General features: G+C 61.5%; 106 protein-coding genes and 2 pseudogenes (1 of these 108 running past the window's edge). 73 read left to right on the forward strand and 35 right to left on the reverse strand.

Going from position 1 to position 114,056, the window contains the following annotated elements; translation table 11 throughout:
* Window positions 1-254 precede the first annotated feature (254 nt).
* From NLI84_RS11475 to NLI84_RS11485, 3 genes and pseudogenes are all read left to right on the forward strand, one after another.
* Window positions 255-5,135 (forward strand): RHS repeat domain-containing protein, encoded by a 4,881-nt coding sequence (locus NLI84_RS11475; RefSeq protein ID WP_255990277.1) that lies wholly within the window; start codon window positions 255-257, stop codon window positions 5,133-5,135.
* Window positions 5,136-5,697: 562 nt separating this feature from the next.
* The gene (locus NLI84_RS11480) at window positions 5,698-5,949 is read left to right on the forward strand and encodes a hypothetical protein (RefSeq protein WP_255990279.1); all 252 of its coding nucleotides are present in this window, start codon (window positions 5,698-5,700) and stop codon (window positions 5,947-5,949) included.
* A 307-nt stretch (window positions 5,950-6,256) separates the two neighbouring features.
* A pseudogene (locus NLI84_RS11485) lies at window positions 6,257-6,768 on the forward strand (REP-associated tyrosine transposase).
* A gap of 215 nt (window positions 6,769-6,983) precedes the next feature.
* On the opposite strand, the gene NLI84_RS11490 reads toward NLI84_RS11485, so the two are convergent.
* From NLI84_RS11490 to metG, 10 genes are all read right to left on the reverse strand, one after another.
* Window positions 6,984-8,024, reverse strand: coding sequence for a GGDEF domain-containing protein (locus NLI84_RS11490; RefSeq protein WP_255990281.1), 1,041 nt, complete (start codon window positions 8,022-8,024; stop codon window positions 6,984-6,986).
* Window positions 8,025-8,167: 143 nt separating this feature from the next.
* Window positions 8,168-9,418 (reverse strand): DUF1615 domain-containing protein, encoded by a 1,251-nt coding sequence (locus tag NLI84_RS11495; RefSeq protein ID WP_255990282.1) that lies wholly within the window; start codon window positions 9,416-9,418, stop codon window positions 8,168-8,170.
* Between the two features lie 68 nt (window positions 9,419-9,486).
* Window positions 9,487-10,980: a sensor histidine kinase gene (locus NLI84_RS11500; protein WP_255990283.1), complete on the reverse strand. Its 1,494-nt coding sequence runs from the start codon at window positions 10,978-10,980 to the stop codon at window positions 9,487-9,489.
* A 114-nt stretch (window positions 10,981-11,094) separates the two neighbouring features.
* Complete coding sequence (locus tag NLI84_RS11505; RefSeq protein WP_255990285.1) at window positions 11,095-11,757, reverse strand: energy-coupling factor ABC transporter permease; 663 nt, start codon at window positions 11,755-11,757, stop codon at window positions 11,095-11,097.
* Window position 11,758: 1 nt separating this feature from the next.
* Window positions 11,759-12,406: an alpha/beta hydrolase gene (locus tag NLI84_RS11510; RefSeq protein ID WP_255990286.1), complete on the reverse strand. Its 648-nt coding sequence runs from the start codon at window positions 12,404-12,406 to the stop codon at window positions 11,759-11,761.
* Between the two features lie 4 nt (window positions 12,407-12,410).
* Window positions 12,411-12,722 (reverse strand): (2Fe-2S) ferredoxin domain-containing protein, encoded by a 312-nt coding sequence (locus NLI84_RS11515; protein ID WP_255990288.1) that lies wholly within the window; start codon window positions 12,720-12,722, stop codon window positions 12,411-12,413.
* Window positions 12,723-12,729: 7 nt separating this feature from the next.
* Complete coding sequence (locus tag NLI84_RS11520; RefSeq protein WP_255990289.1) at window positions 12,730-13,809, reverse strand: DUF2863 family protein; 1,080 nt, start codon at window positions 13,807-13,809, stop codon at window positions 12,730-12,732.
* 297 nt (window positions 13,810-14,106) lie between these two features.
* Window positions 14,107-14,382 (reverse strand): acylphosphatase, encoded by a 276-nt coding sequence (locus NLI84_RS11525; RefSeq protein WP_255990290.1) that lies wholly within the window; start codon window positions 14,380-14,382, stop codon window positions 14,107-14,109.
* Between the two features lie 100 nt (window positions 14,383-14,482).
* Window positions 14,483-14,617, reverse strand: coding sequence for a DUF3096 domain-containing protein (locus tag NLI84_RS11530; RefSeq protein ID WP_255990291.1), 135 nt, complete (start codon window positions 14,615-14,617; stop codon window positions 14,483-14,485).
* A 149-nt stretch (window positions 14,618-14,766) separates the two neighbouring features.
* A complete protein-coding gene (gene metG / locus NLI84_RS11535; RefSeq protein ID WP_255990292.1) occupies window positions 14,767-16,818 on the reverse strand; it encodes a methionine--tRNA ligase in 2,052 nt (683 codons plus the stop codon).
* A 150-nt stretch (window positions 16,819-16,968) separates the two neighbouring features.
* Between metG and NLI84_RS11540 the strand changes: the two genes are divergently transcribed.
* The 3 genes from NLI84_RS11540 to NLI84_RS11550 all read left to right on the forward strand — a co-directional run bounded on the left by NLI84_RS11540 (window position 16,969) and on the right by NLI84_RS11550 (window position 18,658).
* Window positions 16,969-17,319, forward strand: a complete 351-nt coding sequence (locus NLI84_RS11540) for an Hpt domain-containing protein (protein WP_255990294.1) — start codon at window positions 16,969-16,971, stop codon at window positions 17,317-17,319.
* 92 nt (window positions 17,320-17,411) lie between these two features.
* Window positions 17,412-18,038, forward strand: a complete 627-nt coding sequence (locus NLI84_RS11545; RefSeq protein WP_255990299.1) for a trimeric intracellular cation channel family protein — start codon at window positions 17,412-17,414, stop codon at window positions 18,036-18,038.
* Complete coding sequence (locus tag NLI84_RS11550) at window positions 18,038-18,658, forward strand: CoA pyrophosphatase (protein WP_255990300.1); 621 nt, start codon at window positions 18,038-18,040, stop codon at window positions 18,656-18,658. Before NLI84_RS11545 ends, NLI84_RS11550 begins: the two co-directional genes overlap by 1 nt.
* A gap of 77 nt (window positions 18,659-18,735) precedes the next feature.
* Here the strand turns inward: NLI84_RS11550 and NLI84_RS11555 are convergent, their stop codons facing one another.
* The 4 genes from NLI84_RS11555 to radC all read right to left on the reverse strand — a co-directional run bounded on the left by NLI84_RS11555 (window position 18,736) and on the right by radC (window position 23,283).
* The gene (locus NLI84_RS11555; protein WP_255990301.1) at window positions 18,736-19,947 is read right to left on the reverse strand and encodes a branched-chain amino acid ABC transporter substrate-binding protein; all 1,212 of its coding nucleotides are present in this window, start codon (window positions 19,945-19,947) and stop codon (window positions 18,736-18,738) included.
* 332 nt (window positions 19,948-20,279) lie between these two features.
* Window positions 20,280-21,350: a carbohydrate-binding protein gene (locus tag NLI84_RS11560; protein WP_255990304.1), complete on the reverse strand. Its 1,071-nt coding sequence runs from the start codon at window positions 21,348-21,350 to the stop codon at window positions 20,280-20,282.
* Between the two features lie 209 nt (window positions 21,351-21,559).
* Window positions 21,560-22,582, reverse strand: a complete 1,023-nt coding sequence (locus tag NLI84_RS11565) for an SPM autocatalytic domain-containing protein (RefSeq protein WP_255990308.1) — start codon at window positions 22,580-22,582, stop codon at window positions 21,560-21,562.
* Window positions 22,583-22,608: 26 nt separating this feature from the next.
* Window positions 22,609-23,283, reverse strand: coding sequence for a RadC family protein (gene radC / locus NLI84_RS11570; RefSeq protein ID WP_255990309.1), 675 nt, complete (start codon window positions 23,281-23,283; stop codon window positions 22,609-22,611).
* A gap of 49 nt (window positions 23,284-23,332) precedes the next feature.
* On the opposite strand from radC, the gene coaBC reads away from it, so the two are divergent.
* The 4 genes and pseudogenes from coaBC to NLI84_RS11590 all read left to right on the forward strand — a co-directional run bounded on the left by coaBC (window position 23,333) and on the right by NLI84_RS11590 (window position 26,645).
* A complete protein-coding gene (coaBC, locus tag NLI84_RS11575) occupies window positions 23,333-24,526 on the forward strand; it encodes a bifunctional phosphopantothenoylcysteine decarboxylase/phosphopantothenate--cysteine ligase CoaBC (RefSeq protein ID WP_255990310.1) in 1,194 nt (397 codons plus the stop codon).
* Window positions 24,523-24,978, forward strand: a complete 456-nt coding sequence (gene dut / locus NLI84_RS11580) for a dUTP diphosphatase (protein WP_255990311.1) — start codon at window positions 24,523-24,525, stop codon at window positions 24,976-24,978. The genes coaBC and dut overlap by 4 nt, the downstream gene beginning before the upstream one ends.
* A 27-nt stretch (window positions 24,979-25,005) precedes the next feature.
* A pseudogene (locus NLI84_RS11585) lies at window positions 25,006-25,551 on the forward strand (nucleotidyltransferase family protein).
* A gap of 176 nt (window positions 25,552-25,727) precedes the next feature.
* Window positions 25,728-26,645, forward strand: coding sequence for a DUF4349 domain-containing protein (locus NLI84_RS11590; protein ID WP_255990312.1), 918 nt, complete (start codon window positions 25,728-25,730; stop codon window positions 26,643-26,645).
* Here NLI84_RS11590 and NLI84_RS11595 read toward each other — a convergent pair.
* Complete coding sequence (locus NLI84_RS11595; RefSeq protein ID WP_255990313.1) at window positions 26,642-27,388, reverse strand: CHAD domain-containing protein; 747 nt, start codon at window positions 27,386-27,388, stop codon at window positions 26,642-26,644. The genes NLI84_RS11590 and NLI84_RS11595 overlap by 4 nt on opposite strands.
* 2 nt (window positions 27,389-27,390) lie before the next feature.
* A complete protein-coding gene (locus NLI84_RS11600; RefSeq protein WP_255990315.1) occupies window positions 27,391-28,074 on the reverse strand; it encodes an HAD family hydrolase in 684 nt (227 codons plus the stop codon).
* A gap of 57 nt (window positions 28,075-28,131) precedes the next feature.
* Between NLI84_RS11600 and NLI84_RS11605 the strand changes: the two genes are divergently transcribed.
* The 7 genes from NLI84_RS11605 (at window position 28,132) to NLI84_RS11635 (ending at window position 37,889) form a co-directional block, all read left to right on the forward strand.
* Window positions 28,132-28,524 (forward strand): YchJ family protein, encoded by a 393-nt coding sequence (locus tag NLI84_RS11605; protein ID WP_255990316.1) that lies wholly within the window; start codon window positions 28,132-28,134, stop codon window positions 28,522-28,524.
* Between the two features lie 212 nt (window positions 28,525-28,736).
* Window positions 28,737-29,384: a TetR/AcrR family transcriptional regulator gene (locus tag NLI84_RS11610; protein ID WP_255990317.1), complete on the forward strand. Its 648-nt coding sequence runs from the start codon at window positions 28,737-28,739 to the stop codon at window positions 29,382-29,384.
* Between the two features lie 18 nt (window positions 29,385-29,402).
* The gene (locus tag NLI84_RS11615; RefSeq protein WP_255990318.1) at window positions 29,403-31,859 is read left to right on the forward strand and encodes an acyl-CoA dehydrogenase; all 2,457 of its coding nucleotides are present in this window, start codon (window positions 29,403-29,405) and stop codon (window positions 31,857-31,859) included.
* Window positions 31,860-31,961: 102 nt separating this feature from the next.
* On the forward strand, window positions 31,962-33,323 hold the full coding sequence (locus NLI84_RS11620) for an OmpP1/FadL family transporter (RefSeq protein ID WP_255990319.1): 1,362 nt from the start codon (window positions 31,962-31,964) through the stop codon (window positions 33,321-33,323).
* Between the two features lie 59 nt (window positions 33,324-33,382).
* The gene (locus NLI84_RS11625; protein ID WP_255990322.1) at window positions 33,383-35,755 is read left to right on the forward strand and encodes a 3-hydroxyacyl-CoA dehydrogenase/enoyl-CoA hydratase family protein; all 2,373 of its coding nucleotides are present in this window, start codon (window positions 33,383-33,385) and stop codon (window positions 35,753-35,755) included.
* A gap of 183 nt (window positions 35,756-35,938) precedes the next feature.
* Window positions 35,939-37,144 carry an acetyl-CoA C-acyltransferase gene (locus NLI84_RS11630; RefSeq protein WP_255990324.1) on the forward strand — a complete coding sequence of 402 codons (1,206 nt, stop codon included), beginning with the start codon at window positions 35,939-35,941 and terminating at the stop codon, window positions 37,142-37,144.
* Window positions 37,145-37,316: 172 nt separating this feature from the next.
* Window positions 37,317-37,889 (forward strand): chalcone isomerase family protein, encoded by a 573-nt coding sequence (locus NLI84_RS11635; RefSeq protein ID WP_255990325.1) that lies wholly within the window; start codon window positions 37,317-37,319, stop codon window positions 37,887-37,889.
* Window positions 37,890-38,446: 557 nt separating this feature from the next.
* Here the strand turns inward: NLI84_RS11635 and NLI84_RS11640 are convergent.
* Entirely contained in the window at window positions 38,447-39,340 is an 894-nt protein-coding gene (locus NLI84_RS11640) for a histone deacetylase family protein (protein WP_255990326.1), read from the reverse strand.
* Complete coding sequence (locus NLI84_RS11645; protein WP_255990328.1) at window positions 39,337-40,194, reverse strand: mechanosensitive ion channel family protein; 858 nt, start codon at window positions 40,192-40,194, stop codon at window positions 39,337-39,339. The genes NLI84_RS11640 and NLI84_RS11645 overlap by 4 nt, the downstream gene beginning before the upstream one ends.
* Window positions 40,195-40,323: 129 nt before the next feature.
* On the opposite strand from NLI84_RS11645, the gene NLI84_RS11650 reads away from it, so the two are divergent.
* Window positions 40,324-40,920 carry an arylesterase gene (locus NLI84_RS11650; RefSeq protein ID WP_255990329.1) on the forward strand — a complete coding sequence of 199 codons (597 nt, stop codon included), beginning with the start codon at window positions 40,324-40,326 and terminating at the stop codon, window positions 40,918-40,920.
* Between the two features lie 29 nt (window positions 40,921-40,949).
* Here the strand turns inward: NLI84_RS11650 and NLI84_RS11655 are convergent, their stop codons facing one another.
* From NLI84_RS11655 to NLI84_RS11670, 4 genes are all read right to left on the reverse strand, one after another.
* The gene (locus NLI84_RS11655) at window positions 40,950-41,234 is read right to left on the reverse strand and encodes a GIY-YIG nuclease family protein (protein WP_255990330.1); all 285 of its coding nucleotides are present in this window, start codon (window positions 41,232-41,234) and stop codon (window positions 40,950-40,952) included.
* Window positions 41,235-41,301: 67 nt separating this feature from the next.
* Complete coding sequence (lysS, locus tag NLI84_RS11660; protein WP_255990333.1) at window positions 41,302-42,804, reverse strand: lysine--tRNA ligase; 1,503 nt, start codon at window positions 42,802-42,804, stop codon at window positions 41,302-41,304.
* Between the two features lie 38 nt (window positions 42,805-42,842).
* Window positions 42,843-43,946, reverse strand: a complete 1,104-nt coding sequence (prfB, locus tag NLI84_RS11665; protein WP_255990334.1) for a peptide chain release factor 2 — start codon at window positions 43,944-43,946, stop codon at window positions 42,843-42,845.
* Window positions 43,947-44,081: 135 nt separating this feature from the next.
* Entirely contained in the window at window positions 44,082-48,836 is a 4,755-nt protein-coding gene (locus NLI84_RS11670; RefSeq protein WP_255990335.1) for an NAD-glutamate dehydrogenase, read from the reverse strand.
* Between the two features lie 205 nt (window positions 48,837-49,041).
* Between NLI84_RS11670 and NLI84_RS11675 the strand changes: the two genes are divergently transcribed.
* Entirely contained in the window at window positions 49,042-51,294 is a 2,253-nt protein-coding gene (locus NLI84_RS11675) for a DUF1631 family protein (protein WP_255990337.1), read from the forward strand.
* 87 nt (window positions 51,295-51,381) lie between these two features.
* Here NLI84_RS11675 and dapD read toward each other — a convergent pair whose 3' ends face one another.
* The 3 genes from dapD to msrA form a co-directional block, all read right to left on the reverse strand.
* Window positions 51,382-52,200, reverse strand: coding sequence for a 2,3,4,5-tetrahydropyridine-2,6-dicarboxylate N-succinyltransferase (dapD, locus tag NLI84_RS11680; protein WP_255990340.1), 819 nt, complete (start codon window positions 52,198-52,200; stop codon window positions 51,382-51,384).
* A gap of 24 nt (window positions 52,201-52,224) precedes the next feature.
* Window positions 52,225-53,421, reverse strand: coding sequence for a succinyldiaminopimelate transaminase (gene dapC, locus NLI84_RS11685; RefSeq protein WP_255990342.1), 1,197 nt, complete (start codon window positions 53,419-53,421; stop codon window positions 52,225-52,227).
* 88 nt (window positions 53,422-53,509) lie between these two features.
* Window positions 53,510-54,037 (reverse strand): peptide-methionine (S)-S-oxide reductase MsrA, encoded by a 528-nt coding sequence (gene msrA / locus NLI84_RS11690; RefSeq protein WP_255990343.1) that lies wholly within the window; start codon window positions 54,035-54,037, stop codon window positions 53,510-53,512.
* A 149-nt stretch (window positions 54,038-54,186) separates the two neighbouring features.
* Here msrA and NLI84_RS11695 point away from each other — a divergent pair, with 149 nt between their 5' ends.
* Genes NLI84_RS11695 through NLI84_RS11705 form a run of 3 tightly spaced genes read left to right on the forward strand, consistent with a single transcriptional unit; the run spans window position 54,187 to window position 56,965 of the window.
* On the forward strand, window positions 54,187-55,521 hold the full coding sequence (locus tag NLI84_RS11695; RefSeq protein ID WP_255990345.1) for a tyrosine-type recombinase/integrase: 1,335 nt from the start codon (window positions 54,187-54,189) through the stop codon (window positions 55,519-55,521).
* 1 nt (window position 55,522) lies between these two features.
* A complete protein-coding gene (locus NLI84_RS11700; RefSeq protein ID WP_255990347.1) occupies window positions 55,523-56,095 on the forward strand; it encodes a hypothetical protein in 573 nt (190 codons plus the stop codon).
* Between the two features lie 12 nt (window positions 56,096-56,107).
* Complete coding sequence (locus tag NLI84_RS11705) at window positions 56,108-56,965, forward strand: hypothetical protein (protein ID WP_255990348.1); 858 nt, start codon at window positions 56,108-56,110, stop codon at window positions 56,963-56,965.
* 98 nt (window positions 56,966-57,063) lie between these two features.
* Here NLI84_RS11705 and NLI84_RS11710 read toward each other — a convergent pair whose 3' ends face one another.
* Both NLI84_RS11710 and NLI84_RS11715 read right to left on the reverse strand, forming a co-directional pair.
* Window positions 57,064-58,617 (reverse strand): replication endonuclease, encoded by a 1,554-nt coding sequence (locus NLI84_RS11710; protein WP_255990350.1) that lies wholly within the window; start codon window positions 58,615-58,617, stop codon window positions 57,064-57,066.
* Between the two features lie 221 nt (window positions 58,618-58,838).
* Window positions 58,839-59,546 carry a site-specific integrase gene (locus NLI84_RS11715; RefSeq protein WP_255990351.1) on the reverse strand — a complete coding sequence of 236 codons (708 nt, stop codon included), beginning with the start codon at window positions 59,544-59,546 and terminating at the stop codon, window positions 58,839-58,841.
* 759 nt (window positions 59,547-60,305) lie between these two features.
* On the opposite strand from NLI84_RS11715, the gene NLI84_RS11720 reads away from it, so the two are divergent.
* Window positions 60,306-61,337 (forward strand): hypothetical protein, encoded by a 1,032-nt coding sequence (locus NLI84_RS11720; protein ID WP_255990360.1) that lies wholly within the window; start codon window positions 60,306-60,308, stop codon window positions 61,335-61,337.
* Between the two features lie 482 nt (window positions 61,338-61,819).
* On the opposite strand, the gene NLI84_RS11725 is transcribed toward NLI84_RS11720, so the two are convergent.
* From NLI84_RS11725 to NLI84_RS11735, 3 genes are read right to left on the reverse strand one after another with little or no spacing between them, the layout of a single operon-like run.
* Entirely contained in the window at window positions 61,820-62,440 is a 621-nt protein-coding gene (locus NLI84_RS11725; protein WP_255990361.1) for a Smr/MutS family protein, read from the reverse strand.
* 26 nt (window positions 62,441-62,466) lie between these two features.
* Complete coding sequence (locus NLI84_RS11730) at window positions 62,467-63,870, reverse strand: sensor histidine kinase (protein ID WP_255990362.1); 1,404 nt, start codon at window positions 63,868-63,870, stop codon at window positions 62,467-62,469.
* Entirely contained in the window at window positions 63,867-64,538 is a 672-nt protein-coding gene (locus NLI84_RS11735) for a response regulator (RefSeq protein ID WP_255990366.1), read from the reverse strand. The genes NLI84_RS11730 and NLI84_RS11735 overlap by 4 nt, the downstream gene beginning before the upstream one ends.
* 170 nt (window positions 64,539-64,708) lie before the next feature.
* Here NLI84_RS11735 and NLI84_RS11740 point away from each other — a divergent pair, with 170 nt between their 5' ends.
* The 3 genes from NLI84_RS11740 to NLI84_RS11750 all read left to right on the forward strand — a co-directional run bounded on the left by NLI84_RS11740 (window position 64,709) and on the right by NLI84_RS11750 (window position 68,295).
* A complete protein-coding gene (locus NLI84_RS11740) occupies window positions 64,709-65,803 on the forward strand; it encodes an ABC transporter substrate-binding protein (RefSeq protein ID WP_255990367.1) in 1,095 nt (364 codons plus the stop codon).
* A gap of 132 nt (window positions 65,804-65,935) precedes the next feature.
* A complete protein-coding gene (locus tag NLI84_RS11745; protein WP_255990371.1) occupies window positions 65,936-66,571 on the forward strand; it encodes a carbonic anhydrase in 636 nt (211 codons plus the stop codon).
* 11 nt (window positions 66,572-66,582) lie between these two features.
* Window positions 66,583-68,295: a SulP family inorganic anion transporter gene (locus tag NLI84_RS11750; protein WP_255990373.1), complete on the forward strand. Its 1,713-nt coding sequence runs from the start codon at window positions 66,583-66,585 to the stop codon at window positions 68,293-68,295.
* 97 nt (window positions 68,296-68,392) lie between these two features.
* Here the strand turns inward: NLI84_RS11750 and NLI84_RS11755 are convergent, their stop codons facing one another.
* The 4 genes from NLI84_RS11755 to crcB form a co-directional block, all read right to left on the reverse strand.
* Complete coding sequence (locus NLI84_RS11755) at window positions 68,393-68,731, reverse strand: VanZ family protein (protein WP_255990375.1); 339 nt, start codon at window positions 68,729-68,731, stop codon at window positions 68,393-68,395.
* Window positions 68,732-68,832: 101 nt separating this feature from the next.
* On the reverse strand, window positions 68,833-69,789 hold the full coding sequence (gene trxB, locus NLI84_RS11760; RefSeq protein ID WP_255990376.1) for a thioredoxin-disulfide reductase: 957 nt from the start codon (window positions 69,787-69,789) through the stop codon (window positions 68,833-68,835).
* A 79-nt stretch (window positions 69,790-69,868) separates the two neighbouring features.
* Window positions 69,869-70,198 (reverse strand): DUF190 domain-containing protein, encoded by a 330-nt coding sequence (locus tag NLI84_RS11765; RefSeq protein WP_255990377.1) that lies wholly within the window; start codon window positions 70,196-70,198, stop codon window positions 69,869-69,871.
* Between the two features lie 4 nt (window positions 70,199-70,202).
* Entirely contained in the window at window positions 70,203-70,586 is a 384-nt protein-coding gene (crcB, locus tag NLI84_RS11770) for a fluoride efflux transporter CrcB (protein WP_255990378.1), read from the reverse strand.
* An 81-nt stretch (window positions 70,587-70,667) separates the two neighbouring features.
* Between crcB and NLI84_RS11775 the strand changes: the two genes are divergently transcribed.
* The 45 genes from NLI84_RS11775 to NLI84_RS11995 all read left to right on the forward strand — a co-directional run bounded on the left by NLI84_RS11775 (window position 70,668) and on the right by NLI84_RS11995 (window position 111,290).
* Window positions 70,668-71,357 carry an MlaE family ABC transporter permease gene (locus tag NLI84_RS11775; RefSeq protein ID WP_255990380.1) on the forward strand — a complete coding sequence of 230 codons (690 nt, stop codon included), beginning with the start codon at window positions 70,668-70,670 and terminating at the stop codon, window positions 71,355-71,357.
* Window positions 71,357-71,953: a hypothetical protein gene (locus NLI84_RS11780; RefSeq protein ID WP_255990381.1), complete on the forward strand. Its 597-nt coding sequence runs from the start codon at window positions 71,357-71,359 to the stop codon at window positions 71,951-71,953. Before NLI84_RS11775 ends, NLI84_RS11780 begins: the two co-directional genes overlap by 1 nt.
* A complete protein-coding gene (locus NLI84_RS11785) occupies window positions 71,940-72,908 on the forward strand; it encodes an MlaD family protein (protein ID WP_255990382.1) in 969 nt (322 codons plus the stop codon). The genes NLI84_RS11780 and NLI84_RS11785 overlap by 14 nt, the downstream gene beginning before the upstream one ends.
* Window positions 72,909-72,912: 4 nt before the next feature.
* Window positions 72,913-73,707 (forward strand): tetratricopeptide repeat protein, encoded by a 795-nt coding sequence (locus tag NLI84_RS11790; RefSeq protein ID WP_255990383.1) that lies wholly within the window; start codon window positions 72,913-72,915, stop codon window positions 73,705-73,707.
* A gap of 149 nt (window positions 73,708-73,856) precedes the next feature.
* On the forward strand, window positions 73,857-74,576 hold the full coding sequence (rpsB, locus tag NLI84_RS11795) for a 30S ribosomal protein S2 (protein WP_255990385.1): 720 nt from the start codon (window positions 73,857-73,859) through the stop codon (window positions 74,574-74,576).
* Between the two features lie 83 nt (window positions 74,577-74,659).
* The gene (tsf, locus tag NLI84_RS11800) at window positions 74,660-75,544 is read left to right on the forward strand and encodes a translation elongation factor Ts (protein ID WP_255990386.1); all 885 of its coding nucleotides are present in this window, start codon (window positions 74,660-74,662) and stop codon (window positions 75,542-75,544) included.
* A gap of 99 nt (window positions 75,545-75,643) precedes the next feature.
* Complete coding sequence (gene pyrH, locus NLI84_RS11805) at window positions 75,644-76,363, forward strand: UMP kinase (protein WP_255990388.1); 720 nt, start codon at window positions 75,644-75,646, stop codon at window positions 76,361-76,363.
* Between the two features lie 93 nt (window positions 76,364-76,456).
* Window positions 76,457-77,014 (forward strand): ribosome recycling factor, encoded by a 558-nt coding sequence (frr, locus tag NLI84_RS11810; protein ID WP_255990390.1) that lies wholly within the window; start codon window positions 76,457-76,459, stop codon window positions 77,012-77,014.
* Window positions 77,015-77,023: 9 nt separating this feature from the next.
* On the forward strand, window positions 77,024-77,788 hold the full coding sequence (uppS, locus tag NLI84_RS11815; RefSeq protein WP_255990392.1) for a polyprenyl diphosphate synthase: 765 nt from the start codon (window positions 77,024-77,026) through the stop codon (window positions 77,786-77,788).
* Entirely contained in the window at window positions 77,782-78,582 is an 801-nt protein-coding gene (locus tag NLI84_RS11820; RefSeq protein ID WP_255990393.1) for a phosphatidate cytidylyltransferase, read from the forward strand. Before uppS ends, NLI84_RS11820 begins: the two co-directional genes overlap by 7 nt.
* 17 nt (window positions 78,583-78,599) lie before the next feature.
* Window positions 78,600-79,811, forward strand: coding sequence for a 1-deoxy-D-xylulose-5-phosphate reductoisomerase (ispC, locus tag NLI84_RS11825; protein ID WP_255990394.1), 1,212 nt, complete (start codon window positions 78,600-78,602; stop codon window positions 79,809-79,811).
* On the forward strand, window positions 79,805-81,142 hold the full coding sequence (gene rseP / locus NLI84_RS11830) for an RIP metalloprotease RseP (RefSeq protein WP_255990397.1): 1,338 nt from the start codon (window positions 79,805-79,807) through the stop codon (window positions 81,140-81,142). Before ispC ends, rseP begins: the two co-directional genes overlap by 7 nt.
* A gap of 23 nt (window positions 81,143-81,165) precedes the next feature.
* Window positions 81,166-83,451 carry an outer membrane protein assembly factor BamA gene (gene bamA, locus NLI84_RS11835; protein ID WP_255990398.1) on the forward strand — a complete coding sequence of 762 codons (2,286 nt, stop codon included), beginning with the start codon at window positions 81,166-81,168 and terminating at the stop codon, window positions 83,449-83,451.
* 29 nt (window positions 83,452-83,480) lie between these two features.
* The gene (locus NLI84_RS11840; RefSeq protein WP_255990399.1) at window positions 83,481-83,972 is read left to right on the forward strand and encodes an OmpH/Skp family outer membrane protein; all 492 of its coding nucleotides are present in this window, start codon (window positions 83,481-83,483) and stop codon (window positions 83,970-83,972) included.
* A gap of 8 nt (window positions 83,973-83,980) precedes the next feature.
* Window positions 83,981-85,015 (forward strand): UDP-3-O-(3-hydroxymyristoyl)glucosamine N-acyltransferase, encoded by a 1,035-nt coding sequence (lpxD, locus tag NLI84_RS11845; protein WP_308445823.1) that lies wholly within the window; start codon window positions 83,981-83,983, stop codon window positions 85,013-85,015.
* On the forward strand, window positions 85,012-85,464 hold the full coding sequence (fabZ, locus tag NLI84_RS11850; protein ID WP_255990403.1) for a 3-hydroxyacyl-ACP dehydratase FabZ: 453 nt from the start codon (window positions 85,012-85,014) through the stop codon (window positions 85,462-85,464). The genes lpxD and fabZ overlap by 4 nt, the downstream gene beginning before the upstream one ends.
* 19 nt (window positions 85,465-85,483) lie before the next feature.
* Complete coding sequence (gene lpxA, locus NLI84_RS11855; RefSeq protein WP_255990405.1) at window positions 85,484-86,260, forward strand: acyl-ACP--UDP-N-acetylglucosamine O-acyltransferase; 777 nt, start codon at window positions 85,484-85,486, stop codon at window positions 86,258-86,260.
* 15 nt (window positions 86,261-86,275) lie between these two features.
* Entirely contained in the window at window positions 86,276-87,457 is a 1,182-nt protein-coding gene (gene lpxB, locus NLI84_RS11860; RefSeq protein WP_255990407.1) for a lipid-A-disaccharide synthase, read from the forward strand.
* A complete protein-coding gene (gene rnhB / locus NLI84_RS11865; RefSeq protein WP_255990413.1) occupies window positions 87,454-88,029 on the forward strand; it encodes a ribonuclease HII in 576 nt (191 codons plus the stop codon). The genes lpxB and rnhB overlap by 4 nt, the downstream gene beginning before the upstream one ends.
* Window positions 88,030-88,125: 96 nt before the next feature.
* Window positions 88,126-88,986, forward strand: a complete 861-nt coding sequence (gene motA / locus NLI84_RS11870) for a flagellar motor stator protein MotA (RefSeq protein ID WP_255990414.1) — start codon at window positions 88,126-88,128, stop codon at window positions 88,984-88,986.
* 18 nt (window positions 88,987-89,004) lie between these two features.
* The gene (motB, locus tag NLI84_RS11875) at window positions 89,005-89,904 is read left to right on the forward strand and encodes a flagellar motor protein MotB (RefSeq protein WP_255990415.1); all 900 of its coding nucleotides are present in this window, start codon (window positions 89,005-89,007) and stop codon (window positions 89,902-89,904) included.
* A 3-nt stretch (window positions 89,905-89,907) separates the two neighbouring features.
* Window positions 89,908-90,630 carry a class I SAM-dependent methyltransferase gene (locus tag NLI84_RS11880; protein WP_255990416.1) on the forward strand — a complete coding sequence of 241 codons (723 nt, stop codon included), beginning with the start codon at window positions 89,908-89,910 and terminating at the stop codon, window positions 90,628-90,630.
* Entirely contained in the window at window positions 90,627-92,051 is a 1,425-nt protein-coding gene (locus NLI84_RS11885; protein WP_255990417.1) for an HDOD domain-containing protein, read from the forward strand. Before NLI84_RS11880 ends, NLI84_RS11885 begins: the two co-directional genes overlap by 4 nt.
* A gap of 60 nt (window positions 92,052-92,111) precedes the next feature.
* Window positions 92,112-92,897 carry a TrmH family RNA methyltransferase gene (locus NLI84_RS11890; RefSeq protein WP_255990418.1) on the forward strand — a complete coding sequence of 262 codons (786 nt, stop codon included), beginning with the start codon at window positions 92,112-92,114 and terminating at the stop codon, window positions 92,895-92,897.
* A gap of 30 nt (window positions 92,898-92,927) precedes the next feature.
* Complete coding sequence (locus NLI84_RS11895; protein ID WP_255990419.1) at window positions 92,928-93,413, forward strand: PilZ domain-containing protein; 486 nt, start codon at window positions 92,928-92,930, stop codon at window positions 93,411-93,413.
* Entirely contained in the window at window positions 93,410-94,087 is a 678-nt protein-coding gene (ung, locus tag NLI84_RS11900) for a uracil-DNA glycosylase (protein WP_255990420.1), read from the forward strand. Before NLI84_RS11895 ends, ung begins: the two co-directional genes overlap by 4 nt.
* Complete coding sequence (locus NLI84_RS11905; protein WP_255990421.1) at window positions 94,087-94,965, forward strand: ROK family protein; 879 nt, start codon at window positions 94,087-94,089, stop codon at window positions 94,963-94,965. Before ung ends, NLI84_RS11905 begins: the two co-directional genes overlap by 1 nt.
* A 144-nt stretch (window positions 94,966-95,109) precedes the next feature.
* Complete coding sequence (locus NLI84_RS11910) at window positions 95,110-96,879, forward strand: glycoside hydrolase family 9 protein (RefSeq protein ID WP_255990422.1); 1,770 nt, start codon at window positions 95,110-95,112, stop codon at window positions 96,877-96,879.
* Entirely contained in the window at window positions 96,869-97,240 is a 372-nt protein-coding gene (locus NLI84_RS11915) for a DMP19 family protein (RefSeq protein WP_255990424.1), read from the forward strand. Before NLI84_RS11910 ends, NLI84_RS11915 begins: the two co-directional genes overlap by 11 nt.
* Before the next feature lie 9 nt (window positions 97,241-97,249).
* The gene (gene rfaD, locus NLI84_RS11920; protein WP_255990425.1) at window positions 97,250-98,251 is read left to right on the forward strand and encodes an ADP-glyceromanno-heptose 6-epimerase; all 1,002 of its coding nucleotides are present in this window, start codon (window positions 97,250-97,252) and stop codon (window positions 98,249-98,251) included.
* 192 nt (window positions 98,252-98,443) lie between these two features.
* A complete protein-coding gene (locus NLI84_RS11925) occupies window positions 98,444-99,004 on the forward strand; it encodes a hypothetical protein (RefSeq protein ID WP_255990426.1) in 561 nt (186 codons plus the stop codon).
* A gap of 583 nt (window positions 99,005-99,587) precedes the next feature.
* Window positions 99,588-100,466: a cysteine synthase CysM gene (cysM, locus tag NLI84_RS11930; protein WP_255990427.1), complete on the forward strand. Its 879-nt coding sequence runs from the start codon at window positions 99,588-99,590 to the stop codon at window positions 100,464-100,466.
* The gene (locus NLI84_RS11935; RefSeq protein ID WP_255990429.1) at window positions 100,463-100,732 is read left to right on the forward strand and encodes a SemiSWEET transporter; all 270 of its coding nucleotides are present in this window, start codon (window positions 100,463-100,465) and stop codon (window positions 100,730-100,732) included. The genes cysM and NLI84_RS11935 overlap by 4 nt, the downstream gene beginning before the upstream one ends.
* A complete protein-coding gene (locus NLI84_RS11940; protein ID WP_255990430.1) occupies window positions 100,729-101,565 on the forward strand; it encodes a 3',5'-nucleoside bisphosphate phosphatase in 837 nt (278 codons plus the stop codon). The genes NLI84_RS11935 and NLI84_RS11940 overlap by 4 nt, the downstream gene beginning before the upstream one ends.
* A gap of 261 nt (window positions 101,566-101,826) precedes the next feature.
* On the forward strand, window positions 101,827-102,450 hold the full coding sequence (locus NLI84_RS11945; RefSeq protein WP_255990432.1) for an L-threonylcarbamoyladenylate synthase: 624 nt from the start codon (window positions 101,827-101,829) through the stop codon (window positions 102,448-102,450).
* Window positions 102,451-102,620: 170 nt separating this feature from the next.
* Complete coding sequence (locus tag NLI84_RS11950; protein WP_255990434.1) at window positions 102,621-103,124, forward strand: GNAT family N-acetyltransferase; 504 nt, start codon at window positions 102,621-102,623, stop codon at window positions 103,122-103,124.
* Window positions 103,125-103,136: 12 nt separating this feature from the next.
* A complete protein-coding gene (locus tag NLI84_RS11955) occupies window positions 103,137-103,496 on the forward strand; it encodes a hypothetical protein (RefSeq protein WP_255990435.1) in 360 nt (119 codons plus the stop codon).
* Window positions 103,493-104,338 carry a segregation and condensation protein A gene (locus NLI84_RS11960; protein WP_255990437.1) on the forward strand — a complete coding sequence of 282 codons (846 nt, stop codon included), beginning with the start codon at window positions 103,493-103,495 and terminating at the stop codon, window positions 104,336-104,338. The genes NLI84_RS11955 and NLI84_RS11960 overlap by 4 nt, the downstream gene beginning before the upstream one ends.
* Window positions 104,335-104,910 carry an SMC-Scp complex subunit ScpB gene (gene scpB, locus NLI84_RS11965; protein WP_255990439.1) on the forward strand — a complete coding sequence of 192 codons (576 nt, stop codon included), beginning with the start codon at window positions 104,335-104,337 and terminating at the stop codon, window positions 104,908-104,910. Before NLI84_RS11960 ends, scpB begins: the two co-directional genes overlap by 4 nt.
* A 163-nt stretch (window positions 104,911-105,073) precedes the next feature.
* Window positions 105,074-105,796, forward strand: a complete 723-nt coding sequence (locus NLI84_RS11970; RefSeq protein WP_255990441.1) for a PEP-CTERM sorting domain-containing protein — start codon at window positions 105,074-105,076, stop codon at window positions 105,794-105,796.
* 36 nt (window positions 105,797-105,832) lie between these two features.
* Window positions 105,833-106,831 (forward strand): hypothetical protein, encoded by a 999-nt coding sequence (locus NLI84_RS11975; RefSeq protein ID WP_255990444.1) that lies wholly within the window; start codon window positions 105,833-105,835, stop codon window positions 106,829-106,831.
* 2 nt (window positions 106,832-106,833) lie between these two features.
* Window positions 106,834-108,519 (forward strand): single-stranded-DNA-specific exonuclease RecJ, encoded by a 1,686-nt coding sequence (gene recJ / locus NLI84_RS11980; protein ID WP_255990572.1) that lies wholly within the window; start codon window positions 106,834-106,836, stop codon window positions 108,517-108,519.
* Window positions 108,520-108,576: 57 nt separating this feature from the next.
* Complete coding sequence (locus tag NLI84_RS11985; RefSeq protein WP_255990445.1) at window positions 108,577-109,992, forward strand: chitinase N-terminal domain-containing protein; 1,416 nt, start codon at window positions 108,577-108,579, stop codon at window positions 109,990-109,992.
* Window positions 109,993-109,994: 2 nt separating this feature from the next.
* Window positions 109,995-110,348, forward strand: a complete 354-nt coding sequence (locus tag NLI84_RS11990; RefSeq protein WP_255990447.1) for a gamma-glutamylcyclotransferase family protein — start codon at window positions 109,995-109,997, stop codon at window positions 110,346-110,348.
* A gap of 165 nt (window positions 110,349-110,513) precedes the next feature.
* A complete protein-coding gene (locus NLI84_RS11995; RefSeq protein ID WP_255990449.1) occupies window positions 110,514-111,290 on the forward strand; it encodes a substrate-binding periplasmic protein in 777 nt (258 codons plus the stop codon).
* Between the two features lie 3 nt (window positions 111,291-111,293).
* Here the strand turns inward: NLI84_RS11995 and lysA are convergent, their stop codons facing one another.
* Window positions 111,294-112,529 (reverse strand): diaminopimelate decarboxylase, encoded by a 1,236-nt coding sequence (gene lysA, locus NLI84_RS12000; protein ID WP_255990453.1) that lies wholly within the window; start codon window positions 112,527-112,529, stop codon window positions 111,294-111,296.
* Between the two features lie 105 nt (window positions 112,530-112,634).
* Here lysA and NLI84_RS12005 point away from each other — a divergent pair, with 105 nt between their 5' ends.
* Window positions 112,635-113,516 (forward strand): ArgP/LysG family DNA-binding transcriptional regulator, encoded by an 882-nt coding sequence (locus NLI84_RS12005; protein WP_255990455.1) that lies wholly within the window; start codon window positions 112,635-112,637, stop codon window positions 113,514-113,516.
* 53 nt (window positions 113,517-113,569) lie between these two features.
* Window positions 113,570-114,056: the 5' portion of a D-2-hydroxyacid dehydrogenase gene (locus tag NLI84_RS12010; protein WP_255990456.1), read on the forward strand. It continues 464 nt past the right edge of the window; only the first 487 of its 951 coding nucleotides appear in the window; its start codon is at window positions 113,570-113,572; its stop codon lies off the right edge, out of view.

Below are 114,056 nucleotides of genomic sequence, written 5' to 3' on the forward strand. Positions count from 1 at the left end.
GGGTTTATTTGTTAAGCGCGTAGTTAATCGTCCGGGACTGGACACCTATTGGTCGTGGAACTCTGACGCTGCTGCAGTCGTTGCAAGGGAACTTTGTCAAAACGGAAAACCGGTTGCCTGATTGACGATCAGCTAGAACTGCCCCGACTTCTAGCGTAGTCCGCGGATATAACGGCAAAGATTGTTCGGGTTGGTGTCGTGTGCGCAAAATTCCAAGCGCATAGTCTAATCAAAATAATATTCCTAATTTAAAAATGAAGCCATTCCATTCCTGTATTTTCTCGATAGCGATTTTTTATTCCTCGCTTGTCCCCGCTGCACCGATTCAAGCCGGGGGAGGCTGGGCTGCAGTTACTGCAGAAGACTATTACAGCGAAGATAGCACTCATCAACGTAGAGGCAGCCATGGCAGCGGCCCGGATCAAATTGATCCTTTGACCGGTGGGTTGTCACTTAACATTCCTCTGCTCAGCATTCCAGGCGCAGGAGGGCCATTGTCGGTGCAATGGTCTTATAACAGCATTGAGCCTTTTACTGAGGCCATTAAGCCGCCACGAGTTCGGACGGGCCAAGGGGAAACGAGCTCCTTGATTGCACCAGTGCTTGAGTTGCCTGATGGCACGACTCATCGTTTTCATCGCTTGAGCACCACTCCTCCGCTCAGCATGCTCGGCGAGTATCGTACATCCAATAATTGGTGGTTGAGTAAAGGTGAACGTGATCAACCATGGGTGTTAAAAGGGCCTGGCGGGACCGTATATAGTCTCAGTGTCAAAGCGCTTGATCAGCGTAGGGTGATCAGTTCTGCCGCATCTGCAGACGTGTTTGGGCATAGTGAACATCCATTGGATGCGAGCCATTTTGTCACCCTCGGTGGTACTTTCGACTATTACATGCCGAGCACTGCGGTCGACACCAATGGTAATCGCGTTGAGTATCGGTACTCCGGCGTGTTATTGACACAAATGATTGCGAGCGATGGTCGGACTATAAATATAACCTGGTCAGATGAAGGTGGTAACGGCAAACGTTGGCCGAAACTGGACAGGGTCTACGCGGCGGGCCAAGAGTGGCGGTTTCTCGATAGCGCCGGTCAGGTAGTTATTACGCGCCCCGATGGCCTGCGCTGGGTATTGACCTACTCGGATTGGTCCGATTACATGAAAGGCAAAAAGGAAGGTGCGAGTGCTTTTCCTTTGATAAATTCCGTTGCCCAGCCACAGGGCGGGAAGACCTATTTCGATTTTGTCCGATATGTCACCCCTTTGAGCCCGTTCCCTGATTGCGGCTACACTAACTGCGCTGACGAGATGTGGAACGCCATCCGGGATCAACCGCGACCTGCCATTGCACGGAAGCGAACGAGCGACGGCGGCACGTGGACTTACCACCACTATGCTCAGCAAGGAATCGATGGCGTGTTCGCAGCGGTGAAACATCCGCAAGGCCAAACGTCGATCAATCTAGGTGTTCGTAATCCGGAGCGGAAGGTCACAACACCGGCTGCGATTATAAGCTATCAGTATATTACGCCCCATGCGGTTGAAGATTGCAAGAATGATATTTGGAAATCAGGGCTGCTGCTTTCTAAAAAAACAGCAGATTTGAACGGCAAAGCACTTGAGACGATTAGCTACAACTGGGGTTATCAGACCTTTGGACAATCACCGTCTAAATTGAATGCACGGTGCACTAGCGGGATTAGTCGTATTCCGTTGATGACCGGGCAGACGGTGGAACGCAACGGCAAGCTGTTTAACACTGCGTACGCAGGCTACGACAGCTATGGTCGGGCAGGGGTCATTACTGAAACCGGCGATACTGGCAATACCCGCGTCACCAAACGTACGTATTTGACCGATGCTACTCGCTGGATCTTGGATAAGGTGCAAACCGAAACCATCCACGCCAGCGAAGCGGGGCCTGCACTCTCCACGCTGAGCCGTGGTTACGATGCGCTCGGTAACCTGCTGAGCGAAACCCGGGATGGGGTCACCCGCAGCTACACCTACCACGCCGATGGTCAGGTCGCGACCGTCAAAGACCCTCGCCTGTTCGTCACGCAGTTCAGTAGCTACTACCGCGGTATTCCCCAAACGGAAATCCGCCCGGTCGCTGCGGGCCTGAATACCGCTTCCTGCCCGACCAGCAGCGATATCACCATCAGCCGCGTTGTCGATGCCTTTGGCAATGTCACCAGCTATACCAATGGCCGGCGCTTTGCAACGGGTTTGCAATACGACGCTATGAACCGGTTGACGACCATTACACCGCCGGCAGGGGCAAGCACGACTATCGTCTGGTCGACCAATGGCCGAACGCTGACGCGAGGCACCTACAGCGACAGCACTACCTGGGATGGTTTTGGCCGAACGATATCTAGCACGATCAATGGGGTGACGATCACTCGTCGTTTCGATGCATTGGGTCGACAAACCTTTGAGAGCTACCCGCAACTCTCGGTCGGCGATACCACTTATTACGATGCACTGAACCGTCCAACCCAGGTCACCCATTCGGATGGGACTTACCGCACCTACGGTTACAGCGGCAGTGCCGTTGCCGAAGTCAATGAGCGCGGCTACCAGACTTCGTCGTTCTACCAAGCCTTCGGCAGCCCGGACGATAAGGCGCTGATCAAGGTGGTGCCGCCGATTGCCGAGGCCATCACCGAAATCGATCGCGATATCCTGGGCAAGGTGAACTGGGTGAAGCAGAACGGCGTCACCCGCAGCTGGGGCTACGACAGCCGACAATACCTGGTGAGCCGCACCGACCCGGAAACGGGTACCACCATCCTCGGTCGTGACAATGCCGGCAACCAGATCAGCAGCAAAACCGGCAGCCAGGGCCAGATCAACTATGGCTACGACGCACAGAACCGGCTGACCACGGTGGAGTACGCAGACGGCAGCGCGGAGAGTGCATGCCGGACCTACGACGGGGACGGCAACCTGACGGTACTGAACACGCCATCCGTGCAGCGCAGCATGTGGTTCGATAACAACGACAATATGGTGGCTGAGTCGTTGGTCGCCGCCGGCCGTACGCTCACTCTCAAGCACGAGTACAACGCTAACGATGCACGCAGCGCAATGGTCTACCCTGGCGACCGTCGGGTGGATTTGGCACCTGATGCATTCGGCCGCCCAACGAGGCTGGGCAATGCGGTGGCGACGATTCAATACACCGCACGGGGCCAGCTAGCCAACTGGTTGGGGGCCAACGGACGCTGGGACAAGACCAATTTCAACGAACGCGGCTGGCCTGCTACGCACCAGGTGTTGATGAGCGATGGCGGCCAGGGCCCCGTCAAACCGGTACCGCCTGCTGCGGTTGCTGCGCCGGGAAATGCGCCGATTGCGCCGACGCAGCCGACTGCGCCGGGTTTTGCAGAACCTAAGGGTGTTAGTGCGGGAGTGTTCTGTTCAGAAAAGTACCGAAAGCCTGAATTGTATGATTTTGGTTCGGACTGCAACGTGGCTGAGTGCGCGCAAAGCAAGTATGCAGCTGCCCTGAAGGTTTGGCGGGCCAACTATGATGCGTGCGTGGCCGATTGGAACACTCGCAAGAACGCCTGGAACAACTACCGCGCAGCCTCTGCGGCTTGGCCAGGACAGTTGGCCACTTACCAGCAACAGCTGGCCGACTACAACGCGCGCAAGCAGGCTTACGACCGCTATCTGGCCGATGTGGCCACCTACAACCAGGCACTGGCTGCCTACAACCAGGCCGTAGCCAACGCACAGCCGGTGTTGGATAGCGTGTGGTCGTACGACGGCAATGGCAATGTCGTGACGATCACCGATACGGTCAGCAATAGCCACAACCGCAGCTTCGACTACGACGGCCTGGATCGCTTGACTGTTGCCAACGCGCCGACGGTGTGGGGCAACGGCGGCATCAGCTACGACGGCAATGGCAACATCAAGCGTCAGGCCTTCGGCAGCTGGAGCATCGATTACGGTTACGACGCGACGCAAAACCTCAGCACCGTCACTGGTGGCAAGAACTACACCCTCGCCCACGATGGCTGGGGCAATGTCACCACCCGCGGCGATGGCCTGAGCTTCAACTACGACGCCGCTGGCAACCTGCGCTGGGTGAACAAGGGTGCAGCCAGCCAGATCGGCTACAGCTACGACGGTGGCGGCACTCGCGTGCTCTCAAGCGGCAATGGTCTGAACCGCCTGGAATTCACCGGCGCAGATGGCCTGCTGTACCAGGAAATCAACCTCGCCACCGGCGCGGTCAAGGATTTCCTCTATCACGGCCGTACCAAGCTGGCCGATATCCAGGGCACTACCACCACCTGGTACCACAGCGATCCAGCCGGCAGCCCGATGGCCGCCACTGGCGCCAACGGTGCGCTGCTGTGGCGAACCAACTACCGCCCGTATGGCGAAAAGCTGGTCGGCGCCACCACTGAGAACACCCAGTGGTTTACCGGCAAGCCGTTCGAGGACAAGATAGGCCTGAGTTACTACGGTGCACGCTGGTATGACCCGACGTTGGGTCGGTTCATGGCGACTGATCCGGTGGATTGGGTGGAACTGAATGCTATTCATGCTTTTAATAGATATGGATATGCCAACTCAAATCCAATTCGATTTGTAGATCCTGATGGTCGTGCGCCGCAACAATGGCAAACCAATCGTATTGCTGGACTTGTCCAGTCGGCTACTGGGTTGCCAGCTGGGGATGTTCAACACGCCGTTAACTCTTTGGGCCAGAAAAGCGGCTTGAATGATATGTTTGCTAGCATAAATTCAGCATGGAAGGGAAGTCGAACTGAGTTTGGAGCGAAGATAGAGATTGGAGCCATTGTCACAGTCTGGGCGGCAGCACACCCAGGATATGCGAGCGCTTCCAAAGCATTGGCTAGTATTCCTGCAGATGTTAAGTCACTTGAAGGGCTTACCGCCACACAGTTGACATCATTGCAGGCTGTGCTTGCTGTCGCTTCCGTTGATTTGAAAAGCGACCCTAAGACCCAGCAAGTGCTTCAGGCAGCCCTGAATGCTATTCAAAATGAAGTCAAGTCTAGAGAGGGCAAGAAGTCTGACGGTAAGGGGGAGGAAAAAAAAGCGGGAGGAGAGAGTAAGGGAGGTGGAAATGAAAATCAGTCTAAATAGTTCTAGATCGATTTTTCTCTTTTTTGTGCTGTTGTTTGTTAATTGGCTGGCAATATATGCTTTCTCGCACCTGCAAAGTGTTGAGGGCGGGGTGTGGGTTTGTTTTTTGTCTGGCGCCGGCTGGGTTTTTCCTGCGTTTTTTTTGAATGGAATTTCCCTGGGTGTGCTGACTAAGTATTTTTTAAGTTTTCTTGTAGTTGTGTTGATGTTTTTAATTCTTCTCAAGGTAAGTCGTAATCTTTTCTTTGCTTTTGTTTTGTATTTTTTTGTTTCGGGTTTTATGTTTTTGGCGTATTATTTTTTTTCTCCATGGTATTAATTACTAATTAAATTACATTTCCGGTGCGCCACCGCGTACAGCGCATCTGTAGGGCGCAATCGCCGAAGGCATTGCGCCGCATGCGGTGGCCGGCTGACGCGCCACATAATAAACATACACGAGGCCTGAACATGGGTTTGGCGTATTGCCGCTTCGCGGCGAATACGCCCTACGCACTGGTTGTCGAGCTTTGTTGAGGCTGCGAGTATTTCAAACCAGATGTGCCAACTTGGGTGCAATTGAATGAGTGAAGAACTGGATCCACGAAAAGCAACGGTATTTCGCTGGTTTTACTACTCAATTGGAATGGTGATTGCCTTGATCTGTTTGGGGTTCGGTCGAGAACTTGCCCAGAAAAGTTGCGGTGACTCAAATAATCTTTGGCTATCTGGGCTGGCAGGGTACGGGATGCTTAAAATTGCCATGCCCATCTTGGAATTCGTCTTGCTATTGTTCTTTAGATTGTTGCGAGAGCCTGATGAAGGGGAGGCTTGATGGGCGGGGGATGACGGGCTCAGATACTGTCGTGAACGTCAAGCTTGGGCATGGCCATTTGTGCATTGAACACCACGTACGGCGCACCCGTAGGGCGCAATCGCCGAAGGCATTGCGCCGCATGTGGTGGTCGGCCGACCGGTAACATATCAAACGCCCGCGATGCTTGAACATGGGTTTGGCGTATTGCCGCCTTGCGGCGAATACGCCCTACGGCATGGCATGAATGTGCCGCGTCGGGATGTGTGGCCACTGACCGATGAAACGATACGGTGCGTTTTGCGTCGCCATCGTTTATGTTTTTTACATGGACTATCGCAGTGCCTGGTGCCCTGGGGGGGGCACCTATTTTTTTACCGTGAATCTGCTGCAACGGCGCAATAGCACGTTGTTGGTCGATCATATCGATCTACTGCGCAATGCCGTGCGGGTCGTTCGGCGACAAGCCCCATTCACCATACACGGCTGGGTGGTGTTGCCCGAGCATTTGCATTGCGTATTGGAATTGCCGCCGGGCGATGCCGACTTTGCACTGCGTTGGCGCTTGATCAAACTGCTGTTCTCGCGTGCCTTGCCGCGCAGCGAATATCGTTCGGCGGTACGCCAGCGGCGTGGTGAGCGTGGCATCTGGCAACGCCGATATTGGGACACCTGATCCGGGATGAAGCGGACTTTGCGGCGCATATGGATTACCTGCATTTCAACCCGGTCAAGCATGGCTTGGTGCCCCGCGTGGCCGATTGGCCCTATTCGACTTTTCACAAGCTGGTGGCTGACGGTGTTTACCCAGAGGATGGGCTGGGGGGGCATCCCGCGTGATGCAATCCGTTTGAAGAAGGCGTTTCCGGGGGTAGGGCGCAATCGCCAAAGGCATTGCGCCGTATGCGGTGGTCGGCGGGTGGGTGACAGATCAAATGTTCACGAGGCTTGAACATGGGTTCGGCGTATTGCCGCTACGCGGCGAATACGCCCTACGGCGCGGCTTCGAGCAAGCTTGGACGCTGGACATCGTGGTCTGAAACCGCTGGCGGGCTTTACCCGTCAGCCAGCTGGAATGGCGCCAAACCACCTTGCTTGCGGGTTTTCTTTTCCAGATACATGGCCGCATCGGCCAGGCGCAGCGCTTCCTCCGGCGTGATCATCTCGGGGTCGACCGCAATGGCGCCGAAGCTGGCGCCCAGGTACTCGATGGCTTGGGTGCCCAAGTCGAAACGACCGTGCAGTAACGGCGCCAGGCGCTCTCGCAAGGCCACCGTGGCCACTGCCGCATTTTCATCGGGAGCGGGGCCGAGGCCGGCAATGACGAATTCGTCGCCACCCAGGCGCCCCAACACATCGCCAGCGCGCAATCCTTCGGTCAGCCGTCGGCCGGCCGCGATCAGGAAGGCGTCGCCGGCTTCGTGGCCGAACTGGTCGTTGATCGCCTTGAAGCCATCGAGGTCGATGAAGGCGATCAGTACTTGCTGACCAGCCCGCTGCGCCAGGGCGAACAAGCGCGGCAGCTCCTCGAACACCGCGCGCCGATTGGGCAGCCCCGTCAGTACATCGGTATAGGAGTGGGTGCGCAGTGCCTCATTGGCTTCTTGCAGCTGTTGCAGCAACAGCTCCTTCTGCACCTGCTGGCCGATCAGCTCGGCAAACAGCTGCAGCACCTGCGCGCCCTTGTCGGTAAAGGGTTTGCGTTCCGAGCTTGCCGCGCACAGCGTGCCATAGAGGCTGCCGTCTTCCAGCCGGATCGGCGTGCTGGCATAGGTGGCAATACCCAGTTCCCGGGCTGCCTCCGAGTCGCCCCAGTGCGCTGCCACGTCATCGGTATACGGCTGCTGATCGTCCAGCGCGCGCTTGCATAGCGTGTCGCCCCAGGGAACGGCAAGCCCCTCGGGGATGGTCAATGTCCGGGTATTGCGTGAATAAAGGATGCTTTGCAGGCTGGCGCCCAGGTCGATCCGGGTCAGATAGGTCGACTCCAGATCGGTGACGAGCTCCAGCATCACCAGGAGTTGCCGCACTAGGCCTTCGAAGGTTTTTTCCGTCGCCAGTGTGCTCGAGAGTTGGGAGATCAGCGGATCCGACATGGGCATACTCTCGTGCGGTTCGTATCAGAGGATTCTGGCAAGCCGGGGTGATTTTGTCAGTATCTACGCTGCCCGCCTCGGGCAAGCGGCACCGGCAGGCGCGCCGCACCGTCGCAACTAAGCTTGAAGGCGAGCAGGCATGGCTATGGTTTGCGCGACAAGCAGGTCTGGTAACGCCAGTCCACGCGCTTGGCGAACCATTCGGTGGTGAGCTTGCGCGTGATCTTGGGGCTGACGAGGCGGATCTGCGGCAGCGCGGCGCGTGGCAGTGGCTTGCCGGCAGTGGCGTCGGCCGCAGCGAACACGCGCTTGTAGGTTTCGCTGCTACCGAACGCGTTCATCTTCTCTTGCTCCAGGTCATTGCGGATCTGGGCCTTGCTCAGCTTGAGCCGGCCGGCCACCGTATACAGCGCGGATTCGACGCTGCTGGTGCCCACCGGGCGGCCAGCCTGGTAGCGCAGCAGGTCGCCATCCTCAGTCAGCTCACGCCCGGTCAGGCGCGACACGGCGCGCTGGAACGCCACGTTGCGGCTGGCGTAGCGGCCGGCGTTGTAGTCGGCGAAGCGATAGATCATCGCGTCATACGGCGCAGGGTAGTGCAGCAGGTTGGCAATGCCGAAGTAGGCGCCGCCGCGGCGGGTGAACACTTCCTGGCGGATGCTGCCGCGTCGCGGATAGGGGTAGGGCCAGACCCGGACATGGTTCTGTGCGAACTCGACGCTCACCTGCATCGGGCCGCCGGTACGGATGGGATTGGCCATGTTGAGCGGCAGGCTCAGGTTGCGCGCCTCGCGCGCCATATCCTCGAACAGATCGTTCATCTCGCGTTCGGTGCGCAGATTGTCGATGCGCGTCTTGTAGCTCTGGCCGGTGGGCGAGGGCTTGAGCAGCGCCGTCTTCACCACCGACAGCGGCACATGATAGCGGCCGGCCTTGGCGTCGATGGCTTTCCACACGATGGCGGGCAGGCCCGGCACCACGGGGTCACCCTGCCAGGTCGACTCCTGTTCGATGGTGGCTGCGGCCGCGCAGAACAGCTCGGCGGTGTAGGGCAGTTTGAGCGCGGTAAAGGCGTCGATGATGTCCTCACTCCAGCCGGCGCGATCGGGCATCTTGGCCGGCAGCAGCTGGTTCAACAGCACGCGGCCCTGCGCTTCGGTCAGGCGCGGTTTGGCTGGGGTGGCTGGCGGCGGTGTCGGCACGGCCGCTTCGACGGGTACACTGGCCGTCACGGCGCTGGCGTCGCTGGTGATGTCGTCGACGCTGGCCGGCATCGAGGCCGCTGCTTCCGAAGCGACGCTTGCGGTGGGCGGCTGGGGGGCCGGCGGCGGACTGGAGGTGGCGCAGGCAGTGGCAAGCAGCAAGGTGGTGAGGGCAAGGCAGGCGCGCGGCATGGGATATCGACGATCGGGAGGAGGGGGCAAGCTTACAATGTCCGGTGCGTGCCGTGGCAACGTTTTGTTCAATGCTGCGGGGCCTGGCGCGGCAGGCTGATGAAGAATGTGGTGCCGGCACCTGGCTCGCTGCGCACCACGATATTGCCACCCAGCGTCTGCGTGACGAGGTTGTACACCAGATGCAGGCCCAGCCCGCTACCGCCCTGGCCACGCCGGGTGGTGAAGAAGGGATCGAACACCTTGGGCAGATGCTCGGGAGCGATGCCGCGGCCATTGTCGCTCAGGGTCAGCGTCACGACGTCGCCGTCGCACTGGGCAACGATCAGCACGTCGCCCTCTTCGTCACCGTGAAAGGCATGCGCCAGCACATTGGTCAGCAGGTTGGTCAGCACCTGCGAGAGCGCACCAGGGTAGCCATCCATGACCACGGCGGCTTGGCAATCCACGGTGATATGGATGGGGCGCCGTTTCAACGACGGGGTGAGGCTGGTGACAATTTCATGCAGATACTGCCGCAGTTCGTAGTCGCGGCGTGCTTCCGAGGTCTGATCGACCGCTACCCGCTTGAAGCTCTGGATCAGCTCGGCAGCGCGTTCGGCGTTGCCCAGGATCAGCCTGGCACTGTCCCTGGCGTGCTCGCAGTAGGCCAACAGAACGGATTTCTTCACCGCGCCGGCATCGAGTTGCGCTTGCAAGTGCTGCGTTTCCTCGTTCAATACCGAGGCACTGGTGACGATTACGCCGACCGGCGTGTTGATCTCGTGGGCGACGCCGGCGACGAGGCCACCGAGCGAAGCCATTTTCTCGGCCTGGACCAGGCTCGTCTGCGTCGCCTGCAGCTGCGTGTACGCTTCATCCACATTCTGCTTGGCGCGGCGTATCGCTTCTTCGGCCAGCTTGCGTTCCTCCAGCTCGCTGGTCAGCCGTTGCGTGATGCGCGCGACGCTCTGGCTCAGCTCGGCGAATTCGTCCTGCTGGCGCAGCATGGGCTCGAGCTCCTCCAGCGAGAAGCTGCGCTGGTTGGCCGAGCGATCGAGTGCGGCGCGCAGCGCGGCCAATGGCTTGAGCACGATGCTGTTGAAGGTGCGGATCAGTACGGCCACGAGTATGCCGGCGAGCAGGGCGATTTCGATGGCCTTGCGCTGCACCAGCTTGCTCAGGCGGGCGTCTATCCGTTCGGTGGAGAGCTGGTAGCGCACCTCGCCGACGGTGCGCCCTTCGAACTGCAGCGGCAGGGTCTGCAGGGGCCCCGCGCCGGCTATCTTACCTTGGCCACGGCGCGATGCCAGCAGGTCTTCGCCGGCATAGACGGCGATCTGGACGAGATCCGGCCACTGTAGCTCGGCATCCAGTACATACCCCAGCTGGCGATCGTCGAAGTTCCAGACAATGGCGGGCAACACGGTGGCTAAGCGCGTGCGCATGGCGGCATCCTGGGCCGCCGTCTCGCTATAGAGCGTGTCGTGTCCTTGCCAATAGCTGTAAGCACCGGAAACGCTCAGCACAATGACGACGATGGCGATCAGCAGCAGATTGAGGCGGGTACGTATGCTGTGCATGGGCAGGATGGCGTGGCAGACCGTAAGTCAGCGCAATGACTTCAATCTAGTCGTCGCACCGGTGCCTGTCGTCACGAGTTTCGCGACCGCGTTCAGCCTGGTTCGGAATATTGCTTATTTGCGGGCGAGGTAGAACGCGTCGTCGAAGGTGGCGACCCATTCCGGGCGGTAGACGACGAGCAGCGTCAGGTGTATGCCCGTGATGAACGCTTCGGGCCAGCCCATCAGGAAGTAGTAGGGCAGATTCTCGCCGAACAGGAACTCGGCCGGGTAGGCGCCAGCCAAGGCGAGCAGCGCGCAGCTTGCCAGCCCGACCAGCCACATGGAAAGTGCCGCAGCGGCGAAGGCATTGACGAAAACATAAACGAAGTAGTTGGGCGGCAAACGCCGCTGCGCCCAGGCAAGCAACGCCGCCGTCAGTGTGCTGGGCAGGCCGGCCACAAGCAACCATGACAGCCCCAACCCCGCCCAGTCGCCATGGCCTTGCAGGGCATCGGCAGCCAGGGCCACCGCCAGGCCCAGACGCGCCGGGTTGGCGCCTGCGATCAACGTCAGCGCAGTCGCACCCAGCAGGTGAAAGGCCAGGCCCGGGTGTACCTCGGCCTTGAGCTGCCACAGCAGCAGCACGATCACGGTGCCGCCGAACCAGGCGGTCAGCCGCGATTGCTTGAGTGCAAACCAAGGGATGCGCCAGGCGGCGCGCAGGATGCAGATCGTGGCTAGCAGCCAGCCCAGTACCAGCCAGGGCAGCGGGAAGTGGCTGGCAACGAGGTTCATCTCAGCCTCGGCCGGCGACCCAGTAGCGCTCGACCAGCTGGGCGAGCTGGGTGAGCCGGCCGTGGAAGAAATGGCCGACGCCGGGCACGACGATCACGGGCAGTTGCTGCGGCCGTGCCCAGTCGAGCACGGCGGCAAGCGAAATCACTTCATCCTCCTCGCCATGGATGACGAGGGTATCGGCTGGCACTTGCGGGAAGGCATAGCGGCTGACGGCGGGGCCGACCAGGATCATGCCGGCGACTTCGGCATCACTCAGCCGCTGGCGCAGCCGGCTTTGCACCAGCGTGCCGAATGAAAAGCCGGCTAGGACCACAGAGGCCACGCCGGGATGCTCGGTGCGGGCATGGGCCAGCACCGCGGCCATGTCGTCCGGCTCGTGCTCGCCGCGGCTGTGTTCGCCCTCGGAGTTGCCGACGCCGCGCAGGTTGGGGCAATAGGCGACATAACCGAGCCGCGACAGCGTCTTCGCCAGCGTATGCACGATCTTGTTGGTGAAGCTGCCGCCCTCGGTGGGATTCGGGTGCGCAACCAGGGCGATGCCACGCACCGCATCGAGTGCGCTATCGAGCCTCAGGCATTCGATCCGGCCGGCCGGGCCGGCGATGTCGAGTGGCAGGAAGCTGGGCGCCTTGCGTGCTTGCATCATGGCTTCAGATTTTCAGTCGTTCGACGATGCGACCGTGCACGATATGCTCGTTGATGATCTCGTCGATGTCTTCGCGGTCGATGTAGGTGTACCAGGTCTCGTCCGGATAGATCACCATCACCGGGCCTTCCTCGCAGCGATCGAGGCAGCCGGCCTTGTTGATCCGCACCTTGCCCGGTCCCGCGAGCTTCAGTGCCTTGATCCGGTCCTTGGCGTAGGCCTGCATCTCGCTGGCGCCACAGCGGTTGCAGCTCTGGCGCTCGCCTTCCTCGCGCTCGTTCAGACAGAAAAACACGTGGTGCTGGTAATGGCCCATGGCGACCTCAGTGTTGGGAGACAGGGTGGTAATGCGCGGTGACGAAGAAGGGCAGGCCATCCTGCTGGTCCGGCTGCACGGTTTCGATCACGCGGATATCGTCGAGCTGGCATTCACGCAGCAGGCCTTCTGCATACTGCCGCACCTGCTCGGCGGCATCGAGCGGCGCCAGCGGCCAGACGAAGCCTTCCCAGCGCTCGCCGTCCTCCTGGCTGGAGAAGCTGATGCGGATCTCGCCGCCTTCGTGCGCGGCGATGCAGCCCACCGGCGTGCGCCGCTTGCTGCGCATGCTGCGGATGGCGTTGCTCGCGGCCACCTGCAGCCGGGTTTCCAGTTGGGTGACGCGGCCGGTTTCCTGCGCGGTCAGCCAGGTTTGCGGCACGCGCGGCATCGCAAACAGGGTGACGCCATCCTGCGCCAGCGCCTTGCCGATCAGCTCAGAGAGCGGCAGTCCCCAGGCACCGACGCTGCCATTGAGGCGTATCGCGGGCTCGGCACCCTCGGCCTGCGTGGCGATGCCAACGAGATAGCGCAGGAACACGCCTTCGTCCTTGCAGGTGATCGGCGCCTCGCGCACCGCGCGCGCTATGGCTTCGGCTTGTGGCGCATCGCGCCAGTCGGCCAGTTGAGCCGGGTTGATCGCGGCCACGTCGCCCGGATGGACGAGGGCCGGCGCGAGAAAGACATCGGCCTGCTCTGCGACCACGCCATGCTGGCGCAGCAGCGCGAGCACCGCTTCGGTATCGGGTAGACGGCCGGCCAACTGCACTTGGCTGCGGGTGCCGACGACCAGGATGACCGGAATCGCGAATGGCACGCCCCAGCGGGCGCCATCGGGCGATTCGCACAGCTCGCGCACGATCTGCCACAGCACCTTGTAGGCATCCTGCGACGGTGCCTGCGTGAGCGCGCCATTGAGCGCGTAGTGATCGCGCGTTGCAATCAGTTCGGCGAGCACGCCGATCAGCTGGGTGCGCTTGGCCGCGGCGGCGACTGCATCGGTTTCGGTGAGGAAGGCCATCAGCGCGCGAATCACCGGATTCTGCGGGTTCACGCGGGGGTAAAGTCGGGGGTCGGGCAGATACATGCTGGAAGGGGTAAGGCGGGCTGCAAAACGCCGATTATACGCCGGGCGCAGCCGGCCCGGCATGGCGCTTGTCCAGGGCGCCGCGCGTCTGAAGTGGGCGCGCGTGAGCTTGCAACCTTGCTTGGATGTGCCGCAAACCGTGCTTCGCAATGCCTTGAATTGATTGACGATACCGCCTCTTATCGGCTAAATTGGAGCTTCTGTTGGGATGCAGCAAGGTGCGTCTTGATAGTTTCTCCTTTGTAGATGTTGCTTGAAACCCGGAAATCATTTTCCGGGTTTTTTTTCGGCGCTTGGCTAAATCGTCGGCAGCTCGCGAAAGCCACTCAGCTGCTCTTGCGGCGCGGTACTGCGCTCGACCTTTTCCACGAGCGCCCCAGGTGGTCCGTGCCGCGCCCAGCTCACCAGCGATTCGACCTGGTGCTCATTGCCTTCAGCGTAGAGCTCCACGCTGCCATCGCGCCGATTGCGCACCCATCCGGCCACACCCAGGTGTTCGGCCTCCAGGCAGGTGGAAAACCGGAAGCCGACGCCCTGCACCCGTCCGTATATCTGCAAGCGGATCGCGATCATGATTGCCTCTGTCGTCTCGGTGGTGTGCCGTTGTACGGCTTGCTCCGATAGATAGCCACGATGCCGGGCGAGTGCAAGGCAAGCGGCGCGGCGTGCGGGATCACTGCAAGCCGAACAGGCCGACGAGGCCGATCACGATCAGGTAGACGGCGATGATGTAGTTGAGCAGGCGCGGCATCATGAGAATGAGGATGCCGGCGATCAGCGAAACCAGCGGGCCGATGGCGACGTACATGGTGTGCTCCCGAAGCTGCACCGAATCAGGTGCCTCTCCCGAGCTTAGCGCGGCCTGCACGCGTGCCCATGTGACAAATGCCAGCCTCGGCGCCACACAAGCAAAATGCGGCACCGCAGTGCCGCATTTGCCTATCTCGCGAACCCGGTTTACTTCACCCTCATGCCGGGCTTGGCGCCGCTATCGGGATTGAGGATATAGAGCCCGCCATCGCCGCCGGCCGCCAGCACCATGCCTTCGCTCATGCCGAACTTCATCTTGCGTGGCGCGAGGTTGGCCACCATCACGGTCAGCCGGCCCTGCAGCTCCTCCGGCTTATACGCGGACTTGATGCCGGCGAACACATGGCGCGTTTCCGTGCCGATATCGAGCGTGAGCGACACCAGCTTGTCGGCACCTTCGACCGCCTTGGCCTCGACGATCTTCGCCACACGCAGGTCGATCTTCATGAAGTCGTCGATGCTGATGGTGTCGGCAATTGGCGGCACTTCGTAGTCGAGCGCCGGTGCGGCGGGTTCGGCCGCCACCGGGGCGAGGCTTTGCTTGTTTTCTTCGATCATCGCTTCAACGGCCTTGGGGTCGACCCGGGTCATCAGGTGGTTGTAGGCGTTGATGGTGTGGCCCAACAACAATGTGTCGGCATCGGCCCAGCCCAGCGGCGCGATGGCGAGGAAGGCTTCGACATCGGCAGCGAGCTTGGGCAGCACCGGTTTGAGGTAGATGGTGAGCAGGCGGAAGGCGTTGATCAGCACCGAACAGACGCGCTGCAGTTCGGCATCCTGGCCTTGTTGCTTGGCCATTTCCCACGGCTTGTGCGCGTCGACGAACTGGTTCACTTCATCGGCCAGCGCCATGATGTCGCGCAGCGCGCGACCGAACTCCCGGCCTTCATAGTGGCCGGCAAGCGCCGCACTGGCGGCTTGCAGGCGGGCAATCACCGGGGCGTCACCCAGGTTGATTGCCAACTGGCCACCAAAGCGTTTGGCAATGAAGCCCGCAGCGCGGCTGGCAATGTTGATGTACTTGCCGACGAGATCGCTGTTCACCCGCGCGGCGAAGTCTTCCAGGTTGAGGTCGATGTCCTCGATTGCCGAGTTGAGCTTGGCGGCGAAGTAGTAGCGCAGCCATTCCGGATTGAGGTGGCGCAGGTACGACTCGGCCGTGATGAAGGTGCCGCGGCTCTTGCTCATCTTGGCGCCATCGACGGTGAGGAAACCGTGGGCGTTGATGCCGGTGGGCGTGCGATAACCGCTGTACTCGAGCATGGCCGGCCAGAACAGCGCGTGGAAGTAGAGGATGTCCTTGCCGATGAAGTGATACAGCTCGGCGTCGGAATCCTTGTTCCAGTAGCTGTCGAAGTCGAGGCCAAGCCGATCGCACAGGTTGCGGTGGCTGGCCATGTAGCCGACCGGCGCGTCGAGCCACACATAGAAGTACTTGCCCGGCGCATCGGGGATCTCGAAGCCGAAGTAGGGCGCATCACGGCTGATGTCCCAGTCGGTGAGGCCGGCCTCGAACCATTCCTGCATCTTGTTGGCCGCGCCTTCCTGCAGGCGCGCGCGCTCGGCGCCGTCGACCGTGGCCGAACCGCGGGTCCAGCCGCGCAGGAAATCCTCGCAATCGCCCAGCTTGAAGAAATAGTGTTCGGAATCCTTCAGTACGGGCGTCGCGCCGGAGACGGCGGAGTAGGGGTTCTTCAGCTCGGTCGGGCTGTAGGTGGTGCCACAGACTTCGCAGTTGTCGCCGTACTGGTCCTTGGCCGCGCACTTGGGGCATTCGCCCTTCACGAAGCGGTCCGGCAGGAACATGTTCTTCACCGGGTCATACAACTGGCTGATGGTGCGGCTGACGATCTTGCCATTCGATTGCAGCGCGTTGTAGATGCGGTAGGCGTACTGCCGGTTTTCCTCGGAATTGGTGCTGTAGTAGTTGTCGAAGGCGACGTGAAAGCCGGTGAAGTCACGCAGGTGTTCGCCGTGCACGCGCTCGATCAGGGCCTCCGGGCTGATGCCTTCTTTTTCCGCGCGCAACATGATGGGCGTACCGTGGGTGTCGTCGGCGCAGACGTAGTGACAGGTGTGGCCGCGCATCTTCTGGAAGCGGACCCAGATGTCGGTCTGGATGTATTCGACGAGGTGGCCCAGGTGGATTGCACCATTTGCGTAAGGCAGGGCGGAGGTGACGAGGATCTTGCGTGGCATGCGGGTTTCCGGAGGTCCTATGTCTCAATCGGGCGATTATACCGCAGCCCGTCAGCTCCCCCATGACAGCTTCAAGCTTACGGCGTTATAGTCAAGGCACAACGATGACAAGTGGGCCAGCAGCCCTGTTGAGATCAGGATGAGAGTGTAATGAACCCGGTAGAAGTAGAGCTTGCCAGCGTCGAGGCCATGATGGTGCAGTTGCGCAGCCAGATTGGTCTGGATCTGCGTGACGAACTGATCGCGGCCTTCGTGCCGCTGCTTGAAGAAACCTTGAGCCGGCTGCCACCGGCGCTGGATGGGGGCGACGCCGACAGCGTGATCCGGCTCTCGCACAAGCTCAAGGGGGCAGCACTGCAACTGGGTGCCGAGCAGCTGGCCAGTGGCTGCCAGCAAATCGAGGTGGCCGGACGGCAGGGGCAGCTGCAACTGGCGCAAGCGACCTTCGTTGGCGTACGCGATCTGTCGCAAGGGCTGTTGCTGGGCTTTAACGCGCATTGATCCTGTGCGGTTGTTGCGGGGCAGCATGCGCTATGCGTGCCAAGCGCCCTGGTGAATCCTAGAATGGCGGATCGTTGTTCGCTGCCGTGGCCATGCCGACACTTCCCGTTCCCCAGTTCGACTGGTTCACCCACATCGGCACCGCCGCATTCGCGTTCTCCGGCTACCTGATCGGCGCGCGCAAGCGCTTCGACTTGCTGGGCGTGCTGATCCTGGCCTTGCTCACCGCCATCGGTGGCGGGGTGCTGCGCGACATGCTGGTCAATCGTATCCCGCAGATCTTCATCGATTCGGCGCCGCTCTACACCATCTTCGCTTCCCTGCTGGTGGCCTGGGTGCTCAAGCTGCATCAGCAGCACAAAGGCCTGTTGCACCGCGCGTTCATCGTGGCCGACTCCATAGGCCTTGTCGCCTTCAGCATTGCGGGCGCACAGATCGGCATGGCGCTTGAGCTCAATCTCTTCGGCGTGTGCTTCCTCGGCTTTGTCACCGCCGTGGGCGGTGGGCTGGTACGCGACATGATGGTGAATGACGTGCCCTTCATCCTGCACGAGGATTTCTACGGCACCATCGCGCTCTTGATGGCGGGGCTGGTCTACGCGCTGACCCAGTACCAGATGTTCAACCCGCTGACCATGTGGCTGCTGTTCGTCTCCGGGCTCAGCCTGCGCCTGATTGCCCACGTGAGCGACCTGAGGTTGCCGAAGTTGGAAGAATGATGCCCGAGTTCGCCTCGGTCACGGACTGGTGCGACTGGCTGAGCAACCGCCTCGCCACCGCACCGCGCGTCGATCGCGCCGACTGGCAGGGCCTGTCGGCCGCGACCCCCGCCGCCGTACTGATCGGCATCGTGCCACGCGACACGGGCGCCAAGGTGGTCTTTACCGAGCGCGCGGCGCATCTGGCGCAGCATGCCGGGCAGATCAGTTTTCCCGGTGGGCGGATGGAGGCGGACGATGCCGATGCCGCGGCCGCAGCGCTGCGCGAGGCCAACGAGGAAATCGGCCTGCCGCTGGAGGCCGCAACCGTCGTCGGCCAGTTGGGCGCCTATGTGACCATCAGCGGCTACCGGGTGACGCCGGTGGTGGCGGTGGTCAGCCCAGAGGCGCAATACACGATCGATCCGGGCGAGGTGGCGGCGGTGTTCGAGCTGCCCCTGTCCTGGCTGATGCAGCGCACGCACTACGAGCGACGTACTGTCGAGCGGGCAGGGGTGCGGGGAGCGTCGTACTTCATCGAGTGCGAGGGCCGCACTGTGTGGGGGGCGACGGCAGGCATGCTGCTGATGCTGGCGGCGGCGCTGGGCATGACGGGCGAGCCACATGACCTGACCCGCTGATCGCTTCAACCCCGGCGAGCTTTAAATGAAAAACGGCGCCCCAAGGGGCGCCGTTCTGCAATCGGCCGCTTACTGCCTTACTGGGCTGCGCCGCCCACGACTTCCAGCACTTGCCACTTGCCACCCTTGACGGTGTAGATGGTGATTGCGCCGTTCTTGACGTCACCCTTCTCGTCGAAGTTGATCTTGCCAGTGACGCCTTGATAGTCGGTCTTCGCCAGTTCCGGCAGATACTTGGCCGGATCGGTTGAGCCTGCCTTCTTCATCGCTTCGACCAGCACCTTCACCGCGTCATAGCAGTACGGGGCGTACAGTTGCACCTCGGTGCCGAACTTGGCCTTGAACTTGCTCAGGAATTCCTTGCCGCCAGGCATGTCTTCCTTGGCCTGACCCGGGCTCGACGAGATCTGGCCTTCCGAATCCGGACCTGCCAGCTTGATGAATTCCGGCGTTTGCGTGCCGTCGCCACCCATCACCTTGGCGGCAATGCCCAGCTTCTTGGCCTGCTTCTTCAGCGGCGCGGCTTGCGCGTCCATGCCGCCGTAGAAGATCAGGTCGGGCTTGGCGCCCTTGATGCTGGTCAGGATGGCGTTGAAGTCGGTTTCCTGATTGGTGGTGAACTCGCGCTTGACGATTTCGGCGCCGACAGCCTTGGCAGCCTTCTCGAACTCGTCGGCCAGGCCCTGGCCGTAGGCGGTACGGTCGTCGACGATGGCGACCTTCTTGGCGCCGAGCTTTTGCACGGCGTACTCGCCGAGCACCTTGCCCTGCTGTGCATCGTTGGCCATCACACGGAAGGCGGTCTTGAAGCCCTGCGCGGTGTAGGCGACGGCGGTGGCCGACGGCGACACTTGCGGAATGCCGGCATCCGAATACAGCTTGGAGGCGGGGATGGTGGTACCCGAGTTCAGGTGACCGACCACGCCGACCACTTTCTGGTCGACGAAGCGTTGTGCCACGGTGGTCGCAGTCTTGGGGTCAGCCTGATCGTCTTCGGAGACCAGCTCGAACTTGATCTTCTTGCCGCCGATGTCGGCGCCGCCGGCTGCGTTGATCTCGTCGATCGCCATCTGCACGCCGTACTCGTTGTCCTTGCCCAGGTGAGCGATGTTGCCGGTCAGCGGCGCGGCATGGCCGAGCTTGACGGTGTCGCCGCCGCCATTGCTGGATTCAGCCGCAGGCGTCGAGGCAGGGCTGGAGGCGGTCGACTGGTCCGCCGGCTGTTGTTTGCCGCATGCGGTCAGCGCCAGGACGGCGGCCGCGATCATGCTGTAACGCGCGATGCTCATTGTGTTCCCCTTGTTGCTGTACACAGGTGTTAGTACCCACCATCGCCGTTTTGTGTGCGGCTGGCGAATAACGGGACGATGATGAGGAGCCGCAGGAAACGCTGTCAAATACAGCCTTTCCCGCATGACACCCAAATCCAACACTTGTTTGGGCGCCGGGAAATCCACGCTTGACGCGGGCCGGCGCACGCCGGCATGTCGCTCTGACATCATCACCCCATCGTGATGCCTGGCGTAAAGCGAGTATGAGCTTGAGCGCGTCGGATTCGTTGTCGTTTCTAACCCAACAGGCACCGCCGCAGTGCGGCGATGCCTGTTGCCCGTGCGGATCCCTACTGCGCCGGGGCCTGATAGATGGGCGAGCCCCAGTACTGCGAGCGTCCCATCTGCTGGTGTTCCAGCAGTGTGCTCGGGCGGCAGAAGTTTTGCGCATTGCACGACCAGACGGCGACGAACTTGGAGCTGCCGGCCGGGATGGTGACCGATGCGCGCTGGATGCGCCCATCACTATTGGTTTGCAGCACGGCACCGGGCGACTTGCTGCAACGACCGTCGGGAAAGCGTGTCGGGGGCGGTGGAGGGGGCACGGTGCCGGAACTGATCATGTCGGTGATGACCGCGTCGTGGACCGTCACCCCGTCGAGGTTGACCTTCCAGCGATTGGCGTAGCTTTCGGCGTTGCTGGTGGTGCTGACGCCGCATTCCGCGGTGGCGGTGTGCACGTAGGTGACCCCGGCGCTGGAAAGAAAATTGAGCGTGAGGCTGCCCGAGCTCGATTTGCTCACGCTGACTGAGAACAGCCCCGGCAGCAGCGCCGGATCAATTGGGCCGGCGGGCGCGTCGCCCTTGAGTGCCCAGGCTCCCCAGTCTGCCCCCGGCTGTTCGCCCTGGCTCCACCATTTGGCCGCGTACAGCTTGCCGGCCCAGATTACCTGTTCACCGGTGTTGTAGGCGCGGCTGCCAGTCCATTGCTGCAGGCCATTGCCGGCTTCCTGCTCCCAGGCACCCCAAGCAGCGCCTGGTGCCTCGTTCTGGTTCCACCAGCGTGCCTTGTAGTTGACGCCGGCGTAGGAAACCCGGTCACCGGCCACGTAGGCCGGTGCGGCCTGCCAGGAGGGAGCGAGTTGCACCGGGGTGACAGCATTGAGCCGGGCAACAACCTCGCTGTTCGACAGCCCGGCGGCAGTGCCGGTGTAGGCATGCCGGGCCGGCGTGGGACAGGCGCCACCCGATACTGGCGGCTGGTAGGGGAAGTTGGGATCGAGGTCCGGCTGCACCACGGGCAGCTTGCCGTCCAGCCCCGGCGGCAATGCAATGTAAAACGGCGGCGGGGGCGAGCAGGCCCAGCTGGCACCGCCCACACCGAGCAGCCCGAACAGGGCTGCGATCTGTATCGCTTTCATCTCCATCTCCTTGTTATGCCGTTCCTATGAACGGGTACGCCAATGTCATGGCTGCTGCCAGCGTTGTGCACGCGGCATCGGGCGTCAAGGGCAGATGGGCGGGGGCGTGTGACAGCAATTGCTGAAATAACAGGCAGGCTGCGGTGTTGCCGAGCGCTCGCAGGCCAGGGGTTGCGTTGGTCGCCGATGAGCGGTTGGTGAGTGGGCGATCAGACCGCGAGATCGACGTGCTGGATGGTGCCGCCCCCACCGGATTCGGTGAGCCAGATGCCGGATGCGCGAATCTGGCCCAGGTTGTTGTTGTTGCTGTCCTTCAGATCGAAATCGGCACGGCCGTGGCCCAGGTAGATCGCGCCGACGTTGAGATCCGACAGCCCCAGCAACCGGTCGTTGCCTGCGTCATCCTTGAGCCACACCTTGAGCTGGCCCCAGATCGCATCGCCTTCGTCGATCCAGCCGTTGCCATCGTTGTCATAGAGCGCGAGCTCGGCAAAGCCGTTGCCGGACTGCGGGCCGAACAGCTCGCTGCCGTCATCGATGCTGCCGTTGCCATCCTTGTCCAGCGTCAGGAAGCCGCTGCCCGACTTCAGCAACGAGATGTTGTCCTGGAGGCCGTCGGCATCGAGATCGAAGGCAAAGGTCTGCTCGGCGAGCTGCGCCGCGCTGCCGTCGAAATTGATCACCAACGGGTCTTTTTGCGGGCGCGCCAGGCTGCCGCTGGCGATCGACAGCGAAGTCTCGCTGCGATAGTGGCGTTGCAGGCTGAGCTCGGCCTGGAAACTGATTTCGCGCCCATCCGCGGTCTTGACCACGCCGCCCGCGCTGAACGTGGCCGACTCGAATTCCTCCAGCACCTGGCGATAGTCGAGCGAGAAGCCGCCTTCGCTGCCTGCATCAACGGGGGCGGACGGCGCGCTGGCGCTCGTGAGTAGGCCGTCAAGATCGGCCACCTTCACCGCCTTGCCGGTCATGGCCTCGACCAACCGGCGCAAGAGTTCGATGCGCCAGTCGCGCCCGCCCAGGTGCAGGCTGCCCAGATCCTCTGCGGCGCGGGCCTGGCCGGTATCGGACAGGCTCACGTCCGAGCGCGGCGGGCGTGGCGGCTCGCTGCGGATCTGCAGGCTGGTTTCGTTGCGGCTGTGGGCGGCGCGTTCCGCACCCACGGTGACGGAGGATTCGACGATGCGCATGGCGAGGCTCGAAACGGTGTCTTGATCATCAGCGATCGGCATATTTGTATGTTTCTTGAGCTTGCGCGTCAGAGCAGGCCGCGCTCGGCGAACGACACGACTTCATGTCCTGCAACAAGAAAATGATCCAGCAACCTGATTTCCAACAGTTCGAGTGCGTGGCGCAGTTGCCGGGTGACGAGTTCGTCGGCCTGCGACGGCGTGGCGCTGCCCGATGGGTGGTTGTGGGCAATGATGACGGCGGCGGCATTGTGCACCAGCGCGCGGCGGGCCAGTTCACGCGGGTAGACACGGCTCTCGGCCAGCGTGCCGTGCGACAGCTCCTCGGCAGCCAGCACGCGATGACTATGGTCGAGAAACAGCGCTGCGAACACTTCGATGTCGCGACCGCGCAGCCACAGCCGCAAATAATCCCTCACCGCCTCGGGCGAGGTCAGCGCGTCGGTCTGGCGCAGTGTTTCGCCCAGCGCGCGCCGTGCCATTTCCTGCACCGCCTGCAGCTGCGCGTACTTGGCGTCGCCCATGCCGGGAACGGCGGCGAAGGCGTTGCGGCTGGCGCCGAACAGCGCGTTGAGTGAGCCGAAGTGGCTGAGCAACTGGCGCGCGAGATCGACCGCGCTGATGCCGGGTAGCCCCACCCGCAGGAACAGCGCGAGCAATTCCGCGTCCGATAGTGCTGCCGCGCCGTGGGCCAGCAGTTTTTCGCGCGGCCGCTCCGCGGCCGGCCAGTCGGTGATGGACATGGTTTACACTTCGCGCATTCGATGAATCCGATATAAGCAAGGGCCTGCGATGAAGCAAAGACGCATCGTGCTCGGCGTCACCGGTGGCGTGGCGGCGTACAAGGCGGCGGAACTGACGCGGCTGCTGGTGAAGGCCGGCTGGGATGTCCACGTGGTATTGTCCGAGGCGGGAGCCCGCTTCGTCAGCGCGGTCACCTTCCAGGCGCTCTCGGGTAACCCGGTCTACACCGACCAGTGGGATGCCCGCCCCGACAACAACATGGCGCATATCAACCTCACGCGCGGCGCGGCCGCGGTGCTGGTGGCGCCGGCGACGGCCGACCTGATCGCCAAGATGGTGCACGGTGTCTGCGACGACCTGCTGACCACGCTGATCGCCGCGCGTACCTGCCCGCTCTTGGTGGCACCGGCGATGAACCGGCAGATGTGGGACAACGCGCCCAACCAGCGCAATGTGGCGCAGCTCAAGGCCGATGGCGTGGCTGTGCTCGGTCCCGGATCGGGCGAGCAGGCCTGCGGCGAGGTCGGTGATGGCCGCATGCTCGAACCCGAGGACATCCTGATCCGGCTGGAGGCCAGCCTGATGGCCAAGCCCTTGCTGGGCAAGAAGGTGGTACTCACCGCAGGCCCGACCTTCGAGCGCATCGATGCGGTGCGCGGCATCACCAACTCGAGCTCGGGCAAGATGGGTTTCGCGGTGGCGCGCGCCGCATGGGAAGCGGGCGCCGAGGTGGTGTTGGTCGCCGGTGAGACGGCGCTGCCCACGCCGCCCGAATGTCGCCGCATTGACGTGCAATCGGCGCAGCAGATGCTGGCAGCGGTCGAGGTGGAAGTGCCGCAGGCCGATATCTTCATCAGCGTCGCCGCCGTGGCCGATTACTACGTGCTCAACCAGAGCGAGCACAAGATCAAGAAGGACGCGCACATCCTGACGCTGGAGCTCGCGCCCAATCCGGACATCCTCGCCAGCGTGGCGTGTTCGCCCAACCCGCCGTTCTGCGTCGGCTTTGCCGCCGAATCGGAGAACCTGCTCGAATACGCCGACGCCAAGCGCCGCCGCAAGCAGTTGCCGCTGCTTGCTGCCAACCTGGTGCAGCAGGCGATGGGTGCCGACGACAACGAAGTCATCCTGCTGGATGACGCCGGCACCCACCGCTTGCCGCGCGGCCCCAAGCTTGATGTGGCGCGCCAGCTGATCGCCCATATGGCCACCCTCTACACCCAGACCCGGAAGACTCGATGACCACGCCCACCCTCGATATCAAGATCCTCGACGCGCGCCTGCACGACAATCTGCCGGCCTACGCCACGACCGGCGCCGCCGGGCTCGACCTGCGTGCTTGCCTCGATGCGCCGGTCGAACTGGCGCCGGGTGCGACCACGCTGGTGCCGACCGGCATGGCGATCCACCTGGCCGATCCGGGCCTGGCCGCGATGATCCTGCCGCGCTCGGGTCTGGGCCACAAGCACGGCATCGTGCTGGGCAACCTGGTCGGCCTGATCGATTCGGACTACCAGGGCCAGGTGTTCGTCTCGGTCTGGAACCGGGGCCACACCAGCTTCACCATCCAGCCGCTGGAGCGCATTGCACAGCTGGTGATCGTGCCGGTGGTGCAGGTGGCGTTCAACGTGGTCGATGATTTTGACCAGAGCGAGCGCGGCGACGGTGGCTTTGGCAGTACCGGCAAGCACTGAGCTCTCGGCACGCACCGGGGCGCTGCTGTGCGCCGACGCCACGCGTTGGCGTTGCCTGGAGGTCGTGCGCGCGCAGGCCTTGCCGGACGGCTGGATCGTGGCGGGCTCCTGCGCAACTTGATCTGGGATCATTGCTTTGGTACCCGCACCGGCTTGAACGATGTGGACGTGGTTCATTTCGACGCGCTCGATCTTGGCCGGGCGCGCGAGCGGCAGATCGAAGCGCTGTTGGCCGCAACGGTGCCGCAGCTGTGTTGGCAGGTGCGCAACCAGGCGCATGCACCTGCGGCATGGCCATGCGCCTTCCTGCGACTGCCTCGACGCCGTTTCCCGTTATCCGGAATGTGAAACCCGGTTGGCGTGCGACTGGGCTTGAACGGGGCGCTCGAATGGTTGTTGCCGTTCGGTTTGGCCTGCAGTTGGGCCGGGACCATCACCGCCAAGCCGGCCGTTCCGTTGTCAGTATTCCAACAACGCCTGCGGGAGAAACAATGGCTGTCGATCTGGCCTGAACTGCGCGTTGTCGCTGATGGATTCCGTCCGCACACAAGAGGCGAGCCGACCACTGCGTAACATGGTGTGACGGCGGCGTTACATGGCGCGCCATCCTGCTTACCCCTCGAAACCGAATGCATGTTGTCGGCATGAGGAAAGCTGTTGGAAAGTACCGAGGCGAAGCAATGGTGCTTCGTGTGCTCAACGGATCGCCTCCCATGCCGCCTCGTCGCCTCCTTCCCGCTTTGCTTGCTTTGTCCATTGCCCTTGCCGCCTGCGGAAAGAGGGAGGAGGCGGGGGATTACGCCGCCGCGGAATCCGCTGCGCCGGCCGAGGCGGAGAAAACTGCGGCGCCACCGGCACCGGCCGATGCGCTGACTTCGCGCGTGCTGGGCGGCCTGCCGGCGGATCGCCGCTTTGTCGTCACCGCCCGTGTCGACGCCCGGGTGCGGGATACCTACCGCGCCAGCACTGCCATCGAGGATCTGGCAGCCGCGCACGGCGGTTTCGTGATCCGCAACGACATCAAGGCCGAAGTCAGCGACACCCGCGAGTTCGCCCAGCTCGACGGCACGCGGCTGGAGCTGATGCAATACGTGACCCGGGCCCAGCTGGTGCTACGGGTGCCGACCGCGCGCACCCAGGATTTTCTGCGCGCCTTGGCCGCGCAGATCGATTTCCTGGAGGCGCGCAGCTACGGGGCCGAGGACGTGCAGCTTGAATGGATGCGTCAGCAGCTGACGGCGCGCCGCACCCAGGAGGCGCAGCAGCAACTGGGCGAGGTGGCTTCCGCGCCGGGCAAAACCCGCCAGCGGGTCGAGGCGATCGACCAGCAACTGCAGACCAAGGCTGCGCGTGACGAGGCCGTGCTGGCGCAGGCGCTGCTCGATGACAAGGTGGCTTACAGCACGGTGGCGCTCTCGCTCTACCAGGCCCCGCAATTGCGCAAGACCGTGCTGACCGATTTCGATTCCGCGCTGGCCGATCATCGTCCGGCCTTTGGCGCGAGCCTCAAGCAATCGCTGCGGCAGGGCTGGCGTGGGCTGCTGCTGGTGGTCGTGGGGTTGGCCGTGCTGTGGCCGCTGTGGCTGATCGTGGCGGCGGTGGTGGGCCTGCTGCTGTGGCGCGCACGTCGCCGCCGCGCCACGGTGCCGGCGCAGGAACGAGGCTAGCGCGCCAATCGCGCGAACTTGATCCCGAGCGCCTTGGCGCTGGCCTCGGCCGAGGCCAGCAGCGCGGCGCGCGGTGTGGGGTCATCGCGCCAGCCTGCGGCAAGCTGGACGTCGAAATCGTGCAGCTCGCCCAGATCGGCCTGGGCGGTTTTCAGCGTGCTGTAGAGCTTGCGCTGGCGCTTGGGCAGCCACGAGCCGGCGTGCTCGATCAGGTAGCGCAGCCGTTTCACGTCGATGCGCAGCGCGTGCCAGTGCTCGGCATCACGCGGGGCCGAGAGGTCGGCGTCGAGCCGGTGCCCCAGCTTGTCGGCGCGACGCCGGATCCGGCTGCGCAATGCGCTGCGTTTGCGCTCGGCCAGGCGATTGTCGAGCCAGGCGCGGCTGGCTGCCATCAGCACCGGCCAATCCACGCTGGTCAGCGCCGTGTGCACCTCGGCATAGCCCGCGGCGCATTGTGCGGCGATGGTGGCGCGCGCCGGATGATCCGGCGGCAGTTGTTGCAGTTGCACTTCGGCATCGCGCGCCGGCCCGGTCAGGCGGGTGAGAGTACGCCAGGCGGTCAGCAGCGCAAGGTCGGTTTCCTTGCGTTTCAGGATCAGCGGCAACAGCGTTCGCCAGCCGCGTAGCGCGATGCGCAGCTGGTGCAGCGCATCCGGCTCGCCAGCGAGGACCGGATCGCGCTGCTGGGCGATGCGATCGAGCAATGCATGCAACTGGCGGGCGAGGGTGCGTTTTCTGGCCATGTTCAAGCCCCGGTCTGGACGGCGAGCCAGTCGGCGGCGACGCGTTGTGCCTCGGCCAGCGAGGCGACAACGGGCACGCCCAGCGCCAGCGTTTCGGGAGTCGGATCTTTTAGATCCGGCACCATGATGACGCGGCAGCCGGCGGCATGCGCCGCGGCGACGCCAAAGTTGGAATCCTCGAACACGATGCATTGTTCCGGTTTGACGCAAAGCAAACTTGCGGCTTTCAGGTAGATGTCTGGTGCGGGTTTGGGATGTTCGATCTCGTCGCCGCACACGGTATGGCTGAAGCGACGCAGGATATCGACGGCGGTGAGGTGATGCTCGGCGATGCTGCGCCGAGTCGATGTCGCCACCGCCTTGGGCAGCGTGGCCGCTTCCAGCCAGTCGAGCAGCGGCAACAGGCCGTGCTTGAGCGGTATCGGCGCCAGCGTCGCCTGCAGGTAGCGCTGGTGCGTGGCGGCCAGCAGCGATTCGGTGGGGAAGTCGTGGCCGAACAGGTCGGTGAGGTAGGCGGGGGCCTTGCTGATATGCATGCCCACCATGCCAAGGGCGGCGCTGTGCGGAAAAGGGATATCGAGCGAGCTCGCCGCATCCAGCCAGCAGTCGATGGCGATGCGCTCGGTATCGAGCATCAGGCCATCCATGTCGAAGATGGCGGCGCGCGGTGGGGCGAAGGTGGGCATGGCGTTGGGCGGGCGTGGGTAAAATAAGGCGATTCGCCGAGTCTAACCGAGTTCCCGATGAAACAAGCCGTCACCCCCGCCTGCCATTGCGGCCTGCCTGCAACCTACGCCGCCTGCTGCGGCCGCTACCATGACGGCGAGGCGGCGCCGACGGCCGAGGCGCTGATGCGCTCGCGTTACAGCGCCTATGTGCTGGGGCTGGAAGCGTATCTGCTGGCGACCTGGCATGCGTCGACCCGGCCAGCGACGCTGGACCTCGCGGCCGACGCGCCGGCGCGCTGGCTGGGGCTGGCAATCAAACGGCACGAAGCGAGCGGCGATACGGCGCTCGTCGAGTTCCTGGCACGCTACAAGGTGGGCGGGCGCGCCCATCGCCTGCATGAAACCAGCCGTTTCGTGCGCGAGGCTGGGTGCTGGTTCTACGTTGATGGTGATCTGCACCAGAACTGAGTGGCACAAACGCCACAGGCGCCGCCACGGTGCAGGTGCTTGATTTTTCATGCCCTCAACTGGTGAGGGAAAGTCCTAAGGGCTGATTTTCTGCACCAGGCTTGACTTCGGTCCATTCCAACGATAATTTCAAACAGACGTTTGAAACCCGGTCTGTCGGGTTACGTGAATACTACCGGTCTGATCGAGACCGGTTATCGCTGGAGACCGATATGGCTGAAACAGCCAAGGCGCAGGAAACATCGACGCGCATACTCGACGCTGCCGAAGTGCTGTTTGTCGAGCATGGCTTCGACGCGACTTCGATGCGCATGATCACCCAGACCGCCGGCGTGAACATCGCTGCGGTGAACTACTACTTCGGCTCCAAGGACGGTCTTTTCAAGGCGGTGTTCGAACGCCGTGCCGAACCCTTCGCCCGGCTCACGCTTGGGCGGCTTGACGAAATCGAAGCGGGTGGTGCCGTGCCGTCCACCCGCCAGATCACCGAGGCCTTCGTTGCCGCCTCGGCCACGATGGGCAGCGACAGCTCGCTGGGTGGGCAGTTGTTTGTCCGCTTGCTCGGTCGCACCTTCGTCGAGCCTCATCCCATCCTCAAGGAAAGCATGCCGCGCCGCTATGGCGAGGTGACCCGGCGTTACATCGCGGCTTACCAAAGGGCGCTGCCCCAGCTTTCCGATGCCGAAGTGCACTGGCGTTTCCATTTCCTCACCAGCGCCATGTTCAACGCCTTTGCCGGCAACAACGTGCTGCGCCTGTTCATGACCCAGCCTCTCGTCAACGCGCGTGATCCGCAGCTGATCGCGCGCATGTTGCTGCCCTTTATCGAAGCCGGCCTCAACGCGTCGGCTGCCGAATAACCCGGAGAATTTCCTATCATGACCGTGCTGATCTGTGTGGCCGTCATCCTTGTCGTTGTCACCCTGCTGGCCTATTGGCGAGCGCCCTTGTGGCTTAGCTCGTTGCTGGCGCTGGCTGCCGTCGGCTATGCCGTGCTGGGCTGCGGCTCGCACTGGGCCTGGCTCGTCGCCGCCGTGCTGGTGCTGGCCGTGCTCAATCTCAAGCCGCTGCGTCGCGCCGTGCTGACCGGCCCGATGTTCCAGGTGTTCAAGAAGATCACGCCGCCGATGTCGCAGACCGAGCAGGAAGCGGTCGACGCGGGCACCGTGTGGTGGGATCGCGACCTGTTCTCCGGCAAGCCCGATTTCGATCGTCTGCACAGCTTTCCCGCGCCCAAGCTCACGGCGGAAGAACAGGCCTTCATCGATGGCCCGACCGAAGAGCTGTGCGCCATGCTCGACGACTGGAAGATCACCACCGAGACCAAGGATCTGTCGGCCGAAGCCTGGCAGTTCATCAAGGACCAGGGCTTCCTGGGCATGATCATCAAGCGGGAGTATGGTGGGCTGGAGTTTTCCAACTACGCCCATGCCCGCGTGGTGACCAAGATCGCCACCCGCTCGGGCTCGGCCGCGGTCACCGTGATGGTGCCCAACTCGCTCGGACCCGGCGAGCTGTTGCAGCACTACGGCACCGAGGAGCAGAAGAACTATTTCCTGCCGCGCTTGGCCCGCGGCATCGAGATCCCGTGCTTCGCACTGACCAGCCCCGAGGCTGGGTCGGACGCCGGTGGCATTCCGGATTTTGGCGTCGTCACCCGTGGCAGCTATACCGATCCGCGTACCGGCGAGCGCCATGAGGACGTGCTCGGTATCAAACTGTCGTGGGAGAAGCGCTACATCACGCTGGGCCCGGTCGCGACCATCCTGGGCATGGCGTTCAAGCTGTACGATCCGGACCATCTGTTGGGTGACAAGGACGAGATCGGCATCACCTGCGCGCTGATCCCGACCCAGCACGAAGGCGTGAACATTGGCCGGCGCCACTATCCGGGCACCGCGGTGTTCATGAACGGCCCGAACTGGGGCAAGGATGTATTCATCCCGATGGAGTGGGTGATCGGCGGAGCGAGCTACGTCGGCCAGGGCTGGCGCATGCTGGTCGAGTGCCTGTCGGTGGGACGCTGCATTTCGCTGCCGGCGATGTCGGTCGCCTCGGGCAAGCTCGCGGCCTATACCACCGGCGCCTATGCCCGCATCCGCAACCAGTTCGGCCTCGCCATCGGCCGTTTCGAGGGCGTGGACGAGGCGCTGGGCCGTATCGGTGGCCATGCCTACCAGATGGATGCCGCGCAGCGCCTGGCGCTGACCGGCCTCGACATGGGCGAGAAACCGTCGGTGCTGTCGGGCATCCTCAAGTATCACAACACCGAGCGCATGCGCTCAGTGATCAACGATGCCATGGACGTGCATGCCGGCAAGGCGGTGTGCGTCGGGCCGCGCAACTATCTGGCCTCGGGCTATGGTGCGATTCCGGTGGCGATCACCGTCGAAGGGGCCAACATCCTGACGCGCTCGATGATCATCTATGGCCAGGGCGCCATCCGCTGCCACCCGTTCGTGCTGAAGGAAATGCGCGCCGCGATGGCCAACGATCTGAATACCTTCGATGACGCCGTGATCGGTCATATCGGTTTCACGATTTCCAACAAGGCACGCGCCTGCGTCATGGGCCTGACCGGCGCGCGCCTGGTGTCGGCACCGAAATCCGGCCCGACCGCGCAGAACTACCGCGATATCGTGCGCCTCTCGTCCGCGTTCGCTTTCCTCTCCGACATGGGCATGGCCACGCTGGGCGGCAGCCTCAAGTTCCGCGAGAAGCTGTCGGCGCGCCTCGGCGACATGCTGTCCAATCTCTATATCGCTACTGCCGCATTGAAGAAATTTCACGATGACGGCGAGCCCAAGGAAGACCGCCCCTTCGTGCGCTGGGCCGTGGAATCGGCGCTGTACGATTGCCAGGAGGCCATGAACGGTTTCCTCAACAATCATCCGAACCGCTTCCTGGCCTGGTGCATGCGCCGCGTGGTGTTCCCGCTGGGCATGAGCCTCAAGGGCCCGGCCGACCGTGTGGGCACGCGAATTGCCCGCGCGCTGATGGAGCCTTCGGTGTCGCGCGATCGCCTGGTGCAATACATGTATCTGCCCAAGGATGAAACGGATGCGGTCGGTGTGCTGGAGCACGCGCTCAAGGCGGTGATCGATACCGAAGGCATGGAAAGCAAGCTGCGCCGCGCGCAGCGCGAAGGCCAGCTCAAGGCCATCACCGCGCGCGATCGGCTGCAGGAAGCGCGTGGCAAGGGTCTGCTGACCGATGCCGAGTTCGCTGCGGTCGAGCGCGCCCGCCGCCTCAAGCGCGAGGTGATCATGGTCGATGATTTCGACGCCGAACTGAAAGCGGCCGATCCCGATGCCATCCATCGTGTGGTGATCTGAACGCGATGGCATTCCGTACCCGCCCGGTCTTGACTGGGCGGTGAACTAAACACCAGCCAGACGGGGACGCAGCACCAGCTGCATATTTTGGAGAGCACGAGAATGAAGAAAATCGCTGTTGCTGTACGCATGATCGGCGCTGGTTCGCTTGCGCTGATGACGGGCCAGGCACTGGCTTCCGGCTATCACTTCGGCACGCAAAGCGCCAGCAACCAGGGCGTGGCCAATTCCGGCGCGGCGCAGGTGATGGATGCCTCGACCATCTTCTACAACCCGGCCGGCATGACGCGCCTGAAAGGCACCAACCTCACCGGCGTGCTCAACGTGATCATCCCGGATGGCGAGTTCGAGAACGATGGCAGCACCAGCGCGGCAGGTCGGCCCATTGCGGGCAATGACGGCGGCAACTTTGGCTCGACCACGCCAGTGCCGCATTTCTACAGCACTTACCAGATCGACGACGCGCTGACGGTCGGTCTGGGCGTTTTCGTGCCGTTCGGCTCGCACAGCGATTACGACGAGAACTGGGTGGGCCGCTACAACTCGCTGGAAAACCAGGTCCAGACCATCAATATCAACCCGTCGATCGCCTACAAGGTGAACAACGTGGTGTCGCTGGGCGCCGGTGTGAGCATGCAGTACATCAAGGGCAAGCTGTCCAAGGCCATCGACTTCGGTACCGGCGTGGCGGCCCAGCTGGGTAACCCGGGTCTGGTACCGCTGCTCGGCGCCAATCCCACCTACGACGGCAGCGTGGTGATCAAGGGGGACGACATCGGCTACGGCTTCAACCTGGGCGCCTTGTTCGAGATCAGCGAAAGCACCCGCGTCGGTGTGGCCTATCGCTCCAAGATCAAGCACGAGCTCGAAGGCGACGCGGATTTCACCGTGCCGCAGACCTTCGCTTCGATCGCCGCGCTCGGCCCGGCCGGCGCCATCGTTCAGGCCGGCCTCAATGCCCGGTACCAGGACACCGACGCCAAGCTGAACATCGATACGCCCGAATCGTTCTCGATCAACGGTTTTCACCAGATCAACGATCAATGGACGGTAACGGCCGACTACACCCGCACCAAGCACTCGCGGCTGAAGGAACTCCGCGTGGAGCTCGAAGGCCGCAATGATGCCGTGACGGTCACCGACTGGAACAACACCAACCGTTATTCGATCGGTACTACCTACAAGCTCAACCAGAAATGGCTGCTGCGCGGCGGTCTGGCGTACGACGAGGCACCGGAGGACGACGACAACCGCATTCCGGGCATACCCGATAGCGACCGCACCTGGTTCGCCGTGGGCGCCAACTACGCGTTGACCGACTACAGCTCGATCGATCTGGCCGCGATCTATGTTTCGCTGAGGAAGGCGCCAATCGAACAGCTCGACGAGAACGGCTCTACGGTACGCGGCGACTACGACGTGAACTCGATCACGCTGGGCGCCCAGTACAACCACCGCTTCTGATCCACCCCGCCGGGCGGCGTCCCCGCCCGGCCCTTTATCACTGCGAGGTCCACATCAACATGGCCAACGTGCATATCCGCCGCGTCGCGGTACTGGGCGCCGGCGTCATGGGCGCACAGATTGCCGCCCATCTCGTCAACGCCGGTATCGAGACCGTCCTCTTCGACCTGCCGGCCAAGGAGGGCGATGCCAACGGCATCGTGCTGAAGGCGATCGACAACCTGAAGAAGCTCAAGCCCGCACCGGTGATGTCCGCCATGCGCGCCGAGCTGATCCAGCCAGCCAACTATGGCTCGGATCTGGAACTGCTCGCCTCGTGCGACCTGGTGATCGAAGCGATCGCCGAACGCCTGGACTGGAAGCTTGATCTCTATCACAAGATAGCGCCGCACCTGGCGCCGCACGCCATCCTCGCGACCAATACCTCGGGCCTGTCGATCCAGAAGCTCGCCGATGGCGTGCCGGGCAGCCTGCAAAGCCGTTTCTGCGGCATCCATTTTTTCAACCCGCCGCGCTACATGTACCTGGTCGAGCTGATCCCGCTCGCCAAGACCGACGCAGCGCTGCTCGACAACCTGGAAAGCTTCCTGGTCACTCGCCTGGGCAAGGGCGTGGTGCGGGCCAAGGACACCCCCAATTTCATCGGCAACCGCATCGGCGTGTTCTCGATGCTGGCGACCATACATCACGCCGAACAGTTCGGTATCCGTTTCGATGTCGTCGACGACCTGACCGGCCCGCGCATGGGCCGGCCGAAGTCGGCGACCTTCCGCACTGCCGACGTGGTCGGTCTCGATACCTTCGCCCATGTGGTGAAGACCATGACCGACAATCTGCAGGGCGACCCCTGGGCGGCGTACTACACGATCCCGGGCTGGCTGACCGCATTGATCGAGAAGGGTGCGCTGGGCCAGAAAACGAAGGCTGGCATTTACAAGAAGGATGGCAAGGCCATCCTGGTGCTCGATCCCAAGGCGGGCGACTACGTGCCGTCGGGGCAGAAGGGCAGCGACGAGGTCAAGGCCATCCTCAAGGTCGACGATCCGGCCGAGAAAATACGCCAGCTGCGTGCGTCGAACCATCCGGAAGCGCAATTCCTCTGGGCCTGCCTGCGCGATGTGTGGCACTACGTAGCGACATTGCTGCCGACCATCGCCGATTCGGCGCGTGACATCGATTTCGCCATCCGCTGGGGCTTCGGCTGGAAGCAAGGCCCGTTCGAATTGTGGCAGGCCGCGGGCTGGAAGGCGGTCGCCGAGGCCGTCGCCGCCGATATCGCCGCTGGCAAGAGCATGGCCAACAGCACCTTGCCGGCCTGGGTCGGTCAGGTGGACGGCGTGCATGCTCCGGCTGGCAGCTACAGCGTGGCGCAGGGCAAGCTGGTTGGCCGCTCGATGCTGCCGGTGTACGGCCGCCAGCTCTATCCGCCGCAACTGGTTGGCGAAGCCGAGCCGGATTACGGTGAGACCGTGTTCGAGAACGACAGCGTACGGCTGTGGCTGCCGCCCGCGGCACCGGACGTGCCGGTGCTGACATTCACCACCAAGGCGCACGCCATCGGCGCCAACGTGCTCGCCGGCGTGCAACAGGCGATCAAGATCGCCGAAGAACGCTTCCAGGGCCTGGTGATCTGGCATCCGGACGCACCGTTCTCGGTGGGGGCCGATCTGGCGAGCATGGGTCCGGCCTTCATGACCGGTGACTTCGGCGCGATCGAGAACATGGTCGCCGAGTTCCAGAACACCTCGATGGCGATCAAGTACGCCAAGGTGCCGGTGGTCGGCGCCGCGCAAGGCTACGCCTTCGGCGGCGGCTGCGAGTTCCTGATGCACTGCGCCCGGGTGGTCGCCGCGGTAGAAACCTATATCGGTCTCGTCGAGGTCGGCGTAGGCCTCTTGCCGGCCGGTGGCGGCTGCAAGGAATTCGCGCTGCGCGCCAGCCGTGAGGCCAAGGGGGGTGACATCCTGGCCGCGCTCAAGGACTACTACATGGCGATGGCCATGGCCAAGGTCGGCACCAGCGCCGAGGAGGGCCAGCAGATCGGCTACCTCAAAGAATCGGACATCGTCCTGTTCAATGCCAACGAGCTGCTCTACGTCGCGCAGGCGCAGGTGCGGGCGCTGGCCGCTACCGGTTATCGTCCGCCGGTCAAGCCCAAGACCTTCCCGGTCGCCGGCCGTGCCGGTGCCGCCACCATCAAGGGGCAGCTGATTAACATGCTGGAAGGCGGCTTCATCTCCAAGTACGACTACCACATCGGCGTGCAGATCGCCGAGGTGGTCACCGGTGGCGATGTCGACGCCGGTACCCAGGTGAACGAGGAGTGGATCCTCCGGCTTGAGCGTGAGCGTTTCATGGGGCTGTTGAAGAAGGGCAAGACCCAGGAGCGGATCATGTACATGCTGGAGAACAATAAGCCTCTCCGAAACTGATCTGCGGGCCTCCGCGACGCATGGCTGCGTCATTGGGGCTGGTTTGGCTGCTCATGGGCATCAGCCCATTGCGCGGCCTCTCCATCCCCATTCCTTGCCCTGCGCCGCGGCCTTCCCGCAGCTCCGCGGATTCTGGAATCAAGGCGGTTTATATACTGCCCAAAAGCAAATCAGGAGCTCCTCATGAGCAAACAGATTCAGGAAGCCTACATCGTCGCGGCGACCCGCACGCCGGTAGGCAAGGCGCCGCGCGGACAGATGCGCCATGTGCGGCCGGACGACATGCTGGCCCACGTGATCCGTGGCGCGCTGGCCCAGGTGCCGGGGCTCGACCCCGCGCGCATCGAGGACGCCATTGTTGGCTGCGCGATGCCCGAAGCCGAACAGGGCATGAATGTGGCGCGCATCGGCGTGCTGCTCGCCGGCCTGCCCAACACCGTGGGCGGCGTCACCATCAACCGCTTCTGCTCGTCCGGCATCAATGCGGTGGCGATGGCGGCCGACAAGATCCGCTTGGGCGAAGCCGACGTGATGATCGCCGCCGGCACCGAGAGCATGTCCATGGTGCCGATGATGGGCAACAAGGTTGCGCTCAACCCCGAGTTCTTCGCTAAGGATGAGAACTTCGCCATCGCCTATGGCATGGGCCTCACCGCCGAGAAGGTGGCCGAGCAATGGGAGGTGAGCCGCGACGATCAGGACGCGTTTGCCGTCGAATCGCACCGCCGCGCGCTGGCCGCGATCGAATCGGGCGCCTTTGCCGACGAGATCACGCCGCTGGAAGCGACTTACCGCGTGCCCAATCTTGCCACCGGCGAGGTGGAGCTGGTGAAGAAGACGCTGACCACCGACGAAGGCCCGCGTCGCGATACCAGCCTGGAGGGTCTGGCCAAGCTCAAGACCGTATTCTCCGCCAAGGGCTCGGTCACCGCGGGCAACAGCTCGCAAATGTCCGATGGCGCCGGCGCCGTGATCCTGGTTTCGGAAAAGGTGTTGAAGGAGTTCAACCTTACGCCGCTCGCGAAGTTCACCACTTTCGCCGTGAAGGGTGTGCCGCCGGCCATCATGGGCATCGGCCCCAAGGAAGCGATTCCGGCAGCGCTCAAGCTCGCCGGCCTCAAGCTCGACGATCTTGGCTGGATCGAGCTCAACGAAGCCTTTGCCGCGCAGGCGCTGGCGGTCAGCCGTGACCTCGGCCTCGACATGAGCCGGGTCAACCCGAACGGCGGCGCCATTGCGCTCGGCCACCCGCTGGGGGCCACCGGCGCCATCCGTACCGCGACGCTGGTCCACGGGATGCGCCGCAAGGGCCTGCATGGACAGCACGGCATGGTGACGATGTGCATCGGCACCGGCATGGGCGCTGCCGGCATCATTCAGATCCTGTAACGGGATGGGGCGCCGGCTTGCCGGCGCCCCTGGGTATGCTGCGCATCGCTCCATCCCTTCTTCTCCCATCCGGGTATGCCCGGCGGGATACCTTTTGCTCTGCCTGTCTTTGGCCCACGGCGCGAACAGCCCGTGGGCTTTTTTTAAGTGTGTTGCGCACTAGGAGAGAACGATGAACAAGATGAAGCTCACCTTGCTGGCGACTGCGCTGGCGCTATCCCTTGCAACGGCTCAGGCGCTGGAGGTGGAGGGTGTCAACGTGGCCGAACAGGCCAATGTGGGTGGCCAGCATCTGGTACTCAATGGCGCCGGTGTGCGGACCAAGATCGTGGTCGATGTCTATGTGGCGGCGCTCTATACCAGCGTCAAGACCGCCGATGCCGCTGCCGTCATCAAGGCCGGCACGCCGCGGCGGGTGGAGCTGAAGATGCTGCGCGAGGTATCGGCCGCCACGATGCACGAATCGTTCGTGGACGGGCTCACCGACAATGTCGGCAAGGCCACGCTCAAGCAATTTGGCAACCAGCTTGAGGCGCTGGACCGCCTGTTCAAGGAAGTGAAGTCGGTGGCCAAGGGGGATGTCATTCAGCTTGATTTCATTCCTGGCCAGGGCACGCGCGTCAGCGTGCGCGGCAAGGCCTACCCGGTGATTGCGGGGGACGACTTTGCCAGCGCCATGCTATCGATCTGGCTGGGCAAGGATCCCGTGCAAAGCGCGCTCAAGACCAAGCTACTGGGCAATTGAAGGCGTGCCGTGATCGATGGTGGTGCGGGCCGACAACAGTCGGCCCTATTTTATTCTTGTAGTTTTGCTACTTTGTGATTTTTGGTGTTTTTTGCTTTGCTACATGTCAAACGTATGAAAACAAACAAAAAACATATAACTTACGTAGCTTGTTACACATTGAAACGTCTAAATATACGTAGTTTTTCTACATAACTACTTGCGGTGGAAATGTAGTGCGCGTACAGTGAGTCCTGTAGCCAACGTGCTGCACCAAATCGGGTCAAGCACTCCAAAAGGGTGAGGCCGACAACAGGAGAACACCATGCGTACCTTGTTCCGAATTTTCCGCAACGCTGAATCTGCTCAACGTCTGCTTATCAAATCCTACGGCTGGCGCCTGACGCTGGTTCGTTGATCCCCCCGCGCGGGGTGGGTTATCCCGGCGCTTGTAGCTTCATCTGTTTTTCTGCGATCCCCTTGATCGCTTATCGACTCCTCCATCCTCTGCCCAGTCTCGCAACCGCAAGGTTTGCCAGCTGGGCGTTTTTTTGCCTGCTGCAAACGTGCCGGATTGATCAGCTGGCGTAGCGCAGGTAGGCGGCGTGGACCGTGGCGGCCTGGATCGCGACAGTATCGGTGATGGGCGTGGCGTAGCCGCCACCCATGGTGATGGCGACCGGAATGCCGAAACGTCGGCACTGGTCGAGCACCAGCGCATCGCGCGCTTCAAGGCCGGCGCGGGAAAGCGACAATTTGCCCAGCCGATCACCCTGGTAGCTATCGGCGCCTGCGAGATAGATCACGAGTTCCGGCTGTGCCAAGGTGAAGAGCTGCGGCAGGCTGCCGGCAAGCGTATCGAGGTATTCGTCGTCCCCGCAGCCATCGGCCAGTTCGATATCCCAGTCGCTGGCTTCCTTCTGGAGCGGGAAGTTATTCCGACCATGCATCGAAAACGTGAATAGCGCCGGGCTGTCCGCCAGCATGGCGGCCGTGCCATTGCCCTGATGCACGTCCAGATCGATGATCAGCGCGTGCTGGATTTCGCCCGCGTGCTGCAACACCCGCAACGCGACCGCGCTGTCGTTGAATACGCAGAAGCCGCTGCCCCGGTCGGCATAGGCATGGTGGGTGCCGCCGGCGAGGCTGATGCCGCAACCTTCGTGCAGCGCCGTGCGGCAAGCGGCGAGGGTGGCGCCGACCGAGTATCTGGAACGCACGATGAGCTCGGTCGACCAGGGGAGGCCGAGCGCGCGCTCCTCGATGCGACTGAGTGCGCCACTCGCCAGGCGGGCCAGATAGGCCGGTTCATGGGCAAGCAGCAGTTCATGGTCGGTGGCCGCCGCCGCATCGACGATGTACGGGGCGGCGAAGCGGCGTACCGCCTCATACAGCAGGCGGTATTTCTCGACTGGGAAACGATGACCCTCGGGCAGGGGCAGCGGATGCTGGTCGGTGCGGTAGATCTTCATGCATCGTCGGCGGGATGATCCTGACCCGGGGAGGTCGCGGTGAGAAAGGCGCGCAGGATATGTTGCTCCACCTTGGAGCGCTGGCCCAGCGGTGCGGGCAGTTGCAGGTGCAGACCGATCGACTCCCTGTCATCGAGCGCGATCTTGATCCGGGGTTCGATGGCCGGCGCATCGAGGCCAAAGCCGCGTTGCAGCTCGCGCGCATGCTGGGCCAGGTCATCACGATACTCGGCGATCACGTGATGGGCGGCCTCCAGCAGGGCCGTTTCGGCACGTTGCCAATCGGCGTCACGCCCGATATCGATATGCAGCGTCTGGATCACATAGCTGCCCAGCATGGTTTCGTTGTAGACCGGCTGCGACAGCAGCAGGCTGTTGGGAAACGTGATGCCACGCCCCACCGTCCCCTTGTTGGCCATGGCCTGGCTCGATTCGATCAGCGTCGTCGAGAGCACATTGGTATCGATGACCTGACCCTTGAGTCCGTGAATCTCGATCCGGTCGCCGATGGTGTAGGCATGTGTGCTGGTGCGGTAGATCGAGCCCATCAGGCACAGGATCATTTCCTTGGTTGCGAGCACGATGGCGGCGGCAATCGCGACCAATGACACGGCCAGTGTTTCGATCTCGTTGGCCCAGATCAGCGCCATGCCGACCATGAAGACCACCAGCCCGGAATTGCGTAGCGTGACCAGCCAGCGCCGCTTCACTTCGTGGCCGAGATCCTCGCGCTTGAGGATGGCATGCCGTATCAGCGAGCGCAGCACCATCAGGATCAGCAGGAAAATCAACGAGGCGGCAAGGTCGCGGACAAAAGCCCTGTCGATGAAGTCGGGTAGCCACGGGGCCAGCATGCACACTCCTGGAAATGATCCGCTGCGAAGCGGGAAATGGGAATCCGCTCATTCTAGCAGTCGCCCCGCTTGCTCCGGCGGTGACGACTCGCATACGCTGGTGAGTGCCTCTTTCCAGATTCGCTACTTATGCGCTCCCTGCTTCTTTTGCTTGTCACCCTGCTGCTCGCTGCCTGCGGCCAGCCGGATCTGCCGCGCCTGGCTCCCGGTGCCACTGTGCTCGCTTTCGGCGACAGCCTCACCTACGGCACTGGCGCGGCCGAGGGCGAGGACTATCCCAGCGTGCTCGCCGGTCTGATTTCGCGCCCGGTGGTGAACGAAGGTGTGCCTGGCGAAACCAGTGGCCAGGGTCGGGCCCGATTGGCCGACGTGCTCGATGAGGTCAAGCCTGCGCTCGTCATCCTATGCTTGGGTGGCAACGATTTTCTGGGCCGCCAGCCTGCCAGCGCCACGCGTGCCAATCTGGAGGCCATGCTGGGCGAGCTTCGCGGCCGCGGCATACCCGTCTTGCTGGTCGGCGTGCCCCAGCTCGGCTTCGGCCTCGCAACCGCCCCGCTCTACGGCGAGGTGGCTGCCGATCTGGACGTGCCGCTGGAAGATGAGGCACTGGCCGACATTCTGAGCCAGCGCGCATTGAAGAGCGATCCCATCCATCCCAATGCCGCAGGTTACCGGCAGTTCGCCGAGGCTATCGCCGAGGCGCTGCGTGAACACGGGGCGCTATGATTGTGGCTCCCCGTGTGCGGGCGCCCATGTCAGGGCACCGAACACGCAACGAGCAGCGATGGGGCGGGTGGGTATTGCAGGCACAGTGCCCGCTTCTGCGGTGGAGTCAGTTGCTTGAGCCGGTATTCCTGGCGCGAGGCATCAGCGCGGTCGGCGCATTCTTGCACCATCAGCAGTTGCTGCGGCGGGTGCGAGCGGGTGTAGCGTGCGCCACGGCCGCTGGCGTGCTCGGCGTAGCGTCGGGCGACATCCGTGGTGATGCCGGTGTAGAGGCTGCCGTCGTGGCATTCGATCAGATACAGAAACCAGGCCATGGCTGCTCGGCGGGCGAGGTGGAAACAAAAACCCCCAATCATCGATCGGGGGTTGGGTAGACAAGGTTTAGTCTTCGCGGCGCATCTGCGGGAACAGGATCACGTCGCGGATGCTCGGCGCATCGGTCAGCAGCATCACCAGACGGTCGATACCGATGCCGCAGCCGCCGGTGGGCGGCAGGCCGTATTCCAGTGCACGGATGTAGTCGGCGTCGAAGTGCATCGCTTCGTCGTCGCCCTTGTCCTTCAGATCGACCTGGGCCTGGAAGCGCGCGGCCTGGTCTTCCGGATCGTTCAGCTCCGAGTAGCCGTTGGCGTGCTCGCGGCCAACCATAAACAACTCGAAGCGCTCGGTGATGCCGGGGTTGCCGTCGTTGGCGCGGGCCAAGGGTGAGACTTCGGCCGGGTAGTCGACGATAAAGGTCGGCTCCCACAGCTGCGCTTCGGTCGTTTCGTCGAACAGCGACAGCTGCAGGCCGCCGATGCCATCGGTCAGCACGGGTTTCCCGCCCAGGCGCGCGATCTCGGCCTTGAGCCAGGCGCGATCGTTCAGCTGTTCACTGGTGTACTGCGGGTTGTAGCGCAGGATGGCCTGTTCGATGGTGTAGCGGGCGAAGGGCTTCGACAGATCGACCGTCTTGCCCTGGTACTCGATCACCGTGTGGCCCAGCACCTCGCGCGCGGCGTAGCGGATCACGCCTTCGGTGAGGTCCATCATGCGCTGGTAGTCGGCGTACGCCTCGTAGAACTCCATCATGGTGAACTCGGGGTTGTGGCGCGTGCTCATCCCCTCGTTGCGGAAGTTGCGGTTGATCTCGAACACCCGCTCCATGCCGCCGACCACCAGCCGCTTCAGGTACAGCTCCGGCGCGATGCGCAGGAACAGCGCCATATCGAGCGCGTTGTGATGCGTGGTGAACGGCTTGGCCGTGGCGCCACCCGGGATCGGGTGCATCATCGGCGTTTCCACTTCCAGATACGCCTCGTTCACCATGAACTCGCGGATCTTCTGCACGATCTTGCTGCGCTTGATGAAGGTGTCGCGGCTCTGTTCGCTGACGATCAGGTCGACGTAGCGCTGGCGATACTTCTGCTCCTGGTCCGCCAAGCCATGGAACTTGTCCGGCAGCGGGCGCAGGCTCTTGGTCAACAGACGCAGCGCGGTGACTTCGACCGACAATTCGCCGGTCTTGGTCTTCATCAGCTTGCCGGTGGCGCCGACGATATCGCCCATATCCCAGGTCTTGAACGCGGCGTAGACATCCTCGCCCACGCTGTCGCGGCTGATATAGAACTGGATGCGGCCCGAGCCATCCTGCACCGTGGCGAAGCTGGCCTTGCCCATGATGCGCTTGAGCATCATGCGGCCGGCGACGGTCACCTCGACCGCCAGCGCGTCGAGCTCTTCCTTTTCTTTTTCGCCGTACTTGGCATGCAGGTCGGCCGCGATGTGCTCGCGCTTGAAATCATTGGGGAAGGCCGGGCCAGTCTCGCGCAGCGATGCTAGCTTGGCGCGGCGCTCGGCCATGATCTGGTTTTCGTCCTGGGGCAGGGCTTGTTGTTCGCTCATCGTTCTTTGTTCCACTGAATTCTGCTTGAGGGGCGGAATTACACGCCCTGCTTGAGGCTGGCTTCGATGAAGCCGTCGAGGTCGCCGTCCATCACGCCCTTGAGGTTGCCTACTTCGTAGCTGGTGCGAAGATCCTTGATCCGGCTCTGGTCGAACACATAGGAGCGGATTTGGTGGCCCCAGCCGATGTCGGATTTGCCGGCTTCGAGCGATTGTTGTGCTTCCATGCGTTTGCGCAGTTCCAGCTCGTACAGTTTGGCGCGCAGCATCTTCCAGGCCTCGTCGCGGTTCTTGTGCTGAGAGCGGTCATTCTGGCACTGCACGACAGTATTGGTCGGGATGTGCGTCAGTCGCACGGCCGAATCGGTTTTGTTGATATGCTGACCGCCGGCGCCGGAGGCGCGGAAGGTATCGGTACGCACGTCGGCCGGGTTGATCTCGATCTCGATGCTGTCGTCGACTTCCGGGTAGACGAACACCGAGCAGAACGAGGTGTGGCGGCGCGCGTTCGAATCGAACGGCGATACGCGAACCAGGCGGTGCACGCCGGTTTCGGTGCGCAAAAAGCCGAACGCGTAATCGCCGGAGAGCTTGATGGTGGCGCTGGTGATGCCGGCGACCTCGCCTGCGGATTCTTCCAGCACTTCGACGGCAAAGCCCTTGCGCTCGCCATAACGCACATACATGCGCAGCAGCATGCCGGCCCAGTCCTGCGCCTCGGTGCCACCGGCGCCTGACTGGATGTCGATGAAGCAGGGGCTCGGGTCCATTGGATTGTTGAACATGCGGCGAAATTCCAGCCTGGCGATCTTCTCTTCCAGCGCAGCGGCATCGGCAGCAATGGCTTCGCAGGTTTCGAAATCATCTTCGCCGCGCGCCATCTCGAAGAGCTCTTGCGCGTCTTTCGCGCCGCCCGCCACTTCGTCGAGCACGACCACCACGTCTTCCAGCGCCTTGCGCTCGCGGCCGATTTCCTGCGCTTTTTTCTGGTCGTTCCACAGCTCGGGGTCTTCGGACAGCCGAACCACTTCCTCCAGCCGGTCGCGTTTGGCCGGGTAGTCGAGGTAGCGTTTCAGTTCCTCGGCGCGGTTGGCGAGGTCTTCAAGGTGGGCAACGATCTGGTTGAGCTGTTCGGCTTCCATCACTGGGCTCGGATTGCGCGAAACCCGCGATTATACCAGCGAGGCAGGGAGGCTGTCCGACCCGCGCGACATGGCGCTCGGCGAAATGTGGCCCAGGCGGGCAAGCCCGCCTGGGCCACGGTGTGGCGTCGTCGATCAGCTGGCGACTAGCCGCCCCTTAAGCTCGCGCAGCGCTGCCGAAATCATCGCCAGATCAGGCGTGCTCTCGCGCAGTTCGGCCAGGATGCCGTGCCATTGCAGCGTTGCGTTCTCGCTGCAGGACAGCCAGCGCGTCAGGCGTGTTGCGATATCACCGTTGCTGACCTGCCAGGCCGCTTGCGACAGCGCGACGTGCAGCTTCATCAGATCGTCGCGCGCGGCGATGCGGGCCAGCGCCTGCCAGCGGTTGTCGCGCGGCAGGCGCTCGATCGCGCCGGCCAGCCAATCGAAGGCCAGCGCGTCGCCCAGCGCCAGATAGAGCCGCATGCGCTCGGCCAGCGAGCCCGCGTCGCCGGTGCCGCGCGCGAGTTCCAGGAAGGGCAGCGCATGGTCGATAGCGAGCGCGCGGCCGGCGACATCCGCGGGTATCCCCGCCGACAGCCAGGCCTCGCGCTTGGCGAGCGCCACGCCCTGCTGCACCAGCCATTCGGGCAGTTGCGCCAAGCTGAGCGCGGCGCAAGTGCGCAGATGGTCGAGCGATGCCGCATCGAACGCGCCCTGGATCAGCCAGCGCGCCACGCGTTCGGTCTGGCGGCGCGCGCCGAGCAACAGGCCGTAGACGTCCTTGGTGGTTACGCCGCGTGCGATCAGCACTTCGGTCAGCCGCGCCAGCGTTTCGGTCTCCAGCAGTGCTTGCGCCTGGTACAGCGCGTCGACGACGCGGGCCGCTTCGCTGCCGGTTTCCTCGGCAAGGCGGAACACGCAGGTCACGCCGTAGCGGTTGACGATGTGATTGGTCAGCACGGTGGCGACGATTTCTCGGCGCAGCGGATGCTCGGGCAATCGATCGCCGAAACGGGTGGCCAGCGTGGCTGGCAGCGCCTCGGTCAGCAGGCTGTTCCAGCGGGGCTCGTCGACGAGCTCGCTCGCCAGCAGTTGCTGCTTGAGCACGATCTTGGCGTAGGCGAGCAGTACCGACAACTCGGGCCGGGTGAGTCCGGCGCCGGCCTGGACGCGCTCCAGGCACAGGCTGTCGCTGGGCAGGTATTCCAGCCGGCGCGACAGCTTGCCGTCTTTTTCCAGCTTCTGCATGAAGCGCTGGTGGATGGGCAGCAGCGACACTGCCTGCTCGGCCTCCAGCGCTACGGCCAGCGTCTGCAGCGTGTTGTCGCGCAGCACCAGCGTGCCGACCTCGCCGGTCATCGTGGCGAGCAGTTCGTTGCGCTGCTTGTCGGTGAGATCGCCCGAGGCCTGGATCCGGCCGAGCAGGATCTTGATATTGACCTCGCGGTCCGAGCAGTCGACACCGGCCGAGTTGTCGATCGCATCGGTGTGGATGCGCCCGCCGGCGAGCGCATATTCGATGCGTCCCAGCTGGGTGAAACCCAGGTTGCCGCCTTCGGCCACCACCTTGGCGCGCAACTCCTTGCCGTCGACACGCACCGCGTCGTTGCCTCTATCGTTGGCCTCGGCGTGGCTTTGCGTGCTGGCCTTCACATAGGTGCCGATGCCGCCGTTGTAGAGCAGGTCGACCGGCGCTTTCAGGATCGCCTGGATCAGTTGTGCGGGTTCGAGTTCATCTACCTCGACGGCCAGCAGCGCCTTGGTCTCGGCTGCAAGCTTGATGGTGCGCGCATTGCGTGGCCAGATGCCGCCACCTGGCGAAATCAGCGCGGGGTTGTAGTCCAGCCACGACGAGCGTGGCAGTGCGAACAGGCGCTCACGCTCGGCGAACGAGGCGGCAGGGTCGGGGCTCGGGTCGATGAAGATATGACGATGGTCGAACGCGGCAACCAGCTTTACCGCGCGCGAGCGCAACAGGCCGTTGCCGAACACGTCGCCCGACATGTCGCCGACGCCGGCGATGGTGATGGGATCCGTCGCCACGTTGAATCCCATCTCGCTGAAATGCCGCTCGACCGAGATCCAGGCGCCACGCGCGGTGATGCCCATCTTCTTGTGGTCGTAGCCGTTGGCGCCGCCCGAAGCGAAGGCGTCGTCCAGCCAGAAGCCGTAATCGCGCGACACGGCGTTGGCAATGTCGGAGAACGTGGCCGTGCCCTTGTCGGCGGCCACCACCAGGTAGGGATCGTCGTCGTCGAGGCGCGTCACCCGTGGTGGTGGCACGACGGCGCCATCGGTGTAGTTGTCGGTGATGTCGAGCAGGCCGCGGATGAAGGTCTGGTAGCACTCGATCCCGCGCGCCAGCAGCGCCTCGCGCTCGGCGGGCGGATGCTTGACGACGAAGCCGCCCTTGGAGCCGACCGGCACGATCACCGTATTCTTCACCATCTGCGCCTTCACGAGGCCCAGCACCTCGGTGCGGAAGTCGTCCCGGCGGTCGGACCAGCGCAGCCCGCCGCGCGCCACCTTGCCGCCGCGCAGATGGATGCCCTCGACCTCGGTTGAATAAACGAACACCTCGAACAACGGCACCGGCTGCGGCATGCGCGGGATGCGCGACGGCGAGAGCTTGAAGGAGACGTAGGGCTTGGGCGAGCCCGCCTCATCGGCCGTCTGGAAGAAGTTGGTGCGCACGCTCGCACGCAATGCGTGGCGGAAAGCCGCAAGGATTTTCTCGTCGTCGACGCTGGCGAGCGCATCACTTTCGGCGGCGAGTTTCAGCGCCTGCGCTTCGGCTTGCGCGAGGTCTTGCCCGGCCGGATCAAACTGCAGGTGAAACAGCTGCACCAGCGCCGCGGCATGGCCGGCATGGCGCAGCAGGCAGTCGGCAATGGTATCGATGTCGACATTGAGCCCGATCTGCTTCAGATAGCGGGCGTAGGCACGCAGCAGCAGCACATCGCGCCAGGCCAGATGCGCCAGCGGCACCAGTCGGTTGAAGGCGTCGTTCTCGACCTGGCCGGCCAGCATGGCGACGAAGGCATCGACGAAACGCTGGCGTGCCTGGGGCGCCTCCAGCATGCCAGCCTGGGGCAGGCGCAGGCCGACGTCGACGATCCAGGCGCCGCTGCCATCGTCGAAGGTAAGCGCGTAGGGCTTTTCGTCGAGCACCCGCACGCCAAGGTTCTCCAGCAGCGGCAGGCAGTCCGACAATTCGATGGGGCTCGCGCGGTAAAGCTTGAGGCGCCACAGCCGGGTGTCGCTATGGCTGGCGGCAAGGAGCCGCGCCGTGGTGCGGCCATTGCCCAGCACCAACTCCAGCGCATCGATGTCGTGCACCGCCAGCCGTGGCGCGTAGTCCGCGCTATAGGCGGTGGGGAAGGCGCGCTGGTAGCGCTGGTAACGGTCGGCGCCGAGCTCTTCGCCGTTGTGCTGACGCAATTGCTGGCGCAATTCGTCCTGCCAGCGTTGGGCGATCTCGACGATTTGCGCTTCGAGCGCCGTGGCGTCGTATGTCGGGGTGTGGCCGTGCGGAATGCGGACGAGGAAATGGATGCGCGCCAGCGGCGCATCGGTGAGCAGCACATTGAATTCCGCGCTCCGCCCGCCCAAGGCGTCGATCAAAAGGCGCATCACCTTGATGCGCACGTCGGTGGTGTAGTTGTCGCGCGGCATATAGAGCATGACCGACACGTAACGGCGGTAGATGTCGTCGCGAAAGAAGGTGCGCACCCGCATCCGTTCATGCAGCGAGACGATGCCTTGCGCGATGCGGGCGAGCTCTTCGGCACCGATCTCGATCAGTTCCTCGCGCGGATAGGTGTCGAGCACATTGAGCAGTGTCTTGCCGCGATGACCGGAAAGGTTGACGCCGGCGAGCGCAATCACCTGTTCAATCTTGTGGCGCAGTATGGGCAGCTCGCGCGGCGGGGTGGTGTAGGCGCTGGCGGTATAAAGGCCCACCAGCCGTTGCTCGCCGGTCACGTTGCCGTCGGCGCCGATGCGCTTGATGCAGACCATGTCGAGATAGACCGGGCGGTGGACGATGGAGCGCACATCGGCCTTGGTCAGGATCAGCAGCGTCTGGTTGCTGTATGCCAGATCGCGCAGCTCCGGGGAGAGCGAGGCATAGGTGCGTGATGGCCCGCCGACGCCCGCGTCGCGCAGCAGCCCCAGGCCAGAGCCCGGCACGATCATCAGCTGCTTGCCGTAATCGGTATCCTCGAAGCGATATTCGCGACTGCCGAGGAAGACGAATTGCCCCGCTTGCAGCCATGCCAGAAAGGCCAGGCTTTCGTCGCGTTCGGCTTGCGCCAGCGGTGGAGGGCTGGCTTGCAGGTCGGTCAGCGTGTGGGCAAGCGCCGCTGTCATCGCCGGCCAGTCGGCGACCGCCGTTTCCAGTGCGTCGAGCGCCTGGGTCACTTCCCGTCGCAGCGCGTCCAGATCCGCGGCATCGGATGCGCGATCGACTTCGAAGCGCATCCACGATTCGGGCTGACCGCTCGCGCCCAGTCCCTGCCACTGCCCGGCGCCGTCGCGGACCACGCTGAGCACCGGATGCATGACGAGATGCACGTTGTGGCCACGACGCGCCAGCGCCATCGCCACCGTGTCGACCAGGAAGGGCATATCGTCCGACACCAGTTCGAGCACGGTGTGGCTGCCTTCCCAGCCATGTTCGGGCAGGCTGGGGTTGTAGACGCGCAACAGCGTCTTGCCGCAGGGGCGAATGGTACCGAAGCGGTGATGGGCACAGGCGGCGCCGATCCAGTCTTCCGGTACGCGGGACTGGAAATCCTCGCTGGCCAGATTACGATGGTAGGCGGTCAGGAAATCGCGCAAGCTAGGTTCGGCAGGAGCGAGCGCGAGCAGGGGGAGCAGGTCCTGGCTGGTAATCAGGTAACTCATGGGCGTGACCACATCCTTGTGGAGTACGCCTCAAATTTATACGGCGGACCGAGACTTTGCCTTTGGGGTTTTCCTCATTGGGGCAGCGACACGCGGTACCACCCAGCCCGACGGACGCTCGGTTTTTTCGTATGACTGTCACCGGGCACGAATATCATATCATGCTAATATTTGCCAAGAGCAGCTCAAACCCCGGAGAAGCCGAATGCAACAGGCTCGCAACCCGCAACCCACACCGCGATTGAGCGCTACGCTGGCCGCTTGCCGCGACATGGCGCTCAGGCTGCTCGCTGATTCGCTCGACGGTTACTTTGCGGAGCTTGAAGAAAAATTCTTCCAGCTGGCAGAGGACACCCATGATCGGGATTTGCGCGATGTGTATTTTGGCGCGCGCGTCGAAATCAAGGCGAAGAAGACCGAGATCATCAGCACATTCCGTCAGCAGTTCGTCGAAGCTTTCAATGAGCGCTGGAGCGGCAACGGCAATCCGGCCAGCGGCTTTTTCAAGGTCGTGGTCGATACCGGCGAGCTCAGCCTCGTGGCGAACGACGATTACGAAGAAAGCCTGACCGCCAGTCGCGTTGCGAATGCCTTCAAGCAAAAGGGTGGCGACACCTTGTCGCAACTCGAGCAGCGGCTGGCCAGCCTGATGCCGGAGGATGAAAACGACACGGTCAACAACCCGCTCAGCCCAGAAGCGATCTGCGAGGCCTTCCTCGCAGCGTGCCGTCACCTGGAAAGTGGACTGTCCGCGCGCCTCGTGGCGCTGCAAGCGTTCGAGACCGCGCTGTCCGATCGTGTTGCCGGTGTCTATCAGAGCGTCAACCAATATCTGATCCAGCAGAATGTGCAGCCACGCGCCGCACGCGGCGTGGTGCGCCGCCCCGACGCCCGCCCCGCTGCACAACAGCCGGACGCCGCTGCGCCGCAAGGCGATGCCGGCGCGCCCTATGGCACCGCACCGGGCACCATGCCGGGTGGCGCGTTCCCGGGCGGAGTGCCGGCCGGTTTCGGCCAAGCTGCCGTCGGTGGCGAATACGGCATGCCCGGTGGCATGGCCGTGGCGCCAGGCGCGGGCTCCTATATGCCGTCCTACGGCCTGACCGCGGAGCTGGCGCAGCATTTCGCGCGCCTTGCCACCGGTGAGGCCGAGAGCCGCAGCAGCGCGCTGCGCCCGGAATGGTTTTCCTTCCTCGACAATCTGCAGCACGATCCTCCTGGCGCGAGCAATCTGCAGGGGCGTCCCGAGAACCTGCTGACGCTGCTGCGTAGTACCCGCTGGGCGGGTGAACTCGCCCGTGGTGACACGATGACCTTCGATCTGGTGGCGATGTTGTTCGACCGCCTGTTCGAGGACCCCAGCCTGCCCAACGTGGCCAAGAAGCTGTTGGCGCGGCTGCAGATTCCCGTGCTCAAGGTGGCCTTGCTCGATACGGGCTTCTTTGCCAACAAGCAGCACCCGGCCCGGCGTTTCGTCGATTTGCTGGAAGAGGCGTTCTCCGACAAGGATGCTGAGCCGGCCGAGGATGACCCGGTGCTGGTCGCCTTTAGCGAGGCCGTGGCGTGGGTAGTCGAGCATTACGAGGATGATGTCGGCGCTTTCGATACCGCGCTGGATAAAATCAATGGTTTCTACGCCAGTCTGGAGGCCGAGGCCGAGGCTCGCACGCGCGATGCGGCAGAAGACCTGATCCAGCACGAGGTGCAGGAGTTGGCGAGCGTAACCGCCACAGCCGTCGTCGAGGCGCGCCTGCAGAGCAATACCGATGCGCCTCAGCTGGTGCGCGATTTCCTCGCCATCTGGTGGCGGGGCGCGCTGACTGCCTCGTATGGGCCAGAGGGCGAATCCGGCGCCGAGTTCGTGCACTACGTGCGGGTGATGGACGCGCTGTTGTGGAGCCTGCGGCCCAAGACGACGCCGGAAGAGCGGCTGCAGCTGGTCAATACGCTGCCGGCCATGCTCAAGGCGCTGGAGCAGGGTGCCAAGCGCGCACAAATCCCGGCCGAGGTATCCAAGGACTTCTTCTCGCAACTGGTGCAGTGTCATGCGCTGGCGATACGCAGTGGCTTACGCGCGGCAAACGAAGCATCGCAGGTGCCGGTTGCCGAGCGCCCAGCAGTACCGCCGGTGGTGGTGCAGCCGGTGCAGGAGGCGCCCGCCGCGCCGCAGCCCGAAACCGTACATGCAACGGTGCGCCCGCAGCAGGCTGGCATTCAGCGCGGTGACTGGGTGACCTGGGAAAACGACGACAACCGCACGGTGCGGCTGCGCTTGTCGTGGCTCAGCCCGCAGGGCACGCGCTTCCTGTTTACCAATCGCCAGGGCGAGAACGGCCTCACATTGACCCGAGGCGAGCTCGATGCCCACTTCGCGTCCGGCCGGCTACGGCTGCTGGATGTCGAGGAAAGCGCGACCGATCGCGCATTCAACCAACTCCGCGAACAGCTGGGCGCGTAATCCCGGCACAGAGCACTTGTACTCAGTACAAACGGGGCGCCTTGGCGCCCCGCTTTTTTTACGATGCCCCGGATCCGGGGCGGTGCATCAGATGCCGCGCAAGAGCTCGTTGATGCCGACCTTGCCGCGGGTCTTCTCATCAACCTTCTTCACGATCACGGCGCAGTAGAGGCTGTAGCTGCCATCCTTGGACGGCAGGTTGCCCGACACCACCACTGAGCCCGCCGGGATGCGGCCGTAGCTGACTTCGCCGGTTTCACGGTCGTAGATCTTGGTCGACTGGCCGATGTACACGCCCATCGAGATTACCGAACCTTCCTCGACGATCACACCTTCCACCACCTCGGAGCGTGCGCCGATGAAGCAGTTGTCCTCGATGATGGTCGGGCCGGCCTGCAGCGGTTCCAGCACGCCGCCGATACCGACGCCACCCGAGAGGTGTACGTTCTTGCCGATCTGCGCGCACGAGCCGACGGTGGCCCAGGTGTCCACCATGGTGCCTTCGTCGACGTAGGCGCCGATGTTCACATAGGACGGCATCAGCACCGCATTCTTCGCGATAAAGGAGCCGCGGCGGGCGATGGCGTTAGGCACCACGCGGAAACCGCCAGCGCGAAAATCCGCTTCGCTGTAGCTGGCGAACTTGCTCGGCACCTTGTCGAAGTACTGGGTGCAGCCGCCGGCCATCACTTCGTTGTCGTTGATGCGGAACGACAGCAGCACGGCCTTCTTGATCCACTGGTGGGTCTGCCAGGCGCCGGCAATCTTCTCGGCGACGCGCAGCTTGCCGGTGTCCAGGCCCAAGATCACTTCGTTGATCGCATCGCGCAGCTCGGCCGAGACGGAGGCGGGCGTAATGTCGGCACGGTTTTCGAACGCGGTTTCGATGACGGTTTGCAGGCTCATGATGGTTCCTGGTTTGGGATGGGTTTACAGGCGCTCTACGAGGCGCACGATGCGCTCGCTGGCGGCGATGCAATCGGTGAGTGGCGCCACGAGGGCAATGCGGACGTAGCCGGCACCCGGGTTGACGCCATGCGCCTCACGGGCGAGAAAGCTGCCCGGCAGCACGGTCACATGCTCTTCGGCATAGAGCCGGCGGGCGAATTCAGTGTCGGTGAGGCCCTGGGGTGCTTTCGCCCACAGGTAGAAGGCTGCGTCGGGCAATGCCACGTCGAGCACGCTGGCCAGTTTGGGCGTCACCACTTCGAACTTGGCGGCGTACTGCAGCCGGTTGTCCTCGACGTGGGCCTCGTCGTTCCAGGCTGCGGCGCTGGCGGCCTGCACGGTCGGGCTCATCGCGCAGCCGTGATAGGTGCGATAGAGCAGGAATTTTTCCAGCACCTTTGCGTCGCCGGCCACGAAGCCCGAGCGTAGCCCCGGCACGTTGGAGCGCTTGGACAGCGAGGAGAACATCACCAGCCGGCTGAAATCACGCCCCAGCTTGATCGCGGCTTCCAGCCCACCCAGCGGCTTTGCGCTGCCGAAATAGATTTCCGAGTAGCACTCGTCGCTGGCGATCACGAAGCCGTGGCGATCAGACAGCGCGAACAGCTTCTGCCAATCCTCAAGGCTGGCCACGGCGCCGGTCGGATTGCCGGGACTGCAGACGTAAACCAGCTGGGTGCGTGCCCATATGTTGTCGGGCACGCTGTCCCAGTCCGGCTGGAAACGGTTTTGTGCGAGGCAGTTCACGTACCAGGGTTCGGCCCCGGCCAGCAAGGCCGCGCCTTCGTAGATCTGGTAGAAGGGGTTGGGCGAGATCACCACCGGTGTGTGCGCCACCGTCGGGTCGATCACCGCCTGGGCGAACGCGAACAGCGCTTCGCGGCTGCCATTGACCGGAACGATCTCGGTGGCCGCATTGGGCGCGGTGATGCCGTAGCGGCGGGCGATCCACTCGGCGATGGACTGGCGCAACGCGTCCGACCCTAGCGTGGCCGGGTAGGCAGAGAGACCGTCGAAATTGGCGACCAGTGCATCCTTCACCAGCTGCGGTGTCGGGTGCTTGGGCTCGCCAATCGACAGGTTCACATGTGCCAGCGCAGGATTGGGCGTCAGATCGGCGAACAGTTCACGCAGCTTCTGGAACGGGTAGGGATGCAGCTTTGCAAGGCGCGGCGACATGGCGGCAGGCGTTGGGGAAAACGCTGATTATAGCGGCGGCAGCGCTACACCGTAACCCAGCGCCTTGCCGCCATGGGGCGGCGAGCGCTTATTCGTTCACCAGCGGGGCGAAGTACTGCTTGAGTTTCTGCACCTTGGGTGCCGCGACCACCATGCAATACGGCTGGCTGGTGTGCTGGTTGTAATAGTTCTGGTGGTAGTCCTCGGCCGGGTGGAAGGTCGGTGCCGCGACGAGTTCGGTGACGATGGGCGCTGGCAAGCTGCCGGCAAGGCCGGCCAGCGTCTGCCTGGCGATGGCTTCCTGCTCCGGTGTATGCCAGTAAATGGCCGAACGGTACTGCGTGCCGACGTCGTTACCCTGGCGATTGAGCGTGGTCGGATCGTGGATGGTGAAGAAAATGTCGAGCAGCGTCTCGTAGCTGACGATGGCCGGATCGAACTGGAGCTGTACTGCCTCGGCATGGCCGGTGCTGCCATCGCACACGCTGCGGTAGTCCGGGTCGGGCACATGACCGCCGATGTAGCCCGATACCACGCGCTCAACGCCGCGCACGCGCTGGAATACCGCCTCCAGACACCAGAAGCACCCCCCTGCAAGAGTAGCAATCTCAGTCATATCAATTCCTTTATAATCAATGCGTTAGTGTTTTTATGTTGTGTGAGTATATGTTCACTTTCCATAAAAATCGAGCAATTTTTCACAAGCACTTCACAAGCAAGAGCTATACTGGATATGTGTTTCAGTAGCTTATGGGGATGTGAAAAATGCTGGTTGAAAAAGGGATACAACTTGTAAAGGTCAAAACTGGTTCAGGTATTACAACAAGATTTAGAGTTCAAATCAAGAGAGTAGATTTCAAGCTTGATAGGTTGTTTGAGAGTTTAGAAGATGCCAAGGAAGTTGTTGCATTAGCCAAAAGCAAAGAGGGCAGGAATAGACTTCTAGCCAAAACACAAGAAGAAGAAAAGAGAGAGGTTGAGTTTAATATTCCACCTTTAAAATACTGGATTGAAAAATATGTAAAAATGTATTTACCTGAAATTGAGAAAGAAGGTAAATTTTGGGAAGGTCAAAACCTACTTAAACATAGAAGTAGAGCTAATCAACTAGCATTCATAAAAAATATTTTAAGCACAAAAATACCTGATACTAATGCTCTTGATAAATTCTTGAAAAAAGGTAAGACACCAGAAGATTTTGCTCATCTAAAAGATTTTATTAATTTTGGAGAAAAATCATTTGGTGACTTGAAAGTTACTGAAATAACACACCTTCATATAAATTCATACATTAGAGAGAGATTGAAGCATATTAAAAAAATATCTATTCAAAGAGAATTGTCTGTTATGAATAAGATATTTGAAAAGCTCAAACACATGAGCCATAGCTTTATTGAATTTAAAAGTCCTGTTTATGGATATGATAAAACATTGCTGGCTAATGCTTTAAATAAAAGCTCATTCAGGTTTGAAGATGAAGAGTTGGAGAAGCTACTTGAAGCCCTGTTAGATATGAAGAACATTGAAAATTATCAAATTACAATGATTTCTCTTTTAACTGCAATGAGAAGAAGTGAAGTGGTTAATCTTCAATGGTCAAGAATATTTCTTGATAAGAGTTATATTGTTCTTGATGAAACTAAAACAAAGCCTAGGAAGGTTTTTTTGACAGAACAGGCAAAGCAATTCATCCAACTGATAGATAAAAAAGAAAATCAAGACAAGGTTTTCAAAATAACAATCAATGGGTTTGAGAGAAATTTTCAAAGGATTAAAACTGATTTGGATTTGAAACATATCAAGTTTCATAAGATTAGAGCTGAGGCTATTAGTAGAATTTTAACATCTATGTTAAACAACAATGGTCAAATTTCTTCAATTGTAGCTAGTAAGTTCATAGGTGCTAAATCAGTCAAGAAGCTTGAAAAACACATTGATAAAATAAAGCAACCAGAATTAGCAAATCAAGATGACTTGTTAAAATCTGTTGGTCATTCTCACAGCTCTACAACTGCTGATTTTTATTTTACTTTAAAAGATGATGAAATAAATATTGATGATAAAAAAACAGCATTAACAACCAGAACAGATAAAAGGTAAGATGATGTTAAACACAAAAGAAGAGATTGAAGCTTGGTTGATTGAGATGGGGATTAAAAATTATACCATCAATGATGATTTAACAGTAAATACTAGAACTGGTGTTGACTTAAGAAATAAAGGATTAACAGAAATACCAATTCAGTTTAATAGAGTAGGTTATCATTTTGACTGTTCACACAATGAATTGACTAGTCTTAATGGTTGCCCTAGAAAAGTTGTTGGTTGTTTTTATTGTAATCATAATAAATTGACAAATTTAGAAGGCTGTCCAGTAGAGCTTGTTGGACATCTTTTTGGTGGAAGTAGTGATTTTAATTGCTCATACAATAAATTAACCAGCCTAAAAGGTTGTATTGAAATAATAGATGGTGACTTTTGGTGTGAGGGTAATGAGATAGATGATTTCAAATACTTACCAAAAGAAATCAATGGCAAATTCCATGCTAAATATGCAGAAACATTTGAAGAGGCTCAATATTTACAACAGATAGCATTAGATGAAGAAGTATTGACTAAAATGGTGAGTAATATTGTAGAGCCAACAAAGAGAAAGAAATCACAACCAGTATAAGGATGTTAACAAATGAAGATGATAGGTTTTGATGAGAAATTCAGTTTGCTTTGCCAAGAGGCTTTTTTGACAAAGAATACTCTTTTATCTGGGTTTGACCTTTTGCTTAAAGCAAATTTCTTTCAAGATAGAGAAGGGTATTTTTATTCTGCCTTTTTTAATATTTCTATTGGAATGGAAAGAATATTAAAAATAGCCATAGTCACAAACTACATTCTTGAAAATGGGTATAAAAACCCTACCTTGGCTCAACAAAAAGAATTAAGAGATAAATTTGGACATAAAATAGAGCTTCTTTATCAAGAGTGTCAAAGATTAAGAGAGGTATATTGTAACAATACAAATCCTCTCACTGCTCTTGATGAAAAAATAATTGGCTTTCTGCATGAGTATGCAGTTAAAACTAGATATCATAATTTAAATGAAGTTTGTGAACCAAAGAATAGCAAAAGCCCATTGAGTAAGTGGTTAGAAATTTCAAAAGAGGTTTATGAAAAATATACTCCACCCAGTACCAGAGAAAAAGCTGGATTGAATTTGTTGTATAAAATGGATAGGGAAGGTATTACTAATAAGCCAACAAATCAATTAGATAGTCATGGACAGGTTATGTTTGTTTTTGATATTCTACATTGTCAATATATTATTGAAAAAAGTAGACCTCTAATTATTTGGAGAATTGTTGAAATTTTACAACCTATGCATTTTTTGCTATGGGAAATGTCTCGAAGGGCAAGTGAATATGAAATAAATAACAATATCAAGACAATGGTTATCCCTCATTATGAGGATTTTTTCTACTTCCTGTTGGCAGATAAAGCTGATATTAAGAGAAGAAAGAAGTGGCTTGATATTTTCAACAGGTATTAAGAGCAATAATGACACAGCTACCAAAATTTTTTGTTAGAACTGGTAAGCCTTTCCTCCTGCCAAACCTGCCTTTGTGTTTAAACTGGCTTAATCCTATGTTAAATCAAGTTATGTCTTATTAGTAATCTTGTTGAATTATTAGCTATTTTCTCAATAACAGTGAAATATGGTTTTAGCTTTGTTATTGGATTTGCTTTACTTGGATAATTAACAATAACTGTAGAACAGTTATTGTTATGGGTTTTGCTATTTCTTATAATGTGGAATAACATTTTTAGGTAATCAAAACCTTGAATTTTTATCCCAAGAATACTTTTTTTAACATCTTTGATTAAGCTCATTGAGAATTGAGTTTTTAGTTCAAGAAAATCTGCATAACCTGTTTTGCTTTTAGACAAAATATTTTTAGCAGTATCAAGAATGATGTTGTTAAAAAAATTTGTTTTCATAAATTGTCTATACAGTGTAATTGATTTCTCTACACCAAACATATTAAACCCTCTTATCCTGTGGGCTGTTCTAACAGCATTATGAGCCAAGCTATTGTCTTCTTCTGCTGTTAATACCTCATTCCTGGAAATCTTCTCAATGAGGCTTAAATCAAGTCCTAGGGTCTTTGATACATACTTGAATATGTAAGAGCTGGCTTTTGCTGAATCACCTCTCTTTTTATCTTCAACCTTAAAATCAACACTGCTCTCATTAAAATGTATTTTGCATACACCTTGAAGAGTTTTAATGTTTGATGTGTCTATAAACATCAGGCAATGATAATGAGGAGAGCCATCCTGATGAAATTCATTGACATTTATACCCATAAAATCAATCTGTCCATCATTTAAATTTGTTCTTATTCTTGCCCATCTTTCAGTAAAATACTTATGAGCCTGCTTGACTGTTGAGCCATCCCATTTCTTAGAGCCATTTAATGGATTAGAGTGAAACCTTGGTGGAACAGTAAAAGTAATAAAAACCCAACCCCAGTCTTTTTCTTCTGCTAATTTCTCAATGCTTCTACATAAGTTTATTTTTTCTGCTATCTCTTGCTTATTAGTTCTAACCACATTAATTAAATTGATAGAATGATTATTTTCACCTATAAGCACTGTGTCTTTCAAATAGTCAAATTGTTTGATTTTATGTTTCTTGAAATTATTTAGGAATGAAGTAGAGCAATAAGGTCTATGCTCATTGACTAGATTAAAGCACTGGTCAAGGTAGTAAAATGATTGAGTGACAAGACTTTTTATGGACTTATATCTACTGGTGAACTCAGTCTTGTATTCTTCATTATTTAATTTTTTGAAAAACACTTGAAGGTTAAATTCTAAATAACTTCTTATTTCTTTGTCATCCATTGCCACAAATTTGAAAAATCTAAAATCTATGTTTTTGATGATATTGTATAATCTTGGTGCTGATAGGTTTAGGATGTAATAAGATTTACTTTGCCTAAAAAAACCTTCTGCATAATCATCAATGATGGTTAATAGAAATTGCTTAAATGCCTGTTCTTGTGTGTAGGTGTGGAAGTGTTTAGATAGGAAACCAGATAAATCAATATGTTTGATTATGAGCTTCTTTGATTTGTATTGACTGTTAAATTCTGCTTGAAGAGTATTGTAGTCAATGGCTTTTATTAGTTCTATCATAGTTATTTTCCCAGTTTTATCCTTGGGATTTAACTAATTATTTTACTGTGGCTATTGACTTTTTATTAAGTATTTCATATTATATGCCTATGAATTAAAAAATACTTTAAGTTGGTAAAATAGTTTATTTAAATCTTGCAGGATTTCAACCTATATTACTAAATAAAAAGTAAAAGTCAATAAAGAAAGAACCTAAATGGTTCTTTTTTTATTTGTGCAGATTAGTGTGGGTTTTTTAACTTCTTCAACTTACTTCTAATCTTAAACTTATCAAGTTTGCTCACTGTATTTATTTTCTCATTACTCTTATTCTCAATAGATAAAATCTTGGGACCTTGTAAATCACCAGTCTTTAACTTATAGCCATAAGCTCCTTGGGAATTTACTGACCTGTGACCCATTGCAACAGCAATTTCCTCCTTGATGTATCCACCAGTCTTTAAATCCTCTGCAAAGGCATGCCTGAAAGTGTAAGAGCTGGCTTTATATTTATTCTTATAAAGTTTCTGTGAGGTTCTAATGATTTCAGTGCTGATTGCTTGTAGTGTTGTTTTTAAATCCAAGAATAAGGTATTTTTAACATCACTGTTTTCAATGGTATTGACAAGATATTCATTGTAAGATTTTTCATCTATTGCAATAGTCAACACTCTTTCTTTTATCCCTCTACTTTGTGCCTCATTCACTTTTGCACCTTTGATTGTGAATTTCAATTGATTATCCACTTTCTCAATGAAGATATTTTTAAGCTCTGATGGTCTGCAACCAGTTAGAGCCATAATTGAAACTGATAGCTTATGGTTGTCACTACATCTATTAAATATCTCTTCCCTAAAATTTAAGTGTGACTTGTAGAATTTAGTAAATCCATTTTTCTTGCTATTGGTTTTTTTCTTCTTATTGCTGTTTTCCTCATTTTCATTAGTCATAGTTTTCCTCATTTTAAAAAGTTTTTCTTATTTTTTTGCAAGACCATCCCCCAAGAGTTTTTTCGTTCCTCAAAAATCTTGACCCCTTGAAGGGGTGAGAAAGTTTTCTCTAATTCGTTCCTCATTAGTTCAACTTTCCCTTGTTATTTCACAAAAAACCATTGTGAAATAACAATAAATCTCATAGTGAAGTAACAGTGTTTATTATGCATATTGGTTGAAATAGTCAATGTTGACATTCTCTACTTTAAGATATTTTGCAAAAGTGAAATATCCTATTTTTATTCTGCTGTTGGTTTTTCTGGTTGAAAATATTTTTTACTTTTTTATGTTGAAATAAAAAAAGGACTTCAAGAGTCCTGTTTTGGTGTTAAAAAGTATAATTTGAATTTTGGTGTGTTCTGATTTTTTGTTTTTTTGAATTAACTGTGAATTTTCACAGCAATCAAGAATTGCCTTGGGTTTTTGTTTTAAAGATTTTTGGTTTTAGAAAAACACCAATAGGTGAGTGGTGTGTGTTCCAGAAAATCTTTTAGGTTTACAGGTTTTTAGGTTCTTTTTTAACATTACTTAATTGATGTTTAACATCTTAAAATTATACAGCCATCATTAAATTATATTTAACCATCTACACATTATCATTCAGCAACTAAAAGGAATAAATCAACATCATAAAACCACCATTTAACATTAAATTATTATCTAAAAACACTTGACTTTTATTTTTCAATTAATAACATATGAAAAATGGAGGTTGTTATGGATTATTCTAAAAATTTAGATGTTGGTATTTCTGACTCAAGGAAGGTATTTTTGCTAATGTATGAAGGTGATTTAAATACAAAAATACTTTCCAGCTCATTGCCTGAGATTTATTCTAATTTAACTGGTGAGGGTCTAATATCATCTTCTTATGAGTCATTTAAGAATTATGTATATTCATCAAGAAAAAAACTAGGTTTAGATAATAAGCTTCTTGATATAAGTCTTGCACCATTGATTGAAAATCCTAACTCAATGAAGGTGATTGAGAATTTACTTTTAAATAATGATTTGAATACCACAATAATCATTAAGTCCCCATCAGTTGTTTATGGTGATTTAATGAAAAACAAACTTATTAGCTGCAATTATGATTACTTCAAATTATGCATACATAAATTAAGGAAGAGGTATGGTTTGCCATCAAGATTAAGTCAAATTAATTTGAAGGTTGGTAAAGAGGTAGTAATTGTTGTTGAGAAGGCTGTTGTGACATCTAAAAATAAAGATTTAAGTAATGGAGTTGCACCATCATCCAAAGGTAGCCTTAAAACAGTTGCAACTGGCACTAGTGGCAACATGGGGGATGTTAGAAATGTTCATGAAATGTATGTTGGTGAAGTTATGCAAGATAAATATGATTTGACATTTAAAAAAGATGAATTTAATAGATTCTTACCTAATAATGATGATGAAATTTTTTCTTGTAGTAAATATATGGAGACAGATTTAGGTTTATCTAGTTGGGTTAAATATTATCAAGAAAATATGAACAATCCTAGATTTGTTAATGTTTATGAGTTTTTAAATAGTCCTGAGAAAATACCTTTGACTGATAGTTTAATATTAGAAATTGGGCAATTTACTGATAATGGCAAAATTAGTTTTCAAAGTTGTGAAAGTAATAGTAGAAGGTTTCCTAATTTAAAGAAATACAAAGTATTTACTAAATTTAATCTTCATTATTTAAGACTAATGATGTTTCCAAAATTGTTTGACCAGTTTAAAACAGCATATAATAATAGTTAATCCAGTAGTTCAGTAGTTTATGTCTTGTGCAAAAAAAAATGGACTTATAGAAAATCCATTTGTGTTTATTAAGTTGTGTAACAAGTCACTAAAATTCAAGTTTTGAAGGTTTGGAAGCTGGGTTTCCAAGGTGTTAGGTGTTGAACCTGCCTAGTTGCCTCAAAAATCAGGTTTAAGCACTTGTTAGGTGATGGGGTAGGGGTCAGTAGCCTGCTGGTAGTGCAAAGCCCTAGAAAACAGGCTGGCTGAGGTTTTTACATGGTTTAAGGTGTTGTATTTTCACAAGCACTTCCCAAGTGGCACTAGTGAAAATACATAAGTCATTGATATTTAATGGTTATTTATACGTAAATGTTTTAAGACACCAGAAACAGCCGCCGGCCAGGGTTGCGATCTCGCTCATGGTGCTTCTCCTTGGGATGCGATGGGGTGCGCCAGCGGCACACGCAAGCCAGATGGGGGCGGCTAGCGCTTATGCCAAGCTAATGCTCGCGCCAGCCCTTGAGCAGCACCAGCACCGCGCCACTGCCGCCGTCGACCGAGCGTGCCTGGGCGAAGGCGAGCACTTCGTCGCGCTGGGCCAGCCAGTTCTTCAGCTTCAGTTTCAGCACCGGCTGCTTCTGCTTCGAGCCCAGCCCCTTGCCGTGGATGACGCGCACACAACGCTGGTTGCGGTGGCGGCAGGCCAGCAGGAATTCGGCGACAGCCAGCCGCCCGGTGTCGACCGTATGGCCATGCAGATCGAGCTCGGCCTGCACCACCCATTCGCCGCGCCGCAGGCGCTTGAGCGTATTGAGCTTCATGCCGGGGCGCAGGTAGAGCAGTTCCTCGCCACTTTCCAGTTCGTCCCAAGGCCAGAAATCGCTCATCGCCTCGGACATCACGCGCGCTTCGTCCTGCCAGCGCTGCAGCGGCCAGGGGCTGGGCCGCTTGGGCGGGTGGATGTAGCGATCCCAGCTGATGGGCCTGGCGCCGGCCATTGCGGCCACGAACAGCTCGTGATCGCTAGGTGGCGGTGGCGCGGCGGGCCGTGCGATGGGTGCTGGCGTGGCGCGCAGCGTTTTTTTCAGTTGCTTGAGCAGGCGCTTGGCTTCGTCGTCCATGCCGTGGCGTCCGTATTGATTTGTGCCTAGGTTAGCACGGGCCACGGCACCGCCAGCGGCAGGGCGATGCGTACGGTGAGCCCGCCGCCGGGCGTGTCGGCGAGCGTCACTTCCGCCTGATGGCGCGCGGCCACTTCGGCCACGATGGCCAACCCCAGCCCGCTGCCGTCGCCCTGCGCGGTCGAGCCGCGGTGAAAGCGTGCAAACACCAGTTTGTGTTCGGCCGCGGGAATACCGGGCCCGGTATCGGCCACGACGATGATTGCGTGCTCCCCCTCGCGTTCGATGCCCAGGGTGATGGCGCTGCCTGCGCCGGCATAGCGGATGGCGTTGTCGATCAGGTTGCCGACCATGTCCTGCAGCAGTGAAGGGTGGCTGCGCACCTGCAGGCTGGCGCAATCGCCCAGGCCCAGGTCCACGCCCTGGCGCCGCGCCAGCGCCACCCAGTCGAGCGCGCACAGTCGCAAGGCGGCCGACAGATCGAGCACGGTGAGCGGCAGCGGGCCGGTGGCGTCCTGTTCCAGTCGCGCAAGCTTGAGCAACTGGCCGACGCCGTGGGCGGCGTCGTCGAGCGAGCGACGCATGGTGCCAAGCCGGGTGCGCATTGCGCTGCTGCTGTGTTCGCGCTCGGCCAGTTCCGCCTGGGCGGCCAGCACGGCGAGGGGGGTCTTCAACTGGTGGGCGGCGTCGGTAAAGAAGCGCTGCCGGGCCTTGATCATGCAGCGCAGCCGTTCCAGATACTGGTTGAGCGCCGCCACCAGCGGCAGCAATTCTTCAGGGCGTTGCCGGGTGGAGAAGGGCGCGAGCTCGTCGTCGCTGCGGGTGCTCACCTCGCGGGTGAGCGACCATAGCGGGGCCAGGCCGCGACGCAGCGCGGTCAGCACGATGGCGGTCATCAGGGCCATCAGCAAGGCCTGGCGCCACAGCGCGTCGAACAGCATGTTGCGCGCGAACTCCCGGCGCATCTCGCCGCTCTCGCCGATGATCACCCAGGCCACGCGAGAGGGCATGGCGGTGATGGCATGCACGGGCTGGCGGATTGCGATCAGCCGCAGTCGCTCGCCATGGTAGTTGGCATCGTAATACTGCGGCTGGTAGAGCTCGGGCGCCGGCCCCTCGGGGTGGGGCAGGTCGCCGTAGCCGGTGAGCAGCAGGCCGCGCTCGTCGCTGACGCGGTAGAACACCCGCACCGCCGTGCCGCCTTCAAAGTATTCCAGTGCCTCGTGCGGCAGACTCACTTGCAGTTCGCCCTGCTTGAGCGAGATGCCCTTGAAAATGCTGACTGCCGAAGCATAAAGCGTGCGATCAAAGCCGGAGTAGGCGCCTTCGAGCGCGCGGTGGTAGACGATGATGGCGTCGAGTACCAGAACCAGTAGCAGCGGCAACAACAAGGTGAGGGCAAGGCGTTGCCGCAGGCTGCGCGAGGTCATGCCGCCGTTTGCGCTTCAAGCATGTAACCGATGCCGCGCAGGGTGACGATGCCGATTTCGGCGTCGGCGAGCTTGCGGCGCAGCCGATGCACGTAGATCTCGATCGCCTCGGCGCTGCCCGATTCCATGCCGAACACCTGGTCAGTCAGCGTCTCCTTGGCCACGGCCCGGCCCGCCCGCAGCATCAAGAGTTCCAGCACCGAGTGTTCGCGCGGCGTCAGCGCCAGCGGACAGCCTTTCAGCGTGAACAGCCTGCCCAGCGTGTCGTAGCCGAGCGGACCGTAGGCCAGCTGCGCCTGCTCCAGACCGTGTGCCCGGCGGATCAACGCCCGGGCGCGGGCTTCGAGCTCGGCAAGCTCGAACGGCTTGGCAAGGTAATCGTCGGCGCCGAGATCGAGCCCGCGCACCCGGTCCTCGATGGCGCCGTGCGCGGTGAGGATCAGCACCGGAACGCGGTTGCGCCGGTTGCGCAGCCGGCGCAGCACTTCCCAGCCATCGAGCCGGGGCAGCGCGAGGTCGAGCACCACCAGTTGATAGGACTGCGTGAGCAGCACGTGGTCGGCTTCGGCACCGTCGCTGGCGTGATCGACGGCGAAGCCGGCCTGTTTCAGCGCGGTCGCGATCGCCTCGGCGAGCGTTTGGTGGTCTTCAACCAGCAGGATACGCATCGCGGCTTCTCCGGGGGAACTGCGGCCGAATGTTAACGAATGATGGCATTCTTGCGATGGCCTTCAGTCGCAGCCAGGTGGCCCGTGGGATGAAAGCCGTTTGTAGGCTTTATTGCATTACGATGTATGAAAAAAGTGGATGCGCGCCGTAGCTTGCCCCCGGAGCGCGCATGCCCAGAAAGTCCTGTTTCCCGTTCGCGGCCCTGCGGCCGTTCTTGTCCCTGTTGGTGGTACTCACTTGGCTGATCGGCCTGCCGTCGCCCCATGCGGCGCGCTACCGGCTGGCGCGGGCAGAAGGACGCGTCGTCATCTATTCGGTGACCGACGCCAAGCGGGTGCGCCCGCTGATTGCCCGTTTCGAGGCGCGCTATCCCGGAGTGCGGGTCGACTACCGCGAAATGAACAGCCTGGCCCTGCACCGGCGTTTCCTCGACGATCTGGCGCAGCGCCGTGATGGCGCGGATCTGCTGTGGAGTTCGGCGATGGATCTGCAGATCAAGCTCGTCAACGACGGCCATGCCCAAGCCTATCGCACCGCCGAAGCCCACGCCTTGCCGGATTGGGCCGGTTATCGCCATCAGGCGTGGGCAACGACCTTCGAGCCCGTGGTGATCGCTTATCACCGGCAGCGCTTGCCGGAAGCGCAGGTACCGCGCAGCCATCTGGCGCTGACCCGGCTACTGGAGCGGCATCCCGCGCGCTGGCGTGGCCGGCTGGCCACTTATGACATCGAGCGCTCCGCCGTCGGCTTCAGTTTTCTGGCCCACGACGAGCGCATCGGCGGCGAGGCGATCTGGCGCCTGGTGCGCAGGCTGGGCGAGGCACGCGTCGAGCTGCATGCCACCACCGAGGCCATGGTCGAGCGCCTGGTCAGCGGCGAGATCGATCTTGCCTACAACGCTGTTGGCTCCTATGTCTTGGCGCGTGCTGCCAGCGATCCCCGTATCGGCTTTGTCTTTCCTCACGACTACACGCTGGTGTTGAGCCGGATCGCGGTAATTCCCCGCGCTGCGCGCCGCCCGCACGCCGCACGGCTATGGCTGGATTTTCTGCTGTCACGCGAAGGGCAGCGCCTGCTCAGCGACCAGCACCTGCTGTCGATCCGCTGGGATGGCGGCGACGAGTTGGGCGCCGCCGACCTCACGCGAATACTGCGCGACAGCGTCAAGCCGATACAGCCTGGACCCGGCCTGTTGGCCTTGCAGGATCAGCGCAACCGGGCAGCACTGATTGCGCGCTGGCGCAAGGAGGTGGGCAGGCGATAAAGCGGCCATTCAGGATGAAAGGCAGAAAATAAAGGTTGTGCGTCAATATGTTGTTGGGAAATAGACAGCTTCGATTCGGATACTGGCGCCTCCTTCGCACTTGCTGCGAAGCAACATCACAAGGAGATTCCCGTGCAGAAGCTGTTTGATGGTACCCAACGTTTTCGCAACGATACCTTTCCCCGCCACCGCGAGCTGTTCGACCGGCTCTCGGCGCGGCAACAGCCCGAAGTGCTGTTCATCACCTGCTCCGATTCGCGCATCGATCCCAATCTGCTGACCCAGACCGAACCGGGCGACATCTTCGTGCTGCGCAACGCCGGCAACATCGTGCCGCCGCACGGTGCCAGCAGCGGCGGTGAAGAGGCGACCATCGACTACGCGGTGCAGGTGCTCGGCATCGAGCACATCGTGGTGTGTGGCCATTCCGATTGCGGCGCGATGAAAGGCCTGCTGCATCCGGAAAAGTTGAACGAATTGCCGGCGGTGGGGCGCTGGCTGGCACACGCCGAGGCGACGCGCAGCGTGGTGCATTGCACCTGCCACGGTCGGCCGGACCATGAAAAGCTGGACGAGGCGATCCGCCAGAATGTGCGGGTGCAGCTCAATCACCTGCGCACCATACCTTCGGTGAACGCCGGACTGGTGCGAGCCCGGTTGCAGCTGCACGGCTGGGTGTACGACATTGCCTCGGGCCAGGTGCATGTGGTGGACGAAACCACCGGTCGCTATGTTGCCGGCGCCGATGTTGCGCTCGCCACCAACTGAGGGCCGCTGCCATGCACGCAAGCAACTCGTCCGTCGCGGTCGATGACCTCGATACCGTGCTGGGTCTTCCCGGCGCCAGCGATGTGCGCTTCCAGCAAGCGCAGAAGCCGCGCGGCGAAGGCTGGCTGAACGGCCTGCTGGCCTGGCGCCGCCATGCGGCGGCCGACACGCTGGCATCGGTGGTGGTGTTCCTGGTGGCGCTGCCGTTGTGCATGGGCATCGCCATCGCCTCGGGCGTGCCGGCCGCCACCGGCATCCTCACCGGCATCATCGGCGCGCTGATCGTCGGCCCGCTTGCCGGCTCGCCGCTGCTGGTGAGCGGGCCGGCGGCGGGCCTGGCAGTGATCAATTGGGAGCTGGTGCAGCAGCACGGCATCGTGGCGCTGGGCCCGGTGGTACTGGCCGCCGGCCTGATGCAGATGGCGGCCGGCTCGCTGCGGCTGGGCCAGTGGTTTCGCGCGGTGTCGCCGTCGGTGATCCACGGCATGCTGGCCGGGATCGGCGTCTCCATCGTCGCGGCCCAGCTCTACATCCTGCTGGACATGAAACCCTTGGGGAACGGCCTGCGCAATCTCAGCAGCTACCCCGAGCAGATCGGCGCCGTGCTGGCGGGCCTGGCGTCGGCCCCGGCCGGCCTGTTGGCGCCAGTCAACGGCTCCAGCGCCCATCTGGCTGGCCTCGTCGGCGTGGTGACCATCGTGCTGATGCTGGCCTGGGGCAAGTTCGCCCCCAGGTCGATGAAGCTGGTGCCGGCACCGCTGGTGGCGGTGATCGGCGGTTCGCTGTTCGCCGGTGTCCTGGCCTTGCCCATCCGCTATGTCAACGTGCCGGCCAACCTGCTCGAAGGCGTCACCCTGGCCAATCCGCTGGTGCTGCCGCAGCTGCTGTCGGGCGAGCTCCTGATGGCAGCGCTGGCGATGGCCTTCATCGCCAGTGCGGAAACACTGCTGTCGGCCGTGGCGGTCGACAAGCTGCACGACGGCGCGCGCACCAAATACTCCAAGGAGCTGTTTGCCCAGGGCGTGGGCAATGCGCTGTGCGGCCTCGTGGGCGCGCTACCGATGACCGGGGTGATCGCGCGTTCCAGCGCCAATGTGCAGGCGGGCGCCAAGAGCCGCGGCTCGACCATCCTGCATGGGGTGTGGCTGCTGCTGTTTGTTGCCTTGCTGCCCTTCGTGCTGCGCAGCGTACCCATCGCCAGCCTGGCGGCGGTGCTGGTGGTGATCGGCTGCAAGCTGATCAACCCCAGGGATATCGTCAAGCTCAAGGGGTTTGGCAAGGTAGAGCTCGGCATCTACGTGGTGACGCTGCTGGCCATCGTCTGCTCGGACCTGCTCGACGGCGTGATGCTGGGCATTGGCCTCGCCTTCGGCAAGCTGCTTTACGACCTGCTGCACCTGGAGGCACGCCTGCGCATCGACCAGGCCACACGTCGCGCGGTGCTCAAGCTCAAGGGCGCCGCCACCTTCGTGCGCCTGCCTACGCTGGCGAAGTCGCTGGAACAGGTGCCGCACGATGTGGAGCTGCACGTGAACATCCGCGAGCTCAGCTATATCGATCCCGCCTGCCTCGAACTGCTGGAGGATTGGGGGCACCAGCATCGCGCCACCGGTGGCTCCGTGGTGATCGAATGGGATTCCCTGCTTGCCAAATACCGCCGTGACGGCAAGCGCACCATGCAGCAGTTGCATGGCAGCGTGGAAGTTGCAACGGCCAAAGCTTGACCCACTCCTCCTCGTGACTCTTGTAGTCCGTTGCGCGGCGCAAGCCGCGCTTTTTTTCATCAAATTGTTGTGAAGAGGGCGCGGGCTGGCAATGTGTTCAGCGCCCGTAGCGGCGCTGCATCATCTGGGCGCAAAGCATCAGCAATACACCGAGCAGGGCGCCGGCCGCATTGGCGGCCATGTCGAGCGCTTCGAACTGACGGAACGGGGTCAGCATCTGTGCGAACTCGACCGCGATCCCCATTGCGCTGGCAGCGAGCCATACCGGCAACGGCCTGCGAAACACCCCCATCGCCAGTAGCGCCAACACGCCATAGCCGACGAAGTGGTGCAGTTTGTCGCCGCCAGGAGCGATAGGCGCGGTCAGTGGCCAGAGCGAGCCGATCCAGATGGCGGCGGTCCAGAGGGCGAGCAGCAGTTTGGGTAGGTTTTTCATGGCGGTGGCAGATAAAGGTGCGGCTGCAGTCTACGCGCAGCGTTTGCTCCGCGCATGAAAAAGCCGCCCACGGAAGGCGGCTTATCCCGGCAGGAACTCGCTTACTTGCGCAGCGATTCCAGGTACTTGTCGGCATCGAGCGCAGCCTGGCAGCCCGATGCGGCCGAAGTCACGGCCTGACGGTAGATATGGTCCTGCACGTCGCCTGCGGCGAACACGCCGGCGATGCTGGTGCCGGTGGCACCGCCGTCGCGACCGCCACGGGTGATGATGTAGCCGGTCTGGTCCATCTCCAGCTGGCCCTTGAAGATGTCCGTATTGGGCTTGTGGCCGATGGCGATGAACACGCCGGTCAGTTGCAGTTCGCGCGTCGCACCGCCCTGGCTCGACTTCAACCGCACACCGGTCACGCCGCTGGCGTCACCCAGTACTTCATCCAGCGTTTCGTTCAGTGCCAGCGTGATCTTGCCAGCCTCGACCTTTTCCATCAGGTGATCGACCAGGATCTTCTCGGCGCGGAAGGTGTCGCGACGATGCACCAGCGTCACGTGGTCGGCGATGTTGGCAAGATACAGCGCCTCTTCCACGGCGGTATTGCCGCCGCCGATCACCGCAACCTGCTGGCCACGGTAGAAGAAACCGTCGCAGGTGGCGCAGGCGGACACGCCGCGACCGGCAAACGCTTCCTCGCTCGGCAGGCCCAGGTACTGGGCCGAGGCGCCAGTGGCGATGATCAGCGCGTCGCAGGTGTATTCGCCTGCATCGCCGATCAGCTTTTTCGGGCTGCTCTTCAGGTCCACGGTGTGGATATGGTCGAAGATCATCTCGGTGCCGAAGCGCTCGGCGTGCTTCTGAAAGCGCGTCATCAGTTCCGGGCCCTGCACGCCGTCGGCATCGGCCGGCCAGTTGTCCACGTCGGTCGTCGTCATCAGCTGGCCACCCTGGGCAAGACCGGTGACCAGTACCGGCTTGAGGTTGGCACGGGCGGCGTAGACGGCCGCAGTGTAGCCCGCGGGGCCGGAACCGAGGATCAACAGACGGGAATGTTTGGTGGCCATGGACATGAATCCTAGTAGGGGGGTCTGCGAAAGGTGCGTAGTTTAAAACGCCCCCGTCGCCCCGGCTAATCGGAAATGTTTATGGGGCCGATTGATCCGTCTGACCGGTGATCCGCATCGTCACCGGCACATCGAGGTAGGGCAGTTCCAGCCCGGCGGCACCGATGGCCGCGACGAGGCGGGCGATGATGGCAGGCTCGGCGATCACCTCGACCGCGACCGGTTGCTCGGCCAGTTCGAAGAAATGCGCCTCGTGCCAGCCGTGGCGGCCGAACCCGGCGAGCGCATGAAAGGCGGTGGCACCGGCCGCACCTTGTCGTTTGGCCTCCTGCAGCAACCACTCGTAGAGCGGGATGCCGGCGTGCCGGCTGCTCTGCTTCAGATAGAACCGCACCAGCACCGCGTTCATGGGGTCATCCCTTGATCCATTCGACCGAGCGCAGCCCCAGCCAGGTCAGCGTGAGCGAGCCGCCGACGTGGGCGGCGATGCCCGATAGCGCCCACAGCGGTTGCTGGCGCAGCATCAGCATGGTGATTTCGGCCGAAAACGTGGAAAAGGTGGTCAAGCCGCCGAGAAAACCGGTGGTGGCGAAGAGTCTGACTTCGGCGGGTGCCGTTTGCCACAGGCTGAACACGCCGAGCGTGATGCCTATCAGGTAGCCGCCTACCCAGTTGGCCGCCAGCGTGCCCAGCGGCACGGTGGGAAACAGCGGGTTGAGCATCACGGAAAGACCCCAACGAGCCCAGGCGCCTATGGCAGCCCCAAGCCCGATGAGCGCAAAGGCGGTGGGATTCATGCGTATTTCGGGACGGAGAGAATGCGCCGATTATAGGCGCGCTTTGCTATAGTCGGCGCTAGCTCAAGTTTCGATCAGGCCATGGCGCTGACCACCGTATTCACTTCCTTGCTCGAGTTGCGTCGTCCACCCGTGCGGCGCGTGCTGATGAAGCAGGTCTACTTCACCGGCAATGAGGCGGCCTACATCGTGCTGCTGATTGGTTTCGCGCTGGGCGGCATCGTGGTCAGCCAGCTGCATGACCAGTACGGCCAGAGCCGCGAAGCGGCGCAGCGCCTGCTGGCGATGTTGAGCTTTCGCGAGATCACGCCCTTGATGGTCGGTCTCATCCTGATCGCGCGCTCGTCCTCCGCCGTGGCCAGCGAGCTCGCCAGCATGCGGGTGCATGGCGAGATCCGCAGCCTGATGCGCTTCGGGATCGATCCTGTTGCCTATCTGATCCTGCCGCGCGTGCTGGGCATGACCGTGGCTTCCGCGCTGCTGGGCTTTTTGCTCGCGGTATCGGTACAGGTCGGCGGCGCGGTGTTCGCCTCCGGTGCCGATGTGAGTTACCAGTTGTTGCAGGCCGATCGCGTGCTGACTCCGGGCATGGTGCTGACTTGCCTCGGGAAATCCGCGCTGTTTGGCATGGCCGCGTCGCTGGTTGCCTGCGTGGTCGGTCTGCGTGCCCAGCCTTATGTGACCGAGATACCCAAGGCGTCGTCGCGCGCGGTGGTGCGCGGCCTGGTGGCGGTGTTTCTGCTCGATCTCGTCTGGGCACTGGTGAGCTGATGGCCGACAGCTTTGTATTGTCGCTCGCCATCCCGCTGGAAGTGCGCCTGGGCGAGCGCTACTGGCTGGAGGTGCCTGGCGAGCATCTGCGCGATCGCCAGCTCGATATGCTGGCGCTGGCGGCCCAGTCGCAATGGCCCGGCCTAGTCGCCAGCCTTGACGGCAGTGGCGGCCTCGTCAACAACCTGCGAGTGTGGGAGAACCTGATCCTGCCTGCCTGGTACCACCATGCCGAGCCGTTGGCGCGGCTGGAGCAAGTGCTGCTGACGTTGTTCGACGAAATCGGCATAGCCGAGGACGAGGCAGCCAAGCTGTGCCAGGGCTTGCCAGCCGCGCTGGCGCGCGAGCAAAAGCGCGAGCTGGCGCTGGTGCGTGCGGCCATGCTCGAGCCTTGCTGCCTGGTGGTTGACGGGGACTGGTTTGGTTTTCTTTCCTATGGCCGCGGGCTCGATTGCCGCGCGCTGTTCGACCGCCTGACGCAATCGGCGGTTACTTTCGTGGCGGCGGCGTATCCGCCGCCTGTTCCGGGCTATCGCCGCCTGGTCTTGGACGAGGCCGGGCAACTTATCGTATCGGGCGACTATGAAGCTGCTTAAGGATGTCGATCCGCGTTTCCAATGGCTGAGCTGGCGTGTCGGCGCCTTTGTCGGCAGCGCGCTGATGCTGGTGCTGGTGGTGATCGCCCTGCTGGGCTACAAACAGGGCTATTTTGTGCCCAAGAATCGGCTGCATTTCGTCGCCGAGAACGGCAATGGCATGGCTGCGGGCATGCAGGTACGGTTGTCTGGCTTCAAGATCGGCGTGGTCGACAAGGTGGCGCTGAACGATCAGGCCAAGGTCGACGTCGAGCTGTTGATCGAAGAGCGCCACATGAAATGGATCAAGCCCGATTCGATGGCGCTGATGCAGCAGGAGGGCCTGATCGGCGATCACTATATCGAGATCGCCGGCGGCAGCCCCAATGCCAAGCCGGTGGAGGACGGTGCCAAGCTCACCTATGCACCGACGCTGGGCCTGTCCGAGATCGCGCTCGATCTGCGCCAGCGCACCATCCCGGTGATTGATTCGGTACAAAGCACGCTCGATTACCTGAATGACCCGCAGGGTGATCTGCGCGGCACGGTGGCCAATGTGCGCAAGCTCACTGAAGAGCTCAGCACCACGCGCGCTGCAGTCGACCAACTGCTCGCCAATCTGGACAAGCTCTCCGCCGAACAGGTGCCGCAGGCCGTCAACCAGCTGCAGGCCACGCTGCAGCGCACCGAACGCATCGCCGCCGAAATCGAGAACAAGCTGCCTGGCGTGATGGACAAGCTCGACGGTACCTTGCAGCAGGCGCAGGGCGCGGCCAGCGAGGCGCACGCCGCGGCGAGCACCGCGCGCAAGGCGATCGACGAGGCCGCACCGCGTCTGCCATCGCTGGTGCGCAATGCCGACGATCTCGTCAGCACCGGCAACGACATGCTCGATGGCGCCAGCCGCAGCTGGCCGCTCAAGCTATGGCTGACGCCGACCGATGCCTCGGCACCGGTCGCGACGAGCAGGGAGTGAGGTGATGCGTATCCAGATTCTTGCGATGGCCTTGCTGCTGGCCGCCTGCGCCAGCGAACCCAAGGTGGCGCAGCCGCCGCGCCTGGCAGTTGCCGAATCGGCGATGAAGGCGGCGCAGCGGGCCTGGCGGGCCGAGCACTATGCTGACGCCGCGACATCCTGGCAGACCGCGTTCGACGCCTATCGCAGCGTCGATCATTGGGCGGGGCAGGGCGAAGCCAGGCTAGGGCTGGCGCGGGCCTTTGCCCGCCAGGGCGAGGTGGCCGCCGCGGGCAATGTGCTGGCCGGCATGCCGGAACAGGCATTGTTCCCGATCGCGCTGCGCGGCCGTGCGGCGTATCAACTGGCGGTGCTGTCGGCCAGAACGCAGCCGGACGAAGCCGGCAGGCGACTGGCGCAAGCGCGCGCGCTGTGCGCGTCGCCTTGCGCGATCGCCGCACAGCTCGACAATCTGGAGGCGCGGTTGAACCTGGCGCGCGATCCCGCACTCGCGGCGGCGCGGATCGCCAACGTGCTGGCGCTCGGCGAGGCGTTGGCGCTTGCCGAGCGCGCGCACGCGCACCGGTTGCAGGCCGAATTGCAGTTGAACGCGGGCGCCGTTCCCGCTGCGAGGCAAGCGCTGCAGCAGGCCATCACGCTCGACAAGGAGCTGGCCGATTCAGCGTTCCTTGCCGACGATTTTGCCTTGTTGGCCCGCATTGCGCGCGCCACCGGCGATGCCGACCTGCTGCTGGAAGCGCAGACGCGTCTGGCCAGTCTGTGCGCGGCGATCCGGGTGCCTGCCTGCCGCGAGATCTGAGGCGTCTTGTGGTCCGGCATGCATCCACGCTATACTTGCGCGTTCCGCAAAGTCGCGGAAATCTTCCCGGTTCGCCCCTTAAGGGTGTCCTGGCTCAGGCCAGGATGTCGCGCGAACGGTAGGCCATAACCCTTATTAGGAAATCAGTCATGTCGATCAGCATGCGCGAAATGCTCGAGGCCGGTGTTCACTTCGGCCATCAAACCCGTTACTGGCACCCGAAGATGGGTCAATACATCTTCGGTGCACGCAACAAGATTCACATCATCAACCTGGAAAAGACCCTGCCGCTGCTCGAAGACGCGCTGAAGTACGTGCGTCGCCTGTCGGCCAACAAGGGCACTATCCTGTTCGTTGGCACCAAGCGCCAAGCCCGCGAAATCCTGGCTGAAGAAGCGCAGCGCGCCGGCAGCCCGTTTGTCGACCATCGCTGGCTCGGTGGCATGCTGACCAACTTCAAGACGGTCAAGCAATCGATCAAGCGCCTGGAAGAGCAACAAGCGATCCTGGCCGACGAAAACAGCGGCTACGGCAAGAAAGAACTGCTGACCATTCAGCGCGAAGTCGAGAAGCTCGAGCGCTCGCTGGGCGGCATCAAGGACATGAAGGGTCTGCCGGACGCGATCTTCATCATCGATACCGGCTACCAGCACGGTACCGTCGTCGAAGCCAAGAAGCTTGGCATTCCGGTCATCGGTGTGGTCGATACCAACAATGATCCGCAAGGTATCGACTACGTGATCCCGGGTAACGACGATTCGTCCCGCGCGATCCGCCTGTATGCCCGCGCCATGGCCGACGCCGTGATCGAAGGCCGCAACCAGGCCGTGACCGAAATCGTTGAAGCCGCTGCTGCCGCCGAAGCGTAATCGTTCATCAGCAATATCAGCGAAAAAGGGGCGACGCAGCCCCTTTTTCGTAATCGCAATCTAGACGAATTCAGGAGAACACCATGGCGGACATCACCGCAAAAATGGTTGCCGAGCTGCGCGAACTGACCGGCCTTGGCATGATGGAATGCAAGAAGGCGCTGGTTGAGACCGAAGGCGACATCAAGAAGGCCGAAGAGCTGCTGCGGATCAAGTCGGGCAACAAGGCGTCCAAGATGGCCGGCCGTACCGCTGCCGAAGGCGTGGTCGTGTCCTACATCTCCGACGACAAGAAGCTCGGTGCCATCATCGAAGTGAACTGTGAAACCGACTTCGTCGGCAAGGACGAGAACTTCGCCGCCTTCGCGCGCGCTGCCGCCAAGGCGGTGGTCGATGCCAACCCGGCCGACATCGTCGCGCTGGCCGACGTGAAGACCGACTCGGGCGCAACCGTCGAAGACCTGCGCAAGGCCATCATCGCCAAGCTCGGCGAAAACATGACGCTGCGCCGCTTCGTGCGCTACGAAACCAGCGGTCAGCTGGCTGCCTATCTGCACGGCGCCAAGCTGGGCGTGCTGATCGACTACACCGGTGGCGACGAGCAACTGGGCAAGGACCTGGCCATGCACATCGCCGCCAGCAAGCCCAAGGCGCTCGACGCATCGGGCGTCGATGCCGAGCTGATCGAAACCGAGCGTCGCGTCGCCATCGAGCGTGCCAAGGAAGCGGGCAAGTCGGGCGAGATGCTGGACAAGATCGCCGAAGGCACGGTGCAGAAGTTCCTGAAGGAAGTGACGCTGCTGAGCCAGGTGTTCGTCAAGGCCGAGGACGGCAAGCAGACCATCGAGCAACTGGTGAAGTCGAAGTCCGCTACGGTGAACCGCTTTGCCCTGATCGTGGTCGGCGAGGGCATCGAAAAGGCCGTAGTTGACTATGCTGCGGAAGTGGCAGCGGCCGCCAAGCTGTAAGTGCCAACGGCCCGGCGGGGCCGTTTACCCCCCGCAACACGCCGCGCGGCAACGCGCGGCGTTTCCACGCCCAGAGTCCCTATCGATAAGGAAATCCGCATGAGCCAGGCCCCCAAGTACAAGCGCATCCTGCTGAAACTCTCCGGCGAGGCCCTGATGGGCGAGGATAGCTATGGCATCAACCGTGCGACGATCGAACGCATCGTCGGCGAAGTGAAGGACGTGGTCGACCTTGGGGTGCAGGTCGCCGTGGTCATCGGTGGTGGCAATATCTTCCGTGGCGTCGCGCCGGCCGCGGCCGGCATGGACCGTGCCACCGCTGACTATATGGGCATGCTCGCCACCGTGATGAACGCGCTGGCGCTGCAAGATGCAATGCGCCACGCCGGCGTGGTGTCGCGGGTGCAGTCCGCGCTGACCATCCAGCAAGTGGCCGAGCCCTATGTCCGTGGCAAGGCGATCCGCTATCTGGAAGAAAACAAGGTAGTGATCTTCGGCGCCGGTACCGGCAACCCGTTCTTCACCACCGATACCGCTGCCGCGCTGCGTGGCATGGAAGTGGGCGCGGATATCGTGCTCAAGGCCACCAAGGTCGACGGCGTCTATACGGACGATCCGAAGAAGAACCCGGACGCCGTGCGTTACCAGACCGTGACCTTCGACGAGGCCATCGGCCGTAACCTGAAGGTGATGGATGCCACGGCGTTTGCACTGTGCCGTGACCAGAAGATGAATATCGCCGTGTTCAGCATTTTCAAGCAAGGCGCTTTGAAGCGCGTCGTGCTTGGGGAAGACGAAGGCACGCTGGTACACTGCTGAATTCGCGACGAAGTCCGTCGCCAGTAGTCCGCAAGCATTGCATTGAACAGGCGGCGTTCCCGCCTGTTCGTTTTCGTAGCATAAGGATTTGTGATGACCGCCGAGATCAAACAGAACACCGAAGCCAAGATGCAGAAATCGGTCGAGACGCTGAAGGCCAACCTCGCCAAAGTGCGCACCGGCCGCGCCCACACCGGCCTCTTGGATCACGTGATGGTCGATTACTGGGGCACCCCCACCCCGATCAGCCAGGTTGCGGCCGTCAACCTGATCGATTCGCGCACCATCGGCGTGCAGCCCTGGGAAAAGCCCATGGTGGCCAAGGTGGAAAAGGCGATCCGCGATTCGGATCTGGGTCTGAATCCCGCCACCAATGGCGACGTGATCCGTGTGCCGATGCCGATGCTGACCGAAGAGCGCCGCAAGGATCTGACCAAGGTGGTGCGTGGCGAGGCCGAGGACGCGCGCGTGGCCGTGCGCAACGTGCGTCGCGACGCCAACGACCAGCTCAAGCGTCTGTTGAAGGACAAGGAAATCTCCGAAGACGACGATCGCCGCGGCCAGGATGATGTGCAGAAACTGACCGACCGCTATATCGCCGACATCGACAAGCTGCTGGCCGAGAAAGAAAAAGAGCTGATGACGGTTTAAGGAGCGGACGTGGCAATCTTCCGCAGTTCCACGCGCGACGTGCCTGCCGAGGTGCCAAGCGTGCCGCAGCACATCGCCATCATCATGGATGGCAATGGGCGCTGGGCCAAGCAACGCATGATGCCGCGCGTGTTCGGCCACAAGAAAGGCGTCGATGCGCTGCGCGAGACGGTGAAGACCTGCGACGCGCTCGGCGTGCGCTACCTCACCGTGTTTGCGTTCAGCAGCGAGAACTGGCGGCGTCCGGCCGACGAGGTCTCGTTCCTGATGGGCTTGTTCCTCAAGGTGCTGGGCACCGAGATTGACCGCATGCACGAGCGCGACATCCGCCTCAAGATCGTCGGCGATCGCAGCAAGTTCGCACCCGAACTCGTCAAGTTGATCGAGGCGGCCGAGGCACGCACTGCCGGCAATATCGGGCTCACCCTGTCGATCGCCGCGGACTACGGCGGTCGTTGGGATGTGCTGAGCGCGATCAATACGCTGCTTGCCGTCCAGCCGGACAAGGCCGGGCAGGTGGGCGAGGACGATATCGCGCCTTATCTGGCGATGAGCTACGCACCCGAACCCGATCTCTTTATCCGTACCGGTGGTGAGCAGCGCATCAGCAATTTCTTGCTGTGGCAGCTGGCCTATTCCGAGCTGTATTTCACCGATCTGTTGTGGCCTGACTTTGACGCGACGGCGCTGAATGACGCCATTGCCTGGTATCAGGGGCGTGAGCGCCGCTTCGGCCGCACCAGCGAGCAATTGCAGGCGGCCAGCGGATGCTGAAAACACGCATCCTGACCGCCATCGCGCTGCTGCCACTGGTCCTGGCCGCGCTCTTTTGGCTACCGCATTCGGGCTGGGTGTTGTTCTGTGCGCTGGTCTGCGGCCTTGCGGCCTGGGAGTGGAGTCGGCTGTGCGCGCTCAAAGGTGCCGCAACGCTGCTGCTGCCGCTGCTGGTCGTCGCCGCCATCGTCGCGCTGGCACCGGGTCGCATTCCCGTTTATGACGCTCCCTGGTGGCCCTTGGTGTTGGCCGGTGCCTTGTTCTGGCTGCTGGTCGCTCCGGCCTGGCTGCGCTGGCGCTGGCCGCTGGCGCAGACCCTGGCGCGCGGGCTGCCGATCGGGCTGCTGCTGCTGCTGGCTGCCGGCCTCGCGCTGGTCGCCTTGCGCGGCGCGGTCGGCCCGCTCGGTGTGCTGGCGGTGTTTGCCATCGCCTGGGTCGCCGATACTGCGGCCTATTTTGCGGGAAAGGCCTTTGGTCGCCACAAGCTCGCACCGGCCATCAGCCCCGGCAAGACGTGGGAAGGTGTGGCGGGCGCCGCGCTCGGCGTGTCGATCTATGCCTTGGTGCTGGCGCACCTGGCCGGCCGTTCCTGGTGGGCGATGTTGCTGGCCGGCTGGTTGCTGTTGGCCGTTTCCATCATCGGCGATCTGATCGAATCGCTGTTCAAACGCCAGGCCGGACTCAAGGACTCGAGCAATCTGCTGCCCGGACACGGTGGCGTGCTGGACCGTATCGATAGCCTGATTGCCTTGCTGCCGCTGGCCCTGCCGGTCATCTACTGGCTGCCCCACTAGTTTTACCGGATACCCCCATGTCCTCCATCCAGACTCTGACCGTGCTTGGCGCCACTGGCAGCATCGGCGTGAACACGCTCGACGTGGTGGCGCGCTACCCCGATCGCTATCGGGTTCATGCCCTCACCGGTGCCAGTCAGCTCGACAAGTTGCTGGCGCAGGCGCTGCAGTTCCGGCCGCGTTATGTGGTCGTGCTCGACGAAGCCTCGGCCGAGCGTCTTGCGCGCGACTTGAAGCGCGCCGGTAGCGAAACGGAAGTGTTGTGCGGCACCGCGGCGCTGGAAGCGGTGTCGACCGCACCCGAAGTCGACGCGGTGATGGCGGCCATCGTCGGTGCCGCCGGCATGCGCCCGACGCTGGCAGCGGCTCGCGCCGGCAAGCGGGTGCTGCTGGCCAACAAGGAAACGCTGGTGCTGGCTGGTCGGCTGTTCATGGACGCGGTCAATGCCCATGGCGCCGAGCTGCTGCCGATCGACAGCGAGCACAACGCCATCTACCAGGTGCTGCCGCGCCCTCATCGCGAGCATCCCTATGCCCAGACGCTGAGCGACGTTGGCGTCAGGCGCATCATCCTCACCGCCTCCGGTGGGCCGTTCCGTACCCGTGCCGCTGACACCTTTGCCGCCATCACGCCCGAAGAAGCAGTCAAGCATCCCAACTGGGCGATGGGTCGCAAGATCTCGGTCGATTCGGCCAGCCTGATGAACAAGGGGCTGGAAGTGATCGAGGCGCGCTGGCTGTTCAATGCGCAGCCGAACGAAATTTCGGTGGTGGTGCATCCGCAGAGCATCGTGCATTCCATGGTCGAATACGCCGATGGCTCGGTGCTGGCGCAACTCGGCGCGCCCGACATGCGCACGCCGATCGCCTATGGCATGGCGTATCCGGAGCGGGTGGAGGCCGGGGTCAAGTCGCTGGATCTCTTCAGCGTCGGCCGCCTCGATTTCGAAGCGCCGGATCTGGCGCGCTTTCCCTGCCTGCGCCTCGCGTTCGAAGCGCTGCAGGCCGGCGGTGCCGCGACCGCCGTGCTCAACGCCGCCAACGAAGTGGCCGTCGATGCCTTCTTGCAGCACAAGCTGTCGTTTCCCGGCATCGCTGCCTTGAACGAAACGGTGCTGTGCCAACTGGCGCACCTGCCCGCGGACAGCCTGGAGGCGTTGATGCAGGCTGATGCCGCGGCGCGGGAAGCGGCGCTGGCGTGGCTTGTGCGCGAGGGCGTGCCGTGCTGACCGTGCTCGCTTTCATCGTCACGCTGGGGGTGCTCGTCACCATCCACGAGTACGGCCACTACTGGGTCGCCAAGCGGTGTGGCGTGAAGGTGCTGACGTTCTCGATCGGTTTTGGCAAGCCATTGCTGCAATGGCAGCGCGGCGATACGACGTGGCAGCTCGCGTTGTTACCGCTCGGTGGCTATGTGCGCATGCTCGACGAACGGGAGGCGGCCGTGCCTGCTGCGGATCTTGCCCGCTCGTTCAATCGCCAGCACCCATTGAAGAAGATGGCTGTCGTCGTGGCGGGGCCCCTTGCCAATCTGCTGCTGGCGTGCGGCTTGTATTGGGGCCTGAATGCCTGGGGGGTAGACGCGCTGCGTCCGGTTGCGGGCGAAGTGCGGGCCGGCAGTCCGGCCGCGATGGCGGGCATGGCCAATGGCGACGAGATTGTCCGCGTAGGCGATACCGCGATCGTCAGCTGGGAGCGCCTGTTCGTTGCCCTGATCGACGAAGCCGGTAGTGATGAGCCGCTGCGCCTCACCGTGCATAGGGCGGGCGTGGGCGAGCGCCAGATCGAGTTGCCGCCGGTTGCGGTACGCGATATCAATCCACAATTGCTCGGACGCCTGGGCTTGAGTCCGGTGCCGGTACTGAAGAGGGTCTCGCAGGTGACGCCTGGCAGCGCGGCCGAGCGCGCGGGATTCCGCCAGCACGATGAAATCGTGGCTTTCAATGGCCAGCCTGTGCCATCCTGGTCAGCCTTTCAGGTGCAGGTCGGCGCTTCCGCAGGCAAGGCTGCGAAAATCACCGTGCGCCGGGACGGCGCTCAGCTCGAGCTGACGGCGACGCCGGAGCGCAGCTCGGTCGATGGCCGCACCGTCGGGCGCTTGGGCCTGGTGCCCACGGTGGACGAGGCGGGCTGGGCCGCGCAACGGATCCGGCTGGAATACGGACCGCTTGAGGCGTTGGGGCAAGGGCTAGATAAGGCGTGGACCTATGCCCGGATCACGCTGGTGATGTTTGGCCGCATGCTGATCGCCCAGGCGCCGCTCGACCAGATCAGCGGTCCGGTCACGATCGCCGTCTACGCGGGCGAAAGCGCCAAGGCGGGGTGGAGCACTTACCTCGATTACCTGGCGCTGATCAGTCTTAGCCTTGCCGTACTGAACCTGCTGCCTGTGCCGGTGCTGGACGGCGGGCATTTGCTGTATCATACGGCCGAGCTTTTGACCGGTCGTCCGGTCCCCGCCCGCGTTGAGGAAATCGGCCAACGTCTAGGGCTTGTCTTATTGCTGGCGCTGATGGCTTTGGCGCTGTTCAACGATTTCAATCGCTTCGTCCCTGGCTGAACCGGCCCCTCCGATCCGACACCATGAAACTGAAACCGCTCCACCTGCTGCTGGCTGCCGCGCTCGGCGCACCCCTTACCACAGCCTGGGCTATCGATGCCTTCGTGGTCCGCGATATTCGCGTAGAGGGCCTGCAACGTACCGACCTCGGCACCGTGTTCAACTACCTGCCCGTCAAGGTGGGCGAAACGGTCGATGACGCGCGCGCCAGCGAAGCGATCAAGGCCTTGTTCGCCACCGGCTTCTTCAACGACGTACGCATCGAGCGGGACGGCACGACGCTGATCGTGACCGTGGAGGAGCGGCCGACGATCGCCCAGGTCAACATCAACGGCTCCAAGCTGTTGGAGAAGGACCAGATCCGCCAGGCATTGCGCAGCCAGAACTTTGCCGAGGGGCGCATTTTCGAGCAGGGCGTGCTCGATGCGGCAGTCAACGAGCTCAAGCAGCAATACTATGCCCGCGGCCGTTACTCGGTGATCGTGAAGACGCAGATCACCAAGCTGGAACGCAACCGGGTCGGCGTGCAATTTGATATCTCGGAGGGCGATGTCGCCCGCATTCAGCTCATCAACATCGTCGGTGCCAAGGCGTTCGACGAGGATGAGCTGATCGAGCAACTGTCGCTGACCACGCCGAACTGGATGACCTGGTATACCCGGACCGATCAGTATTCCAAGCCCAAGCTCCAGGCCGACCTGGAGGCATTACGCTCGTTCTACCTGGATCGCGGTTATCTGGAATTCAACGTCGATTCGACGCAGGTTGCGCTGGCGGAGGATCGCGAAGCCATCTTTCTGACCATCAACGTCACCGAAGGTGAGCAGTACACGGTCAGCGATGTGAAGCTGGTTGGTGATACCGTCATTGCCCCCGACGAGTTGTCGCAGCTGGTCGATCTCAAGGCCGGTGAGGTCTTTTCGCGTGAAAAACTCAACCGTTCAACAGCGGCGATTTCGGAGCGTCTGGGCGTCGAAGGCTATGCCTTTGCCAACGTCAACGCGGTGCCGCAGATCGACAAGGAGGCGCGTAGCGCTGCGTTTACCATCTACGTGGATCCGGGTCGCAAGGTTTACGTGCGCCGCATCACCGTCGTTGGTAACAACCTCACCCGTGATGAGGTGATCCGCCGCGAGTTGCGCCAACTCGAAGCGGCGCAATACGACGGCAGCAAGATCAAGCGCTCCAAGCAGCGTCTGGATCAGCTCGATTACTTCTCCGAAGTATCGCTCGATACCGTTCCGGTGCCTGACGCAGCCGATCAGGTCGACATGACGGTGCGGGTCACCGAGAAGAAGACTGGTAACTTCAATATTGGCGCCGGTTACGGTCAATCCGAAGGCATCGTGTTCGTGCTTTCGCTGTCCCAAAACAACTTTTTGGGGTCGGGCAAGAAATTTACCGGTGAGTTCAACAACTCCAGCGCGAACAAGGTGTATTCGTTCTCGCTGACCGAGCCTTATTTCACGCCGGATGGGATCTCGGTCGGCTACAACCTGTATCGCCGCGATACCGACCCCTCCGAGCTCGATATCGGTGATTATTCGACCTCGGCTTATGGTGGCAGCGTGCGCTTTGGCATACCAACATCTGAAACCAATCGCGTGACGCTGGGTCTGGCTGCGGAGCGGCTGACCTTGCAGACGACGGACTCCTCGCCGAGCCGCGTGCTTGAATTCATCGAGCGCAACGGCGAGACCAATACCACTTATACCGCTAGCGCCTCCTGGGGGCGTGACACCCGTGATAGCGCCGCGTATCCAACACGCGGCATGCTGACCAATATCGGTAGCGAAATCACCATTCCCGGGTCCGATCTCGATTTCTACAAGGTCACGCTGTCCAACCAGCTCTTCATCCCGCTGTGGCGTACCACTGCGCTGATGTGGAACGTCGATCTGGGTTGGGGGGATCAATACAACGACAGCGAATACCCGTTTTACAAGAACTTCTATGCCGGTGGCGTATCGTCGATACGGGGTTACGAGTTCGGTACCGTGGGCCCGAAGGACGAAGAGGGTGATGGCGTTGGTGGCAACAAGAAGTTCGTCAACAATGTGGAGCTGTTGTTCCCCATTCCTGGCATGAAGGATGACAAATCCACCCGACTCAGCATCTTTGCCGATGCCGGTGCGGTCTGGGGGACGGGTGAGGACGTCGATTTCGGCCTGCTGCGCTATTCGGCGGGCATGGCATTTACCTGGGTGTCTCCGATCGGACCGATCAAGCTGTCCTGGGCCAAGCCTTTCAATGCGCAGGAAAGCGATAAGACCGAGAGCTTCCAGTTCCAGCTGGGCAATGTGTTCTAAGCAGTGGTTGTTTCAGGCAGGGTGACAAGATGAAAGCGCGTTTCGTATCGATTCTGACCGTGGTCTGGTTGACATGTTCGGGCTTTGCAGCGGCCGAGATGAAGATCGGCTTTGTCGACACCGAGCGCATCCTGCGTGAATCGGCGCCGGCCGTACGCGCGGCCAAGCGATTGGAGAAGGAATTCGATCTGCGCCGGCAGGATCTGCAAAAGGTCTCCGCCCAGGGCAAGGCGCTGCAGCAGACGCTCGACAAGAGCCAGCTACCCGAAGCCGATCGCAAGGCCAAGGAGCGGGAACTCGTACGCCTCAATCAGGACTTCCTGCGCATGCAGCGCGAATTGAACGAAGACCTGAACACGCGTCGCAACGAGGAACTGGCCGGCCTGCAGGAGCGCGTGAACAACGCCATCCAGCAGATCGCCAACGGTGAGAAATACGATCTGGTGCTGCAGGAAGCGGCATTTCGCACACCCAAGATCGACATCACCGACAAGGTGCTCAAGCTGCTGTCGGACAAGTGAGCATGGCGATGCGTCTGTCTGAACTGGCGACCCTGCTGGGCGGGGAACTGGTCGGTGCCGATGTCGAGATCGGTCGCGTGGCGAGCCTCGCGCAGGCGGGCGCCGATAGCCTGAGTTTCGTTGCGCAAAAACGTTTTATCGCGGCGGCGAGCCAGAGCGCGGCCGGCGCCTTGCTGGCCCGGCCCGAGGCGGTGCCGCAACTTGGCAAACCCTGCATTGCGCTGGCCGATCCCTATCTTGCCTATGCGCGCGCGGCGCGCCTGCTGCATCCGGCACCGGTGACGGTTCCGGGCATACATGCTTCTGCCATTGTTTCCGCGGATGCGCAGGTTGCGGCCAGCGCGCAGATCGGCCCCGGCGTGGTGATCGAGGCGGGCGCGGTGATAGGCGAGCGCTGCGTGCTGCAGGCCCATGTCTTCGTCGGCAGTCACGCGCAGATCGGTGACGAGACGTTGATCCATCCGCATGTCACCGTCGCCGCCGGCTGCCGGGTTGGCGCGCGGGTGATCCTGCATCCGGGCGCGGTGATCGGCTCGGACGGTTTTGGCAATGCCTGGGCCGGTGACCACTGGGAAAAGATTCCGCAAATCGGCAGGGTGATCATTGAGGACGATGTCGAGATCGGCGCCAATACCACGATCGATCGCGGCGCGCTCGACGATACGGTGATCCGGCGCGGGGCGCGGCTCGATAACCTGATCCAGGTCGCGCACAACGTAGTAATCGGTGAACATACGGCGATCGCGGCCTGCGTCGGCATCGCCGGCTCGACCACGATCGGTGCGCGCTGCCAGCTGGGCGGCGCCGCCATGATCAGCGGCCATCTCGAAATCTGCGATGGCGTGACCATCCTCGGTGGCACCCTGGTCGCCAAGACCATACGCCAGCCGGGCGCCTACTCGGGTTCCTACCCGATGCAGGGTCACGGCGAATGGCTGAAGAACGCGGCGCAACTGCGGCATCTGGACGAGCTGGCCGATCGCGTCAAACAACTCGAAAAACGACTGGCTGCGCTGAGCGCAGCGGCAGAGGAAGCAGAATGAGCATTTTGAACATCAACGACATCGTCAAGCTGTTGCCGCACCGGTATCCGTTCCTGCTGGTCGACAAGGTGATCGAGCTGGAAGAGGGTAAGTCGATCAAGGCGATCAAGAACGTCACCATCAACGAGCCGTTCTTCCCGGGCCATTTTCCGCAATACCCGGTGATGCCGGGCGTGCTGATCATCGAGGCGCTGGCCCAGGCGGCTGGCGTACTGGCGTTCAAGAGCAGCGGTAAGAGCGGCGATAGCGGCACGCTGTACCTGTTCGCCGGCATCGACAACTGCCGCTTCAAGCGCCAGGTGGTGCCGGGCGATACGCTGACGCTGTGCGTGGAGATCGTCACGCAAAAGCGGGGTATCGGCAAATACAAGGCACAGGCCTTCGTCGGCACCGAGCTTGCCGCCGAGGCTGACCTGCTGTGCGCCGAGCGCCAGCTGAACCAGGTCTGAACGGCCTAGCGGGGGGCGTATGGCCAATATCCATCCCACGGCACTTATCGATGCCAAGGCCGAGCTTGCCAGTGATGTCGAGATCGGCCCTTACGCCATCGTTGGCGCTGGCGTCCGTATCGGCGCCGGCACCCGCGTGGCGGCACATGTCATGATCGACGGCATCACCGAGATCGGCGAGCGCAATACCTTCCACGCCGGCAGCCATATCGGCTGCCCGCCGCAGGACAAGAAGTACGCCGGCGAGCTGACCCGGCTCGTGATCGGCAACGGCAACACCTTCTTCCAGAACATCACGCTGTCGACGGGCACCGTGCAGGATCAGGGCGTGACGCGGATCGGCGATGACAATTGGTTCATGGCCTATGCCCATGTCGGCCACGATTGCGATATCGGCAGCCATACCATCTTCGCCAATTCGGTGACGCTGGGTGGCCACGTGCATGTGGGCGACTGGGCCATCCTGGGCGGCCTGTCGGCGATCCACCAGTTCTGCACCATAGGCGCGCATGCCATGGCCGGCGGCGGGTCCATCATCGTGCAGGATCTGCCACCGTTCGTGATTTGTGAAGGCAATCGCGCCGCGGCGCGCGGCATCAACAGCGAAGGGCTGAAACGGCGCGGATTCAGCAGTGATGCGATCACCCATATCAAGCGTGCCTACAAGCAGCTGTATCGTGAGGGCCTGACCTACGAGGAGGCGCGCTCGCAGATCGAGGCGCGCCTTGACGCAGAGCCCGAGTTGCAGCCGTTCGCCGATTTCTTCGCGCTAAGCCAGCGCGGCATCATGCGTTAAAACAAAACCGACACGATGAGCGAAAAACTGTTTACGCCGGGCGGGCAGGGGCCACGACTGGCAATCGTTGCCGGCGAGGCGTCCGGCGATTTGCTGGGCGCGGACCTGATCCGTGCGGTCAAGGCGCGTATCCCGAACGCCCGCTTTGCCGGGATCGCCGGGCCCAAGATGATGGCGGCCGGCGCACACAGCCTGGTGCCGATGAACAAGCTTGCGGTGCGTGGTTATCTGGAAGTGCTCAAACACTTGCCGGAGCTCTTGGGCATCCGCCGCAAACTCAAGCGCGCCATCGCGCTGGAGCGGCCGGATCTCGTGATTGGCATCGATGCCCCCGATTTCAATCTGGGGCTGGAACGCGCCGCACGCGACGCCGGCATGACTACCGTGCATTACGTCAGCCCCTCGGTCTGGGCCTGGCGCATGGAGCGACTGAAGAAAATCGGCCGCGCCGCATCGCACGTATTGCTGTTGTTCCCGTTCGAGGCGGCCATTTACCGTGATGCGCGCATCGCCGCGACCTATGTCGGTCATCCGCTCGCTGACCAGTTTCCGCTGGTGCCAGATCGCGAAGCGATCCGCGAACTGCTCGATCTGCCCAAGGCGGGGCTGGTGTTCACCATGTTGCCGGGCAGCCGGATCAGCGAGCTCGAGATGCACGCCGAGCTCTTCATCGAAACGGCGAAGAAACTGCACGCACATTACCCGGACGCCTGCTTCCTGGTGCCGCTGGTCACGCGCGAGACGCGCAAGCTGTTCGAGGACACGATCTGGCGGCTCCAGGCGAACGAGTTGCCATTTCGCCTGATGTTCGGCCACGCGCACGAAGCAATGATGGCCGCCAATGCCATCCTGGTTGCCTCCGGCACCGCCGCGCTCGAGGCGATGCTGGCCAAGCGCCCGACGGTGGTCACGTACCGCGTCAGCCGGCTGACCTACTGGATCGTCAAGCGCAAGCTGAAGATCCCCTATGTGAGCCTGCCCAATGTGCTTGCGGGCGAGAAGCTTGTGCCCGAATTGCTGCAGCACGACGCGACCCCTGAAAAGCTCTCGGCCCAGTTGATCGAATTCGTCGAGAACAAGGAAGCGAGCGCGGCGCTGACCGAGCGCTTTACCGCGCTGCACGAAAGCCTGCGCTGCGGCGGCGTCGATCAGGCCGCCGAAGTCATCGTCGGCCTGCTCAATGGGCGCTACGCATGATCGTCTGCGGCGTTGACGAGGCCGGCCGTGGCCCGCTGGCGGGCTCGGTCTACGCGGCAGCAGTCATCCTGCCGGATGATCATGGCATTGTCGGACTCAATGATTCCAAGAAGCTCTCGGCTGCGCAGCGCGAAAAGCTGTTCGTGCAGATACAGCTCAAGGCGAGCGCCTGGATGATCGCCAGCGCCAGTGCGAGCGAAATCGACGACATCAACATCCTGCAAGCGACGCTTTTGGCCATGCAGCGCGCGGTCGAGGGCCTGTCGGTCACGCCGCACAAGGCGCTGGTCGACGGCAACCGTCCGCCCAGGCTGGCGATGGCGGTCGAGACCATCGTCAAGGGCGATGCAAAGGTGCAGGCGATTTCTGCGGCGTCCATTCTTGCCAAGGTGGCGCGCGATCGCGAGGCGGACGAGCTCGAAGCACTGTATCCGGGCTACGGCTTTGCCCAGCACAAGGGTTATCCGACTGCGCAGCATCTGGCGGCGTTGGCGCAATTGGGGCCTTGCGCCGCGCATCGTCGCAGTTTTGGCCCGGTACGTGCGGCGTTCGCGCAGCATACGCTGTGGTGAAAGTTGTTCGCAGTGCCCCCAGCCACTAAGATGCGACGTGGGCGGCAGTTTTTGCCGCCTCGCTCCCGATAAAAACAAGACAGGTCCGCCTCGCTCATGTTCGTCATCATTGGCTACGTTTTCATGTGTGCGTGCATTCTCGGCGCGTATGCATTCCACGGCGGGCACTTGGCCGTGCTGTGGCAGCCAGCGGAAATCGTCATCATTTTTGGTGGTGCCCTCGGCGCCATGATCACCGGCTACGGTGGCAAGCCGCTTAAAGCCGTCCTGAAAGCCCTGCCTTCGCTCTTCAAGGGGTCGAAGTACAGCAAGGCGTTCTATATGGACCTGTTTGCGCTGATGTTTGAAATCCTGTCCAAGGTGCGCAAGGAAGGCCTGATGTCGATCGAGGGCGATGTCGAGGAGCCGCACAGCAGCCCGCTGTTCGCCAAATACCCGAAGATCGCGCATGACCATCATGTGATCGAGTTCATGACTGATTATCTGCGCCTGATGGTGGGGGGCAATCTGAATGCCTTCGAGATCGAGAACCTGATGGACGTCGAACTCGATGCCCATCATCACGAGGCGGCGATCCCGGCGAGCGCCATGGCCAAGCTGGCCGACGGTCTGCCGGCCTTCGGCATCGTCGCGGCCGTGATGGGTGTGGTGCATACCATGGGTTCGCTGCATCTGCCGCCGTCCGAGCTCGGCGGCCTGATCGGCGCGGCCCTTGTCGGGACCTTCATGGGGGTCTGGCTGGCTTACGGTTTCGTCGGTCCGCTGGCCGTGATCCTGGAAAACAAGGCGGCAGAAGGTACGATGGTGCTCAACACCATCAAGGTGACGCTGCTGGCCAGTCTGAATGGTTATGCGCCGCAAGTGGCCGTGGAGTTCGGGCGCAAGGCGCTGAGCTCCGTCGATCGCCCGGCATTCAGCGAGCTGGAAAACTTCGTCAAGAATGCCAAGAACAGGTAAGCGCGGACCGGTGCGAGCATGAGCGACGATTCCCAACGCCCTATAGTCGTCAAACGGATCAAGAAAAGCGACCACGGCCACCACGGCGGCGCGTGGAAGATCGCTTATGCCGACTTCGTGACCGCGATGATGGCGTTCTTCCTGCTGATGTGGCTGCTGGGCTCCGTGTCCAAGGGCAACCTCAAGGGCATCTCCGACTACTTCAACAATCCGCTGAAGATTGCATCCCAAGGTGGGGAAGGTGCCGGCGCGGCCGAATCGCTCATCAAGGGCGGTGGCAAGGATCTGACCGAGGCTGAGGGGCAGATGCAGAAAGGCGGCGCCGATGAAACCGAGATCGCCCACGATCGCAAGCGACTGTCCGAGCTCAAGCGCAAGTTCGAAGCGATCATGAACGACAAGGCGCGGGACAATACCAAGCTCAAGGAATTCAAGAGCCAGTTGCGGCTCGACATGGTCGCCGAAGGCCTGCGGATCCAGATCGTCGATACGCAAAATCGCCCCATGTTCAAGTCCGGCAGCAGCGAACTTGAGAGTTATGCCAAGGAAGTGCTGCACGAGATTTCGCAACTGCTGAATGAAGTGCCGAACTCAATCTCGCTGTCCGGACACACCGATGCGCAGCAATTCGCCAGCGGTCTGCGTGGCTTTTCCAACTGGGAGCTGTCGGCCGATCGCGCCAATGCGTCGCGCCGTGAACTGGTATTCGGCGGTTTGGGCGAGGACAAGATGTTGCGCGTCAACGGTTTTGCGGCGGAAATCCCGCTCGACACCAAGAACATCTACAACCCGATCAATCGCCGCATCAGCATCGTGGTGCTGAATAAGGACGCCGAGCAGGAGATCCGCGACCAGGCCGGGGTGGGCGATGACGACACCACCGCCAGCGCAGTGGCGCAGGGCCTGGCCGGGCATTGATCCATGCAAGCGATCCGGCTGTTCGGCGTGCAGCTCGCTGCCGTGGCTGCGGTCGTTGCGCTGGCCCGCGCTTTGGCGTGGCCGCTGACCACGTGGCAGCTGGCGACAGCGAGCGGCGTGGTGGCGGCGTTGCTGGCGTACCGCGTCCATGACGGGCGCTGGTGGTCCCTCATCCATTTCTGTTTTCCCTGGGCGGTACTGGCCGCTACGCAGCTGGCGCTACCTGCCTGGGCCTGGGCGCTCGCTTTTGCCGTCACCTTGCTGGTCTATGGCGCCGTCTGGCGTACCCGAGTGCCGCTTTACCTGAGCAATGGCCAAGCGCTGGCTCGTTTGTCCGAGCATGTGCCGCCCGGCGCCAGCCTAGTCGATCTGGGCGCTGGTACCGGCACCGTGCTGGCATGGTTTGCACGGCATCGCCCGGATGTGCGCGGGGTCGGCGTCGAGGCGGCCTGGTTGCCCTGGCTGGTGGGACGCATTCGGCTCGCCGGACTGCCGGTAGCGTGGCAGCGCGGTGACCTCTACGCCCATCCGCTGGCTGGCTACGACGTGGTGTATGCGTATTTGTCCCCGGCCGCGATGCCGGCCTTATGGCGCAAGATCGAGGCCGAGCTTGGCGAGGGCGCGCTGTTCGTCAGCAATTGCTTTGACGTGCCTGATCAGCCACCGCGCGCGCGCATCGCCGTCGGCGACTGGAAGGGAAGCGAGCTCCTGCTATGGCAACGTTGAGCGATCCCTGGATCGAGTACTGGTCCGGCCGGGCTCTGCCCTCGCTGAAAGCCACGCGTGAGCGCTTGCTGCCGCTGATGCGCCGGCCGGAGCGCACCAGCCCGGGCGAAATCGCCGACATCGTGTTGCGCGACCCATTGCTGGCCGCCCAGGTGCTGCGCGTGGCCAACCAGCGCGTGCGCTCTGGCCTCGCAGCTGACGTGGTATCGGTCGAAAGTGCCGTGATGCTGTTCGGCGTGGCACCGTTCTTCGAGCGTTTCTGCCGCGGACCCACGATAGACGAACTGATGGCGGGCGATCCCGCGCGGCTACGCGCCTATCGCGCGGCCATTCTGGAAGTCCGATTCGCCGCGCGGCTCGCCCGTGACTATGCCCAGCGCCGGTTCGACGCGCGGCTGGACGAGGTCTATATCGCCGCGCTGCTGCAGGGCATCTCGCCGCTGCTTGCTCTGGTGGCGGGGCTCGATCCTGCCACGCCGGCCCCCATGCCGCGGGTGACCGAGCTGCTCGCCAGCTGGCGCCTGCCCGAAGCCATTATCGATCTGACGCGCGAGAGTGGCGACGGCCAGGCGCGGCTCAACCTGCAGCAGGCGGCTTTGCGCCTGGCTGCCGCGCTGCAGCTGGGCTGGTGGCAGCCACAGGTGCAACGCGAGCTGCATGCGATTGCTGCCCTCTTGCAGCAGCAAGAAGGGGCCGTCTGGGAAACCGCAACCGCGCTGATGCTGAGCTATGCCACGCGTGATTATGCCGAGGCGGCGGCTATGCCTGCGGCGCGCTGGTTGCCGATGCTGCCGGGCTCCTGGCCGCGTCCGCCTGCACCGGCCGAGGCTCCGGCGCAGGCGTTAACGCCGGCCAAACCAGCCCCGTTGCCGGTGTCGCCCGCTGCTGTGCCGGCGGCGCGCACCGTGCAGCCGGACCCCATGGTGGAACGCCTTTCAGCGTTGCACCACGCCGGCAAGGAGCGCGCACCCGCCAATCAGATCATGTCGCTGGCCGTGCGCGCGCTGGCCGAAGGGCTGGCGATGCGTCGCATCGTGCTGGCGCTCTTGACGCCTGATGGCTTGCAGTTGCGTGCGCGCTTCTGCCAGGGGGCGGGCGAGTCCGACCCGATCCGGCGACTGGAGATCTCGCTGGCACCGCCCACACTGTTCTCGCGCCTGCTGGAGCGTCCGCAGTGCATACGCGTCGAGGCGCCGCATCGCGGCGAGGTCAAGGCCTTGCTGCCGCCCGAGTTGCTTCGCCAGATCGGCCATGACGCGTTCTGCGCGATGTCGATCTTCGTGCACGACAAACCGCTGGGCATCCTGTTCGCTGATCGCATCACGACGATCAGTGATGGCGACTACCAGCAGGTGCGTCGTGTCTGCCAGCTGACTTCGCAGGCCTTGTCGGCCAGCGCGGGGCGCCCCGGAGAACATTGAGGCCGCCACGCCTGGCCCCGCGCGTGGCGGGCGGCGTCGAAGCCGGTACAATGCGCGCCCATGGAGATCATCCAATCCCGCCACAATCCGTTGTTCAAGCAGCTGCACAAGCTGGCCACGCAACGGCGCGAGCGCCTGAAAACGCAGCAGACGTTGCTCGACGGCGCTCATCTGCTTGCCAGCGCGCTCGATGCGCTCTGGCCCATCGCCCAGCTGATCGTGACCGAAGGCGGCCTCGCCGAGGCCGAGCTTGCCACCTTGTGCCGACGCAGCGGCGCACCGGTAGTGGTGTTCGATGCGGCCTTGTTCAAGGAATTGACCGAACTGCCGAGCCCGACCGGGGTGCTGGCGCTGATCAACGTTGCCGCGTCGCCGCCGATGCGACGCGACGGGCTGTGCCTGTTGCTCGATGGCGTGCAGGATCCGGGCAATGTCGGCTCCATCCTGCGTACCGCCGCCGCCGCCGGGGTGGACCAGGTGCTGTTGTCCCCCGGTTGTGCCGATGTCTGGTCACCCAAGGTATTGCGCGCGGGCATGGGCGCGCATTTCCTGCTCAACCTCGTCGAGCGCGCCGATCTGCAGGCCTTTGCCACCGCGTTTCAGGGACGAATCGCCGCCACGCTGCTCGATGCTTCGATCGATCTTTATGCCGCCGATCTCGCTGGCGATCTGGCGCTGGTCGTCGGCGCCGAAGGCCATGGCGTGTCACCCGGGCTCGCGGCGCTGGCGACGCTGCGCTTGCGTATTCCGATGGCAGCTGGTCTGGAATCGCTCAATGTAGGCGCCGCTGCCGCGATCTGCCTGTTTGAGCGCGTGCGGCAGGTCGGCATCCGGCCGGCGTTATAATCGGGACAGCTCAGCCACTGGAGAGCGGCCATGATCAAGGATGGTGTTTATTTCGACGCCCGCTTGCCGCACGCATGGCTGTCCGCGGCCAGGCAAAGCCCGTTTGAAGCCGCACGGTTTTTGCATGTTCTTGCCGCGCTGGAGCACCAGGGCGGGGAGGAGCTCGGCGAGCATGATGCCAAGCTCGATCTGCAGCTGTTATGGCTGGCCCGCTTGATTACGCCCGAGTTGCCGGCGGTGGGGTTGATGCGCCTGGGTATAGAACATGCGATCTGGGCGCAGGAAACGCCGCTGACTGCGGGTGAGCAAGGCTGGCTGGGCTTCAGTCCCAGCACCACCTTGCCCTACCTGCTGACGCTGCCGGCACAGGTCGTGGCCTGCGAGCCGGCGGGGCAGGCGCACCGAGTGAGCGCACGCTGGCTGATCACCGACCAACATCTGAAGGATGCATTTGACCGTATGGTTTTCCGTCATCACCGCGAGCAGATCCGCCGCGAACGAGAGGCCGCTGCGTGAACTGGCTCGCACAACAGGTACCGGCGGCCTGGGTTGATCCCGCCGTCGCCTCCAGTCCGCCCTTCGACCGGCTGGCCGACTTCCTGGCCGCCGAGCTCGAAGCCGGAGTAACGCTCTATCCTCCCAAGGCGCAATGGTTCGCTGCACTCGCGGCCACGCCACCGCGTGGCGTCAAGGTGGTGATCCTGGGTCAGGATCCCTACCACGGCCCGGGCGAAGCGCATGGGTTTGCCTTTTCTGTGCCTATGGGCGTGAAAACGCCGCCCAGCCTGCGCAACATCTGGCAGGAGCTCGCCCGCGATCTGGGGCTGACGCCGCCTGCGCACGGCAATCTCGAAGCCTGGGCCGAGCAGGGCGTGCTGTTGCTCAACAGCACGCTCACCGTCGAGGCCGATTGTGCGGCATCGCACGCCAAGCGCGGCTGGGCGCCGTTCACCGATGCCGTGATCTCCAGGCTGGCCAACGAGTTTGACCACCTGGTGTTCATGCTGTGGGGCGCACACGCACAGAAGAAGGGCGCGCTGATCGATCGTACGCGGCACTGCGTGCTCGAATCGCCGCATCCTTCGCCCTTGTCCGCGCATCGCGGCTTCATCGGCAATGGCCATTTCTCCAAGGCCAACCACTACCTGCAATCGATGGGCAAGGCCCCCATCGACTGGGAAATCCGCTGATGCTGTTGACGTTCGATATTGGGGGAACCCAGATCAAGTACGGTCTGGTCGACGAGGCGGGACAGGTGTTGCTGGCGCACAGCATGGCCACCCACGGCGCGGCCGGTGCCGCGGCGATGCTCGACCGGGTGCGGCAAGTGGCAGCGCCCTTGATCGCCGCGTACAGCCCTCGCGGCATTGCGCTGTCGACGCTGGGATTGGTGGCACCGCAGGACGGCACCATTCTGGCCGCAGCCGAAGCCATTCCGGGCTACATCGGCATCTCGCCCAAGACCAGCCTGGAGCAGGCGTTCGATTTGCCGGTCACCGTGGAAAACGATGTGAACTGCGTTGCGCTGGCCGAGGGCTGGCGCGGTGCGGCGCAGGGCATCGCCAACTATCTGGCGATCGCCGTCGGCACTGGCATCGGCGGCGGCATCGTGATCGATGGCCGTTTGTATCGTGGCCATCGCGCCGCGGCGGGTGAATGGGGCTATATGCGGATCGATGGCCGGCTCTGGGAGGATTACGCGTCGATGCGCGGCCTCGTCAATGCCGCGATCGCCGCGACCAACGACGCAGGCTGGGATGGCCGCAGTGTGTTTGCTGCGTACGATGCGGGCGATGCGCGGCTGACGGCAGTGGTGCACGGCTGGCTGGCGCTCTTGGCCACCGGTATCGCCAACCTGATCTACGCCTTCAACCCGGAACGCGTGGTGCTGGGCGGTGGTATCACCGGGCGCGGCGCGCGCTTTCACAAGGAAATCAACGCCGCGCTCGACGAAATCCTGATGCCGGAGTTTCGTGGCATGAGCGAGGTGGCGCTGGCCAGTGCCGGCAACCATGCCGGCATGATCGGAGCTGCACGCAACTGGTATTTTGCGCACGACGATATTTGATCTGGCGCAACAGGGATTGAAGCCGAACGCAGCGGGTAGTGCGCCCAAGTGGTAATTTGCTGATATTGTTATAAGCCCAATTGGCGGTCCGCATTCGGGCCGCCGCAGCGATAATTACCCGCGCTTCGCTTTTCCGGACTCCCCATGCCTCGCCTGTTGCTGAACCACCTGGGTTTCGAACCCGCTACCCGCAAGTTTGCGCTGCTCGAAGCGTCGGCAGATTTTTCCAGCACACGCTACACCGTCTACGACCAGGTGACGCGTGCGGCGGTGCTCCACGGTGCATTCAGCGCGGTTGGCGGCGTCGCTGGCTGGGGCAAGGCGCAGGGCGCGTTCAAGCACTATTGGCAGGCCGATTTCTCGGCGCTCGATGCAGAAGGCGAATATTTCCTGGCCATCGACGGCGTTACGCCGCCGCTGGTGTCGCACCCGTTTGCCATCCGCCGCCGGCTCTTGGGCGAGTTGCTGGTGTCGGACATCGTCCATTACATCAAGGGCCAGCGCTGCACCGGGGTCTTCGACCTCGCGGACCGTTCCCGCCCCAAGTTCGGCTCAAACGAGCGCCGCGATGTGCGCGGCGGCTGGTACGACGCCTCGGGCGATGTGTCCAAGTATCTATCGCACCTGTCGTACGCGCAGTACATGAATCCGCAGCAGACCCCTATCGTGGTCTGGAGCCTGATCGAGAGCCTGGCCCAGTTGCCAGCGCGTCCGGACTGGATCGCCGAGCGGATTGATGAGCCCGAAAAACTGGATGAGGCGATGGCCTTTCACAGCAAGTGGTTCAACGAACGCTTCGTCGACGAGGCCTTGCACGGCGCGGATTTTCTGATGCGCCTACAGGATCCGGCCGGTTACTTCTACATGACGGTGTTCGACCGCTGGAGCAAGGACGAGAACCAGCGTGACATCTGCGAATACAAGCTCGGTGGCGAGAAGTTCGCCAGCTATCAGGCCGCCTACCGCCAAGGCGCGGGGGTGACCATTGCCGCGCTGGCGCGCGCCTCGCAGTTGCCGCGCGACGGCGAGTCGTTTACACGCGCCGACTACCTTGCCGCCGCCGCCAAGGGCTTTGCTCATCTTGAAGCACATAACGTCGATTACCTGGACGACGGTGCCGAGAACATCATTGACGACTATTGCGCGCTCTTGGCCGCCGTGGAATTACTGGCGATCACGGGCGACGGCGATTACGCCAACGCCGCGGCTCGGCGTGTGCTCAAGTTGCTGGAGCGGCAGAGCCCCGAAGGCTGGTTCCGCGCCGATAGCGCCGGTGAGCGCAGCTATTTCCACGCGGCCGAGGCCGGTCTGCCGCTGATCGCACTGATGCGTTTCGTCGAAGTGGCGCCCGATAGTCCGCTGGCCGGCCGCGTGCGCGCCGCGCTGCGCCTGGCGTTCGAGTATGAGCTCGCGATCCGGGATGAGGAAAACAACCCGTTTGGCTATCCACGCCAATACATCAAACAGATCGGCAAGCCTGGCAAGACCCAGTTCTTTATCCCGCACGACAACGAAACGCAGTACTGGTGGCAGGGCGAGAACGCCCGCCTGGGTTCGATCGCCAGCGCCTACCAGCGCGGCGCGGCATTGTTTGCTAGCGAGCCCGAGTTTGCCGCGCAATTGGTGCAGCATGCGCAGTTTGCGGTCGATTGGCTGCTCGGTGCCAACCCCTACGATGTGTGCATGCTGCAAGGCTGGGGCCGCAACAACCCGCGCTACGAGCCGGGCTTCTTCAATGCCCCAGGCGGCGTATGCAATGGCATTACCGGCGGCTTCGATGACGACCAGGACATCGACTACCATCGCACCGACGAAGTCACCATGACCAACAGCTGGCGCTGGACCGAACAGTGGATGCCGCACGGGGCATGGCTGCTGCTGGCGCTGTGCACGCGCCTGGGGTATGCAAACTGATCCCATCACCTGGGCGTGCGAGCGGATTGAGGCCCGTGGTTTCGATCCGCTGACCGCCCCCGAGGTCGACAGGACGGTGATGGTGGTTGTGACTGCCCAAGGCCTGATCGATAACGGTGGTTTTGCTTATCTGTTCGATCCCGGCTTCGCAGTGAAGCCCGATTGGAACTGGTTCGTAACGGCATATCGTGCCATCGGCGCGCTCGAGACGGCGGATGCGTGCGTTCAAGCTATCGAGCTCTGGCGCCAAATCGGGGATACTGCCGACTTTGACGCACTCGATGCCGTGGCATGGCAACGGTCGGCATCGAATTACGACTGGCTGGCGACCTGGATCAAGTCGCACCGCTGTGGGCTTTAAGGACACTCTATGACCATCATCGTCACCGGCGCGGCCGGCTTCATTGGTTCCAATCTCGTCAAGGCGCTCAACGCGCGCGGCGAGACCGACATTCTCGCCGTCGATAACCTCAAGCGCGGCGAAAAATACCGCAACCTCGTCGATTGCCAGATCGCCCACTACCTCGACAAGCACGATTTCATCGAGGAACTGGCCGCCGGCGTATTCGATGGCCAGGTCAGCGCCATCCTGCACCAGGGTGCATGTTCGGACACCATGGAGCACGATGGCCGCTACATGATGGACAACAACTACCAATACACGCTGAATCTGTTCGAGTGGTGCCAGGATCAGGAAGCGCAGTTCCTCTATGCGTCGAGCGCCGCCACCTACGGCGCAGGCATGAACGGCTTTTACGAGGATCCGGAGTGCGAGGCGCCGCTCAATGTCTATGGCTATTCCAAGCTGCTGTTCGATCAGGTATTGCGTCGCCGCATCGAAGAAGAGCGCATTACCGCGCAAGTGGTGGGTTTCCGTTACTTCAACGTGTACGGGCCGCGCGAATGGCACAAGGAGCGCATGGCCTCGGTGGCGTTCCATAACTTCAACCAGTACCGCGCCACCGGCAAGGTCAAGCTGTTCGGCGAGTACGGTGGCTATGGCGCAGGCGGCCATACCCGCGATTTCGTGTCGGTGGATGACGTGGTCAAGGTCAACCTGTGGTTCCTCGACAACCCGGAAATCTGCGGCATCTACAACGTCGGCACCGGCCGCGCCCAGCCCTTCAACGACGTGGCCAGCACGGTGGTGAACAGCTGTCGCGCTGCCGATGGCCTCTCGGCACTCTCCCGCGAAGAGATGATTGCCCAAGGGCTGCTCGAGTACATCGAATTCCCGGATGCGCTCAAGGGCAAGTACCAGAGCTTCACCGAGGCCGATCTTTCACTGCTGCGCGAGGCGGGCTACGACGAAGCCTTCCTGACGGTGGAGGAAGGGGTACAGCGCTATGTCGAGCATCTGCTGCGGGCATAGTCGCGCCACACACGAAGGCCAGGTGAACCTGGCTTTGGCCGTACGGTGGCGGGACAGGGCTGCGACCAGGCCGCAAGGCCATCGGAGTCTGGCTTCATGCCAACGGGCTTTTCCTGATACGGGCATCGCCACTTGCGCATTAGCATTCCTGGGCTAGCTTGATAAAGTCGAAAAGACTGCAAAGGGAAAACTATGAAGCGCACTTTGATTGCTGTCGCATTGCTCGGAAGCCTGCTGACGTTGCGCGCGGCGGCCGAGGAGAAACTGTTCCTGTTCGAGAAGTCGGAAAAAGTCCAGGTAGAGGTTATCGCGATCGATCAGGCCAATCGCATCGTGACGTTGCGGCTGCCTGGCGGTGAAGTCTCCGACTTGCCCGTCTCTTCCGCCGTGCAAAATTTCGATCAACTCAAGCCGGGTGACGTGGCCGCGGTGCAGGTGGACCGTGCGGTGGCGTTCGATCTGGTCAAGGGCGGTGGTGGTCTGCCGCAAGTGAGCAGCGAGGAAGGCAGCGGCCGCGCCGCCGCCGGCGAGAAGCCGGGCGCCAGCTGGGAAAGGACCGAACTATTGAGCGCCGACGTCGTCGCGGTAGACAAGGCTCGTGGCCTCGTCAAGCTGCGTGGCCCGCAAGGCCGCGTGCAGGAAATCGAAGTGCGTGATCGTTCGCGTCTCGATAACGTAGCGGTCGGCGATCAGATCCAGATCCGTTACAAGCGCGCCCTGGCGATGTGGGTTGAGCTGCCTGTCGTTCAATAAGCGGACTATGCGCGGTATCGAAACGCCGGCGTCGGCCGGCGTTTTTCTATCGCGTCAGGCTGGCCGCTGGTGAGGTGGCGTTGACCCGCGCACTGCAGCCAGCGCCGCAAGCCTACCGGTCCCAGCGGTTGAAGTGCGCCGCGTAGGCGTCAATCGGCTTGCCTATCACTGCCGCTGCACGGGCCAAATTCGAGCGAGGTCGGCCTGCCGGCACCGTGCCGCAAGTGGTGTCGACGGCGGAAAGCGGCGGGTGGCATGCGTTGCCGTTGGCTGAACTGCCGATAGAACAGGCTGAGGCTGGCATAGCCGCTTTGGGCGTCGCCGCGCGCGACTGCATCGTATTCGACGCCGCCGCCGCTGGGCTCGCATCCTCACTGGCTGCCGCGTCGTGGTACTGGTCGGCAATCAGGTGCCGGCACAGCGCGGGGTGATCGCGCGCATCGCCGACTATAGCGTGGTGCGCCGGGACGCAGCGACCGGCATATTGCTGTTGCCGAATGGCGCATCTGCAATCGCGGCGTAATGGCACCGGCCGACTCAGACGAAGCGGGTATAATCGGCCATCCTTTCAGAAGCCAAACGCATGTATCGCTACCTCGAAGACTTCGTCGGCAACACGCCCCTCGTACGCCTCAAGCGCCTGCCGGGCGATACGTCCAACATCGTGCTGGTGAAGCTCGAAGGCAACAATCCCGCGGGCTCGGTCAAGGACAGACCGGCGCTGTCGATGATCCGTAATGCCGAGGCGCGTGGCACCATCCGGCCGGGCGACACGCTGATCGAGGCCACCAGTGGCAATACCGGCATCGCGCTGGCGATGGCGGCCGCCATGATGGGCTACCGCATGGTGCTGATCATGCCGAAGAATTCCAGCCTGGAGCGGGTGCAGACGATGAAGGCCTTCGGCGCCGACGTGATCCTGGTCGAAGGCATGGAAGTGGCGCGCGATCTCGCCACCGAGATGGTTGCCGAGGGCAAGGGCCTGGTGCTCGACCAGTTCGCCAACCCGGACAACCCGCTGGCGCACTATGAAGGGACCGGCCCGGAGATATGGCGCGATACCGGCGGCAAGATCACGCATTTCGTCTCCAGCATGGGCACGACCGGCACCATCATGGGCACCGGCCGCTACCTGAAGGAAGCGAACCCGGCGATCGAGATCGTTGGTGTGCAGCCCATGGATGGCGCGGCCATCCCCGGCATCCGCAAGTGGTCGGCGGAGTACGTGCCGGCAATCTGCGACTTTTCCAAGATCGATCGGGTGCTGGAAGTGAGTCAACCCGAGGCCGAGGAGATGGCGCGGCGGCTGGCGCGCGAAGAGGGCATCTTCGCCGGCATTTCGTCGGGTGGCGCGCTCGCGGCAGCGCTGCAATTGTCGAACCAAGTGGAAAATGCCGTGATCGTCTCCATCGTGTGCGATCGGGGCGATCGCTACCTGTCCACCGGAGTGTTCCCCGCATGACCGCTGCCGACCTCGTCGGCTATATCGCCGGCTTTTGCACCACCATTTCCTTCCTGCCGCAGGTGCTGCAGGTGTGGCGCACCCGCTCGGTGGCCGACATTTCGCTCGGCATGTACAGCCTGTTTGTCACCGGCATCGCGTTGTGGCTGGCGTTCGGCATTGCCATCGGCTCCTGGCCGGTCATCATTCCCAATATCGTTACGCTGTTGCTTGCCGGTTCGGTGCTGGTGATGAAGCTGCGTTTCACCGCGAGGCAGCCCATATGAATCCGGTCGACCTGCACTGCCATTCCAACGCCTCGGACGGGCTGTTGCCGCCGCGTGAGGTGACGCGCAAGGCCGCAGAGCGCGGCTGCCAGCTGTTTGCGCTGACCGATCACGACGATACCCGTGGCTTGTCCGAGGCGGCCGACGAGGCGGCGCAGCATGGCATGCGCTTTGTCAGCGGCGTCGAGATCTCGGTGAGCTGGGGCAAGCACACGCTGCATATCGTCGGCCTGGGGTTCGATCCTGAGCATCCGGCATTGAAGACTGGGCTCGCCGGCGTGCGCGCCGGGCGTGATGCGCGGGCGCAGGCGATGAGCGATTCACTGGCGCGGGTCGGGTTGGACAACGTGATCGCTGGCGCGCGCAAGTACGCCGACAATCCGGAGATGATCAGCCGCACCCATTTCGCCCGTTATCTCGTCGAGATCGGCGCGGCCAAGGATACGAAAAGCGTGTTCAAGAAGTTCCTGGTGCGCGGCAAGCCGGGCTTCGTCGATCACGAGTGGGCACGCATGCACGAGGCCATAGGCTGGATACGGGAAGCGGGCGGCGTGGCTGTACTGGCGCACCCCGGCCGTTACGACATGGGCAACGAGACCATGCGCGTACTGCTCACCGAGTTCAAGCGCCTGGGCGGCGAGGCGATCGAAGTGGTTTCCGGTAGCCACGGCGCGGCCGATGTCGGGCGCTTCGGCCGGCTGGCGCAGGAGTTCGAGCTCTTGGCCTCGGTCGGCAGCGATTATCACGCCACGGGCGAAGGCGCGCGCGAGCCGGGGCTCAATGGCGATCTGCCACTGGGCTGCGAGCCGGTTTGGACGCGTTGGCTCAGTTGAGCCTGGGCTGAGGTAGGCTGCTGCTCAAGAACAGCCCGGCTCATCTGCCGCTGGCAGGCTGGCTGCAATGGAGGTGACAGTCCGCGTCGACGGGTTTCTCTTTCCGTGGCGCCGGCGCCATGCTCCGCGATGGCGCTCTCCTGTGGAGTGAAGTCCGCCCGTCTTGCCGCTTGCTGCAGCAAGCGCCTGCGTTTGGCTCGGCGGCTACCTGCGCGCTTGAACCGGCGCTTGCGGTCTATCGAATCGGGGTAACATGACGACATGTCTCAGTTTTTCTCCATCCATCCCGAAAATCCGCAGCCGCGCCTGATCAAACAGGCGGTCGAGATCATCCGCAAGGGCGGTCTCGTCGTCTATCCCACCGACTCCTGTTATGCGCTCGGCTGCGGCCTCGACAACAAGGATGCGCTCGAGCGCATCCGCCGCATCCGCCAGCTCGACGACAAACACCACTTCACGCTGGCCTGTCGCGATCTGTCCGAGTTGGGCACCTACGCTCGTGTCGACAACCAGCAGTTCCGCCGGCTGAAGGCGGCAACGCCCGGCAGCTACACCTTCATCCTGCTCGCGACCAAGGAAGTGCCGCGCCGCGTGTGGCACCCGAAGAAGCAGACCATAGGTTTTCGCGTGCCCGATCACCCGGTGGCCCTGGCCTTGCTCGAGGAAATGGGTTCGCCCATGCTGTCGAGCACCTTGCTGTTGCCCGGCGAGGAGTACCCGCTGACCGATGCCTGGGAAATCCGTGAGCGGCTCGAGCACGACGTGGATTTGGTGATCGAGGGGGGCTATTGCGGCCTAGAGCCGACCACCGTGGTCGATCTGTCGGGCGACGTCCCGGAGATCCTGCGCCAAGGCAATGGCAGTGCGGCGGTGTTCGGGCTGTAAATGTCGCGAGTCCGGGAACGAGTGCAATGGCGTGGTCGTGCTGGCGACGCGCTTGGCAACGGCGATGTCCGGCGGCATCATGCAGCCGATGACGTTGCCGCTGCGTCGCGCGCCCGACCTGGCCTGAGCCCGCAGTACGGTAGCGTATTCATGCCCCCGGAGGATTGCCCATGCTGATCCGTCACGCCACGCCGATCGATGCCCCGCAGATCCATGCGGTGACGTCGGCCGCTTTCGGCCGGGTCGAGGAGGCCGATCTGATCGAGGCGCTGGTCGATTGCGGGCACGTGTCACTGTCGCTGGTGGCCTGCGATTTAGCGGGTGAGGTGTGTGGCCATGTGTTGTTCTCTGCGGTCGACGCGCCTGGCGTACAAGGCGCGGTGCTAGGCCTTGCACCCATCGCGGTGGCGCCTGAGGCCCAGGGCCGAGGCCTGGGGTCGGCGCTGATCCAGGCTGCCTTGCGCGAATTGAAGGTGGGCGGGATCGCGGCGCTGGTGGTGCTGGGGAACCCCGCGTATTACCGCCGCTTCGGATTTGTTCCCGCCAGCCAGTATGGCTTGACCTGTGCCTACGATGTGCCCGCCGAGTACTTCCTGGCATTGGAACTCGCCCCCGGCGCACTCGCCGGCGGCAATGGCGTGGTGCAGTACGCGCCCGAATTTTCATCCCTGTAATTGGAGCCTGCCTTGCGTAATGCGTTGATTCCCGTCTCGCTGATCGTCATCGGCGCCGGCTGGCTGGTGAACAGCCTCAGCATCGCGCCGGCGGTGAGCTGGATCGTGGTGTTTGGCCTGGTGATCGCGGGCGCCGCCGTGCTCGTCATCGATGGTGCGAACAGGAGTTCGCGGGTCAGCGGCCCCATGCTGATCGCGGGAGGCGCCGCGGTGTTTGCGCACCAGTTCTACGCCATCGGCTGGAGCGTATTGCTGCCGCTGTTGTTGATGTTGCTGGGCGTGCTGATGCTGCTGGTCCGCGTCGATGGTATTCCCAAACTGGAAAAGCCTGAACCGATGCGCCTGCCCGGCCAGGACGACGACGCGCGATGAACGCCACGGTGGATGCCGAGGTGCTGGCCATGCCCATACTCGCGCATGTATTTGGCGAGCCCCTCAGCGAGCTGCCGCAGGATCTCTACATCCCGCCCGACGCGCTGCGGGTGCTGCTCGAGTCGTTCGAAGGCCCGCTCGACCTGCTGCTCTACCTGATCCGCAAGCAGAACATCGATATCCTCGATATCCCGATGGCGGCGGTCACCGCGCAATACATGCAGTATGTCGAAGCGATGCAGACCTCCCGGCTGGAGCTCGCCGCCGAATATTTGCTGATGGCGGCGATGCTGATCGAGATCAAGTCGCGGCTGCTGTTGCCCAAGCCTGCGAGCCAGCACGAGGGCGATGAACACGATCCGCGGGCCGAACTGGTGCGACGCCTGCTCGAGTACGAGCAGATCAAACTCGCCGCCTACGAGCTCGATCGCCTGCCGCAGGCGGGGCGCGATTTCCAGCTGGTGGCGGTGCTGTTCGAACGTGACGCGGTGGTCGTGCTGCCCGACGTGAACCCGGCCGATCTGCGCGCGGCCTGGCACGCCATCCTGGCTCGCGCCAAGCGGCGCCAGCACCATACGGTGCAACTGGAGGCGCTGTCGGTACGCGAGCAGATGAGCCACATCCTGCGCGTGCTGTCCGGTGGCCGCTATGTCGAGTTTCGCGAGCTGTTCGACGCCGTGCGCGGCGTGCCCATGCTGGTGGTAACCTTTATCGCGGTGCTGGAGCTGGTGAAGGAAAAGCACATCATGGTCAGTCAGGACGAGGGCTTCGTGCCTATCTATGTACGCCTGGCGGGCAGCGAGATCGAACGCGTCGGCTCGCTGGTGGGGGAGGGCGCATGAGCGAAGCCGCGCTTGAAAAATTGAGCGCAGCCGAACGCACCCACGCCAAACGCGTGCTGGAAACGGCGCTGCTGGTGGCGGGCGAGCCCCTGCCGTTGCCGACGCTCAAGCAACTGTTCCCGCTGCCGCCATCTGCCGCGGAGCTTAGCGCCTTGCTGGCCGATATCCAGCGCGACTGGGACGGGCGCGGCGTGGAGCTCGTCAAGCTCGCCTCGGGCTGGCGCTTTCGAGCGCGACTGGAAATGCAGCCCTACCTCGATCGGTTGAACCCGGAAAAGCCGCCGCGCTACTCGCGCGCGGTGATGGAAACGCTGGCCATCATTGCCTACAGGCAGCCGGTCACCCGCGGTGAAATCGAGGAGATCCGCGGCGTGACGGTCGCCAGCACCATCATCCAGGCGCTCAAGGAGCGGCAGTGGATCGACGTGGTCGGGCACAAGGAAGTCCCCGGCCGGCCCGAGCTGCTGGCCACCACCCGCGAGTTTCTCGACGACCTGGGCCTGGCATCGCTCACCGATCTGCCGCCCTTGGCCGAGCTCGGCAAACTGGTGCTCCCCGAGCCTACAAGCTAGACAGGGCTACACCTTCCGCCCGACCACAACTGAGGCAAAATGCGCCCCGCGTCGAAAATTCCTGCCATTGGTCTTGCAACATGTCGCGACTGTCTTTCGCAATGAAAAAGCAAAGGAAAAGGAGAGGATGATTGCATATTCCAATGTGTGGAAGGATCGTGTCATGAAACCCTGTTTATTACTCGCCGGACTGGGGTTGGTCTGCTCGGGTCAAGGTCATGCCGCCTTTATCGATTACACGCGATGGCTGGATCTGCAGGACAGCACTGTCGCGGTCGCTGGCAGCAGCAGTAGCGTGGTCATCGACGGCCGGCATTACGAGCGCTTCGATATGGAGTTGAATGCGAACCCGGACCGCCACGTCGACGCAAGCCCAGGCAATGAGCAAATCCGTTTCAACTACCGGCTGAACGCCCGTTTCTCGGAAGGCGCCGCGCTTACCACGTTTTCGTCGACTCCAATGACGGTCTATGCGCGTTATTCGCAGTGGGATCCGCAATTCGTCTGGGAAGGCGGATATCGCCACTTGCTGCCTGGCGCGATCGAGAACCGTGCATCGCTGAGCATCACCGATGGCACGTGCGACCCGGAAGGCTTCATCTGCTGGGGCTGGGGCCAGTTGCCGGGCTACGAGTATCAATGGCCAGGCCTGGCGCAGCCTGTCGGCACCTTCGCCAGCCTGGCCGATATCGATTTGTCGGTGTTTGCCACTTCCGTGATTTACGGGCCGGACAATGGCCCGGAAAACGATGCGCTCAGCCTGGGGGCGCCGCAGATCAAGCTCTCCTTCCTCGCGCCGGTCAGTGCGGTGCCGGAGCCGAGCGTCTATGCGATGATGGGGCTGGGCCTCGTCACGCTGATGCTGGGCCGGCGACGGCGTCGCTAGGGCGGTACGCGGTGGGGTGCATGGTAAACTCGTGCCATGCAACTCCACCTTGTCATTGCGCATGGCGCCTGGCTCGATGCGCGGCTTCAGGCCGACATCGTCCGTGATCTGGCGCTGCCGGCGCTGGCCTGTCTGCTTGGACGCGCACGGCGCGAACATCCCGCGGCTATTCCGTTCGAGGCCTGGCTGGCACAGCGCTTCGGTCTTGCCGCCATGCCAGTGGCACCGCTGACGCTGACGCTCGATTTACCCGACGCCGAGCAGGGCTACTGGCTGCGGGCCGATCCGGTGCATCTGCGCGCCAATCGCGACGAGCTATTGCTGAGCGACGCGGGCCTGCTGGGCATCACCCAGGACGAGGCCGGGGCGCTCGCCACCGCGATCAATGCCCTGATCGCCGAGGATGGCCTCACCCTTTATGCGCCCACGCCCACCCGCTGGTATTTACGGCTTCCCACCGATCCGGGCCTGAGCACCACGCCGCTTGCCGCCGTAGTCGGGCGCAACATCGATGGATGTCTGCCACAGGGTGCGGATGCCATGCGCTGGCACCGCTTGCTCAACGAAATCCAGATGTTGCTCTACACGCATCCGGCGAACGACGTCCGTTTCGACGCCGGCAAACCCCAAATCAACAGCCTGTGGCTGTGGGGGGGCGGCAGCTACCCCTTGGCAGACCCGCCCATTGCCCCGGCCGATACGGTCTACGGCAACGATGTGCTGGTTCGCGCGCTCATCGAGGCGGGCAAAGGCAAGGCCGAGGCACTGCCGGTAGACGGGCGAGCCGTGACCGCAAGTGGCATGGTCGTGCTCGATGCCTTGGCCGAACCGTTGCGCTACGGCGATGCGCATGGCTGGCGTGAAGCGTGGCTCGCGCTCGAGCGCGACTGGTTCTCGCCCTTGCTGGCGCGGCTGCAAGCGGGCGAGATCGAGCGGTTGGCCTTGAGTTTTCCGGAGCTGGGCCTGGCCATCGATGCGACGCCGGGCTTGCGTTGGCGCTTCTGGCGCCGTCCCCGCTTGCCGTGGGGCGCATGAATATGGCCGAAATCCGCACCCGCAATGTGCCCGATCAGCTCGCCGCGCAGCTGTGTTCCTCCGGCCTGTCGCAACTCGAAGCCCGGCTCTACGCCGCGCGCGGCATTGCCAGCCGCGCCGAGCTCGAATACGAACTCGCCCGGCTGCTGCCCTATGCGCAGCTCAAGGGCATAGACGCGGCCGCAACTCGGCTGGCCGACGCCATTGCGCGCCGCGAGCGCATCCTCATCGTCGCCGACTACGATGCCGACGGCGCCACCGCGTGCGCGACGGCGGTCAAGGGGCTGGGCCTCATGGGCGCCGTCGTCGATTTCGTCGTGCCCAATCGTTTCGAATATGGCTACGGCCTGACGCCCGAAATCGTCGAACTGGCAGCGCAGAAGGCGCCGCGGCTCATCGTCACCGTCGACAACGGCATTGCCAGTGTCGCCGGGGTGGCGGCGGCGCAGGCACGCGGCATCGACGTGCTGGTGACCGATCACCATCTGCCCGGCGACAGCCTGCCCGACTGTATCATCGTCAACCCCAACCAGCCTGGCTGCGGCTTCCCCAGCAAGCATCTGGCCGGGGTCGGCGTGATGTTCTACGTGCTGATGGCGCTGCGCGCCGAGCTACGGCAGCGCGGTGTCTTCGTTGCGGGCAGCGAGCCCAACCTCGCGCAACTGCTCGATCTTGTCGCACTCGGCACGGTGGCCGACGTGGTCAGGCTCGACGCCAACAACCGCATCCTGGTCGAACAAGGCCTCAAGCGCATGCGCGCCGGGCGCGCCTGTGCTGGCGTGCTGGCGCTGTTCAATGCCGCCGGGCGCAACCCGTTCAAGGCCAGCTGTTTCGACCTGGGTTTCACGCTGGGGCCGCGCCTGAACGCCGCTGGCCGGCTCGACGACATGAGCCTTGGTATCGCCTGTCTGCTGGCGGGCAGTGAGTCCGCCGCCTTGCCGCTGGCGCGCGAGCTTGACCAGATGAACCGCGCGCGGCGCGAGATCGAATCGGGCATGCGCGACGAGGCCGAGGCGGTGTTGGCGACGATGGCGGTCGACGACAGGCATTCGATCTGCCTGTTCCGGCCCGACTGGCACCAGGGCGTGGTCGGCATCGTTGCCAGCCGGGTCAAGGATAGATTCCACCGCCCGACGCTGGTATTCGCCGAGGCGAGCGAGAGCGAGATCAAGGGCTCGGGACGATCGATCCCCGGCCTGCATCTGCGCGATGCGCTCGATCTCGTTTCCAAGCGTCATCCCGATCTCATACTCAAGTTCGGTGGCCACGCGATGGCGGCCGGGCTCAGCCTGCGACCCGGGAACGTCGAGCGCTTCACCACCGCATTCGAAGCGGTATGCGCGGAGCTGATGCCGGCTGGCGCGCTCCATCGGGTGATCGAGACCGATGGCGCGCTCGATGCGACGGATTATGCGATGGATGTCGCCGAGACGCTGGAGCGCCAGGTGTGGGGCCAGGGTTTTCCCGCGCCGCGTTTTGCCGATACCTTCCGGGTGCTGGAACAAAGAGTGGTCGGCGAGCGGCATCTCAAGCTCAAGCTGCGCAACCGCTACGGCCTCGTGATCGAAGCGATGCGTTTCCAGCATGCCGAGCCGCTGCCGGCCGACATCCGGGCGGTGTTTGCGCTCAGTGTGAACGAATTCAGGGGTGAGCGGATGCTGCAATTGATGATCGAACACTGCGAGTAAGGTAGGCTAGCCAGACCGCCCGCGGCGAACGGGACGGAACACAAGGATGGAACGCGGATGAGATCGATCGTCGTCTTGTTGAGCTGCCTGCTGGCCGTACCCGGTCACGCGGTACTGCTGACCCCAGCCGAGGTGGACCAGGTGGGAGACATGGCGTGCACGCCCATGCCCAGCGGCCTGCTCGATTGTGTGGCCGTCGCGCCGCCCGATCCCCTGCCGGGGAACGATCCTGCCATCGTGCCGCTACCGGTGATCCGGTACGAGGGCGAGCAGTTCCCGCCTCCCAGCAGTGAAGCGCCCATCCAGCCGGCACTCGATCCTATCCCGTCGCAGCTCAAGAACAACAGGCTGACCATAGCCTGGGACATCGGCTTTGGCACGACGGCGCAGTACTGGGAAATCTGGGACAATGGCAATCTGCTGGCGCGCACGCGCCAATTCACCCGCCGGCGCATGGACCAGGGCGGAGCGGAAGGCACCGAGCGTGTGGGCGAGGTGCAGATCGTCTCGGTGCAAAGCGGCGTCTACACGTTGACCGACATGCCCGAAGGTCGCCATGAGCTGGAAATCAAGCTGTGCAATTCCGATACCGACGGCAAGCCGCTGTGTACCCCCCTGAAGGCCAGCACCTGGGTCGGCGGGCAGGGCGCAGCCGATGATGAGGCCGGCGACGAGCCGCCCAGCGTGCCCGAGCTCGAGTGGCTGCCCCAGGTCACCACGGGCGAACCGGTCGAACTGGGCTGGAATGTCTGGTGGGGCACGCCCGGCAGCTACTGGCAGGTGTACAACAACGGGCGCAGGCTCTACGAGTCGACCCGCTTTACCGACGCCAGTCCCAATAGCCAGTCCGGCAAGATGATAGTGACCGGGCTGCCGCAGGGCGTGCATGAGCTGAGCGTGAGACTATGCAGCAAGCTGCAATGCACGCCGAGCCCAAGTGTGCGCATCGAGGTGCTGTTGCCGCCTGCCACCGATGTTGCCCCCAAGGTCACCATCAAGCCGAGCACGCCCGATACTGTGCTGCTTTCCTGGTCGGTGCCGCAATCGGCGCTGAGCGAGCGGCCCGATCGCTGGGCGCTGCTCGATGCGGCGGCCGAGGTGATCGGCGAATCGCGCAGTGACGTGCGGGCGTGCCAGCTGCAGGATGCCAAGCTCGCCGGCGTGACCATCGCCAGCTATTGCAGCGAAACGCGGCTGGTGACCGCCGATTTTTCGGCGCCGGTGCGGGTTCAGATCTGCGTGAAGGATCAGTGCAGCAAGAGCGATGAAGTCGACCTGCAAGCGCAGGGCGAGGCGCTTCCCGTCAGCGCCGGTCGTCGAGCCGATCCGCCGCCGGCCACGACGGTGGAAAGCACGCCTCAGGCCCCCAGCGCCGGCCCTGCCGTTAAGGGCCGTTTCGTCGTTCCGGATGCCGCGCTCGATACCTTGCTCGACGAGGCCACGTTGACCGGCGGTACGCGCAATCGCAGGTAAGCGTGCAGCATCTGGTCTTTGTCTACGGCACGCTCAAGCTGGGCGGCTGGAATCATCGCTGGCTCAACGGTGCGCCTTGTTTGGGCGAGGCCAGAACGCTGGAGCAATACAGCCTCTACGCCGAGCAATATCCGTTTCTGGTCAGGGGCGAGCCGCGTTATCAGGTCGTGGGCGAGCTCTATGCGATCGATTCGAGCACGCTCGCCCATTTGGACGAGCTCGAAGGCCATCCGCATGACTACGTCCGTGAAGAGATCGCGGTGATCGCGCCAGGGGGCGGCTCGGTCATGGCCTGGGCGTATTTCCACGCCACACCCCGGGGCGTGTTGCTGGCGTCGGGCGTCTACCACTGCTGATGGGCAGTCCGTCCTCGCCCCAAGGACCACAGCTCGCATCGCCTGGCACCGGGACGGGGCGCCACCGAGTCGCCTGAAACACCACGCTATCGGACTCACGCGGACCGTGGGCCACCTCTTGCCGCGCAGTCGTTGTAAGCTAGGGCGTAATTCATGGGAAGCTCGATGACGCCCACTGCCATACTTCGTTGTGTTCTTGTACTGTCTCTGACGCTCACGACGGCGCATGCCGCGCCGCTGGTGCTCACCTTGCAGGAATACCCTCCGTTCATGGGCACACGGCTGGCCGGGAACGGCATGCTGAGCCAGGCCGTCGTGACCGTGTTCGAACGGGCGGGCTACGCGGTGCAGTTGCAGTCGGTGCCGAACAACAGGGCCATCGAAGCTCCCCGGCAGGGCATGGCCGATGGCAGCTTCGGCTGGGCGCGTACGCCGGAGCGCGAACGGGATCTGCACTACACGGCGCCCGTCATGTCGCTGCGCATGGTGTTCTGTCAGAAGGCTGGGCGCAGCTTTAACTGGCAATCGCTGGAGGATCTGGCGCCCTACACGATAGGCACCACGCTGGGTAATACCTATTCCGAGGGGTTCGACGCGCTGCTTGTCAGCGGCAAGCTGCGCACCGATGTCGCGCCTTCCGATGTGGCCAACCTGCGCAAATTGCTGGTAGGGCGCGTCGACCTCTTTCCCATCGATGCCGAAGTGGGGCCCTACCTGATGGCGCAGCAGCTGAGCGCCGCGCAGCGCCAGCAGCTGAGCTGTCCGGACCAGGCCTACTGGAGCGCACCACTGCATGTGGTGATTTCGCGCAAGCGGGCCGATGGCGCCAACATCGTCGCCGCGTTCGACAAAGCGCTCGCCACCATGCAGAAAAGTGGCGAGCTCGATGCGCTGATCGCGGCGGCGCGCCAGCGCATCCTGGCGCAGCCACGGGCGAAGTAAGGCTTACAGCACTTCGAGTGCCAACAGCTCCGCCACGGTCTGGCGGCGACGGATCAGCGTGGCCTTGTCGCCGTCGACCAGCACTTCGGGAATCAGCGGCCGGGTGTTGTAGTTGCTCGACATGCTGGCGCCATAGGCACCGGTGTCGTGAAACACCGTGAAGTCGCCGATCTCGGCAGTAGCCAGCGCGCGCGGGGCGACCACGCCACCTTCCTCCTGGGTGAACACGTCGCCCGATTCGCATAGCGGGCCCGCCAGCACCGTCGCCTGTTCCGTGCCCGGCTTGACCGTGCCCGTTGCAGTGAGCAGCGTGACTTCGTGGTAGCTGCCATACATGGCCGGGCGCATCAGATCGTTGAAGCCCGCGTCACACAACACGAAATGGTTGTTGCCGACATCCTTCTTGGCACGCACTTCGGCGATCAGCTTGCCCGATTCTGCGACGAGGAAGCGGCCGGGTTCTATTTCCAGGTGCACGGCGTGACCGAGGTGGGCCTCGACTTCCTTGCGCGCCTTGTCCCACAGGCTGAAGTAGTGCGTGGTATCGATACGCTCACCATCGACCCGATATGGGATCGACAGCCCGCCGCCGGCCGAAATCGCGCGGATATCGCGCCCGCTCGCCTTCACTTGCGCCACCATCGCGTCGCATACCTCGGCCAGATGGCTGTAATCGACGCCGGAACCGATGTGCATATGCAGGCCCACGAGGTCGAGCTGGTAGCGATCGATCAGCGCGTAGGCTTCGGCGAGATGCGTGTGCCAGATGCCGTGCTTGCTCTGCTCGCCACCGGTGTTGGTCTTCTGGCTGTGGCCATGGCCGAAACCGGGGTTGATGCGCAGCCACACGCGATGTCCCTGGTGCGCCTCGCCCAGCTGCTGCAGCATCTGCGGGCTACCGGCATTCACAGGGATATTCAGTTCCACCACTCGCGCCAGCGTTGCGCGATCAAGCAGATCGGCGGTGAAGACGATGCCGCTGTGCTCGCCCGTGGCATCGTAGCCGGCCATGACCGCGCGCTCGATCTCGCCCAGCGACACCGCGTCGACCTTGACGCCGGCCTCGCGCATCAGCTTGAGGATATGCACGTTGGAGCAAGCTTTCTGCGCGAAGCGGATGGTGTCGAAAGCTTGCAACTGCGTGATGCGCTCGCGAATGATCGCGGCGTCGTAGACCCAGCTCGGGGTACCGAATTGCTGGGCGATGGAAATCAGTTGCGGGCCGTTGACGGGTTTCATGGCGGGGGAAGTCCGGTTGATGGGTTGCGCCATATTCAAACAGAGCCGCCGCGCGTGGTACAACGCTATTTTCTAATCGACCATCAGCCCGGCTAATCGCAACCCATGTTCGACTACAAACTGCTCGAAGCGCTGGAAATGGTGGCACGCGCCGGCAGCTTCGATGGCGCGGCCAAGCGCCTGCATCTGACGCAGTCGGCCGTCTCGCAGCGCATCCGACTGCTGGAGGAGCGCTTTGGCGCCGTGTTGCTGGTGCGCGAAGCCCCGGTCAGGCCGACGCCGGCCGGCGAGCGACTACTCGCGCATGTGCGACAGGTGCGCGGGCTGGAGCAGACGCTGGAAGCCCAGGTCGACGGCGAGGCCAGCTGGCAGAGCCTGCGCATCGGCGTGAATGCCGACAGCCTGGCGATCGGCCTCATCCCTGCGCTGGCGCCCGTGCTGCGCCAGCACCGCATCCTGCTCGACTGCGTGGTCGACGATGAATCGTATACGCTCGATCTCTTGAAGGCCGGCGAAGTCGGCGGTTGCATCAGCACCCAATCGCAGGCCGTGGCGGGGTGTGAAGTGGTGTCGCTGGGCGCCTTGCCCTATGTGTTCGTCGCAACGCGCGCCTTCGCCCAGCACTTCTTCATCGCCGGCGTGACGCGCGAAGCGCTGGAACAGGCACCGGCCGCCGTTTACGGGCAGAAACAGAGCCTGCATCGGCGCTGGCTGCGCGAAATGCAAGGGCTGGAGGATGGCGGCTATCCCTGCCACGCTATCCCCGATTCCAGCGCGCTGTTCGCCGCGGCCTGCGCCGGCGTCGCCTACGCCGTGGTGCCCCGCGTTCAGGCGGCCGACGCGCTGCTGCGCGAAGAGTTGGTGATACTCGATGTGTCACCACTATCGATTGCGCTCTACTGGCATCATGCGGCGCGGCAGAACAAGGCCGCCGCGGCGCTCACCGAGGGCGTCCAGGAGTTCGCCGCCCGGCTGATCCTGGCCTGATCGCCCGCCCGAGTGCGGTTTTCGCGCCGCCACCGGCTGTATACGGAGTCGTCATGTCCCCGCATATCGTTTTTCTCGATCGCGCCACGTTGCCGGTGCCGCTACGCCAGCCGGCCCTTGCCCATGCCTGGGTGGAATACGCAGCCAGCAGCGAGGCTGAGGTCATCGCTCGCTTGTCCCAAGCGACCGTAGCCATCACCAACAAGATCCCCATCGGGGCTGCGGCGCTGGCTGCGGCGCCGCAGCTGAAACTGATTGCCGTTGCCGCCACCGGCTACAACATCATCGATCTGGCGGCGTGTCGCGTGCGCGGCGTGGCGGTGTGCAATATCCGCGACTACGCCATCCATGGCGTGGCCGAACACAGCTTGATGCTGATGCTGGCACTGCGGCGGCAACTGCCGGCATATCAGACCGATGTGCTCGCCGGCGCCTGGCAACGTGCGCCCGGTTTCTGCCATTTTGGCGCGCCCATGCATGATCTGGCGGGCAGCAGGCTCTGCCTGATCGGCTCCGGGGCCCTGGGCCAGGCCACCGCGC

The organism is Chitinolyticbacter albus (genome assembly GCF_024437655.1).
Lineage (GTDB): Bacteria > Pseudomonadota > Gammaproteobacteria > Burkholderiales > Chitinibacteraceae > Chitinolyticbacter > Chitinolyticbacter albus.

Excerpts from the sequence above, each read along its gene's own strand:
- NLI84_RS11475 (WP_255990277.1), top strand. The coding sequence starts at position 255 with ATGAAGCCATTCCATTCCTGTATTTTCTCGATAGCGATTTTTTATTCC.
- NLI84_RS11480 (WP_255990279.1), top strand. The coding sequence starts at position 5,698 with ATGAGTGAAGAACTGGATCCACGAAAAGCAACGGTATTTCGCTGGTTT.
- NLI84_RS11490 (WP_255990281.1), bottom strand. The coding sequence starts at position 8,024 with ATGTCGGATCCGCTGATCTCCCAACTCTCGAGCACACTGGCGACGGAA.
- NLI84_RS11495 (WP_255990282.1), bottom strand. The coding sequence starts at position 9,418 with ATGCCGCGCGCCTGCCTTGCCCTCACCACCTTGCTGCTTGCCACTGCC.
- NLI84_RS11500 (WP_255990283.1), bottom strand. The coding sequence starts at position 10,980 with ATGCACAGCATACGTACCCGCCTCAATCTGCTGCTGATCGCCATCGTC.
- NLI84_RS11505 (WP_255990285.1), bottom strand. The coding sequence starts at position 11,757 with ATGAACCTCGTTGCCAGCCACTTCCCGCTGCCCTGGCTGGTACTGGGC.
- NLI84_RS11510 (WP_255990286.1), bottom strand. The coding sequence starts at position 12,406 with ATGATGCAAGCACGCAAGGCGCCCAGCTTCCTGCCACTCGACATCGCC.
- NLI84_RS11515 (WP_255990288.1), bottom strand. The coding sequence starts at position 12,722 with ATGGGCCATTACCAGCACCACGTGTTTTTCTGTCTGAACGAGCGCGAG.
- NLI84_RS11520 (WP_255990289.1), bottom strand. The coding sequence starts at position 13,809 with ATGTATCTGCCCGACCCCCGACTTTACCCCCGCGTGAACCCGCAGAAT.
- NLI84_RS11525 (WP_255990290.1), bottom strand. The coding sequence starts at position 14,382 with ATGATCGCGATCCGCTTGCAGATATACGGACGGGTGCAGGGCGTCGGC.
- NLI84_RS11530 (WP_255990291.1), bottom strand. The coding sequence starts at position 14,617 with ATGTACGTCGCCATCGGCCCGCTGGTTTCGCTGATCGCCGGCATCCTC.
- metG (WP_255990292.1), bottom strand. The coding sequence starts at position 16,818 with ATGCCACGCAAGATCCTCGTCACCTCCGCCCTGCCTTACGCAAATGGT.
- NLI84_RS11540 (WP_255990294.1), top strand. The coding sequence starts at position 16,969 with ATGAACCCGGTAGAAGTAGAGCTTGCCAGCGTCGAGGCCATGATGGTG.
- NLI84_RS11545 (WP_255990299.1), top strand. The coding sequence starts at position 17,412 with ATGCCGACACTTCCCGTTCCCCAGTTCGACTGGTTCACCCACATCGGC.
- NLI84_RS11550 (WP_255990300.1), top strand. The coding sequence starts at position 18,038 with ATGCCCGAGTTCGCCTCGGTCACGGACTGGTGCGACTGGCTGAGCAAC.
- NLI84_RS11555 (WP_255990301.1), bottom strand. The coding sequence starts at position 19,947 with ATGAGCATCGCGCGTTACAGCATGATCGCGGCCGCCGTCCTGGCGCTG.
- NLI84_RS11560 (WP_255990304.1), bottom strand. The coding sequence starts at position 21,350 with ATGAAAGCGATACAGATCGCAGCCCTGTTCGGGCTGCTCGGTGTGGGC.
- NLI84_RS11565 (WP_255990308.1), bottom strand. The coding sequence starts at position 22,582 with ATGCCGATCGCTGATGATCAAGACACCGTTTCGAGCCTCGCCATGCGC.
- radC (WP_255990309.1), bottom strand. The coding sequence starts at position 23,283 with ATGTCCATCACCGACTGGCCGGCCGCGGAGCGGCCGCGCGAAAAACTG.
- coaBC (WP_255990310.1), top strand. The coding sequence starts at position 23,333 with ATGAAGCAAAGACGCATCGTGCTCGGCGTCACCGGTGGCGTGGCGGCG.
- dut (WP_255990311.1), top strand. The coding sequence starts at position 24,523 with ATGACCACGCCCACCCTCGATATCAAGATCCTCGACGCGCGCCTGCAC.
- NLI84_RS11595 (WP_255990313.1), bottom strand. The coding sequence starts at position 27,388 with ATGGCCAGAAAACGCACCCTCGCCCGCCAGTTGCATGCATTGCTCGAT.
- NLI84_RS11600 (WP_255990315.1), bottom strand. The coding sequence starts at position 28,074 with ATGCCCACCTTCGCCCCACCGCGCGCCGCCATCTTCGACATGGATGGC.
- NLI84_RS11605 (WP_255990316.1), top strand. The coding sequence starts at position 28,132 with ATGAAACAAGCCGTCACCCCCGCCTGCCATTGCGGCCTGCCTGCAACC.
- NLI84_RS11610 (WP_255990317.1), top strand. The coding sequence starts at position 28,737 with ATGGCTGAAACAGCCAAGGCGCAGGAAACATCGACGCGCATACTCGAC.
- NLI84_RS11615 (WP_255990318.1), top strand. The coding sequence starts at position 29,403 with ATGACCGTGCTGATCTGTGTGGCCGTCATCCTTGTCGTTGTCACCCTG.
- NLI84_RS11620 (WP_255990319.1), top strand. The coding sequence starts at position 31,962 with ATGAAGAAAATCGCTGTTGCTGTACGCATGATCGGCGCTGGTTCGCTT.
- NLI84_RS11625 (WP_255990322.1), top strand. The coding sequence starts at position 33,383 with ATGGCCAACGTGCATATCCGCCGCGTCGCGGTACTGGGCGCCGGCGTC.
- NLI84_RS11630 (WP_255990324.1), top strand. The coding sequence starts at position 35,939 with ATGAGCAAACAGATTCAGGAAGCCTACATCGTCGCGGCGACCCGCACG.
- NLI84_RS11635 (WP_255990325.1), top strand. The coding sequence starts at position 37,317 with ATGAACAAGATGAAGCTCACCTTGCTGGCGACTGCGCTGGCGCTATCC.
- NLI84_RS11640 (WP_255990326.1), bottom strand. The coding sequence starts at position 39,340 with ATGAAGATCTACCGCACCGACCAGCATCCGCTGCCCCTGCCCGAGGGT.
- NLI84_RS11645 (WP_255990328.1), bottom strand. The coding sequence starts at position 40,194 with ATGCTGGCCCCGTGGCTACCCGACTTCATCGACAGGGCTTTTGTCCGC.
- NLI84_RS11650 (WP_255990329.1), top strand. The coding sequence starts at position 40,324 with ATGCGCTCCCTGCTTCTTTTGCTTGTCACCCTGCTGCTCGCTGCCTGC.
- NLI84_RS11655 (WP_255990330.1), bottom strand. The coding sequence starts at position 41,234 with ATGGCCTGGTTTCTGTATCTGATCGAATGCCACGACGGCAGCCTCTAC.
- lysS (WP_255990333.1), bottom strand. The coding sequence starts at position 42,804 with ATGAGCGAACAACAAGCCCTGCCCCAGGACGAAAACCAGATCATGGCC.
- prfB (WP_255990334.1), bottom strand. The coding sequence starts at position 43,946 with ATGGAAGCCGAACAGCTCAACCAGATCGTTGCCCACCTTGAAGACCTC.
- NLI84_RS11670 (WP_255990335.1), bottom strand. The coding sequence starts at position 48,836 with ATGAGTTACCTGATTACCAGCCAGGACCTGCTCCCCCTGCTCGCGCTC.
- NLI84_RS11675 (WP_255990337.1), top strand. The coding sequence starts at position 49,042 with ATGCAACAGGCTCGCAACCCGCAACCCACACCGCGATTGAGCGCTACG.
- dapD (WP_255990340.1), bottom strand. The coding sequence starts at position 52,200 with ATGAGCCTGCAAACCGTCATCGAAACCGCGTTCGAAAACCGTGCCGAC.
- dapC (WP_255990342.1), bottom strand. The coding sequence starts at position 53,421 with ATGTCGCCGCGCCTTGCAAAGCTGCATCCCTACCCGTTCCAGAAGCTG.
- msrA (WP_255990343.1), bottom strand. The coding sequence starts at position 54,037 with ATGACTGAGATTGCTACTCTTGCAGGGGGGTGCTTCTGGTGTCTGGAG.
- NLI84_RS11695 (WP_255990345.1), top strand. The coding sequence starts at position 54,187 with ATGCTGGTTGAAAAAGGGATACAACTTGTAAAGGTCAAAACTGGTTCA.
- NLI84_RS11700 (WP_255990347.1), top strand. The coding sequence starts at position 55,523 with ATGATGTTAAACACAAAAGAAGAGATTGAAGCTTGGTTGATTGAGATG.
- NLI84_RS11705 (WP_255990348.1), top strand. The coding sequence starts at position 56,108 with ATGAAGATGATAGGTTTTGATGAGAAATTCAGTTTGCTTTGCCAAGAG.
- NLI84_RS11710 (WP_255990350.1), bottom strand. The coding sequence starts at position 58,617 with ATGATAGAACTAATAAAAGCCATTGACTACAATACTCTTCAAGCAGAA.
- NLI84_RS11715 (WP_255990351.1), bottom strand. The coding sequence starts at position 59,546 with ATGACTAATGAAAATGAGGAAAACAGCAATAAGAAGAAAAAAACCAAT.
- NLI84_RS11720 (WP_255990360.1), top strand. The coding sequence starts at position 60,306 with ATGGATTATTCTAAAAATTTAGATGTTGGTATTTCTGACTCAAGGAAG.
- NLI84_RS11725 (WP_255990361.1), bottom strand. The coding sequence starts at position 62,440 with ATGGACGACGAAGCCAAGCGCCTGCTCAAGCAACTGAAAAAAACGCTG.
- NLI84_RS11730 (WP_255990362.1), bottom strand. The coding sequence starts at position 63,870 with ATGACCTCGCGCAGCCTGCGGCAACGCCTTGCCCTCACCTTGTTGTTG.
- NLI84_RS11735 (WP_255990366.1), bottom strand. The coding sequence starts at position 64,538 with ATGCGTATCCTGCTGGTTGAAGACCACCAAACGCTCGCCGAGGCGATC.
- NLI84_RS11740 (WP_255990367.1), top strand. The coding sequence starts at position 64,709 with ATGCCCAGAAAGTCCTGTTTCCCGTTCGCGGCCCTGCGGCCGTTCTTG.
- NLI84_RS11750 (WP_255990373.1), top strand. The coding sequence starts at position 66,583 with ATGCACGCAAGCAACTCGTCCGTCGCGGTCGATGACCTCGATACCGTG.
- NLI84_RS11755 (WP_255990375.1), bottom strand. The coding sequence starts at position 68,731 with ATGAAAAACCTACCCAAACTGCTGCTCGCCCTCTGGACCGCCGCCATC.
- trxB (WP_255990376.1), bottom strand. The coding sequence starts at position 69,789 with ATGGCCACCAAACATTCCCGTCTGTTGATCCTCGGTTCCGGCCCCGCG.
- NLI84_RS11765 (WP_255990377.1), bottom strand. The coding sequence starts at position 70,198 with ATGAACGCGGTGCTGGTGCGGTTCTATCTGAAGCAGAGCAGCCGGCAC.
- crcB (WP_255990378.1), bottom strand. The coding sequence starts at position 70,586 with ATGAATCCCACCGCCTTTGCGCTCATCGGGCTTGGGGCTGCCATAGGC.
- NLI84_RS11775 (WP_255990380.1), top strand. The coding sequence starts at position 70,668 with ATGGCGCTGACCACCGTATTCACTTCCTTGCTCGAGTTGCGTCGTCCA.
- NLI84_RS11780 (WP_255990381.1), top strand. The coding sequence starts at position 71,357 with ATGGCCGACAGCTTTGTATTGTCGCTCGCCATCCCGCTGGAAGTGCGC.
- NLI84_RS11785 (WP_255990382.1), top strand. The coding sequence starts at position 71,940 with ATGAAGCTGCTTAAGGATGTCGATCCGCGTTTCCAATGGCTGAGCTGG.
- NLI84_RS11790 (WP_255990383.1), top strand. The coding sequence starts at position 72,913 with ATGCGTATCCAGATTCTTGCGATGGCCTTGCTGCTGGCCGCCTGCGCC.
- rpsB (WP_255990385.1), top strand. The coding sequence starts at position 73,857 with ATGTCGATCAGCATGCGCGAAATGCTCGAGGCCGGTGTTCACTTCGGC.
- tsf (WP_255990386.1), top strand. The coding sequence starts at position 74,660 with ATGGCGGACATCACCGCAAAAATGGTTGCCGAGCTGCGCGAACTGACC.
- pyrH (WP_255990388.1), top strand. The coding sequence starts at position 75,644 with ATGAGCCAGGCCCCCAAGTACAAGCGCATCCTGCTGAAACTCTCCGGC.
- frr (WP_255990390.1), top strand. The coding sequence starts at position 76,457 with ATGACCGCCGAGATCAAACAGAACACCGAAGCCAAGATGCAGAAATCG.
- NLI84_RS11820 (WP_255990393.1), top strand. The coding sequence starts at position 77,782 with ATGCTGAAAACACGCATCCTGACCGCCATCGCGCTGCTGCCACTGGTC.
- ispC (WP_255990394.1), top strand. The coding sequence starts at position 78,600 with ATGTCCTCCATCCAGACTCTGACCGTGCTTGGCGCCACTGGCAGCATC.
- bamA (WP_255990398.1), top strand. The coding sequence starts at position 81,166 with ATGAAACTGAAACCGCTCCACCTGCTGCTGGCTGCCGCGCTCGGCGCA.
- NLI84_RS11840 (WP_255990399.1), top strand. The coding sequence starts at position 83,481 with ATGAAAGCGCGTTTCGTATCGATTCTGACCGTGGTCTGGTTGACATGT.
- lpxD (WP_308445823.1), top strand. The coding sequence starts at position 83,981 with ATGCGTCTGTCTGAACTGGCGACCCTGCTGGGCGGGGAACTGGTCGGT.
- fabZ (WP_255990403.1), top strand. The coding sequence starts at position 85,012 with ATGAGCATTTTGAACATCAACGACATCGTCAAGCTGTTGCCGCACCGG.
- lpxA (WP_255990405.1), top strand. The coding sequence starts at position 85,484 with ATGGCCAATATCCATCCCACGGCACTTATCGATGCCAAGGCCGAGCTT.
- lpxB (WP_255990407.1), top strand. The coding sequence starts at position 86,276 with ATGAGCGAAAAACTGTTTACGCCGGGCGGGCAGGGGCCACGACTGGCA.
- rnhB (WP_255990413.1), top strand. The coding sequence starts at position 87,454 with ATGATCGTCTGCGGCGTTGACGAGGCCGGCCGTGGCCCGCTGGCGGGC.
- motA (WP_255990414.1), top strand. The coding sequence starts at position 88,126 with ATGTTCGTCATCATTGGCTACGTTTTCATGTGTGCGTGCATTCTCGGC.
- motB (WP_255990415.1), top strand. The coding sequence starts at position 89,005 with ATGAGCGACGATTCCCAACGCCCTATAGTCGTCAAACGGATCAAGAAA.
- NLI84_RS11880 (WP_255990416.1), top strand. The coding sequence starts at position 89,908 with ATGCAAGCGATCCGGCTGTTCGGCGTGCAGCTCGCTGCCGTGGCTGCG.
- NLI84_RS11890 (WP_255990418.1), top strand. The coding sequence starts at position 92,112 with ATGGAGATCATCCAATCCCGCCACAATCCGTTGTTCAAGCAGCTGCAC.
- NLI84_RS11895 (WP_255990419.1), top strand. The coding sequence starts at position 92,928 with ATGATCAAGGATGGTGTTTATTTCGACGCCCGCTTGCCGCACGCATGG.
- NLI84_RS11905 (WP_255990421.1), top strand. The coding sequence starts at position 94,087 with ATGCTGTTGACGTTCGATATTGGGGGAACCCAGATCAAGTACGGTCTG.
- NLI84_RS11910 (WP_255990422.1), top strand. The coding sequence starts at position 95,110 with ATGCCTCGCCTGTTGCTGAACCACCTGGGTTTCGAACCCGCTACCCGC.
- NLI84_RS11915 (WP_255990424.1), top strand. The coding sequence starts at position 96,869 with ATGCAAACTGATCCCATCACCTGGGCGTGCGAGCGGATTGAGGCCCGT.
- rfaD (WP_255990425.1), top strand. The coding sequence starts at position 97,250 with ATGACCATCATCGTCACCGGCGCGGCCGGCTTCATTGGTTCCAATCTC.
- NLI84_RS11925 (WP_255990426.1), top strand. The coding sequence starts at position 98,444 with ATGAAGCGCACTTTGATTGCTGTCGCATTGCTCGGAAGCCTGCTGACG.
- cysM (WP_255990427.1), top strand. The coding sequence starts at position 99,588 with ATGTATCGCTACCTCGAAGACTTCGTCGGCAACACGCCCCTCGTACGC.
- NLI84_RS11935 (WP_255990429.1), top strand. The coding sequence starts at position 100,463 with ATGACCGCTGCCGACCTCGTCGGCTATATCGCCGGCTTTTGCACCACC.
- NLI84_RS11940 (WP_255990430.1), top strand. The coding sequence starts at position 100,729 with ATGAATCCGGTCGACCTGCACTGCCATTCCAACGCCTCGGACGGGCTG.
- NLI84_RS11945 (WP_255990432.1), top strand. The coding sequence starts at position 101,827 with ATGTCTCAGTTTTTCTCCATCCATCCCGAAAATCCGCAGCCGCGCCTG.
- NLI84_RS11950 (WP_255990434.1), top strand. The coding sequence starts at position 102,621 with ATGCTGATCCGTCACGCCACGCCGATCGATGCCCCGCAGATCCATGCG.
- NLI84_RS11960 (WP_255990437.1), top strand. The coding sequence starts at position 103,493 with ATGAACGCCACGGTGGATGCCGAGGTGCTGGCCATGCCCATACTCGCG.
- scpB (WP_255990439.1), top strand. The coding sequence starts at position 104,335 with ATGAGCGAAGCCGCGCTTGAAAAATTGAGCGCAGCCGAACGCACCCAC.
- NLI84_RS11970 (WP_255990441.1), top strand. The coding sequence starts at position 105,074 with ATGAAACCCTGTTTATTACTCGCCGGACTGGGGTTGGTCTGCTCGGGT.
- NLI84_RS11975 (WP_255990444.1), top strand. The coding sequence starts at position 105,833 with ATGCAACTCCACCTTGTCATTGCGCATGGCGCCTGGCTCGATGCGCGG.
- recJ (WP_255990572.1), top strand. The coding sequence starts at position 106,834 with ATGGCCGAAATCCGCACCCGCAATGTGCCCGATCAGCTCGCCGCGCAG.
- NLI84_RS11985 (WP_255990445.1), top strand. The coding sequence starts at position 108,577 with ATGAGATCGATCGTCGTCTTGTTGAGCTGCCTGCTGGCCGTACCCGGT.
- NLI84_RS11995 (WP_255990449.1), top strand. The coding sequence starts at position 110,514 with ATGACGCCCACTGCCATACTTCGTTGTGTTCTTGTACTGTCTCTGACG.
- lysA (WP_255990453.1), bottom strand. The coding sequence starts at position 112,529 with ATGAAACCCGTCAACGGCCCGCAACTGATTTCCATCGCCCAGCAATTC.
- NLI84_RS12005 (WP_255990455.1), top strand. The coding sequence starts at position 112,635 with ATGTTCGACTACAAACTGCTCGAAGCGCTGGAAATGGTGGCACGCGCC.